Annotated in this window: 94 protein-coding genes and 2 pseudogenes (2 of these 96 cut by a window edge); 60 read left to right on the top strand and 36 right to left on the bottom strand. The window is 72.6% G+C overall.

Annotation, left to right across the window (positions count from 1 at the left end):
• From ABZV34_RS05220 to ABZV34_RS05185, 8 genes are all read left to right on the top strand, one after another.
• Nucleotides 1-632 carry the 3' portion of a TIGR03084 family metal-binding protein gene (locus tag ABZV34_RS05220; protein WP_356271461.1) on the top strand. 178 nt of this gene lie to the left of the window's left edge, so only the last 632 of its 810 coding nucleotides appear in the window; its start codon lies beyond the left edge, outside the window; its stop codon occupies nt 630-632.
• Complete coding sequence (locus ABZV34_RS05215) at nt 629-2,341, top strand: acyclic terpene utilization AtuA family protein (RefSeq protein ID WP_356271459.1); 1,713 nt, start codon at nt 629-631, stop codon at nt 2,339-2,341. The genes ABZV34_RS05220 and ABZV34_RS05215 overlap by 4 nt, the downstream gene beginning before the upstream one ends.
• Nucleotides 2,338-3,945 carry a carboxyl transferase domain-containing protein gene (locus ABZV34_RS05210; RefSeq protein WP_356271457.1) on the top strand — a complete coding sequence of 536 codons (1,608 nt, stop codon included), beginning with the start codon at nt 2,338-2,340 and terminating at the stop codon, nt 3,943-3,945. Before ABZV34_RS05215 ends, ABZV34_RS05210 begins: the two co-directional genes overlap by 4 nt.
• A gap of 11 nt (nt 3,946-3,956) precedes the next feature.
• A complete protein-coding gene (locus ABZV34_RS05205) occupies nt 3,957-5,807 on the top strand; it encodes a biotin carboxylase N-terminal domain-containing protein (RefSeq protein WP_356271455.1) in 1,851 nt (616 codons plus the stop codon).
• A 63-nt stretch (nt 5,808-5,870) separates the two neighbouring features.
• Nucleotides 5,871-7,031 (top strand): acyl-CoA dehydrogenase, encoded by a 1,161-nt coding sequence (locus tag ABZV34_RS05200; RefSeq protein WP_356271453.1) that lies wholly within the window; start codon nt 5,871-5,873, stop codon nt 7,029-7,031.
• 155 nt (nt 7,032-7,186) lie between these two features.
• Nucleotides 7,187-8,752, top strand: a complete 1,566-nt coding sequence (locus ABZV34_RS05195; RefSeq protein ID WP_356271451.1) for a 4-coumarate--CoA ligase family protein — start codon at nt 7,187-7,189, stop codon at nt 8,750-8,752.
• Entirely contained in the window at nt 8,749-9,483 is a 735-nt protein-coding gene (locus tag ABZV34_RS05190; protein WP_356271449.1) for an enoyl-CoA hydratase family protein, read from the top strand. The genes ABZV34_RS05195 and ABZV34_RS05190 overlap by 4 nt, the downstream gene beginning before the upstream one ends.
• Entirely contained in the window at nt 9,480-10,199 is a 720-nt protein-coding gene (locus ABZV34_RS05185; protein ID WP_356271447.1) for a TetR/AcrR family transcriptional regulator, read from the top strand. The genes ABZV34_RS05190 and ABZV34_RS05185 overlap by 4 nt, the downstream gene beginning before the upstream one ends.
• A gap of 12 nt (nt 10,200-10,211) precedes the next feature.
• On the opposite strand, the gene pdxH is transcribed toward ABZV34_RS05185, so the two are convergent.
• Nucleotides 10,212-10,850: a pyridoxamine 5'-phosphate oxidase gene (pdxH, locus tag ABZV34_RS05180; RefSeq protein ID WP_356271789.1), complete on the bottom strand. Its 639-nt coding sequence runs from the start codon at nt 10,848-10,850 to the stop codon at nt 10,212-10,214.
• 421 nt (nt 10,851-11,271) lie between these two features.
• Between pdxH and ABZV34_RS05175 the strand changes: the two genes are divergently transcribed.
• Nucleotides 11,272-12,372 carry a citrate synthase 2 gene (locus ABZV34_RS05175; protein ID WP_356271445.1) on the top strand — a complete coding sequence of 367 codons (1,101 nt, stop codon included), beginning with the start codon at nt 11,272-11,274 and terminating at the stop codon, nt 12,370-12,372.
• A gap of 37 nt (nt 12,373-12,409) precedes the next feature.
• Here ABZV34_RS05175 and ABZV34_RS05170 read toward each other — a convergent pair whose 3' ends face one another.
• Complete coding sequence (locus ABZV34_RS05170) at nt 12,410-13,438, bottom strand: 2-oxoglutarate and iron-dependent oxygenase domain-containing protein (RefSeq protein WP_356271443.1); 1,029 nt, start codon at nt 13,436-13,438, stop codon at nt 12,410-12,412.
• A 666-nt stretch (nt 13,439-14,104) separates the two neighbouring features.
• Between ABZV34_RS05170 and ABZV34_RS05165 the strand changes: the two genes are divergently transcribed.
• Nucleotides 14,105-15,487, top strand: coding sequence for a PAS domain-containing protein (locus ABZV34_RS05165; RefSeq protein ID WP_356271441.1), 1,383 nt, complete (start codon nt 14,105-14,107; stop codon nt 15,485-15,487).
• A 119-nt stretch (nt 15,488-15,606) separates the two neighbouring features.
• Here the strand turns inward: ABZV34_RS05165 and ABZV34_RS05160 are convergent, their stop codons facing one another.
• Nucleotides 15,607-16,362, bottom strand: a complete 756-nt coding sequence (locus ABZV34_RS05160; RefSeq protein ID WP_356271439.1) for an SIS domain-containing protein — start codon at nt 16,360-16,362, stop codon at nt 15,607-15,609.
• A gap of 446 nt (nt 16,363-16,808) precedes the next feature.
• On the opposite strand from ABZV34_RS05160, the gene ABZV34_RS05155 reads away from it, so the two are divergent.
• Nucleotides 16,809-17,501, top strand: coding sequence for a metal-dependent transcriptional regulator (locus ABZV34_RS05155; RefSeq protein WP_356271438.1), 693 nt, complete (start codon nt 16,809-16,811; stop codon nt 17,499-17,501).
• 900 nt (nt 17,502-18,401) lie between these two features.
• Nucleotides 18,402-19,268, top strand: a complete 867-nt coding sequence (locus ABZV34_RS05150) for an alpha/beta hydrolase (RefSeq protein WP_356271436.1) — start codon at nt 18,402-18,404, stop codon at nt 19,266-19,268.
• 87 nt (nt 19,269-19,355) lie between these two features.
• Here ABZV34_RS05150 and ABZV34_RS05145 read toward each other — a convergent pair whose 3' ends face one another.
• The 3 genes from ABZV34_RS05145 to ABZV34_RS05135 all read right to left on the bottom strand — a co-directional run bounded on the left by ABZV34_RS05145 (nt 19,356) and on the right by ABZV34_RS05135 (nt 22,569).
• Nucleotides 19,356-21,014, bottom strand: a complete 1,659-nt coding sequence (locus tag ABZV34_RS05145; protein WP_356271434.1) for a transporter — start codon at nt 21,012-21,014, stop codon at nt 19,356-19,358.
• Nucleotides 21,011-21,787, bottom strand: a complete 777-nt coding sequence (locus ABZV34_RS05140) for an ABC transporter ATP-binding protein (RefSeq protein ID WP_356271432.1) — start codon at nt 21,785-21,787, stop codon at nt 21,011-21,013. The genes ABZV34_RS05145 and ABZV34_RS05140 overlap by 4 nt, the downstream gene beginning before the upstream one ends.
• A gap of 119 nt (nt 21,788-21,906) precedes the next feature.
• Nucleotides 21,907-22,569: a bifunctional DNA primase/polymerase gene (locus ABZV34_RS05135; protein WP_356271787.1), complete on the bottom strand. Its 663-nt coding sequence runs from the start codon at nt 22,567-22,569 to the stop codon at nt 21,907-21,909.
• A 296-nt stretch (nt 22,570-22,865) separates the two neighbouring features.
• On the opposite strand from ABZV34_RS05135, the gene ABZV34_RS05130 reads away from it, so the two are divergent.
• Entirely contained in the window at nt 22,866-24,251 is a 1,386-nt protein-coding gene (locus tag ABZV34_RS05130) for a transcriptional regulator (RefSeq protein ID WP_356271430.1), read from the top strand.
• Nucleotides 24,252-24,453: 202 nt separating this feature from the next.
• Nucleotides 24,454-26,184, top strand: coding sequence for a hypothetical protein (locus ABZV34_RS05125; protein WP_356271429.1), 1,731 nt, complete (start codon nt 24,454-24,456; stop codon nt 26,182-26,184).
• A gap of 54 nt (nt 26,185-26,238) precedes the next feature.
• Here ABZV34_RS05125 and ABZV34_RS05120 read toward each other — a convergent pair whose 3' ends face one another.
• The gene (locus ABZV34_RS05120; RefSeq protein WP_356271427.1) at nt 26,239-27,543 is read right to left on the bottom strand and encodes an ABC transporter substrate-binding protein; all 1,305 of its coding nucleotides are present in this window, start codon (nt 27,541-27,543) and stop codon (nt 26,239-26,241) included.
• Nucleotides 27,544-27,660: 117 nt separating this feature from the next.
• On the opposite strand from ABZV34_RS05120, the gene ABZV34_RS05115 reads away from it, so the two are divergent.
• Nucleotides 27,661-28,161 carry a hypothetical protein gene (locus ABZV34_RS05115; RefSeq protein ID WP_356271786.1) on the top strand — a complete coding sequence of 167 codons (501 nt, stop codon included), beginning with the start codon at nt 27,661-27,663 and terminating at the stop codon, nt 28,159-28,161.
• A gap of 72 nt (nt 28,162-28,233) precedes the next feature.
• Nucleotides 28,234-29,115, top strand: a complete 882-nt coding sequence (purU, locus tag ABZV34_RS05110; protein ID WP_356271425.1) for a formyltetrahydrofolate deformylase — start codon at nt 28,234-28,236, stop codon at nt 29,113-29,115.
• 70 nt (nt 29,116-29,185) lie between these two features.
• Here the strand turns inward: purU and ABZV34_RS05105 are convergent, their stop codons facing one another.
• Both ABZV34_RS05105 and ABZV34_RS05100 read right to left on the bottom strand, forming a co-directional pair.
• Entirely contained in the window at nt 29,186-30,676 is a 1,491-nt protein-coding gene (locus ABZV34_RS05105) for a zf-HC2 domain-containing protein (RefSeq protein WP_356271423.1), read from the bottom strand.
• The gene (locus ABZV34_RS05100) at nt 30,673-31,254 is read right to left on the bottom strand and encodes a sigma-70 family RNA polymerase sigma factor (RefSeq protein ID WP_356271421.1); all 582 of its coding nucleotides are present in this window, start codon (nt 31,252-31,254) and stop codon (nt 30,673-30,675) included. The genes ABZV34_RS05105 and ABZV34_RS05100 overlap by 4 nt, the downstream gene beginning before the upstream one ends.
• A gap of 360 nt (nt 31,255-31,614) precedes the next feature.
• Between ABZV34_RS05100 and ABZV34_RS05095 the strand changes: the two genes are divergently transcribed.
• Together ABZV34_RS05095 and ABZV34_RS05090 are read left to right on the top strand one after the other, a co-directional pair.
• A complete protein-coding gene (locus ABZV34_RS05095) occupies nt 31,615-31,989 on the top strand; it encodes an STAS domain-containing protein (protein ID WP_356271419.1) in 375 nt (124 codons plus the stop codon).
• 192 nt (nt 31,990-32,181) lie between these two features.
• A complete protein-coding gene (locus tag ABZV34_RS05090; RefSeq protein WP_356271417.1) occupies nt 32,182-32,694 on the top strand; it encodes an EF-hand domain-containing protein in 513 nt (170 codons plus the stop codon).
• Here ABZV34_RS05090 and ABZV34_RS05085 read toward each other — a convergent pair.
• On the bottom strand, nt 32,678-34,210 hold the full coding sequence (locus ABZV34_RS05085) for an AMP-binding protein (protein WP_356271415.1): 1,533 nt from the start codon (nt 34,208-34,210) through the stop codon (nt 32,678-32,680). The two genes, ABZV34_RS05090 and ABZV34_RS05085, sit on opposite strands and share 17 nt — an antisense overlap.
• Nucleotides 34,211-34,344: 134 nt before the next feature.
• Here ABZV34_RS05085 and ABZV34_RS05080 point away from each other — a divergent pair, with 134 nt between their 5' ends.
• The 4 genes from ABZV34_RS05080 to ABZV34_RS05065 all read left to right on the top strand — a co-directional run bounded on the left by ABZV34_RS05080 (nt 34,345) and on the right by ABZV34_RS05065 (nt 38,685).
• Nucleotides 34,345-35,538 carry an amidohydrolase family protein gene (locus ABZV34_RS05080; protein ID WP_356271413.1) on the top strand — a complete coding sequence of 398 codons (1,194 nt, stop codon included), beginning with the start codon at nt 34,345-34,347 and terminating at the stop codon, nt 35,536-35,538.
• Nucleotides 35,539-35,545: 7 nt separating this feature from the next.
• Nucleotides 35,546-36,700, top strand: a complete 1,155-nt coding sequence (locus tag ABZV34_RS05075; RefSeq protein WP_356271411.1) for an acyl-CoA dehydrogenase — start codon at nt 35,546-35,548, stop codon at nt 36,698-36,700.
• Nucleotides 36,701-36,709: 9 nt separating this feature from the next.
• Entirely contained in the window at nt 36,710-37,732 is a 1,023-nt protein-coding gene (locus tag ABZV34_RS05070) for an acyl-CoA dehydrogenase family protein (protein ID WP_356271409.1), read from the top strand.
• Between the two features lie 476 nt (nt 37,733-38,208).
• The gene (locus ABZV34_RS05065; protein WP_356271407.1) at nt 38,209-38,685 is read left to right on the top strand and encodes an ATP-binding protein; all 477 of its coding nucleotides are present in this window, start codon (nt 38,209-38,211) and stop codon (nt 38,683-38,685) included.
• Nucleotides 38,686-39,084: 399 nt separating this feature from the next.
• On the opposite strand, the gene ABZV34_RS05060 is transcribed toward ABZV34_RS05065, so the two are convergent.
• Nucleotides 39,085-40,020, bottom strand: a complete 936-nt coding sequence (locus ABZV34_RS05060; protein ID WP_356271405.1) for a cyclase family protein — start codon at nt 40,018-40,020, stop codon at nt 39,085-39,087.
• Nucleotides 40,021-40,116: 96 nt separating this feature from the next.
• On the opposite strand from ABZV34_RS05060, the gene ABZV34_RS05055 reads away from it, so the two are divergent.
• The 3 genes from ABZV34_RS05055 to ABZV34_RS05045 are packed head-to-tail and all read left to right on the top strand — an operon-like array spanning nt 40,117 to nt 43,299.
• Nucleotides 40,117-41,028, top strand: a complete 912-nt coding sequence (locus tag ABZV34_RS05055; protein WP_356271403.1) for an SDR family oxidoreductase — start codon at nt 40,117-40,119, stop codon at nt 41,026-41,028.
• A 36-nt stretch (nt 41,029-41,064) separates the two neighbouring features.
• Nucleotides 41,065-42,222, top strand: a complete 1,158-nt coding sequence (locus ABZV34_RS05050; RefSeq protein ID WP_356271401.1) for an acyl-CoA dehydrogenase family protein — start codon at nt 41,065-41,067, stop codon at nt 42,220-42,222.
• Nucleotides 42,223-42,249: 27 nt separating this feature from the next.
• Entirely contained in the window at nt 42,250-43,299 is a 1,050-nt protein-coding gene (locus tag ABZV34_RS05045; protein WP_356271399.1) for a Zn-dependent alcohol dehydrogenase, read from the top strand.
• Between the two features lie 52 nt (nt 43,300-43,351).
• On the opposite strand, the gene ABZV34_RS05040 is transcribed toward ABZV34_RS05045, so the two are convergent.
• Nucleotides 43,352-44,422 carry a helix-turn-helix domain-containing protein gene (locus ABZV34_RS05040; RefSeq protein ID WP_356271397.1) on the bottom strand — a complete coding sequence of 357 codons (1,071 nt, stop codon included), beginning with the start codon at nt 44,420-44,422 and terminating at the stop codon, nt 43,352-43,354.
• 71 nt (nt 44,423-44,493) lie between these two features.
• On the opposite strand from ABZV34_RS05040, the gene ABZV34_RS05035 reads away from it, so the two are divergent.
• Nucleotides 44,494-45,810: an MFS transporter gene (locus tag ABZV34_RS05035; protein ID WP_356271395.1), complete on the top strand. Its 1,317-nt coding sequence runs from the start codon at nt 44,494-44,496 to the stop codon at nt 45,808-45,810.
• 106 nt (nt 45,811-45,916) lie between these two features.
• Here the strand turns inward: ABZV34_RS05035 and ABZV34_RS05030 are convergent, their stop codons facing one another.
• From ABZV34_RS05030 to ABZV34_RS05015, 4 genes are all read right to left on the bottom strand, one after another.
• Nucleotides 45,917-46,561 (bottom strand): flavin reductase family protein, encoded by a 645-nt coding sequence (locus ABZV34_RS05030; RefSeq protein ID WP_356271393.1) that lies wholly within the window; start codon nt 46,559-46,561, stop codon nt 45,917-45,919.
• A 63-nt stretch (nt 46,562-46,624) separates the two neighbouring features.
• Nucleotides 46,625-47,467: an enoyl-CoA hydratase-related protein gene (locus ABZV34_RS05025; protein WP_356271391.1), complete on the bottom strand. Its 843-nt coding sequence runs from the start codon at nt 47,465-47,467 to the stop codon at nt 46,625-46,627.
• 52 nt (nt 47,468-47,519) lie between these two features.
• A complete protein-coding gene (locus ABZV34_RS05020; RefSeq protein ID WP_356271389.1) occupies nt 47,520-49,745 on the bottom strand; it encodes an acetate--CoA ligase family protein in 2,226 nt (741 codons plus the stop codon).
• 438 nt (nt 49,746-50,183) lie between these two features.
• Complete coding sequence (locus tag ABZV34_RS05015; RefSeq protein ID WP_356271387.1) at nt 50,184-51,377, bottom strand: NAD(P)/FAD-dependent oxidoreductase; 1,194 nt, start codon at nt 51,375-51,377, stop codon at nt 50,184-50,186.
• A gap of 223 nt (nt 51,378-51,600) precedes the next feature.
• Here ABZV34_RS05015 and ABZV34_RS05010 point away from each other — a divergent pair, with 223 nt between their 5' ends.
• The 4 genes from ABZV34_RS05010 (at nt 51,601) to ABZV34_RS04995 (ending at nt 54,157) form a co-directional block, all read left to right on the top strand.
• On the top strand, nt 51,601-52,053 hold the full coding sequence (locus ABZV34_RS05010) for a DoxX family protein (RefSeq protein ID WP_356271385.1): 453 nt from the start codon (nt 51,601-51,603) through the stop codon (nt 52,051-52,053).
• Entirely contained in the window at nt 52,050-52,490 is a 441-nt protein-coding gene (locus tag ABZV34_RS05005) for a Zn-ribbon domain-containing OB-fold protein (protein WP_356271383.1), read from the top strand. The genes ABZV34_RS05010 and ABZV34_RS05005 overlap by 4 nt, the downstream gene beginning before the upstream one ends.
• Before the next feature lie 31 nt (nt 52,491-52,521).
• The gene (locus ABZV34_RS05000; RefSeq protein WP_356271381.1) at nt 52,522-53,151 is read left to right on the top strand and encodes a GNAT family N-acetyltransferase; all 630 of its coding nucleotides are present in this window, start codon (nt 52,522-52,524) and stop codon (nt 53,149-53,151) included.
• A gap of 103 nt (nt 53,152-53,254) precedes the next feature.
• Nucleotides 53,255-54,157, top strand: coding sequence for a GNAT family N-acetyltransferase (locus ABZV34_RS04995; protein WP_356271379.1), 903 nt, complete (start codon nt 53,255-53,257; stop codon nt 54,155-54,157).
• 37 nt (nt 54,158-54,194) lie between these two features.
• Here ABZV34_RS04995 and ABZV34_RS04990 read toward each other — a convergent pair.
• Nucleotides 54,195-54,850: pseudogene (locus tag ABZV34_RS04990) on the bottom strand (pyridoxal 5'-phosphate synthase).
• Between the two features lie 10 nt (nt 54,851-54,860).
• Nucleotides 54,861-55,268, bottom strand: coding sequence for a hypothetical protein (locus ABZV34_RS04985; protein WP_356271377.1), 408 nt, complete (start codon nt 55,266-55,268; stop codon nt 54,861-54,863).
• Nucleotides 55,269-55,375: 107 nt separating this feature from the next.
• On the opposite strand from ABZV34_RS04985, the gene ABZV34_RS04980 reads away from it, so the two are divergent.
• Together ABZV34_RS04980 and ABZV34_RS04975 are read left to right on the top strand one after the other, a co-directional pair.
• Nucleotides 55,376-56,167: a helix-turn-helix transcriptional regulator gene (locus tag ABZV34_RS04980; protein ID WP_356271375.1), complete on the top strand. Its 792-nt coding sequence runs from the start codon at nt 55,376-55,378 to the stop codon at nt 56,165-56,167.
• 2 nt (nt 56,168-56,169) lie between these two features.
• The gene (locus ABZV34_RS04975) at nt 56,170-56,409 is read left to right on the top strand and encodes a DUF397 domain-containing protein (protein ID WP_356271373.1); all 240 of its coding nucleotides are present in this window, start codon (nt 56,170-56,172) and stop codon (nt 56,407-56,409) included.
• 16 nt (nt 56,410-56,425) lie between these two features.
• On the opposite strand, the gene ABZV34_RS04970 is transcribed toward ABZV34_RS04975, so the two are convergent.
• On the bottom strand, nt 56,426-57,598 hold the full coding sequence (locus tag ABZV34_RS04970; protein WP_356271371.1) for an acetyl-CoA acetyltransferase: 1,173 nt from the start codon (nt 57,596-57,598) through the stop codon (nt 56,426-56,428).
• Between the two features lie 132 nt (nt 57,599-57,730).
• Here ABZV34_RS04970 and ABZV34_RS04965 point away from each other — a divergent pair, with 132 nt between their 5' ends.
• Both ABZV34_RS04965 and ABZV34_RS04960 read left to right on the top strand, forming a co-directional pair.
• A complete protein-coding gene (locus tag ABZV34_RS04965; protein WP_356271369.1) occupies nt 57,731-58,921 on the top strand; it encodes an acyl-CoA dehydrogenase family protein in 1,191 nt (396 codons plus the stop codon).
• Nucleotides 58,921-59,409: a nitroreductase family deazaflavin-dependent oxidoreductase gene (locus ABZV34_RS04960; RefSeq protein ID WP_356271367.1), complete on the top strand. Its 489-nt coding sequence runs from the start codon at nt 58,921-58,923 to the stop codon at nt 59,407-59,409. The genes ABZV34_RS04965 and ABZV34_RS04960 overlap by 1 nt, the downstream gene beginning before the upstream one ends.
• A 194-nt stretch (nt 59,410-59,603) precedes the next feature.
• Here ABZV34_RS04960 and ABZV34_RS04955 read toward each other — a convergent pair whose 3' ends face one another.
• A complete protein-coding gene (locus ABZV34_RS04955; protein ID WP_356271365.1) occupies nt 59,604-60,251 on the bottom strand; it encodes a TetR family transcriptional regulator in 648 nt (215 codons plus the stop codon).
• A gap of 177 nt (nt 60,252-60,428) precedes the next feature.
• Here ABZV34_RS04955 and ABZV34_RS04950 point away from each other — a divergent pair, with 177 nt between their 5' ends.
• The 3 genes from ABZV34_RS04950 (at nt 60,429) to ABZV34_RS04940 (ending at nt 64,380) form a co-directional block, all read left to right on the top strand.
• Complete coding sequence (locus ABZV34_RS04950; RefSeq protein WP_356271363.1) at nt 60,429-61,181, top strand: VOC family protein; 753 nt, start codon at nt 60,429-60,431, stop codon at nt 61,179-61,181.
• A 211-nt stretch (nt 61,182-61,392) separates the two neighbouring features.
• A complete protein-coding gene (locus tag ABZV34_RS04945) occupies nt 61,393-63,717 on the top strand; it encodes a serine/threonine-protein kinase (protein WP_356271361.1) in 2,325 nt (774 codons plus the stop codon).
• Nucleotides 63,718-63,780: 63 nt separating this feature from the next.
• Nucleotides 63,781-64,380 (top strand): hypothetical protein, encoded by a 600-nt coding sequence (locus tag ABZV34_RS04940; RefSeq protein ID WP_356271359.1) that lies wholly within the window; start codon nt 63,781-63,783, stop codon nt 64,378-64,380.
• Nucleotides 64,381-64,396: 16 nt separating this feature from the next.
• On the opposite strand, the gene ABZV34_RS04935 is transcribed toward ABZV34_RS04940, so the two are convergent.
• Genes ABZV34_RS04935 through ABZV34_RS04925 form a run of 3 tightly spaced genes read right to left on the bottom strand, consistent with a single transcriptional unit; the run spans nt 64,397 to nt 66,795 of the window.
• Nucleotides 64,397-65,194 (bottom strand): enoyl-CoA hydratase/isomerase family protein, encoded by a 798-nt coding sequence (locus tag ABZV34_RS04935; protein WP_356271357.1) that lies wholly within the window; start codon nt 65,192-65,194, stop codon nt 64,397-64,399.
• The gene (locus tag ABZV34_RS04930; RefSeq protein ID WP_356271784.1) at nt 65,173-65,589 is read right to left on the bottom strand and encodes an OB-fold domain-containing protein; all 417 of its coding nucleotides are present in this window, start codon (nt 65,587-65,589) and stop codon (nt 65,173-65,175) included. The genes ABZV34_RS04935 and ABZV34_RS04930 overlap by 22 nt, the downstream gene beginning before the upstream one ends.
• A 45-nt stretch (nt 65,590-65,634) precedes the next feature.
• A complete protein-coding gene (locus tag ABZV34_RS04925; RefSeq protein WP_356271355.1) occupies nt 65,635-66,795 on the bottom strand; it encodes a lipid-transfer protein in 1,161 nt (386 codons plus the stop codon).
• Between the two features lie 103 nt (nt 66,796-66,898).
• Here ABZV34_RS04925 and ABZV34_RS04920 point away from each other — a divergent pair, with 103 nt between their 5' ends.
• Nucleotides 66,899-68,497, top strand: a complete 1,599-nt coding sequence (locus ABZV34_RS04920; protein ID WP_356271353.1) for a FadD3 family acyl-CoA ligase — start codon at nt 66,899-66,901, stop codon at nt 68,495-68,497.
• Between the two features lie 333 nt (nt 68,498-68,830).
• On the opposite strand, the gene ABZV34_RS04915 is transcribed toward ABZV34_RS04920, so the two are convergent.
• Nucleotides 68,831-69,001, bottom strand: a complete 171-nt coding sequence (locus ABZV34_RS04915) for a hypothetical protein (RefSeq protein WP_356271351.1) — start codon at nt 68,999-69,001, stop codon at nt 68,831-68,833.
• A 277-nt stretch (nt 69,002-69,278) separates the two neighbouring features.
• Nucleotides 69,279-72,239, bottom strand: a complete 2,961-nt coding sequence (locus ABZV34_RS04910) for a BTAD domain-containing putative transcriptional regulator (RefSeq protein ID WP_356271349.1) — start codon at nt 72,237-72,239, stop codon at nt 69,279-69,281.
• Between the two features lie 224 nt (nt 72,240-72,463).
• Here ABZV34_RS04910 and ABZV34_RS04905 point away from each other — a divergent pair, with 224 nt between their 5' ends.
• The 9 genes from ABZV34_RS04905 (at nt 72,464) to ABZV34_RS04865 (ending at nt 82,613) form a co-directional block, all read left to right on the top strand.
• Nucleotides 72,464-73,723 carry an amidohydrolase family protein gene (locus ABZV34_RS04905; protein ID WP_356271347.1) on the top strand — a complete coding sequence of 420 codons (1,260 nt, stop codon included), beginning with the start codon at nt 72,464-72,466 and terminating at the stop codon, nt 73,721-73,723.
• Nucleotides 73,720-74,682, top strand: a complete 963-nt coding sequence (locus tag ABZV34_RS04900) for an LLM class F420-dependent oxidoreductase (protein WP_356271345.1) — start codon at nt 73,720-73,722, stop codon at nt 74,680-74,682. The genes ABZV34_RS04905 and ABZV34_RS04900 overlap by 4 nt, the downstream gene beginning before the upstream one ends.
• A gap of 68 nt (nt 74,683-74,750) precedes the next feature.
• Nucleotides 74,751-75,536 carry a glucose 1-dehydrogenase gene (locus ABZV34_RS04895; RefSeq protein ID WP_356271343.1) on the top strand — a complete coding sequence of 262 codons (786 nt, stop codon included), beginning with the start codon at nt 74,751-74,753 and terminating at the stop codon, nt 75,534-75,536.
• A gap of 100 nt (nt 75,537-75,636) precedes the next feature.
• Nucleotides 75,637-76,755, top strand: a complete 1,119-nt coding sequence (locus tag ABZV34_RS04890; RefSeq protein ID WP_356271341.1) for an LLM class flavin-dependent oxidoreductase — start codon at nt 75,637-75,639, stop codon at nt 76,753-76,755.
• Between the two features lie 14 nt (nt 76,756-76,769).
• Nucleotides 76,770-78,500, top strand: coding sequence for a D-aminoacylase (locus tag ABZV34_RS04885; RefSeq protein ID WP_356271339.1), 1,731 nt, complete (start codon nt 76,770-76,772; stop codon nt 78,498-78,500).
• Nucleotides 78,497-79,975 carry an aldehyde dehydrogenase family protein gene (locus ABZV34_RS04880; RefSeq protein ID WP_356271337.1) on the top strand — a complete coding sequence of 493 codons (1,479 nt, stop codon included), beginning with the start codon at nt 78,497-78,499 and terminating at the stop codon, nt 79,973-79,975. Before ABZV34_RS04885 ends, ABZV34_RS04880 begins: the two co-directional genes overlap by 4 nt.
• A 138-nt stretch (nt 79,976-80,113) precedes the next feature.
• On the top strand, nt 80,114-80,863 hold the full coding sequence (locus tag ABZV34_RS04875; RefSeq protein ID WP_356271335.1) for an SDR family oxidoreductase: 750 nt from the start codon (nt 80,114-80,116) through the stop codon (nt 80,861-80,863).
• 44 nt (nt 80,864-80,907) lie between these two features.
• The gene (locus ABZV34_RS04870; RefSeq protein WP_356271333.1) at nt 80,908-81,849 is read left to right on the top strand and encodes an SDR family NAD(P)-dependent oxidoreductase; all 942 of its coding nucleotides are present in this window, start codon (nt 80,908-80,910) and stop codon (nt 81,847-81,849) included.
• Nucleotides 81,850-81,869: 20 nt separating this feature from the next.
• Nucleotides 81,870-82,613: a TetR/AcrR family transcriptional regulator gene (locus ABZV34_RS04865; RefSeq protein ID WP_356271331.1), complete on the top strand. Its 744-nt coding sequence runs from the start codon at nt 81,870-81,872 to the stop codon at nt 82,611-82,613.
• Between the two features lie 90 nt (nt 82,614-82,703).
• Here the strand turns inward: ABZV34_RS04865 and ABZV34_RS04860 are convergent, their stop codons facing one another.
• Nucleotides 82,704-84,221, bottom strand: a complete 1,518-nt coding sequence (locus tag ABZV34_RS04860; RefSeq protein WP_356271329.1) for a CehA/McbA family metallohydrolase — start codon at nt 84,219-84,221, stop codon at nt 82,704-82,706.
• A gap of 216 nt (nt 84,222-84,437) precedes the next feature.
• On the opposite strand from ABZV34_RS04860, the gene ABZV34_RS04855 reads away from it, so the two are divergent.
• The 4 genes from ABZV34_RS04855 (at nt 84,438) to ABZV34_RS04840 (ending at nt 91,900) form a co-directional block, all read left to right on the top strand.
• Nucleotides 84,438-87,023 carry a bifunctional FO biosynthesis protein CofGH gene (locus ABZV34_RS04855; RefSeq protein ID WP_356271327.1) on the top strand — a complete coding sequence of 862 codons (2,586 nt, stop codon included), beginning with the start codon at nt 84,438-84,440 and terminating at the stop codon, nt 87,021-87,023.
• Nucleotides 87,024-87,236: 213 nt separating this feature from the next.
• Nucleotides 87,237-87,806 carry a hypothetical protein gene (locus ABZV34_RS04850; protein WP_356271325.1) on the top strand — a complete coding sequence of 190 codons (570 nt, stop codon included), beginning with the start codon at nt 87,237-87,239 and terminating at the stop codon, nt 87,804-87,806.
• Nucleotides 87,807-87,923: 117 nt separating this feature from the next.
• Nucleotides 87,924-90,632 (top strand): tetratricopeptide repeat protein, encoded by a 2,709-nt coding sequence (locus ABZV34_RS04845; protein ID WP_356271323.1) that lies wholly within the window; start codon nt 87,924-87,926, stop codon nt 90,630-90,632.
• A gap of 152 nt (nt 90,633-90,784) precedes the next feature.
• Complete coding sequence (locus ABZV34_RS04840) at nt 90,785-91,900, top strand: ADP-ribosylglycohydrolase family protein (RefSeq protein WP_356271321.1); 1,116 nt, start codon at nt 90,785-90,787, stop codon at nt 91,898-91,900.
• Nucleotides 91,901-92,008: 108 nt separating this feature from the next.
• Here ABZV34_RS04840 and ABZV34_RS04835 read toward each other — a convergent pair whose 3' ends face one another.
• Entirely contained in the window at nt 92,009-93,577 is a 1,569-nt protein-coding gene (locus ABZV34_RS04835; RefSeq protein ID WP_356271319.1) for a sodium:solute symporter family protein, read from the bottom strand.
• A gap of 379 nt (nt 93,578-93,956) precedes the next feature.
• Nucleotides 93,957-94,742 (bottom strand): SDR family oxidoreductase, encoded by a 786-nt coding sequence (locus tag ABZV34_RS04830; RefSeq protein WP_356271317.1) that lies wholly within the window; start codon nt 94,740-94,742, stop codon nt 93,957-93,959.
• A 226-nt stretch (nt 94,743-94,968) separates the two neighbouring features.
• Here ABZV34_RS04830 and ABZV34_RS04825 point away from each other — a divergent pair, with 226 nt between their 5' ends.
• Nucleotides 94,969-95,808 carry a hypothetical protein gene (locus tag ABZV34_RS04825; protein ID WP_356271315.1) on the top strand — a complete coding sequence of 280 codons (840 nt, stop codon included), beginning with the start codon at nt 94,969-94,971 and terminating at the stop codon, nt 95,806-95,808.
• Nucleotides 95,809-95,949: 141 nt separating this feature from the next.
• Here ABZV34_RS04825 and ABZV34_RS04820 read toward each other — a convergent pair whose 3' ends face one another.
• The 3 genes from ABZV34_RS04820 to ABZV34_RS04810 all read right to left on the bottom strand — a co-directional run bounded on the left by ABZV34_RS04820 (nt 95,950) and on the right by ABZV34_RS04810 (nt 98,424).
• On the bottom strand, nt 95,950-96,159 hold the full coding sequence (locus tag ABZV34_RS04820; RefSeq protein ID WP_356271313.1) for a DUF397 domain-containing protein: 210 nt from the start codon (nt 96,157-96,159) through the stop codon (nt 95,950-95,952).
• A gap of 249 nt (nt 96,160-96,408) precedes the next feature.
• Nucleotides 96,409-97,266, bottom strand: coding sequence for a helix-turn-helix transcriptional regulator (locus ABZV34_RS04815; RefSeq protein ID WP_148008906.1), 858 nt, complete (start codon nt 97,264-97,266; stop codon nt 96,409-96,411).
• Between the two features lie 402 nt (nt 97,267-97,668).
• Nucleotides 97,669-98,424, bottom strand: coding sequence for a GPP34 family phosphoprotein (locus ABZV34_RS04810; protein ID WP_356271311.1), 756 nt, complete (start codon nt 98,422-98,424; stop codon nt 97,669-97,671).
• A gap of 231 nt (nt 98,425-98,655) precedes the next feature.
• Between ABZV34_RS04810 and ABZV34_RS04805 the strand changes: the two genes are divergently transcribed.
• On the top strand, nt 98,656-101,352 hold the full coding sequence (locus tag ABZV34_RS04805) for a serine hydrolase (protein WP_356271309.1): 2,697 nt from the start codon (nt 98,656-98,658) through the stop codon (nt 101,350-101,352).
• A gap of 236 nt (nt 101,353-101,588) precedes the next feature.
• Nucleotides 101,589-103,466, top strand: coding sequence for an MFS transporter (locus ABZV34_RS04800; protein ID WP_356271308.1), 1,878 nt, complete (start codon nt 101,589-101,591; stop codon nt 103,464-103,466).
• A gap of 32 nt (nt 103,467-103,498) precedes the next feature.
• Here ABZV34_RS04800 and ABZV34_RS04795 read toward each other — a convergent pair.
• From ABZV34_RS04795 to ABZV34_RS04785, 3 genes and pseudogenes are all read right to left on the bottom strand, one after another.
• Nucleotides 103,499-103,987: pseudogene (locus ABZV34_RS04795) on the bottom strand (helix-turn-helix domain-containing protein); the annotation flags it as partial.
• Nucleotides 103,988-104,180: 193 nt separating this feature from the next.
• A complete protein-coding gene (locus tag ABZV34_RS04790; protein WP_356271307.1) occupies nt 104,181-104,678 on the bottom strand; it encodes a glutathione peroxidase in 498 nt (165 codons plus the stop codon).
• A gap of 37 nt (nt 104,679-104,715) precedes the next feature.
• Complete coding sequence (locus ABZV34_RS04785; RefSeq protein WP_356271306.1) at nt 104,716-105,681, bottom strand: transcriptional regulator; 966 nt, start codon at nt 105,679-105,681, stop codon at nt 104,716-104,718.
• A gap of 283 nt (nt 105,682-105,964) precedes the next feature.
• On the opposite strand from ABZV34_RS04785, the gene ABZV34_RS04780 reads away from it, so the two are divergent.
• The 6 genes from ABZV34_RS04780 to ABZV34_RS04755 all read left to right on the top strand — a co-directional run bounded on the left by ABZV34_RS04780 (nt 105,965) and on the right by ABZV34_RS04755 (nt 113,103).
• Nucleotides 105,965-107,260, top strand: coding sequence for an MFS transporter (locus ABZV34_RS04780; protein WP_356271305.1), 1,296 nt, complete (start codon nt 105,965-105,967; stop codon nt 107,258-107,260).
• 205 nt (nt 107,261-107,465) lie between these two features.
• Entirely contained in the window at nt 107,466-108,203 is a 738-nt protein-coding gene (locus ABZV34_RS04775) for a rhomboid family intramembrane serine protease (protein ID WP_356271304.1), read from the top strand.
• 387 nt (nt 108,204-108,590) lie between these two features.
• On the top strand, nt 108,591-109,214 hold the full coding sequence (locus ABZV34_RS04770) for a DUF6230 family protein (RefSeq protein ID WP_356271303.1): 624 nt from the start codon (nt 108,591-108,593) through the stop codon (nt 109,212-109,214).
• 77 nt (nt 109,215-109,291) lie between these two features.
• Entirely contained in the window at nt 109,292-109,774 is a 483-nt protein-coding gene (locus ABZV34_RS04765) for a DUF6114 domain-containing protein (RefSeq protein ID WP_356271302.1), read from the top strand.
• Nucleotides 109,764-110,495 carry a hypothetical protein gene (locus ABZV34_RS04760; protein WP_356271301.1) on the top strand — a complete coding sequence of 244 codons (732 nt, stop codon included), beginning with the start codon at nt 109,764-109,766 and terminating at the stop codon, nt 110,493-110,495. Before ABZV34_RS04765 ends, ABZV34_RS04760 begins: the two co-directional genes overlap by 11 nt.
• Nucleotides 110,496-110,796: 301 nt before the next feature.
• Nucleotides 110,797-113,103, top strand: coding sequence for a hypothetical protein (locus tag ABZV34_RS04755; RefSeq protein ID WP_356271300.1), 2,307 nt, complete (start codon nt 110,797-110,799; stop codon nt 113,101-113,103).
• A 64-nt stretch (nt 113,104-113,167) separates the two neighbouring features.
• Here the strand turns inward: ABZV34_RS04755 and ABZV34_RS04750 are convergent, their stop codons facing one another.
• Both ABZV34_RS04750 and ABZV34_RS04745 read right to left on the bottom strand, forming a co-directional pair.
• Nucleotides 113,168-114,130, bottom strand: a complete 963-nt coding sequence (locus ABZV34_RS04750; protein WP_356271299.1) for a CU044_5270 family protein — start codon at nt 114,128-114,130, stop codon at nt 113,168-113,170.
• A gap of 332 nt (nt 114,131-114,462) precedes the next feature.
• A protein-coding gene (locus ABZV34_RS04745; RefSeq protein WP_356271298.1) for a serine/threonine-protein kinase crosses the window boundary here: on the bottom strand, nt 114,463-115,343 show its 3' portion. It continues 706 nt past the right edge of the window; only the last 881 of its 1,587 coding nucleotides appear in the window; the start codon falls outside the window, past its right edge; it ends in the stop codon at nt 114,463-114,465.

The raw sequence follows: 115,343 nt of genomic DNA, 5'->3' as shown, positions 1-115,343 counted from the left end.
CCGACGCCGAGGCCTTCGCGAAGGAGGTCGAGAAGGCGATCGCCGCACCCGGCGGATTCGTGGACGAGGGTGCCGAGGAGGGCGCGGCCAAGCCGGCCGCCGCACTGCTCGCCGACTGGCGCTCGGGGCGCAGGGCGCTGGAGGAGTCCCTCCGCGCGGCCCCCGCCGGAACCCGCTTCCCCTGGTACGGCCCGCCCATGTCGGTCGCGTCCGTGGCCACCGGCCGCCTGATGGAGACGTGGGCGCACGGCCAGGACGTGGCGGACGCGCTGGGGGTGACGCGCACCCCCACGGACCGGCTCCGGCACGTGGTGCGGATCGGCGTCCGCGCGCGGGACTTCGCCTTCGGGGTACGCGGACTCACCCCGCCGGACGGGGAGTTCCGCGTCGAACTGGTGAGTTCCACCGGTGAGGTGTGGACGTACGGGCCCGAGGACGCGTCCCAGCGGGTCACCGGTCCCGCCCTCGACTTCTGTCTCCTGGTCACCCAGCGCGCCCACCGCGCCGACCTCGCCGTACGGGCACAGGGCCCCGACGCCGACCGCTGGCTGGACATCGCCCAGGCCTTCGCGGGGCCGCCGGGGGACGGACGGCAGCCCAGGCAGGCGCGGTCCGCGGAGCCGGGCGAGTGAGCGGCTCCCTCCCGTCCCCGCGTCCCCTGCGCATAGGGAACGCCTCCGGCTTCTACGGGGACCGTTTCGACGCGATGCGAGAGATGCTCACCGGCGGTCCCCTGGACGTCCTCACCGGCGACTACCTCGCCGAACTGACGATGCTCATCCTCGGCCGCGACCGTCTGAAGAACCCGGCGGGCGGCTACGCGCGCACCTTCCTGCGGCAGTTGGAGGAGTGCCTCGGCCTCGCGCACGAGCGGGGCGTCCGAATCGTGGCGAACGCGGGCGGCCTCAACCCCGCCGGACTCGCCGGCGCCGTGCGGGAGCTGGCCGGGCGGCTGGGCATCCCCGTACGCGTCGCCCATGTCGAGGGGGACGACCTCACCCGCGGCCACCCCGGCACTCTCGCCGCGCACGCCTACCTCGGCGGCGCCGGGATCGCCGCCTGTCTGCGCGAGGGCGCGGACATCGTGGTGACCGGCCGGGTCACGGACGCCGCGCTGGTCACCGGTCCGGCCGTCGCCCACTTCGGCTGGGCCCCGGACGCGTACGACCGCCTGGCGGGCGCCGTCGTCACCGGGCACGTCCTGGAGTGCGGCACCCAGGCGACCGGCGGCAACTACGCCTTCTTCGGCGAGCACCCCGCGCGGCTGCTGCGCCGCCCCGGTTTCCCGCTCGCCGAACTCCACGAGGACGGCACGAGCGTCATCACCAAACACGACGGCACGGGCGGCCTCGTGGACATCGGCACGGTCACCGCGCAGCTCCTGTACGAGACGTCCGGTGCCCGGTACGCGGGTCCCGACGTCACCGCCCGCCTCGACTCGGTGACGCTCACCCAGGAGGGCCCCGACCGGGTCCGGATCGCGGGCGTCCGGGGCGAGGCGCCGCCGCCCACCCTCAAGGTCGGCCTCAACCGTCTCGGCGGCTACCGCAACGAGGTCGTCTTCGTCCTGACCGGGCTGGACATCGAGGCGAAGGCCGCGCTCGTACGGGACCAGATGGAGAGCGCGCTCGACGCCGCCAAGTCACGTCCGGCGGAAGTCCGTTGGGAGCTGTCGCGCACCGACCGGCCGGACGCTCCCACCGAGGAGACCGCGAGCGCCCTGCTCCGTCTCGTCGTACGGGACCCGGACCAGGACGCGGTCGGCCGCACGCTCGGCGGGGCGGCCGTCGAGCTGGCCCTGGCGAGCTACCCGGGCTTCCATGTGCTGGCGCCGCCGGGAAAGGGCGCGCCGTACGGGGTGTTCGAGGACTCCCGCGTCCCCCAGGACGCCGTGGAGCAGGTGGCGGTCCTCCCGGACGGGCGCCGCATCCCGGTGGACGCGGCCCGCGACACGCTCGTTCTGGAACCGGCGCCGCAGCCCGCCCTGCCCGAGCCGCCGCCCGCCGGACCGACGCGCCGCGCCCCCCTCGGTCGGGTGGCCGGCGCCCGCAGCGGGGACAAGGGCGGCGACGCCAACGTCGGTGTCTGGGTCCGTACGGACGACGCCTGGCGCTGGCTCGCCCACGAGCTGACGGCCGACCGGCTGCGGAGTCTGATCCCCGAGAGCCGACAGCTCGACGTCGTCCGCCATGTGCTGCCCAACCTCCGCGCCCTCAACTTCGTCGTCGGGGGAATCCTCGGCGAGGGGGTCGCGGCCCAGCACCGCTTCGACCCCCAGGCCAAGGGTCTCGGCGAATGGCTCCGCTCCCGCCACCTGGACATACCGGAGGCACTCCTGTGACCGTCCTCGCGTCCGCCCTGGACGCCCGCAGCCCCGAACACACCGCCAACCGCGACGTCATGCTCGCCAAGCTCGCCGCGCTGGACGCCGAGCACGCCAGGGCACTCGCGGGCGGCGGCGAGAAGTACGTCGCCCGGCATCGGGAGCGCGGCAAACTGCTCGCCCGCGAGCGCATCGAGCTGCTGCTCGACCCCGACACGCCCTTCCTGGAGCTGTCACCGCTGGCCGCCTGGGGGAGCGACGCCCCCGCGTACACGGTCGGGGCCTCGCTCGTCACCGGGATCGGGGTCGTCGAGGGCGTGGAGTGCCTGATCACCGCCAACGACCCGACGGTACGCGGCGGTGCCAGCAATCCCTGGAGCCTGAAGAAGGCGCTGCGGGCCAATGACATCGCCCTCGCCAACCGGCTGCCCTGCATCAGCCTCGTCGAGTCGGGCGGCGCCGACCTGCCGTCCCAGAAGGAGATCTTCATCCCCGGGGGCGCGATCTTCCGCGACCTGACCCGGCTGTCGGCGGCGGGCATCCCGACCGTCGCCGTCGTCTTCGGGAACTCCACCGCCGGCGGCGCGTACGTCCCCGGCATGTCCGACCACGTGATCATGGTCAAGGAACGGGCGAAGGTCTTCCTGGGCGGTCCGCCGCTGGTGAAGATGGCCACCGGCGAGGAGAGCGACGACGAGTCCCTGGGCGGCGCCGAGATGCACGCGCGCGTGTCCGGTCTCGCGGACCACTTCGCCGTCGACGAGCGGGACGCCCTCAGGCAGGCCCGGCGCGTCGTCGCCCGGCTCAACCACCGCAAGGCGTACCCGGACCCGGGACCGGCGGCCCCGCCCAAGTACGACGAGGACGAGCTGCTGGGGATCGTGCCCGGCGACCTCAAGCACCCCTTCGACCCGCGCGAGGTCATCGCCCGGATCGTCGACGGCTCGGACTTCGACGAGTTCAAGCCCCTCTACGGGACCAGCCTCACGACGGGCTGGGCGAGGCTGCACGGATACCCGGTCGGGGTGCTGGCCAACGCCCAAGGGGTCCTGTTCAGCGCCGAGTCGCAGAAGGCCGCCCAGTTCATCCAGCTCGCCAACCAGCGCGACATCCCCCTCCTCTTCCTGCACAACACCACCGGCTACATGGTCGGCAGGGAGTACGAGCAGGGCGGCATCATCAAGCACGGCGCGATGATGATCAACGCGGTGAGCAACAGCCGTGTCCCGCACCTGTCCGTCCTGATGGGCGCCTCCTACGGAGCCGGCCACTACGGCATGTGCGGACGCGCCTACGACCCGCGCTTCCTGTTCGCCTGGCCCAGCGCCAAGTCCGCCGTGATGGGCCCCCAGCAGCTCGCGGGCGTCCTGTCCATCGTGGCCCGGCAGTCGGCGGCGGCCAGGGGCCGTCCCTACGACGACGAGTCCGACGCCGCCCTGCGCGCCATGGTGGAGCAGCAGATCGAGTCGGAGTCCCTGCCGATGTTCCTGTCCGGGCGGCTGTACGACGACGGGGTGATCGACCCCCGCGACACCCGCACCGTCCTCGGCCTGTGCCTGTCCGCGATCCACACCGCGCCCTTCGAGGGCGCGCGCGGCGGCTTCGGCGTCTTCCGGATGTGAGGTCCCTCCCCATGATCAGTTCCCTTCTTGTGGCCAACCGGGGCGAGATCGCCTGCCGCGTCTTCCGCACCTGCCGGGAGGCCGGGATCCGGACCGTCGCCGTGCACTCGGACGCCGACGAGGACGCCCTGCACGTGCGGGAGGCCGACGCGGCGGTGCGGCTGCCGGGCTCGACACCCGCACAGACGTATCTCCGCGGCGACCTGGTCGTGAAGGCGGCCCTGGACGCCGGAGCGGACGCCGTGCACCCCGGGTACGGCTTCCTCTCCGAGAACGCGGACTTCGCGCGGGCCGTCCTCGACGCGGGCCTGGTCTGGATCGGGCCGCCGCCCGAGGCGATCGAGGCGATGGCGTCCAAGACCCGCGCCAAGAAGCTGATGGGTCTCGCCCCGCTGGTGGAGGTCACCGAGGACGACCTTCCCGTGCTGGTCAAGGCGGCCGCGGGCGGCGGCGGGCGCGGTATGCGGATCGTGCGCGAACTCGCCGCCCTGGAGACGGAGCTGGAGGCGGCGCGGGCCGAGGCCCTCAGCGCCTTCGGCGACGGTGAGGTCTTCGTCGAGCCGTACGTGGAGGGCGGCCGGCACGTCGAGGTGCAGATCCTCGCCGACACGCACGGCACGGTCTGGGCGCTCGGCACCCGCGACTGCTCACTCCAGCGGCGCCATCAGAAGGTGATCGAGGAGGCCCCGGCCCCCGGACTCGGGCAGCCGCTCACCGACACGCTGTACGACCTGTCCGTACGCGCCGCCCGCGCCGTCGACTACGTGGGCGCCGGGACCGTCGAGTTCCTGATCGCGGACGGCACCGCCCACTTCCTGGAGATGAACACCCGCCTCCAGGTCGAACACCCCGTCACCGAGGCGGTGTTCGGGATCGACCTCGTCGCGCTGCAGATCCAGGTCGCCGAGGGGGCCGCGCTCGACGGCGCTCCGCCCCCCGCCCGCGGGCACGCGGTCGAGGCCCGTCTGTACGCGGAGGACCCGGCGGCCGCCTGGGCCCCGCAGACCGGCACCCTGCACCGCCTCGCCGTCCCGGCCGCTGTCCGCCTGGACACCGGCTACGGCGACGGCGACCGGATCGGCGTGCACTACGACCCCATGCTCGCCAAGGCCGTCGCCCACGCCCCCACGCGCGCGCAGGCACTGCGCACCCTGTCGGGCGCTCTGGAGCGGGCGGACATCCACGGTCCGGTCACCAACAGGGATCTGCTCGTACGGTCCCTGCGGCACCCGGAGTTCACCGGGGGCCGCATGGACACCGGGTTCTACGACCGTCACCTCGCCGCTCTCACGGCGCCCGCCGCCGACCCGTACGCGCCGCTGGCCGCCGCCCTCGCCGACGCGCACGGCCGTTCCCGGTTCGGCGGCTGGCGCAATCTGCCCTCCCAGCCGCAGATCAGGCACTACCTCGTGGCGGGCCAGGAGCACGAGGTCCGCTACCGGCACACCCGGGAGGGGCTGACCGCCGAGGGGGTACGCGTCGTGAGCGCCGACGCCGGTCTCGTCGTCCTCGAGGTCGACGGCGTGCGGGAGCGGTTCCGGGTCGCACGCCACGGCGACCAGGTGTACGTGAACTCCACCGCCCTCACCGCGCTGCCCCGCTTCCCCGAACCCACCGCCGACCACGCCCCCGGTTCCCTGCTCGCGCCGATGCCCGGCACGGTCGTCCGGGTGGCCGAGGGCCTCGCCGAAGGAGTCCGGGTGGAGGCCGGCCGGCCCCTGCTGTGGCTGGAGGCGATGAAGATGGAACACCGGATCTCCGCCCCGGCCGACGGCACCCTCACCGCCCTGCACGTGGTCCCCGGCCAGCAGGTGGAGATGGGGGCCCTGCTGGCGGTCGTGGACGACGACGTGCCCGGGTAAGGACCGCGGGCGACCGCGCGCTCCGCCACGACCGACCCGCACCTTCCGTACTCAGGAGGCCAGATGAGCCCCGTAACAGAGACCGAAGAGCACCAAGCCCTCCGTGCCGCAGTCGCCGCCCTCGGCAGGCGGTACGGCCGCGACTACCTGACCAGCGCCATCCGGGAGGACCGCCACCCCACCGAGCTGTGGGCCGAGGCGGGCAAGCTCGGCTACCTGGGCGTGAACCTGCCGGAGGCGTACGGCGGCGGGGGCGGCGGTATCGCCGAACTCTCCCTCGTTCTGGAAGAGTTGGGCGCCGCCGGCTGTCCGCTGCTGATGATGGTCGTGTCTCCCGCGATCTGCGGGACCGTCATCGCCCGCTTCGGCACCGAGGAGCAGAAGCGCGCGTGGCTGCCCGGCCTCGCCGACGGCACCCGCACCATGGCCTTCGGCATCACCGAACCCGACGCCGGCTCCAACTCGCACCGGATCACCACCACGGCCCGCAGGGACGGCGCGGACTGGCTGCTGAGCGGCCGCAAGGTGTTCATCTCCGGCGTCGACATCGCCGACGCCACCCTCGTCGTCGGCCGTACGGAGGACGCCCGCACCGGCAGCCTCAAGCCCTGCCTGTTCATCGTCCCGCGGGACGCGGAGGGCTTCGGCCGACGGCAGATCGACATGGAACTCCAGAGCGCGGAGAAGCAGTTCGAGCTGACCCTCGACGACGTACGGCTGCCCGCCGAGGCGCTCGTCGGCGACGAGGACGCGGGTCTGCTCCAGCTCTTCGCCGGGCTCAACCCGGAGCGGGTGATGACGGCCGCGTTCGCGATCGGCATGGGCCGCTTCGCGCTCTCCCGGGCCGTCGAGTACGCCCGCGAGCGCACCGTCTGGAAGGCCCCCATCGGCGCCCACCAGGCCGTCGCCCACCCGCTCGCCCAGGCCCACATAGAGCTCGAACTCGCCCGTCTGATGATGCAGAAGGCGGCCTTTCTGTACGACTCCGGGGACGACGTCGCCGCCGGGGAGGCCGCCAACATGGCCAAGTACGCCGCCGGTGAGGCCTGTGTGAAGGCGGTCGACCAGGCCGTGCACACCCTCGGCGGCAACGGACTCACCCGCGAGTTCGGCCTCGCCTCGTTGATCACGGCCTCACGGGTGGCCCGTATCGCCCCGGTCAGCAGGGAGATGATCCTCAACTACGTCTCCCACCAGACCCTGGGCCTGCCCAAGTCGTACTGAGGGGCGCGCCGAAGGGCCGCACCGAAGAAGACCACCGGCCGGTCCTCCCACCGAGGAGGCCCACCGGTCACCCGCACCGCCCGAGCGCCCCGGTGGGTCCTCCCACCGAAGGACCCACCGGCCAGTCCTACCCGCGAGCCGCTCCAGGAGGACCCGTGTTCCGCAGTGTGTACGCCGATGTCCCGGCCGTCGAGGAACCCATCCACGAGGCCGTCCTCGGCCGGGCCGCCGAGCGCGGAGACACGCCCGCGCTGGTCGACGGCGTCGACGGCACCACGCTCACCTACGGCCAACTCGACCTGTTCCACCGCCGGCTGGCCGCCGCGTTCGCCGACGCGGGCCTCCGCAAGGGCGACGTGCTCGCCCTGCACAGCCCGAACACGATCGCGTTCCCGACGGTGTTCTACGGCGCCACGCGCGCGGGAGCGTCGGTCACGACCGTGCACCCGCTCGCCACGGCCGAGGAGTTCGCGAAACAGCTGCGGGACAGCGCCACGAGCTGGATCGTGACCGTCTCACCCCTTCTGGAGACGGCCCGGCGGGCCGCGCAACTGGCGGGCGGGGTACGGGAGATATTCGTCTGTGACACCGCGCCGGGACACCGGTCGCTGATCGACCTGCTCGGCTCGACCGCGCCCGAGCCACGGATCGACATCGACCCCGTGACGGACGTCGCGGCCCTCCCGTACTCCTCCGGGACCACCGGCGTACCCAAGGGCGTGATGCTCACCCACCGGTCCATCGCCACCAACCTGGCGCAGCTGGCGCGCTCGGTGCCGATGGACGAGGGGGAGCGCATCCTCGCGGTGCTGCCCTTCTTCCACATCTACGGGCTGACGGCCCTGATGAACGCGCCCCTGCGACAGGGCGCCACCGTCGTCGTGCTGCCCCGCTTCGACCTCGACACGTTCCTCACGGCCATCGAACGGCACCGCATCACGGGCCTGTTCGTGGCCCCGCCGATCGTGCTGGCGCTCGCCAAGCACCCGGCCGTCGAGGGCTACGACCTGTCGTCCCTGAAGTACGTCATCTCCTCCGCCGCGCCCCTGGACGCCCAGCTCGCCGCGGCCTGCGCCGAGCGGCTCGGCCTCCCGCCCATCGGCCAGGGCTACGGCATGACGGAACTCTCCCCCTGCACCCACCTGGTCCCGCTGGACGCCGCCGACGCGCCGCCGGGGACGGTGGGCAGGCTCGTCGCGGGCACCGAGATGCGGATCGTCTCCCTCGACGCCCCGGACGAGGAGCTGGGTGTCGGCGAGGCCGGGGAGATCGTCATCCGCGGCCCCCAGGTGATGAAGGGCTATCTGGGGCGTCCCGACGCCACCGCCGAGATGATCGAAGCGGACGGCTGGCTGCACACCGGTGACGTCGGGTACGTGGACGCGGACGGCTGGCTCTTCGTCGTCGACCGGGTCAAGGAACTCATCAAGTACAAGGGCTTCCAGGTCGCGCCGGCCGAGCTGGAGGCACTGCTGCTGACCCACCCGGGCATCGCGGACGCCGCTGTCGTCGGGGTCTACAACGCGGACAACAACGAGGTCCCGCACGCCCATGTGGTGCGTCAGCGCTCCGCCGGCGAGCTGTCCGAGGGAGAGGTCATGATGTACGTCGCCGAGCGTGTCGCCCCGTACAAACGGGTCCGGGGTGTCACCTTCGTCGACGAGGTGCCCCGGGCGGCCTCCGGGAAGATCCTCCGGCGTGAACTGCGGGACCGGTCGTGAGCGTCGTGCGCGCGGCCCACGACCGCGCCGTCACCACCCTCACCCTCGACTCGCCCGCCAACCGCAACGCCCTGTCGTCCGCGCTCGTGGGCGAACTGGCCGAGGGGCTCGCGCGGTGCGGTGCGGACGACGACGTCCGCGGGGTCGTCCTCACCCACACCGGCAACACGTTCTGCTCGGGCGCGGACCTGCGCGACCCGCCGCACCCGGACGCGCTCGTCGGTCTGCTGCGGCGGATCGTCGAGCTGCCCAAGCCGGTGGTGGCCCGGGTGACCGGGCACGTCCGGGCGGGCGGTCTCGGTCTGCTGGGCGCCTGCGACATCGCCGTCTCCTCCGGCGAGGCCTCGTTCGCCTTCACGGAGGTCCGCATCGGTGTCGCACCCGCCGTCATCTCCCTCCCCCTGCTGCCCCGCACGGACCCCCGCGCCCTGGCCCGCTACTACCTCACCGGCGAACGCTTCGACGCGGTGGAGGCGGTGCGGACAGGACTGCTGACCGCGACGGGCGACGACGCCGACGTGGTCCTCGCCCCCATCCTTGACGGGCTGCGCCGGTCCTCCCCGCAGGGTCTCGCCGAGACGAAACGGCTGCTCACGGCTAAGGTGCTGGAGGCCTTCGACCAGGACGCGGCCGCCCTGACGGCGCTCTCGGCCGAGCTGTTCTCCTCCGCACAGGCCCGCGAGGGGATGACGGCCTTCCTCGAACGACGGGATCCCGCATGGGTGGTGTGAGCACGGCGGAAGCCTGGGACGACACGACGGACGTGACCGGCACCGCCGCTCCGGAGCGCGCGGCAGCCGCGCGGCACGCGCAGAGCGCGGACCGTACCGGCCACGCGGCGGGTCAGGGGCCGCGCGGCTCCCGTCCCGCGCACGTCCCGAAGCAGGACCGCAGCCGGGCCACCCGGCAACGGCTGCTGGCGGCCGCCGTGGCCTGCCTCGCCGAACACGGCTGGGCGGGCTCCACCGTCGCCGTCGTCGCGGAACGCGCCGGCGTCTCCCGGGGTGCCGCCCAGCACCACTTCCCGACCCGCGAGGACCTGTTCACGGCGGCGGTGGAGTACGTCGCCGAGGAACGCTCCACGGCCCTGCGCGCCCTCTTCCCGGAGGGTGCCGCCGACCGGCGGGCCGTCGTCGCGGCCCTGGTCGACCTCTTCACCGGCCCGCTCTTCCGCGCCGCCCTCCACCTGTGGGTCGCCGCGTCCGACGAGGAGCAGCTCCGCCTCAGGGTCACCGAACTGGAGGCCCGTGTCGGCCGCGAGACCCACCGGATCGCCGTGGACCTGCTGGCCGCGGACGAGTCCCGCGCGGGCGTACGGGAGACCGTCCAGGGTTTCCTCGACATGTCCCGCGGCCTGGGCCTCGCCAACCTCCTCACGGACGACGCGGCCCGCCGGGAGCGGGTGGTCGCCCAGTGGGGCGAGATCCTGAACGGCGTACTGGACTGAACCGGGCGGCCGTCACGGGCTGAGCCGCTCCACCGTCCAGCCGCCGTCCGGCTCCGCCGAGTACCGCATCCGGTCGTGCAGGCGGTTCTCGCGTCCCTGCCAGAACTCGACCGTCCGGGGGGCGACGCGGAAGCCGCCCCAGTTCGGGGGCACCGGGACCCGCTCGCCCTCGGGGTAGCGGGCGCTCAGCTCCGCGTAGGCGGAGTCGAGCGGGGTACGGGAGGGGACGACCGAGGACTGGGCGCTGGCCCAGGCGCCGAGCTGGGAGCCGTGCGGCCGGGTACGGAAGTACGCGGCCGTCTCGTCGCGGCCGGTGCGCCGAGCCGTCCCGGTGACGATGACCTGGCGGGCCATCGGGTGCCAGGGGAAGAGCAGCGACACGTACGGGTTGGCGGCCAGTTCCCGGGCCTTGCGGGACTCGTAGTTGGTGTAGAAGACGAAGCCCTGCTCGTCGTACTGCTTGAGCAGCACCGTGCGGGAGCTGGGCCGCCCGTCGGCGTCGGCCGTGCCCACGACCATCGCGTTCGGTTCGTACACCACGCCCTGCACCGCGGCCTGCGCGGCCTGCTTGAACCAGCGGGCGAACTGGTCCATGGGGTGCGGGGCGAGATCGGACTCCACGAGGCCCTCGGCGCGGTAGTGGGCGCGCATCGCGGCGGGGTCGGTGCCGAGTTCCGTCGCGGGCCGTTCTCCGGCCTGTTCTTCGGCGGCGGCCTCGGCCGCGCGCTGGACGAGGGGTTCGGCGGATTCATCCGGGTAACGGTCGTTCACGCGGTCATCTTGCCGTACTTCGACCCCCACTCGGCGGGAGTGGGGTTCATCACTGCGTGGCACTGAGTGCCGCGTGCTCTCCCCAAAGGTGGCACCCGGGGATATCGTGCTGCTGCCGCTCCGGTGGGTGACCGCCGGCCGCACGGGGCATCACCGGGATACGTACCGGACCACGAGTCCACGAGCCGACCGTGGAACCGGACGTCGACCACCCGTCGCCGGCGCATGGTTTCCCACGGCACGGTCCATCGCACCATCTGTCCGCAGACCCCCTGTCGCACACATCATGAGGAGCCGCCTGATGTCCGACTTCGTACCCGGACTCGAAGGAGTCGTCGCGTTCGAGACGGAGATCGCCGAACCGGACAAGGAGGGCGGCGCACTCCGGTACCGGGGCGTCGACATCGAGGATCTGGTCGGTCACGTCTCCTTCGGAAACGTCTGGGGACTCCTCGTCGACGGCGCGTTCAACCCCGGCCTGCCGCCCGCCGAGCCGTTCCCGATCCCCGTCCACTCGGGTGACATCCGCGTCGACGTCCAGTCCGCGCTCGCCATGCTCGCGCCCGTCTGGGGGCTCAAGCCCCTCCTCGACATCGACGAGTCGCAGGCCCGCGAGGACCTCGCCCGCGCCGCCGTCATGGCCCTCTCGTACGTCGCCCAGTCCGCCCGCGGGCAGGGCCGCCCCATGGTCCCGCAGAGCGAGATCGACAAGGCGCACTCGATCGCCGAACGCTTCATGATCCGCTGGCGCGGCGAGCCGGACCCCAAGCACGTGGCCGCCGTGGACGCCTACTGGACGTCCGCCGCCGAGCACGGCATGAACGCCTCCACCTTCACCGCCCGCGTCATCGCGTCGACCGGCGCGGACGTGGCGGCGGCGCTCTCCGGAGCCGTGGGCGCGATGTCGGGCCCGCTGCACGGCGGTGCCCCCTCCCGCGTCCTCGGCATGATCGAGGAGATCGAGCGCACCGGGGACGCCGAGGCCTACGTCAGGCAGGCGTTGGACCAGGGCGAACGCCTGATGGGCTTCGGCCACCGTGTCTACCGCGCCGAGGACCCCCGCGCGCGGGTCCTGCGCCGCACCGCCCGCGACCTGGGCGCCCCCCGCTTCGAGGTGGCCGAGGCGCTGGAGAAGGCCGCCCTGGCGGAGCTGCACGCCCGCCGCCCGGACCGGGTCCTGGCGACGAACGTCGAGTTCTGGGCCGCCATCGTCCTCGACTTCGCCGAGGTCCCGGCGCACATGTTCACCTCGATGTTCACCTGCGCCCGCACGGCCGGCTGGTCGGCGCACATCCTGGAGCAGAAGCGCACGGGACGGCTCGTACGGCCGTCCGCGCACTACATGGGCCCCGGCCCGCGCGGCCCCCAGGAGATCAAGGGCTACGAGCGCATCGCGAACTGAGCCCGCTTCCGGGGCCCGTCCTGGGGGCCGCCGGTCATCACGCGGGCGTGAGCAGGTCCGCGTGATGACGGGCGGCGACCAGCGGATGGGCCCGGAGCTTGCCCTTCAGCTCGTTGAACCCGTACTCGGCGAAGAGCGGGTTCGTCGGGTCGTCGGTGATCCCGGGCGCGGCGGACGCGTGCGGGAAGACCAGCGGCTCGACACGGGCGTCGAGGCGCGGGTTGTAGAAGAAGGGCACCGAGAACCGCTCGGTGGCCCCGGGCGGACTGACGACCCGGTGGTTCGTGGCGACCAGGTAGCCGTTGGTGGCGACCTCCAGGAGTTCGCCCAGGTTGACCACGAACGCCCCCGGCATCGGCGGCACGTCGTGGAAGAGGCCGTCCGCCCGCTGCACCTGGAGGCCGCCCACGGTGTCCTGGAGCAGCAGCGTCAGGAACCCGTAGTCCTTGTGCGCGCCCACGCCCTGACCGGCGCCGTCCCCCGCGCTCCCCGGATACCGCACGAGCTTCAGATGCGGATGGGCCCGCTCCCCGAAGACCGGCTCGTAGAAGTCGGCGGGCGCCCCGATGGCGGTGAGCAGCTCGCGCAGCAGCCGTGCGGCGACCGAGCCGAGGCGGTCGATCCAGGTCAGGGCGGCGGTCCGCAGCTCCGGCAGCGCGGCGGGCCACTGGTTCGGGCCCTGCAGCCACCAGTAGGCGGGCTCACCCGCGCCGGGTGTCCGCGCGGGCCGCTCGGCGCCTATGTCCAGCTGGTCCCGCCAGTCCTGGCTGCCGCCCGTCCGCTCGTCGCCGGTGCGCGTGTAACCGCGGAAGTGCGGCGAGCCGACGTTGTCGAGGGCGAGCCGGTCGGCCTCGGGCAGTGCGAAGAAGCGGTGCATGGCGTCGAGCAGGGCGCCGGTCTCGGCCGCGCTCACCCCGTGCCCGACGAGCTGGAAGAAGCCCACGTCGTGGGCGGCGCTGTGCAGCTGCGCGTGCAGCAGGGCGCGGGCCTGGGGGCCGCGGTCGGCCGCCGAGAGGTCGATGATCGGGAGCTGCTGGTACGGCGAGGAGGACGGGTACGTCGTCATGGGGTGCGTCCGCGGGGTCTACGGGGTGCCCGTGGGGGCCGCCGGGGGTGGGGCGGGGGCCACGGATGCCGGGGGAGAAGGTGGGGGCGAGGTCAGGCGCTGGGCCGACAGCCCATGCTCGTGACACGCACGAAGTCCACGTGCCGGCGTCGAACGAGCATCGGAAGCATGGCCCAAGCGTACTGCGGACCCCCGCAAACGTGTGTGCCCCACCTCACATGCCCCGCACAACGCAGGCGACCCGCGAGTTCGGGTTCCTTCGCCTCGCGGCGGAGGAGCCGGCCGGACGTACCGGCGAACTCGCGGGTCGGGTGACTGCTGGAGATTGGGCCGGCTGCGCGCTGCTTCACGCGCGGGTCCGGCACCGCACTGGATGTGGTGACGGGCCGTCAGCCCGCAGCCACCTCACGCGTCCGGTTGGGATACATCTGCCGAACCACCTCCTCTCTCGTGTGCGTCACACCTTAGGAACGCATCGCGAACCGCTCAACTCCTTTTTCGACCGGCCCACGGTTCCTGGGACAGGTGGGACGGAATTCCCGGCGCGCAACGTTTTCGTCCAATCTTCGGGGAATCAGGTGTGGGCTGGGTCACGTTCGAGTTGAATGACTGCCAGTGAGTGAACTGTCTCGCCGTACGTGCGGACGCAGCCTGCAGGGGGTCCAGGTGAGTGCTTCCCGGCGTAGTGGGACCACCGATGAGCTGGGGCCGGACGAGCCCGAGCCGGATGGTTCGGATCTGCTTGCCGCGCTGCTGGACGGTATGGACGCGGCCCTGTGCGCGTTCGACGCCGACGGGGTCGTCACCCACTGGAACCGGGAGGCCGAGCGGATTCTCGGCTGGACCGCCGCCGAGGCCGTGGGGCGGCGCGGATTCGCCGGGTGGGCCGTACGGACCGCGGACGCCGAGTCGGTCGAGGGGCGGCTGCTGTCCGCCATGGAGGCCCCGGGCCGGCAGGTGAACGAGTTCGCGCTGCTGACCAAGGACGGCGGGCGGGTGCTCGTCCGGACCCAGTCCGCCGCCGTGCGCGGGCCCGAGGGCAAGCCCGCGGGGGTGTACTGCGCCTTCAGCGAGGTGCACGCGCAGATCGACCTGGAACGGTCCATCGCCCTGAGCGAGGCGCTGTTCGAGGACGCCAGCTGGGGCGTGGTGCTCGTCGACGCGGATCTGCGGCCCGCCGTGGTCAACGCCCACGCGGCCCGCGCGCTCGGGATGGGCCGCACGGCGGTGCTCGGGCGGCCCCTGGGGGAGTTGCTGTCGCAGGGCGTCGAGGAGCTGGAGGGCGCGCTCACCCACGTGCTCGCCGAGGGCGCGCCGCCCGCGCCCGCCGAGATGTGGGTGAGCGTGCGCTCGACGGACGGCGGGAAACGGCGGTGCTGGCGCAGCGGTTTCGTGCGGCTCGCCTCGCCGCTGACGGAGGAACCGGTCCCGCTCGGTGTCGGGTGGCTCTTCCAGGACGTGACGGAGGCCAGGCAGACCGAGCAGGAGGCGGCGCTGCTGCGGTTCCGGGCCAATCAGCTGCACCGGGCGGCGCGGGCCGCGGCCGAGTGCGAGGACCCGGGCGAGGCGGCCACCGTCCATCTGGACTTCTCGCTCGCCGGATTCGCCGACCACGCGCTGATCGACCGGGTGGCGGGTGGCCCGGTGGCCGACGGCGAAGGCCCCGTGCGGCTCGTACGGGTCACCGCCACGCCGGCCGGGGCGCCGGGTCCGAGTCTGCTGGCCGGAAAGGCCGGCCTGCCCGTGGGGTACGCCGAGGGGCACCCCGCGCTGCAGTGCGTGGAGCGGGCCGGCTCGGTGCGGGCCGGCTCCGGCGAGAGCACGCCCGAGCGGACGAGGGAGTGGGCGGCGGCCCGCCAGTGGCCGGCGGACTCGGTGCACGCCCTGTGCGCGGTGCTGCGCAGCCGGGGGCGGACGCTGGGCGTCGTGACGTTTCTGCGCGGGGCGGGGCGCAGCCAGTTCGAGCGCGCGGACGCCACGTACGCGGAGGACGTGGCCGTGCGGATCGCCATGGCGCTGGACCTGGAGGGGCTGGTGGAGCGGCCGTAGGCGCGGCGCGACGGTCTCGGGGGTGTGTTCCCGGCCTCCGGGCCCGCTGGGGCGTGACGGTCACGGCGGGGTGTCCTGGGCAGGTGCGCCGGCCGGCGCCGGTGTCCGGGCCGGACGGCTCAGCGCCGGTAGAAGATCCGGTCCCCGTACTCCGTCATCACCCGGCCGTTCCACTCGTGGCCGCCGTCCACGTTGCCCGAGCGCAGCAGCGGCGGCTCGACGCCGCGGTCGGCCAGCGCGCCCGCGGCCGTGGCCATGACGGCCTGGAGCAGGGCCGAGGTGACGACCGTGGAGGCGGGGGCGAAGGGCGCCTCGATGGCGTCCAGGGTCAGTTCCGCGTCCCCGACCGCGATCTTCGAGTCGAGGACGACGTCGCAGTGGTCCTTCAGATACGTCCCCGAGGTGTGCCGGGACGTCGTCTCCGAGGCGTAGGCGACCGAGGTGACCCCGATGACCTTCACGCCCAGCGCGCGGGCCTTCATGGCCATCTCGACCGGGAGCGCGTTGCGGCCCGACAGGGAGATGATCACGAGCAGGTCGCCGGCGCGGAGCGGGCTGCACTCGAGGGCCGCGCTCGCGAGGCCGTCGACCCGCTCCAGGGCGGAGCCCAGCGTCGCCGGCATGACGTCGACGCCGACCACGCCCGGCACCGTGAGCAGGTTCATCAGGGCGAGACCGCCCGCGCGGTAGACGACGTCCTGCGCGGCGAGCGAGGAGTGCCCGGCGCCGAAGGCGAACAGCCGGCCGCCATCAGTGACGGTGTCGGCGATGAGGGCGCCTGCCGCCTCGACGTCCTCGGCGCACTCGTCACGCACCCGCTGCAGCAGGCCGATCGCGGCGTCGAGGAACTGCCCGGCCAGCTTGCTGTCGCTCATCGGCGAAGCCCCTTAGAAGTCGCGTCGGCACAGGGCCGGCGAGCGGTTGAACCGGCGGCCCGGTGCGGCCTTGCTCCCGTCGTGTCGCGGATCACGTTGCGGTCTGGACCACTGCCGTGTCAATACGGCCCGCGGGAGCGACACTGGGCACAGGGCCGCCGACGCGCGGCCCGACGGCGGAGCCGCCCGGCCGCGGGCACCGGCCGCCCGCGGGGGTGCCGCACACCTGGGGACGGCGCCGGGCCGGACGTCCGCCCGGACGCCGGTCGTGTCCGATCCGGCCGGGCCCCGGACCGCGTCGCCGCGGAGGAGGCGGAGGCACTCGTCATCATGCGGTTCCCCCGGCGAGGCACGGTTGTCGGTGGTATGCGTCAGAATTGAGTTCAGGGCCAGCGCACAAGCCGGTGAGCCACCGAGCCTCCGGCAGAGCTAATCGAGGGGCACGTATGTCCGGACTGATCGACACCACGGAGATGTATCTCCGCACCATCCTCGAGCTGGAGGAGGAAGGCGTGGTCCCCATGCGCGCCCGGATCGCCGAGCGGCTCGACCAGAGCGGCCCGACGGTCAGCCAGACGGTGGCGCGCATGGAGCGCGACGGTCTGGTGGCCGTCGCCAGCGACCGGCACCTGGAGCTCACCGACGAGGGCCGCCGCCTGGCCACCCGGGTGATGCGCAAGCACCGTCTGGCCGAGTGCCTGCTCGTCGACGTGATCGGTCTGGAGTGGGAGCAGGTGCACGCCGAGGCCTGCCGCTGGGAGCACGTGATGAGCGAGGCCGTCGAGCGGCGCGTCCTGGAGCTGCTGCGCCACCCGACCGAGTCTCCGTACGGGAACCCGATCCCCGGTCTGGAGGAGCTCGGCGAGAAGGACGGCGCCGACCCGTTCCTGGACGAGAGCATGGTGTCGCTGGCCGAGCTCGACCCGGGTCTGGACGGCAAGACCGTCGTCGTACGCCGGATCGGCGAGCCCATCCAGACGGACGCGCAGCTGATGTACACCCTGCGCCGGGCCGGTGTGCAGCCCGGCTCCGTGGTGAGCGTGACGGAGTCGGCGGGCGGCGTGCTCGTCGGCAGCGGTGGTGAGGCGGCGGAGCTGGAGTCGGACGTCGCGTCCCACGTGTTCGTCGCGAAGCGCTGACGCGCCACGGGCGACGGCGGGCGTCGGACAGCCCCCGGTGGCCGTGGACGGCGTGTGCGCGGCGGACGGCGGGAGTTCCGTACGGAGCGCCGGCGTCCGGTGTTCGTGGGCGGGCGTCGACACCTCGGTGCGCGTCCCCCGGCCCTGAGCCCGCGAGGGGCAGCCCCCGGGCGCGGACCGCGCGGCCCGGCTTCGGCCGGACCCCGGGGTCCGCTCCCGGGAGCCCGCCGGACACGGCGGAAACCCGCTGGCCGCACCACCGCCGGGCGCTGTGGAGACCGTGCGACGGGCGCCTCCCCGACCGGCGTGGTGGTGTCAACTCCCGGGTCGGCAGTGGTAGTTGTGGTGCTCGCGCGACGTCGTCGAAACCAAGATTCAGTGTGCCGAATCGCAGCGGCGAGACCATTTGCGTGCGAGGCTGTCGCGTGAGGCATATGACCTGAGGGCTCTTGACCGTGTCCGAGAGGGATGTCGCACGGTCGGGGAGGGGGCGTGGAGGATGTGCCGCAGACAGGGAGAGGGCCCCGGCGCCAGATGGCGCCGGGGCCTGTCCTCCCCCGTGCTGACCCGGAGCCCCGAGCTCCCAGGGTCAACCCCTTCGGACCACTTGTCCCCGAGCGGTCCGCCTCCCGCTGAAGATCTCCCCTCGGCAGCGCCGGTCAATCCCCGGTCGTGGTCACTCGAACGAGGGGTGTTGTCGCCGAGCGGGCTATTTTCGAATATCCGTTCGATAATGTGGGGGGCGTACGACGGGCGCACCGGGTACGCGTAGAGCAGCACGCCGGCGGTGTCGGCACATCGACGGAAGCAGCGGCAGGAAGCGGCACGGAGCGGTACGAGGGACCGGCGGGCTCGAGTGGGAGCGGGGCGGTCCGAGCGAGCTAGGGGGGTGCCAGACCTATGGTGCGGCGCATCGACGTGACCGGCGCGGGCGGCCTACGCCTGGCTGCGTGGGAGTTCGCCGATTCTCCCGAGAACGCTCCTCCGACGGGCCGGCCGGCCCCCGGGGTGCTGCTGCTGCACGGCCTCATGGGCCGCGCCTCGCACTGGGCCCCCACCACCCGCTGGCTCTCCGGGCGGCACCGTGCCGTCGCGCTCGACCAGCGCGGCCACGGGCAGAGCGACAAGGCACCGCAGGAGGACTACACCCGCGAGGCGTACGTCGAGGACGCCGAGGCCGCCCTCGAGCAGCTGGGTCTCGCCCCGGCCGTCCTCGTCGGTCACGCCATGGGCGCGCTCACCGCGTGGCAGCTCGCCGCCAAGCGCCCCGACCTCGTCCGCGGGCTGGTCATCTGCGACATGCGGGCCTCGGCGTTAGGCGCCGCGTCGCAGCGGGAGTGGGAGCACTGGTTCAAGGCCTGGCCGATGCCGTTCGCCACGCTCGCCGACGTACGGAAGTGGTTCGGTGAGGACGACCCCTGGGTGGAGCGCCCCACCCCGTCCCGCGGCGAGTTCTACGCCGAGGTGATGCACGAGACGGCCGACGGCTGGCGGCCCGTCTTCGATCCCGAGCAGATGCTGAAGTCCCGCGAGACCTGGGTGTACGACGCCCACTGGGAGGAGCTCGCCCAGGTCCGGTGCCCCGCCCTGGTCGTCAGGGGGCTGGACGGCGAGCTCGGCCGGGCGGAGTCCCAGGAGATGGTCCGGGTCCTGCCGCACGGCCGGTACGCGGAGGTGGCCGACGCGGGCCACCTCGTGCACTACGACCGGCCGCAGGCCTGGCGCACCGCGATCGAGCCGTTCCTCGACGGCGTCCTCACCGGCTGACCGCCAACCCGGGGCCCGGCCCCTCGCGCGCCCCCGGGGCGTCTCCGCGAGCTCGCGCCCGCCTCGCGACGCCGGACACGCCCCGGCTCACCCCTTGCTCACCGCCGCCAGGATCTCCGGCAGCCGCCGGGCCGTCCGTGGCGCGGCCATCCGCAGCCCCAGCAGGGCGGCCAGCGCCCCGTACCCGGCCCCCAGCGGCAGCAGCAGCCAGCTCCACCGGTCCCCGTCCGCCGTCACGTTCACCCAGATCGCGAGGGCGATGACGGGAGCGCTCAGCAGGGCCGCCGAGACCATCCCGCCGAAGATGGAGATCCAGGCGAGGCCCGCCTGCCCGGGGGCCACGTTCTTGTAGCCCTCCTGCGGGATCGAGTACGGGAAGCGGGCCGACGACCAGGCGCCGGTGGCCAGCATCGCGCCGAGCAGCGCGAAGGACAGTCCCAGCACCTCGGGAAGCCGGGTCCAGTCACCGAGCAGGGCGGTCGTCAGGACGGTCACGAGCGTCGCGTACGGCAGGGTGATCACCAGCAGCGCCAGCGCCCGCCCGCGCAGTTCGACATACGCGTCGCGCGGCGACGAGATCGTCATCGCGACCATCCAGAACGCGGACGTGTCCTGCCCGAACTGGTTGTACATCTGGATCCCGAGCATCCCGGCCGCGAAGCACGCGAAGTAGACCGAGCCGGTGCCCTGCAGCGCGTTGAACACGGGCACGATCAGCCCGATGGCCAGCGAGGTCACCCACGCGGCCTTCGTCTTCGGGTCCCGCCACACGTACCGCAGGCTGCGCTCCATGACCGTCCCGGTGCGTCCCGCCGGCAGCAGCCGGCCGAGTCCCGACGGGCCCCTCTCCCGGGCGGGCTCCGCGGCCCCCAGCGTCGAGCCGTCCGGTGAGGTCATCAGGCGGGTCAGATGCCGCGACCACAGCGCCAGCAGTCCCGCCAGCGCGGCCACGCCCAGCGCCAGTTGAACGGCCCCGACCCCGTACGAGCCCTCGCTCACCGAGTCCACGGCGCCGATCGCCGACGCCGGCGGCACCCACCGCAGCACCTCCGCCACCGGGTCGAGTTCCGCGAGGCCGCCCGCCGAACCGAGTCGCTGCGCGCCGAAGTTGACCAGTTGCGCGCCGACCGCGATCACCAGCCCGCTGAGCACCGCCAGATCGCGGCCCTTACGGCTGGACAGCAGCCGGATGTTGGCGGCGGCGACGGCGCGCGCGAGGGCCACGCAGACGAGCAGGGCCACGGCCACGGCGAGGACGGCGGTGACGTACGCCGCCGTGCCGTGTGCCACCGAGACGACGGACCCGACGAGCAGACAGAGCGTGAACAGCGGTCCGATGCCGACCAGCGAGGCCGCGAGCAGCGCCCTGACGAGCGGCCGCGGCCGCAGCGGCAGCATGACCAGCCGGGTCGGGTCGAGCGTCTCGTCGCCGCTCGGGAAGAACAGCGGCATCACCGCCCAGCCGAGCGCCAGGACCACCACGAGCGGCACGGTGACGGAGGCGGCGTGCGGGTTGCCGCGCAGGGCGATCAGGCCCAGCAGCTGGAGGGCGGCGAAGAGGAGGACGAGGACGACCGAGGTGACGTACGCGGCCCGCCGCCCGCCCGACTGTCGCAGCCCGTTGCGCAGGAGCGACAGCTTCAGCCGTACGACGACGGGGGTGATCGACGCGGCGGAGGCGGGCGCGGAGGAACTCGCCGGGGTGCCCGACGCGGTGCTCGCGGGGATGCTCGCCGGAGTGCTCATCGTGCGCCGCCGCCCAGCCAGTCCAGATCGGCCCCGGGCGCGCGGCCGTGCGCGCCGACGAGTTCGAGGAACGCCTGCTGGAGGGAGGGCGCGTCACCGCGGACCTCCGCGAGCGGGCCGTGGGCGCGGATGCGCCCCGCGACCATGACGGCGACCCAGTCGCACAGGGACTCGACGAGTTCCATCACGTGGGAGGAGAAGACGACCGTGGCGCCCGATGCCGTGTACCGCTCCAGGACGCCGCGGATGGTCTGCGCGGAGACGGGGTCGACGCCCTCGAACGGCTCGTCGAGGAAGAGGACTTCGGGGTTGTGGAGGAGAGCGGCGGCGAGGCCGATCTTCTTGCGCATGCCCGTCGAGTAGTCGACGACGAGTTTGTGCTGGGCGCCCGCGAGGTCGAGGACGTCGAGGAGCTGGGTGGCGCGCTTGTCCACCTCCGGGCCGGGCAGGCCGCGCAACCGGCCGGTGTAGGCGAGGAGTTCGCGTCCGGAGAGCCGCTCGAACAGCCGCAGGCCCTCGGGCAGGACGCCGATCCGGGCCTTCACCGCCGCCGGGTCGCGCCACACGTCACGGCCCACGACCTCGACGGTGCCCTGGTCGGGCCTGAGCAGTCCGGTCACCATCGAGAGGGTGGTGGTCTTCCCGGCCCCGTTCGGGCCGACGAGCCCGATGAACCGGCCCGCGGGCAGTTCCAGGTCGATCCCGCCGACGGCGACCTGCTCCCCGAACCGTTTCCAGAGCCCTTGCACGTGTACGGCTGCTCCTTGGGTCATGGAGGCACCCTACGGGGGAGCGCCCTCGTTCCAAGGGGGCGGGAACCGCGCGACCGGCCACGTCGGAGAGCCCGAGCCGGATCAGGGCCGCGGTCCTGCGGCGTCACGGGCCTGCCGTCCTACCGGTCCCGTCCGCACGCGTAGGCGAGCGGCGAGATCAGCTCCTCCACGTCCGGCAGCCATCGGTTGGCGGGCGTGGGGCGGCAGACCCACTGCACGGCCCCCCGGGACCCGAACCGGGTCGGCGGGGCGGCGACGTACGAGCCCTCGCCGAGCGCGACGAGGCCGAGCGAGGCCGGCGGCCAGCCCAGCGCCCGTACGAGGTCGGGGGCCTTCGCGGCGGCACCGGGGAGCACGAAGAAGTGCATGCGCCGGTCCGGGGTGCAGGTGACCGGACCGAGCGTCAGCTCCATCCGCTCCATGCGGGCGAGCGCGAGGAAGCCGGCCGACTCGGGCACGTCGATCGCGTCGAACGTACGCCCGGTGGGCAGCAGGATCGACGCCGTGGGCTGTTTCGACCACATGCGGCGGGCGACGGTCGCGCTGCCGGTCGCCTGCGTGGCCCAGTCGTCGCGCGCCGGATGTGCGCCGGGCGCGGGGCACCCGCCGTCGCCGCAGGAGCAGCGCTGGGTCCCGTCGACGACTTCCAGCCAGACCCCCGGGAACACGTCCCAGTGGCGTTCCTCGGCATATCGCACGGCGGTGTCCAGCAGCGATTCGCCGCGCTGCTTCGGGATCTGGGCGGCCTCGGGCCCCGCGATGGTCTCTTCCACGATGAACACAACTCTGGTGGCCACGGGGGGTTACGGGCGTCCCGTGCGCGGGGGAGGGGCATCGTTCCCGCATGTGGGGCGCATGGATGCACGGGTGGGGGCGCGCGTGGGGAACGGCAGCGGGGGGTGGGTAACCAGGGGAGGGGTCGGGCAACCGCCCTTACCCCGGCAATCCTCACATGTCCCGCATCTTCGGTATGTCTGCGGGGCATTGATCTTCCTGGCCGGCCTCGTTCCGTGACGCCGGCCGATGAGGACACGTCACATCGGTGCGTGGGCAGGCACCGCAGCCACAGGGGGTACGCATGGCCGCAAGGCCGCTCGTCGCGCGGCAGCCGAACGAACGACTGCAGGCGCTCATCCAGGAAGCGGGCTGTTCCAACGCCGGCCTGGCCCGCCGGGTCAACATGTGCGGCGCGGAGCACGGTCTCGATCTGCGCTACGACAAGACGTCCGTGGCGCGCTGGCTGCGAGGCCAGCAGCCGCGGGGACGGGCGCCCGCGATCATCGCGGAGGCGCTGGGCCGCAAGCTCGGCCGTACGGTCACGATCGACGAGATCGGCATGGCGAACGGCAAGAACCTCGCGTCGGGCGTCGGCCTGCAGTTCTCGCCGACCGTCCTCGGCGCCATCGAGCAGGTGTGTGAGCTGTGGCGGAGCGATGTCGGGCGCAGGGACTTCCTGTCCGGCTCGTCCGTCGCCGCCTCGGCGCTCGTCGAGCCCAGCCGTGACTGGCTGATCTCCGCACCGGACTCCCAGGTGGCGCGCGCGGCGGGCCCGCGGGTCGGGCTCTCCGACGTGGCGGCGGTCCGCGCGATGACCCAGGCGCTGGTGGACCTCGACCACCAGTACGGCAGCGGCCATGTGCGCCCGGTCGTCGTGCACTACCTCAACAGCGTGGTCTCCGGCCTGCTCGCGGGCTCCTACCGGGAGGCGGTCGGGCGCGAACTCTTCGCCGCCGTGTCCCGGTTGACGGAACTCGCGGGCTACATGGCCATCGACACCGGTCAGCCGGGACTCGCCCAGCGCTACTACATCCAGGCGCTGCGGCTCGCCCAGGCGGCCGGGGACCGGGGCTACGGCGGCTACGTACTCGCCGCGTCCATGAGCCACTTGGCGGCGCAGCTCGGCAACCCGCGTGAGATCGCACAGTTGGCGCGCGCGGCGCAGGAGGGCGCGCGGGGGCGGGTGACGCCGCGCGCGGAGTCGATGTTCCACGCCGCCGAGGCGCGCGGGCACGCGCTGATGGGCGACGTGCGCGCCGCCCAGGTGGCTTCGGGGCGCGCGGTCACCGCCCTGGAGTCCGCCGACCCGGCCTCGGGCGACGACCCGGCGTGGATCGCGCACTTCGACGAGGCGTATCTCGCCGACGAGTTGGCGCACTGCCACCGTGACCTGGGGCAGTCGGAGGCGGCCGCGCGGTGCGCGGAGGAGTCGCTGGCCGGGCATCCGGAGTCGCGGGCCCGCCGCCGCGCCATCGGCTATGTGCTGCTCGCCACCGCGCAGGTCCAGCGGCGCGAGGTGGAGCAGGCGTGTCATACGGGGCTGCGGGCGGTCGAGTTGCTGGGCACCCTGCGCTCCAACCGCGGCGCCGAATACCTGGAGGACCTGCAGCAACGCCTCGATCCGTACCGGGACGAGCCGGTGGTGCGGGAGTTCGGGGCGAGGATGGAGCTGCAGGCGGCGGCGTGAACGTTTTGTCCGCACGGGCGTGAACGGCGGGAAAACGACGGTGTCCCGTGGGAGAGAAGGGGAATACAGCGCACGGCGGGACGTATTCGTTACCCCGGTCACCGGGGGCGGGGTGTTGACCTGTGCTGCGTGGCACGGGCTTGTGGGGACCCGGTAGCGTGAGCCGACGATTCCGAAAGGTCCCCCATCAGTAGGAGTCCCGGTGACGCAGAGTGGACAGGGCGAGCAGCCCTCGGCGCGCCCCGCGCGTGAAGGCATCGTGCTGCCCTCCGACGGTGGCGAGCCGTTGCTGCCGGGTATGACGGGCGACCAGGCCGTTCCGGCGGGAGGCCGGTCCTGGGACCGGCCGTGGGGTCCCGACCCCGCGGCCGCCCCCGCCCCGCAGCCCGGTGAGGGCTGGGGGCCGCCGGCGAACGGTACCCAGGCCTGGGGCGAGCCCGGTGCGCACCGGGCCGCCGAGCCGGGTCCGGCCTGGGGCGCCCACGAGGTGTCGTCCCAGGGTTCCGCCGGCTGGCAGGCGGGGCCGGAGCAGGCCCCGGACCCGCGCTGGGGCACGTCGGCCCAGCAGGGCGCACAGGCGCCGGGCGCCGGGCCGCTCCCGGCCGAGGGTGCGCAGTCGCAGCCTTACGGCGGGCAGCAGTCACCGTCGTACGGCGGCCACGGGGCGTCCCCCTACGAGAACGGCTCGTACGGCAACGGCTCGTACGAGAACGGACAGGCCCAGGCGTACGGCGCTCAGGGCGGCCGGTCGCTTCCGCACGCCGTCGCCCCCGGTGCCCTGCCGCCCGTCGCGGACGAGGGCGCCACGCAGTACATCCCGCCCGTCCCGGCCGCCGACGAGGGCGCGACCCAGTTCCTTCCGCCGATCGGCCCCGGTGCCCTGCCGCCCGAGGTGAGCGGCGGCGGGACGCAGTTCCCGGGGCACACGCCCCAGGGGATGCCCGGCGCGGGATCGCCTTCCCCGGCCGCGAACCCGGACGCCGAGGCCACGCAGTACATGGCTCCGGTGCCCGCCGATCAGTCCGGGGCGTCGTACGGGATACGACCGGGCGGCCCGGAGGACCGGCAACCGCCCGCGGAGTTCGACAACCTGTTCCGCGCCGAGTCGAGCGCACCGGAAGGGCCCGCGTCCACGCAGCAGTTTCCGCGCTTCGAAGCGCAGGCCCCGCACACCCCACAGACCCCGCAGCCCTCGTACGGCGCGCAGGCCCCCTACGACGCGCAGGCCCCGGGGGCACCCGGCGGACCGGGCGGCCGGGCGGCCTCCCGGCGTGGCACGGCCACCGAGGGCGGTGGCGGGCGCGGCGGCTCGCGCGTCCCGCTGATCGCCGCCGTCGGCATCGGCATCGTCGTGCTCGGTGTCGGTGCCGGTGCCCTGCTCAGCGGTGGTGGGAGCGGCGACAGCGCGGACGGCGGCAGCAAGAACGTGTCGGCGACGGCCGGCGCCACCGACGGTTCGGCGCCCGCGGGTGCCGACCCGGCCAAGGCACAGGCCGTCGCGCTGGACAAGCTCCTCGCGGACAGCAACAACAGCCGTGACTCGGTCGTCAAGGCCGTCGAGAACGTGAAGGCGTGCAACAACCTGGGCCAGGCGGCCGGCGATCTGCGGGACGCGGCCAAGCAGCGTGCCGGGCTCGTCACCCGGCTCTCCGCCCTCTCCGTCGACAAGCTCCCGGAGCACGCCGCGCTGACCGCCGCGCTGAACAACGCGTGGAAGGCCTCCGCGGCGGCCGACAACCACTACGCGGCCTGGGCCGACCAGGTCGGCGGCAAGAGGGGCTGCAAGGGCGGTCACGCCCGCACCACCGGCCAGACCCAGGCGGCCAACGCGGCCAGCGGCACCGCGAGCGCGCAGAAGTCGAAGGCCGCCGGGCTGTGGAACTCCATCGCGTCGAAGTACGGACTGACGAAGCGCACACCGATCCAGCTGTGAAAACGCCTGGGGCCCGACCCGCCGGATCATCCGGCGGGTCGGGCCCCAGGCGTTTCAGTGCTGGTCCGCGTTCTCCAGTGTCTGCGACTCGTCCTCGAACTTTCCGTTGCCCGCGGGGACCAGCAGACCGTCCCGCACCACCTGGAACGTGACATGGGCGTTGACCAGGCGCGGGAAGTCGACGGCCGCGATCAGGTCCTCGAAGCGCCAGCTGAGCGTCGGGGTGAGCCGGCCCGTGGTCACCTTGAGGCCGTTGTCGAGGGTCTGCCGGATCGCGCTCGAGGTCACGTCGCCGCCGAGCGACTCCACGATCTGCCTGAACACGTTGTACGCGATCCAGGTGGTCTGCACTCCGGCGTCCGCGGGGTCGATCCGGTTGTCGCCGAAGGCCTGCTCCTTGATGACCTTGCGCATCGGGTCCCAGCGCGGGTCGCTGGCCACCGGGTACCAGCCGGTGACGTACGCGCCCTCGTAGGGGCCCGACTTCCCGCCGCTGGCGTCGATCTGCGACTGGTCGACGCTGCCGAACACCGTGCCCGTCCCCACCTTCCGGTAGTCCGCGCGGCTGCGCCGGAAGGAGTCCATGAAGGTGCCCGTGCGGTCCCCGAGCGCCGTCACCACGCACCCCGTGCTCTGCGGGTTCACGGTCGCGCTGACGAGAGCACGCTTGGCCTGGCTGGAGTACTCGGTCGCGTCCTCGGCGGCGCGCTGGTCCTCGGCGGGCGCGTGGTGCTCCGACCTGAGGCCCGAGTCGAGCAGCACCGGGAGCTGGTCGCCCGCGACGGTGTCGGGGCGGATCAGCGACACCGGGCCGCACTTCTCGCCGAGCTGCTCCCCGAGACCGGCGAGCAGCGCGGGCGCGCCGCCGTTGACCGGGTAGGAATCCGGGCTCGTGAACTCGTCGTCGGTGACGCCGTAACCACCGATGTAGGGGATGCCGGCGGCCTCCAGCGGAGCCAGGAACGAGCGGCCGTGCTGGCTGTACGAGCCGACGACGGCGACCACGTTCTCCTTGGCCGCGCGCCGGGCGCACTGCGCGGCGCCCACGGTGTCGTTGTGGTCGTTGCAGGTCAGGACGGTGAGCTTGTGCCCCTTGATGCCGCCGTGCTTGTTCACCCAACGGGCGTAGGCCTGGGCCAGGGCGGGCATGCCGGGCTTGTTGGTCGCGGCGGTGTCCTGAGGGGCCCAGGTCATCACCTTGATGGTGTCGTCCCCGGAACCCCCCATGACACCGGGTACGACTCCACAGCCCACAGCCATCGACGCGCACGCGACCAGCGCGGCCGCGGACAGCAGTCGGGCCCTGGCGGGTCGGATCGGAGTGGGTGAGGTGGTGCGGGTACGTCGCCTGCCGGTCATGGACACGCACGATTCCCCCACATCACAAACCTATGTGTGACCCGTGCTCAACACGAGGTGACATAGGAGTGAATTGGAGGGGCGGATGATCTGCTTTTCATGAAGAACGTACGATCGGTGACCGTGCAAGGTTCGGAGAACTCTTCCCGTCGCGGCCGTCGCTCCCCCACCATGGGCGGCATGCCACAGAACGACATGCCGTGGTGGCGCTGGCGCAGCAATGTGCGCTCCGCGCTGCACATGCTTTCCGACCCCGCCTTCCAGCGTGATGTCTGGCTCGCCGGGATCGACGGATACGGTGACGTCACCGACGCCGTGTACCGGCTGGTCGAGGACACCTGGCTGGACAACTGGTCCGCCGAGAAGTACGTCGGCACGATCTTCCGGGACTCGCAGGAGGCGGCCCTCGTCGACACCGCGGTGCTCCGCGTCCTGCGGATCGTGCACCAGGTCGGACCCGACGCGCCCGTCTCCGCGTACGTCGACCACGCCGCCTGGCCGGAGGCGGTGCGGGCGGCGCGTGACGCGCATGTGCGGCTGGCCGCGAGCGACGGCGACGACCCCGACGTCCCGCCGCGGACGCTGGAGGTTCTGCGGATCATGACGCGCTCGGCGTAGCGCTTCGGCGCGGGCGTCCGCGTGGCGGGACGGTCGTCCGTCGCCGGGGGCCCGTATGGGACCCTGTGCCGCATGAACGAGCAGTCCGTGCGCGCCGCCGAGCCCGCCGAGCAGTACGTCCTGACCCTCTTCTGCCCGGACAAGAAGGGGATCGTGCACGCCGTGTCGAGCTACCTCTTCATGACCAACTGCAACATCGAGGACAGTCAGCAGTTCGGCGACCACGACACGGGCCTGTTCTTCATGCGCGTCCACTTCTCGGCGGAGTCGCCGGTGACCGTGGACAAACTGCGGGCGACCTTCGCGGCCATCGGTGACTCCTTCCACATGGACTGGCAGATCAACCGGGCCGAGGACAAGATGCGCATCGTCCTCATGGTCAGCAAGTTCGGCCACTGCCTGAACGACCTGCTGTTCCGGGCGCGGACCGGGGCGTTGCCCGTCGAGATCGCGGCCGTGGTGTCCAATCACACGGACTTCGCCGAGCTTGTGGACTCGTACAACATCCCCTTCCATCACATTCCGGTGACCAGGGACACCAAGGCGCAGGCCGAGGCGGAGCTGTTGGAGCTGGTCAGGGCCGAGGACGTCGAACTGGTCGTCCTGGCCCGCTACATGCAGGTGCTCTCCGACGACCTGTGCAAGCAGCTCAGCGGCCGGATCATGAACATCCACCACTCCTTCCTGCCGAGCTTCAAGGGCGCCAAGCCGTATCACCAGGCGCATGCCCGGGGCGTCAAGCTCATCGGCGCCACCGCGCACTACGTCACCGCGGACCTCGACGAGGGGCCGATCATCGAGCAGGAGGTCGAGCGGGTCGCCCACGACGTGACACCCGACCAGCTCGTCGCTCTCGGCCGGGACGTGGAGTGCCGGGCGCTGGCGCGCGCGGTGAAGTGGCACGCGGAACGCCGGATCCTCCTGAACGGCCGCCGCACGGTCATCTTCGCGTAGGCCGGCAGGGACCGGGGCCGCGGCCTGAGGGAGGGCAGCGGCGGCGGGGGCGGGACAACGCCCCCGGCGCCTACATCCGGCTCAACGCCGCCGCGGCGAACAGCACATCCCTGATCGCCTCCCGGTCACCGACCTGCCCCGCCGCCGCTTCCTCCGGCGACACATGCCCGGCCGCCAGCCGGCAGAACTCCACGCCGTCCAGCGCGACATGAGCGACCTCGTGCTCGGCGGACGCCACGGCGGCCGGCGAGTCGAGCGGGATCAGCCACTCCCCACCCCCGGCCCCCTCGATCTCCAGCCGGAGACTGCGCCCGGGCGCCCCCGCCGCGACCAGATGACGCGAGGCCGGAGCCGCCCGCCCCGCCCGCCGCCGTTCGGCCAGCGACATGGGCAGCATCCGCGCCGCGAGATCGATCATCCGGTGCAGATGCCGCGGTGCCGGCGGCTCGTACGGATAGTCCACCGCGTCCGCGATGTCCCCGGCGTGCACCCAGCACTCGAAGGCCCGGTCCAGCATCGAGTCATGGAGCGGCAGCGCGAAGCCGCCGTAGGACACGGCGAGCCGCCCGGAACCCCCGCCGGCGAAGGCCACCGTACGGACGAGATGGTGGCTCTGCTCCCGCCAGGGCCCGCGCACGGCCCGGGTGGGCGGGAAGTGCGAGGCACGCCAGTAGGCCTCGGTGCGCCCGGTGGGCGTCGCGGTCTCCGGCGCGGCCGGGTCCGGCCCCACCGCGGCGGCCGCCGCCTCGGCCTCGGCCCGTACGCGCGCCGCGGCCCCGCCGAGCGGATCGTCCAGGCCCAGCGCGACCCCGACCAGCCCGTCCACGCTGAGCAGATGCGCGATCACTCCGGCGACCGTCGTCCGACGGCTCACGGGCCCGTCGTCCTCGAACCAGCGCAGCCGCACCGGGGCGTGCCACTCCGCGTCCGCTATGTCCTGCAGCAGCGCGTCGAGCCGCGCGGTCTCCGCGTCGTAGGGTGCCGCCCACTCGGGCACCGGGATGCGCGGCGGACGCCGGTCGAGGCAGCTCTCCAGAACCCGGGTGCGCAGCGCCGGGTCGAGGTCGAGGCTCTCCGGCGGGTGCAGCAGCCCGACCGCCCCGCGCAGCCGCAGTGCCTCGTCCGCGCACGCACCGCACTCCCCGAGATGCTCCTCGACCGCGGCGGTCTCCTCCCCCGAACACGCGGCCAGCGCCCACGCGCCGAGAAGCGACTTCAGCACCCGGTGTTCCAGGACGAGCGGCGCGGGGGCCGGCAGCGGCAGTCCGGTGTCCTCGACGGACGAACGCGGTGTCGGTATGCGCGACGGCCGCCCGGTACCGGCGGAACCGTCCGGCCCGCCACCGCCCCTGGCACCCGAGCCCCCGTCACCGGAGCGGCGGGCATCGTCGACATCGCTGTCACCGCCTTCGGAACCAGCGGGGCCACGGCCCTTCCCCTCGTACGACGTCTCGTGTCCCTTCCCCGGGTGCTCCTTCTCCTCGCGCTCCACGCGTTTCTCGGGCCCCTTGCCGGCCTCGTGCTCGTCGAAGCCGTCGGACCGGCCCGCTCCTTCCGTCACCGCGCACCCCCGAACCCGGGCGGCGCGCCGGGGGACCCGGCGTCGTGGGCGGTGGACAGCAGCTGCAGGCCGAGGCGGAGCCGACGCCGGGCCTCGTCCTCGGTGACGCCGAGATCGGCGGCGGCCTGGCGGTAGTCGCGGCGCTGGAAGTACGCCAGCTCCAGCGCGGCCCGCAGCGGGGTGGGCATGGCCGTGACGATGTAGTCGGCGCGGGCGGCGACGGACGCACTGCGCACCTTGCGCTCCAGTTCCTCGGTGGTGCCCCCGCCCTCCAGGGCGAGCGCGGCGGTCTCGGTCGCGCGCAGCCGCTGCACGGCGAGCCGATGGGTCAGCGCGGCGACCCAGGACCGCAGCGGGCCCTGCTTCGGGTCGTACGACTCGGGGTTCTCCCAGACATGGACGAACACCTCGCGGGTGATCGTGTCGGCGGCCCGCTCGTCACCGAGCACGCGGTGCGCGAGGCCGTGCACCAGCGAGGCGAACCGGTCGTAGAGCTCACCGAGCGCCGCCGCCTCCCCGCGTGCGAGCCGCTGCTGCATCTTGCGGTCCCAGCGGGGCGGTGCGTCCTTCGCCGCCATACGGCCCCCTCGCGCCTGCTCGTGCCCGGTGTGTCTGTGCGTGTCCAGCCTGTGCGCATCGCTGTCTCGAATGTAGTCGGCACGTAGGACAGCGCACGCCCCTTTACGCCAACGTGCGCCCCTGGACGGGCCGGGAATGGTAAAAGCCCCTCACTTACCCCGCACATCCGATCGAATAAGACCGTACGTGACCGACATGCGACCGAAACAGTTCGCTCGTTCGGCATTTTCGACCGTAGACCGGCGTTTCATCGATCGCGGTCCGGTGTTTCATGGAACGACGGTTGGGCAGCCGCGCTGAAAGGAAGCGTAGGAACTGCTTCCGTTTCCTGGTGGGCGAGGCGAGCGAGAGGCGACGCGGTGACGCTCAAGGTGACCGACGGCGAACTGGGCGGATGGGCCGTGCTCCGGGTGTCGGGCGAGATGGATCTCGCGACGTCACCGGTGCTGCGCCAGCGGGTGCGCGACGCGGTGGCGGAAGGCCGCCGCAGCCTGGTCCTCGACCTCTCCGAGGTCCTCTTCTGCGACTCCAGCGGTGTCGGCGTCCTGATCGCCACCCGCCGGCTGGTCCGCTCCTGTCAGGGCCGGCTGCGCCTGATCCTGCCGGCCCAGGGAGCCGCCGACGGTTCGCACGTCAACCGTGTCCTCGCGGCCCTCGGTGTCCGCCGTCTCTTCGACGTGTATCCGGACGCCCTGACGGCCGTCGACGAGGAGTCGAGCCCGCTCTCGGCGTGAGCTCGCACGGGCGCGCCCCCGCGTACGACCAGCGCCGAGACGCGCCGTGGAGTTGTCCGGGAATTCCTGCGGTCTTGGTACAAGCGTCGTTTTCCGGCTCCCTTCGCGGCCGGGCCGTCGTACGCTCCCTGCCAGATGAACCCGCGGTCCGGCACAGAGTCCGGCTGAGTTGTGAGGCGGTCCGAGAAAGCCATGGTCAGTACCGAGTACGAACGCAGGATCGCCGCCCGTTTCGCGGGCTTCGACCAGGACGGCAACGGCTACATCGACCGGGAGGACTTCAACGCGGCGGCGAAGTCCGTCCTCGCCGAGTTCGGTACGGCGGCCCGGTCCGACAAGGGCCAGGCCCTGTACGTGGGCGCGGAGGCGTTCTGGCAGGGCATGGCGGGGATAGCGGACCGTGACGGAGACCAGCGCATCAACCGGGAGGAGTTCGTCAACGGCGCCGTGAAGCGGCTGCGGGACAACCCCGACCGCTTCGGGGAGATCGCCCGCCCCTTCCTGCACGCGGCCCTCGCCGTCGCGGACACCGACGGGGACGGAGCGGCCACGGTCGAGGACACCGGGCGCGTGCTCAGGGCCCTGGGCGTGAGCGACGAGATCGCCGCCCTGGCGGCCGGGGCCCTCGACACGGACGCCGACGGCCGGATCGGCGAGTCGGAGGTCGTGACCGCGTTCGCCCGCTACTTCACGGTGCCGGAGTAGCCCCCGCCGGCCCGGACGGCTCCGAGAACCTCTCCCGGAGCCGGTACTTCAGTACCTTCCGCAGCGTCTCGTTGCGCGGAAGGGCCTCCGCCACCTCCAGCCGCTCCGGCAGCTTGTGCACCGAGAGCCCTTCCGCGCGCAGGTACGAGACCGCCGCCGCGAGCGTCAGCGGCGCCGCCCCGGGCGGCTGTTCGACCACCGCGCAGACCAGTTCCCCGCGCTCGGCGTCCGGCAGCCCGATGACCGCGACGTCACCGACGGCCGGGTGCCGGTGCAGCAGGTCCTCTATCTCCTTCGCCGAGATGTTCTCGCCCTTGCGGATGATGACGTCCTTCAGGCGCCCGGTCAGGACGAGGTGCCCGCTCTCCGTCAGACGGCCCACGTCACCCGTGATCAGGAACCCGTCCGCGTCGAAGGCCTCGGCGCTCTGCGCCGGATCCAGGTATCCCTGGCAGACGGCCTCCCCGCGCAGCCGTACCTCCCCGTCCACGATCCGTATCTCCATGCCCTCCGGGGGCCTGCCCTCCGTGGTCGCCAGGTTCTCGGCGGTGTCGTCCGGCGCCCCCATGGTGATCATGGGGACCTCGGTCATCCCGTACCCGTGGGTGAGCTGCACGCCCATCTCCCGCACGACACGGTGGTAGACCTCGGGCGGCTTGGGCGCGCCGCCGCCCGCCAGCAGCCGCAGGGTGGGGATCACCGGCCGGCCGGGCGTCCTGCGCTGCTCGGCCAGGAACATCGAGTAGAAGGCCGTCGAACCGCCCGCCACCGTCACCCCGTGCGCGCGGTAGTCCTCGAGCGCGGCGGGCAGCGCGAAGTGCTCGAACATCACCGCGGGGAATCCGTACAGCAGCAGCATCACGGTGTAGTCGGGCCCGGCGATGTGCGCGTACGGGAAGGCCATGGAGCCCACGTCCTCGGCCGACAGACGCAGCGCGTGCGCCAGGCAGGAGCCGCCCGCGATCAGCGAACGGTCCGTGTGCAGGACGCCCTTGGGGTCGGAGGTCGTGCCCGAGGTCCAGTAGATCCAGCGCACGGAGGTGCCGTCGGCCGGCGGTGGCGGGAGGACGCCGGGATCTCCGTCCGGCAGCACGTCGTACGCCTCGAAGACACCCTTCGCGCCGAGCCGCCGCGCCATCGCCGCGTGGTCGAAGCCCCGCCACTCGCCCGGTACGGCGAAGTACTCGGCCCTGGACTCCCGCAGCGCGAAGCCGACCTCGCGGTCCCGGTAGAAGGGGATCACGGGGGACTGGACGGCGCCCAGACGCGCCAGCGCGAAGGAGAGCACGGCGGTCTCGATACGGGTGGGCAGCTGCCAGGCGACCACCGTGCCGGGGCGCACGCCCCTCTCGTACAGGCCCGCCGCCACCCGCTCGGCCCGCTCCCGCAGGGCGCCGAAGCTCAGGGAGCGGTCGCCCTGGAGGAGGACGGGCCGGTCCGGGGTGAGGCCGGCCCGGCGGTCGACCAGTTCCCAGAGGGTGCGCGAGGCGCCCAGAGCGTGTGCGGTGTCGTTCACGACGGCCCCCTGTAGCTGACGGGTTGTCAGATTCAACCGGGAGCGTAGGCCGCACCGCCTTGTCGGTCCATAGGCGCGGAGCTAGCCTGATATCTGACGGGTCATCAGATACGTATGCCAGGCGGAGGCCACCCATGACGGAACTGCCGCGGATCGTCAGCGTCGACGACCACGTGATCGAACCCGCGCACCTCTTCGAGACCTGGCTGCCCGCGAAGTACCGCGACCGCGGGCCGAAGCCCCTCACGGCCGGCATCGGCGAGCTCGCCTACGTCGCCGGCAAGTACCGGATCACGATGGACCCGGACGGGCCGCCCACCGACTGGTGGATCTACGAGGACCTCAAGTTCCCGTACAAGCGCAACATCGCCGCCGTCGGCTTCGACCGGGACGAGATGACCCTGGAGGGCATCACCCGCGCGGAGATGCGGCGCGGCTGCTGGGACCCCGCCGAGCGCCTCAAGGACATGGACCTCAACCACGTGGAGGCCAGCCTCTGCTTCCCGACCTTCCCGCGCTTCTGCGGCCAGACCTTCGCCGAGGCGCACGACAAGGAGGTGGCCCTGGCCTGCGTGCGCGCCTACAACGACTGGATGGTCGAGGAGTGGTGCGGTGACAGCGGCGGCCGGCTGATCCCGCTCTGCCTCATCCCGCTGTGGGACATCGGCCTGGCCGTCGCGGAGATCCGGCGCAACGCGGAGCGCGGGGTACGGGCGGTGACCTTCTCCGAGATCCCCACCCACCTCGGCCTGCCCTCCATCCACTCCGGCCACTGGGACCCGTTCTTCGCGGTCTGCCAGGAGACCGGCACGGTCGTGAACATGCACATCGGGAGCAGCAGCCAGATGCCCGCCGCCTCACCGGACGCGCCTCCCGCCGTCCAGGCCTCGCTGTCCTTCAACAACGCGATGGCCTCGATGATGGACTTCCTCTTCAGCGGTGTCCTGGTGAAGTTCCCCCGCCTGAAACTCGCCTACTCCGAAGGCCAGATGGGCTGGATCCCGTACGCCCTGGAGCGCGCCGACGACGTCTGGCAGGAGCACCGCGCCTGGGGCGGCGTCAAGGACCTCGTCCCCGAGCCCCCGTCGACGTACTACTACCGCCAGATCTTCTGCTGCTTCTTCCGCGACAAGCACGGCGTCGCGTCCCTGGACGTCGTCGGCCGCGACAACGCCACCTTCGAGACCGACTACCCGCACGTCGACTCGACCTTCCCGCACACCAAGGAGGTCGCCCTCGACCATGTGAAGGGCCTCGACGACGAGACGGTCCACAAGCTGATGCGCGGCAACGCGATCCGCATGCTGGACCTGGACCTGGACAGGTAGCCGGCCCGTGGACCTCACGTACAGCCCCGAGGAGGAGGAGTTCCGCGCCCGGCTGCGCGAGTGGCTCGCCAAGGCGCTCCCGGCGCTGCCCCCGAAACCCTCCCCCGACGACTGGCCCGGCCGGCGCGCGTACGACCTCGGATGGCAGCGGACGCTGTACGACGCCGGGTACGCCGGACTGCACTGGCCCCTCGACGCCGGGGGCCGGGGAGCCACACCGGTCCAGCACCTCATCTACCTGGAGGAGACGGAGAAGGCGGGTGCCCCCTACGTAGGGGCCAACTTCGTCGGGCTGCTGCACGCCGGGCCGACCATCGCCGCCGAGGGGACCGCCGGGCAGCGGGCCCGCTGGCTGCCGCCCGTGCTGCGCGGCGAGGAGGTCTGGTGCCAGGGGTTCAGCGAGCCGGACGCGGGCTCGGACCTCGCGGCGCTGCGCACGCGCGCGCGGCGCGACGGCGACGACTACGTGGTGAGCGGGTCCAAGATCTGGACGTCCCACGCGGAGGTCGCCGACTGGTGCGAGCTGCTGGTGCGCACCGACCCGGCCGCGCCGAGACACCGGGGCATCTCCTGGCTCGCGATGCCGATGGACGCCCCGGGGATCACCGTCCGCCCGCTGCGCACGCTCGCGGGGTCGGCCGAGTTCGCGGAGGTCTTCCTCGACGAGGTGCGGATACCGGTCACCCACCGGGTCGGCGCCGAGAACGACGGCTGGCGCGTGACGATGGTGACGCTGTCGTACGAACGCGGTACCGCCTTCGTCGGCGAGGTCGTGGCGTGCCGGCGGGTCCTGGGGGAACTCGCCCGCGCGGCGCGCGCCAACGGACGCTGGGACGATCCGGCGCTGCGGCGGTGGCTGGGCAGGCTCAACGCCGAGTTCCGCGCGCTGTGGCGGCTCACCCAGTGGAACGTGAGCGAGGCGGTGCGGACGGGGGGAGTGCCGGGCGTCGGCGGCTCGGTCTTCAAACTGCGGTACTCGCACGCGCGCCAGGAGCTGTACGACGCCGCCGCCGAGGTCCTCGGCCCCGAGGCACTGGACCTGGACCGGGAGTGGACCCGCGACCGCCTCACGTCCCTGTCGTACACGATCGCGGCCGGCACCTCGCAGATCCAGCGCAACATCGTGGCCGAACGCATCCTGGGTCTGCCGAAAGGGCGGTGAGCTCACTCCGTGGACTTCCAACTCACCAAGGACCAGTGCGCCTTGCGGGACGGCGTACGGGCGCTGCTGACGGGACGTTTCGGGCCGGAGGCGCTGCGGGCGGCGGTGGCCCGCGGCGGCCGGGGTCTCGACCGGACACTGTGGCGGGAGCTGGGCGAGGCGGGCTTCTTCTCGCTGCGGCTGCCGGAGGCGGACGGCGGTGTCGGACTCGGCCTCCCCGAGGCGGTACTGGCGTTCGAGGAGGCGGGCCGGGTGCTGCTCCCGGGACCGCTGGTCGCGACGCATCTCGCGGCCGGCGAGGTGGCCGGGGCGGCGACCGGCGAGACCGTGGTCACCGCCGTGTACGGCGGACTCGTGGAATGGCTGGACGAGTCCGACGCCGTACGGGACGGCGCCGGGAGTACGGCAGGGGACGGTGCCGCCGGTGCCGTACCGCTCACCTCGGTGGACCCGCTGACACCGCTGCACCGGGTACCCGGGGGATTCCCCGCCGGTCCCCCCAGCCAGGTCAGTCCCACCAGCCCTACTGGACCCGCCCATCTCACAGGACCCATCAGTCCCACAGGCCACACAGGCCACACAGGCCACACAGGCCACACCGGCCCTTCGGATCCCCTCGCCACGCTCCTCACCGCCGCCGAGCAGCTCGGCAACGCCGCCCGGACCTGCGAGGCGGCGGTGCAACACGCCCGGACCCGCGAGCAGTTCGGGCAGCCGATCGGGGCCTTCCAGGCGGTCAAGCATCTGTGCGCGCGGATGCTGGTGCGGGTGGAGCTGGCCCGTGCCGCGGTCTACGCGGCCGCCGTGACCGCCGACCCCCTGGACATCGCGGCGGCCCGGCTGCTCGCCGACGACGCCGCCGTGCGCGGTGCCCGTGACTGCCTCCAGGTGCACGGCGGTATGGGCTTCACCTGGGAGTCCGACGTCCATCTGTATCTCAAGAGGGCATGGGTGCGGACCCGGCGAAGCGGTCCGGTCACGGAGAGTGAGGATCTGCTGGCGGACGATCTGGTGGCCGGAGCGGGTCGATGAGGCTCTGTTCAGGCACGCTTCGGGGCGGGCCGCGTCGAATGTCACGGATCGTGGCATATCGGTATCACGGAGCGTTGATATCGGGTTGTGTCCTACGCGTGACTTGTCACGGCCTGGAGTCGGCGCCGTGCTCCGGTACCTTGTGTGGGATGCGAGTGGTTCCGAGACTGAGCCATCCCGGTGTCGCCCCTGAGGCCGCGCCGGACCCGGCGATGCTCGCCGTTCGCGAGGCGGTCCGGGACCCCGAGACCGCCTGTTCGACTCCCCGTGGCGAGCGTCGCACAGTATCCCGCACGCGTACTCCTTCGCGCTGGAATATGCCCGAAGCGCTTGTTGGGGTGACTGTACGTCAACCATGCTGTCTCTCAAGGGAATCACGTTCCGTGATCCTGGTTCTGGTCATGCAGGTCATGGCCACGATCGTGGCCCTCGTGAGGCGCGAGGCGATGTGTCCGCCGGTTCGGATGGTGTGAACGGTGCAGGTGCTTCAAGTGCAGCTGGAGATCCGGCCCGACCCCGCAGAGGTGGGGCGAGCCCGGAGATGGGCCCGGTCGAGGCTCGCCGGATCAGGCATAGAGGCCGATGAGCCGCTCGCCGAGACGCTGATCCTGCTCGTCTCCGAACTCGTCACCAACGCCGTGGTGCACACCGGGTGTCCGGCCGTACTGCGTCTCTCCCTGCCGGGCGTCCCCGGCGAGGCTCTGGGCACGGTCCGCCTGGAGGTGGCCGACTCCAGCGACTGCCCCCCGCGGCCCCGGCATGCCGAGGGCGACGAGACCAACGGCCGCGGCCTGGAACTCGTCGACGGGCTCGCGGACCGCTGGGGCTGGAACCCCGAGGGTGTCGGCAAGAGCATCTGGTGCGAGGTGGACCGCTGCGCGCCGGCCGCGAAGGCCCCGGCGGCGTACGTGACCTACCCGGGCTTCGCCTACGAGGCGTACGAGGCCGTCTGACGCGTACGCGGTTCGTGCATGTATGCAGGAATCCCGGTCCTCCGGCGGTGGGCCGAGCCGAATGCGCCGGGTCGTGCTTCTCTGCGCGCCGCCACAAAGGGCGTATAAGTGATAATCCCCCGAACGGGTGTTGACGTGACGTGTCCGTTTGATCACGCTTATGGGCAGCGATGCGCCGCGAGGGGGCGGCGAGGGTTCCGGTGACGGGAACCCTTGGCGAGTGCGGATCGTGATTCGGCGTCGGCCCCTTCGGGGTCCTGAGGGGCAGGGTGGGCGCGCCGGAGCCGGATGGCGGCGCGCGTTGCCGTGCTCGGGGCGAGCAGTGACGCGCCGCCAGTCGACTCCTTCCGCCGCCTTCCGTCGCCTCGTTCCGGTCCCTTTTGTGTGGCTCTGTCCCACCTACAGCAGGGCGACGGGGGCGACCGGGGTACCCGTGCCGCCGGTGAAGGGTTCGGGCATCGCCGACAGCAGGAACGAGTAGCGACCCTCTTCTCCACAGGCTGTGGACAACTCTTCGAGATTCCAGTTCTGGCCTTGCGGCATCCCCATCTCGACCAGGTCGAGCGCGTGCACGGGCAGCCAGAGGTTCTCGATCTCGGGAGGGAAGATCTCGAACGTGAGGGTGTCGTTCGCGACCGCCGCGACGTCGCGCGCGTGGAACCACTCCGGCGTGCGGACGGACAGTCCCGGCGACGGATACCCGTACCCGTGCTTGTCGCCCGCCAGGCAGACCTGGATCTGACCGGTCCGTACGAGCACGATGTCCCCCGACTCCACCCGGGTGCCGGCCAGTTCCTCGGCGGCCTCCAGGTCCTCGGGGGTCACGGCGTGGCCGCCGTCGAGGCGGTCGACGCCCCGGGCGCGGGCGACGTCCAGCAGCACGCCCCGCGAGACGATGTGCCGGGGCTTGTCCATACCGCCGAACGCGGCGCCGCCGTGCGGGGTGATCGTGCCGGCCGGACGGCCGTTGTAGAGCTTTCCCGAGTGCGAGACGTGGGCCAGCGCGTCCCAGTGGGTCGCCGCCTGCAGGCCCAGGGTCGCGGCGTCGTCGCTGCACGCGACGGTGCCCGGGCCGAAGATCTCCTGGTTGATCTGCACCATGACGTGCAGCGGATTGACCCGCCCGGGGATCATCCCGGTCTGCACCCCGTCCTGCTGGAGGGGGAGCGCGAGGGGGACGCGGTGGCCCGAGCGGACGCCCGCCGCGGCCCGGCGCACCACCTCGTCGGTGATGAGGTTCAGGGTCCCGATCTCGTCGTCGGCACCCCAGCGCCCCCAGTTGTTCACGCGCTTCGCGATCTCGTGGAAGGCCGGGTGGAGCGGCGGCGGTGACATGAGTCCTCCCCGAGGGCTTGTCTCCAGGTATCTGACGGGTCGTAGAATCCGAGTTGAATCTAACGGACCGTCAGAAACTGCGGGAAGGGGCCGGACATGGGGAACTTCTTGGCAGGCCGGGTCGTCGCCGTGACGGGAGCGGGGCGCGGCATAGGCCGCGCCGTCGCGCTCGCGGCGGCCGGTGAGGGGGCACGCGTCGTCGTCAACGACTACGGCGTCTCCGTCGAGGGCGCCGAACCGACGAGTGCGGTCGCCGACGCCGTCGTCAAGGAGATCGAGGCGGCGGGCGGGGAAGCCGTCGCGGTGGCCGACGACATCTCCACGATGGCCGGCGGGCAGCACGTCGTCGACACGGCGCTCACGGCGTACGGGCGGATCGACGGTGTCGTGTGCGTGGCCGGCATCCTGCGCGAGCGGATGCTGTTCAACATGTCCGAGCAGGAGTGGGACCCTGTCGTGGCCACCCATCTCAAGGGCACGTTCACGGTCTTCCGCGCGGCCTCGGCCGTCATGCGCACACAGGGCTCGGGAACGCTGATCGGCTTCACCAGCGGCAACCACCAGGGCTCCGTGGCGCAGGCCAACTACAGCGCCGCCAAGGGCGGGATCATCTCGCTGGTCCGCAGCGCGGCGCTCGGCCTGCACAAGTACGGGGTGACGGCGAACGCGGTCGCACCCGTCGCCCGCACCCGCATGTCGGCCAACGTCCCCATGGAACTCACCGAGATCGGCGAACCGGAGGACGTCGCCGCGCTGGTGGTCTACCTGCTGTCGGACCGCGCCCGGCAGGAACGGATCACCGGGCAGGTGTACACGATCGCCGGACCGAAGATCGCGGTGTGGGCGCAGCCGCGGGAACTGCGGGCCGGATACGCGGAGGGCGCCTGGACCCCGCAGCGGATCGCGGACTTCCTGCCGGGCACGGTGGGGGTGGACCCGATGCCGCTGCTGGAGCGGGTGGAGGCGATGGCGCGGGCGGCGGCACGGAAGTCGCGGCCGAACGCGTGAGGGTGCCGTGGTGCCGGCCGAGTGGGAGGACGACGCGTGGAGTTCGGATTCGATGCCGGGGACGAGATCTTCCGGCGTACGGCGCGGGACTGGCTGGCGGCGCACCATGCGGGTGATCCCGGCCGCCGGGAGTGGGAACGGGAGCTCGGACGGGACGGCTGGATCGGCCTCGGATGGCCGGAGGACGGCTACGGGAACCGGCGCGCGAGCCTGACCCAGCAGGTCGTCTGGGCCGAGGAGTACGCCCGTTCGAAGGCTCCCGCCCGCTCGGGTCACATCGGCGAGAAACTCCTCGCCCCCACCCTCATCGGCCATGGGACGGCGGACCAGAAGGCCCGCTTCCTGCCCCCGATCGCCCGCGGCGAGGAACTCTGGTGCCAGGGCTACAGCGAGCCCGGCGCGGGCTCCGACCTCGCGGGCATCAGGACGACGGCCGTACGGGAAGAGGGCTCCGCGCCCTCAGGGACGTACCGCGTCAGCGGCCAGAAGATCTGGACCTCCCTCGCCCACGAGGCGGACTGGTGCTTCGTCCTGGCCCGCACCCGGCCGGACGCCCCGCGACACCACGGCCTGTCCCTGCTCCTCGTCCCGATGGACCAGCCGGGCCGCGTCGAGGTCCGCCCGATCCGCCAGCTCACCGGCACCAGCGAGTTCAACGAGGTCTTCTTCGACGGTGCGCGGGCGCGGGCCGAGCACGTCGTCGGTGGCGAGGGCAACGGCTGGCGGGTGGCCATGAGCCTGCTCGGACACGAGCGAGGCGTCTCGACACTCGCCCAGCAGGTCGGCTTCGCGGCGGAGCTGCGTCACGTGATCGACACGGCCGTCGCGACGGGCGCGGCCGGCGATCCGGTCGTCCGCGACCGTCTGGTGCGCCTGTGGGCGGAGCTGCGCACGATGCGCTGGAACGCCCTGCGGACACTGGGCGGTTCGGGCGACGTGGGCGCGCCGAGCGTCGCCAAGCTGCTGTGGGGCGGCTGGCACCAGCGGCTCGGTGAACTCGCGGTGCAGGTGAGGGGAGCGGAGGCGGCGACCGGCCCGGTGGACTGGTCGGCCGCGGCGCCGTACGAACTCGACACGTTCCAGCACCTGTTCCTGTTCAGCCGGGCCGACACCATCTACGGCGGCTCGGACGAGATCCAGCGCACGATCATCGCCGAGCGCGTGCTCGGTCTGCCGAAGGAACCCCGGGCATAGCCCCGGGACGAGAGGGGAGCCGGTGCGATGCGAGGCGTGATCTTCGACGGCGAGCAGACCCAGGTCGTGGACGACCTGGAGGTACGGGACCCGGGACCCGGCGAGGTGCGGGTCGCCGTCTCCGCGGCCGGACTCTGCCACAGCGACCTCTCCGTGGTGGACGGGACCATACCCTTCCCCGTTCCCGTGGTGCTGGGGCACGAGGGCGCCGGGGTCGTCGAGTCGGTGGGCGCGGGCGTCACCCATGTCCGGCCCGGAGACCATGTCGCGCTGTCCACACTCGCCAACTGCGGCACGTGCGCGGAGTGCGACCGGGGACGGCCGACGATGTGCCGCAAGGCGATCGGCATGCCGCGGCAGCCGTTCACGCGGGGCGGGCGGCCGCTGTACCAGTTCGCCTCCAACTCGGCCTTCGCGGAACGGACGGTCGTGAAGGCCGTCCAGGCCGTCCGGATCCCGGAGGACATCCCGCCGTCGTCCGCCGCGCTGATCGGCTGCGGGGTGGTGACGGGCGTGGGTGCCGTCCTGAACCGCGCGCGGGTGGACCACGGCGAGAGCGTCCTCGTGATCGGCACGGGCGGCATCGGGCTCAACGTGATCCAGGGGGCCCGGATCGCCGGCGCCCTGAAGATCGTCGCGGTCGACTCCAACCCGGCCAAGGAGGCGGTGGCCCGCCGGTTCGGCGCGACCCACTTCCTCACCTCCACCGAGGCCGTCCGCGAGATCCTTCCCACGGGCGCGGACCACGCCTTCGAGTGCGTCGGCCGTGTCGAGCTCATCCGCCGGGCGATCGACCTGCTGGACCGTCACGGCCAGGCGGTGCTCCTCGGCGTACCGCCCGCCACCGCCGAGGCGTCCTTCCTGGTCTCCGCGATGTACCTGGACAAGTCGATCCTCGGCTGCCGCTACGGCTCGTCCCGTCCCCAGCGCGACATCGCCCTCTACGCGGACCTCTACCGCGAGGGCCGTCTGCTGCTCGACGAACTGGTCACCCGGACCTATCCGGTCGAGGACTTCGACAAGGCGGCCCAGGACGCGCACGAGGGGCGGGTGGCACGGGCGGTCCTGACGTTCTAGGGAGCGCGCGGGCGCTCGTCCACGGGCCGGGGGATTCCGGGGCGGGGGCCGCTCAGCCTGCGGCGTCCGCCCGCGCGGTGCCGAGCCGCGTGCCACCGCCTCGGTCACCCCCGTCCGGGCCGCCGCCGGCCTCCCGGCCCGAGGAGCGGAAGGTACGGCGGTACGCGGTGGGGGTGACCCCGAGCACCGCCTGCAGGTGCTGCCGCATCGACTGGGCCGTGCCGAAGCCGGCGTCCCGCGCCACCTGGTCGACCGACAGATCGCTGGACTCCAGCAGCTGCCGGGCCCGTTCGACGCGTTGCTGGGTGAGCCACTGCCCGGGGCTGACGCCGACCTCCTCGCGGAAGCGGCGGGTGAAGGTGCGCACGGACATGGACTCCCGCCCGGCCAGGTCGCGCAGCTGGATCGGCTCGCCGAGGCGGTCGAGTGCCCAGGCGCGGGCCGCGGTCGTGGTGGCCGCCTGCGGCTCGGGGACGGGCCGCTGGACGTACTGCGCCTGACCGCCGTCGCGGTGCGGCGGCACGACGGTCCGGCGGGCCACGTCGTTGGCGACCGCCGTTCCGTGGTCACGGCGGACGATATGGAGACACAGGTCGATTCCGGCGGCGACGCCCGCGGAGGTGAGGACGTTCCCGTCGTCGACGAAGAGCACGTCGGCGTCGACCCTGATCCTGGGGAAGAGCCGCTGGAAGTGTTCGGCGTGCGACCAGTGGGTGGTGGCGGGGCGGCCGTCGAGGTATCCGGCGGCGGCGAGGACGTATCCGCCGGTGCAGATGGAGACGAGCCGGGTGCCGGGGCGGATGTGGGCGAGGGCGGCGGCCAGTTCGGGGGTCAGGACGCCCTGCTCGTGGACCGGGCCGAGTTCGTAGGAGGCGGGGACGACGACGGTGTCGGCGGTGGCGAGCGCCTCCGGCCCGTTCGCGACGAGGACGGCGAAGTCGGCGTCGGTGGCGACGGGGCCCGGCGCCCTGGCCGAGCAGGTGACGACCTCGTACAGGGACCGCCCCTCGGCGTCCCGTGACTTGCCGAAGATGCGCTGCGGGATACCGAGTTCGAAAGGCAGCAGCCCGTCGAGAGCGAGCACGACGACGCGGTGGCGGCGGAACGTACCCCGAGGACTCATGGCCCGATCCTAGCGAACGCTGGCCTTCCGGCCACTCGTTCGGGAAGGCCGCAGGGGCCAGGCTCTAGGGTGTGACCCAGACAACCGACGCCGTGGACGCCGCTTCGACGCCCTCCGGCCCCGGGCGGACCCGGATCCACCGTGCCTGGTTCGTCGCGGCCGTCACCTTTGTGACGATCATCGGTGCCGCGGCCTTCCGTTCACTGCCGGGTCTGCTGATCGACCCCCTGCACCAGGAGTTCCACTGGTCGCGGGGCACGATCGGCGCGGCGGTGTCGATCAACCTCGCGCTGTACGGAGTGACGGCACCCTTCGCGGCCGCGCTGATGGACCGCTTCGGCATCCGGCGCGTGGTCGCGGTCGCCCTGTTGGTGATCGCGCTCGGCTCCGGGCTGACCGTGTGGATGACGGAGGCCTGGCAACTGCTGCTCTGCTGGGGCCTGCTGGTCGGACTGGGCTCCGGCTCGATGGCCCTGGCCTTCGCGGCGACGGTCACCGACCGCTGGTTCACGGCACGCAAGGGCCTGGTGACCGGCATCCTGACGGCGGCCTCGGCCTCCGGCCAGCTGATCTTCCTGCCGGTGCTCTCCTGGATCGTCACCGAGCACGACTGGCGCCCGGCCGCGGTGACGGTCGCCCTCGCGGCGCTCGCCGTCGTCCCCTTCGTCTGGCTGCTGCTGCGCGACCACCCGGCGGACGTCGGTCTGAAGCCCTACGGCGCGGCCGAGTTCGTGCCGAAGCCCGCGCCGGTGCAGGGCGCGGCCCGGCGTGCCGTGACCGTCCTCCTCTCCGCGGTCCGCACCGGCCCCTTCTGGCTGCTGGCCGGCACCTTCGCGATCTGCGGCGCTTCGACGAACGGCCTGATCCAGACGCACTTCGTGCCCGCGGCCCACGACCACGGGATGCCGATCACGGCGGCGGCCTCGCTGCTCGCGGTCATCGGGGTCTTCGACGTGGCCGGGACGATCGCCTCCGGCTGGTTCACCGACCGCTTCGAACCGCGCCGGCTGCTCGCGGTCTACTACGCACTGCGCGGGGTCTCACTCCTCTTCCTCCCCATGCTCATGTCCTCGACCGTGCATCCCCCGATGATCTTCTTCATCGTCTTCTACGGCCTCGACTGGGTCGCCACGGTCCCGCCCACCCTGGCCCTGTGCCGTGAGCAGTACGGCGAGGACAGCGCCATCGTCTTCGGCTGGGTGCTCGCCTCCCACCAGATCGGCGCCGCCCTCGTCGCCTTCCTCGGCGGCGTCGCGCGGGACGCGTTCGGCTCGTACGACATGGTCTGGATCGCCTCGGGCGCGCTGTGCGCGGTGGCGGCGATGATGGCGCTGGTCATCCGGCGGCGGCCGGTCGCGCCCGTGCTGTCCGTGCGGACGGCCCTCTGAGGCCGGCGCGCCGGGAGCCGGTCGTCGACGAGCCGGCCCGGAGGACCGCGGCCGACGGCGGCCGGGGCGGTGACGGTGTCGTCGCGACGGGCGGTGCCGACGCGGCTCAGACGAAGCGCCCCCGGTGGAACAGCAGCGGCGGGACACCCGCTCCGTCGCCCGCGTGAGCGTCCCCGCCCCCGTCGCCCGTGCCGAGCGCGTCCACCCGTCCCACCACGATGAGATGGTCCCCGCCCGTGTGCACCGCGTGGATCGTGCAGTCGATCCAGGCCGCGGTCCCCGCGAGGCGGGGTGAGCCGGAGACGGGTGCCGCGTCGTACTCGACGCCCGCGAACTTGTCGGCGCCGCTCACCGCGAACCCACGGCACAGGTCGCCCTGGTGCGCGCCCAGTACGTTCACGCAGAAGACGCCGGCCCGGGCGATGCGCGGCCAGGTCGTCGACGTACGGCCGGCCATGAAGCAGACCAGCGGCGGGTCGAGGGAGAGGGAGGAGAAGGACTGGCAGGCGAAACCGGCCGGCCCCGTCCCCGCCGCCTCCCCGGGCACCTCCGGTGCGGTGATGACGGTCACGCCCGTCGCGAAGTGCCCCAGCACCCGCCGGAACTCGCCGTGATCGACCGGCGCCCGCTCGTCCGCGCCGACCGCGCGCAGCTCCGGCCGCGGCAGCGTCTCGACCGGCCCCGCGGCGACGGGAGCCCCCGCCGACCGGAGATAGCGCACGGCCGCTGCCGCCATTCCTGCGTGTCCCATCACGTGACTCATTGAACCTGACGACGCGTCAGAGAGGAAGGGGTGGTCGGCCGCCGAGGTCTCTCACCGCCCCCGGTACTCCGCCCCCCGCCGTTCCACGAAGCTCGCCACCCCCTCCTTCGCGTCCGCCGTCGTCATGTTGATCTCCTGGGCGGCCGCCTCCGCGGCGAAGGCGGTGGCGCGGTCGGTGTCCAGGGAGGCGTTGACCAGCTGCTTGGTGAGGGCCAGGGCGCGGGTCGGGCCGGCGGCCAGGCGTTCGGCCCACTCGCGTGCGGTCCTCTCCAGGTCCTCGGGCGGGAGGACGCGGTTCACGAGGCCGAGCCGTTCGGCGTCCCTGGCGGTGAGCGCGTCGCCGAAGAACATCAGCTCCTTCGCGCGCTGCGGTCCGATGAGACGCGGCAGCAGGTACGCCCCGCCGCCGTCGGGAACCAGCCCGCGGCGCGCGAACACCTCGATGAACCGGGCCGGTTCGGCGGCGAGCACGAGGTCGCAGGCCAGGGCGAGATGGACGCCGAGGCCGGCCGCGGTGCCGTTGACCGCCGCGATCACCGGCTTCTCGCAGTCGAGGACCGCCGCGACGAGCCGCTGGGCGCCGAGACGCAGGGTGCGCGCGACGTCGCCGGGGATCCGCTCGCCGGCCGCGGGCGCCCCCCTCAGGTCCGCGCCCGCGCAGAAGCCGCGTCCCGTCGCGGTGATCACCACGGCCCGTACGTCCGGATCCGCGGACGCCGACGCGAGCAGCGCGATCACGCGTTCACGCTGGTCCCAGGTGAGGGCGTTCATCGTCTCGGGGCGGTCGAGGGTGATCCACGAGACGGCGTTGTCAGTGGTGTGACGTATCAATGAGTCGAGGGACTTCTGCTGGGACGGGACGGAATCGGACGGTTCGCGAGAGGAGTCGGACATGGGGGTGCTCCGCTTCGTACGAGGCGTGGTCGGCGGCTGGTGGCGCGGCGGTTCAGCGGCACACCACCAGGGCGTCCAGGGCCACCGCCCCCTGCCCTCTGGGCAGCACCATCAGCGGATTGACGTCGAGTTCGGCGATGTCGTCACCGAGCTCCAGCGCCATCCGCTGGACGCGCAGGACGACCTCGACGAGCGCCTCCACATCCACCGGCGGCGCCCCGCGCACGCCGTCCAGGAGCGCCCGGCCGCGCAGCTCGCGGAGCATCCCCCGGGCCTGGTCCTCGCCGAAGGGCGGCACGCGGACGGCCGTGTCCCGCAGTACCTCGACGAGGACGCCGCCGAGCCCTACGGTCACGGTCGGCCCGAACAGCCGGTCGTGCGTGACCCCCACGACCATCTCGACGCCCCGCTCGACCATCTGGCACACCAGCACCCCGTCCAGCGAGATCCCCTCGTAGCGCGCGATGTCGGTCAGCTCGCGGTAGGCGTCCCGGACCTGGCTGGCCGAGGTCAGCCCGATCTTCACCAGGCCGAGTTCGGTCTTGTGGGCGATCTGCGCGCCGGAGGCCTTCATGACGACCGGGTAGCCCACCAGCCCGGCCGCGCGCACGGCCGCCGCCGCGCTGGTCACCAACTGCTCGCGCGGCACCCGGATCCCGTACGCGCGCAGCAGCTGTTTCGCCGCGTGCTCGCTCAGCTGCTGACCCGGCCGAATCAGCGCCTGAGCCTTGCGGAAGGAGGGCGACGGGGTGCGGGGCGCCTCGTCGAAGGGCGAGCGGTACGCGGCGGCGAACCGGTGGTGCTCCAGATAGGCGCGCACGGCGGTGATGCAGTTGGCGAAGGTACGGAAGGTGGCGACCCGCGCCGACCCGAGCAGCGTCTCGCGGTAGGCGGCCTCGGTGCCGACCGGCGACCCCCACACCACGCACACGAGCTTGTCCGTCCGCTCCGCCGCGTCGACCAGGTCCCGGGCGAGCTTGTCGCTCAGCGGCGGGAAGGGGCCGGTGATCGGGCAGATCAGCACCCCGACCGCGGGATCGCCGAGGATCGCGTCGATGATCTTCGGGCCGCGCCAGTCGCCGACCGGGTGTCCGCCGTTGTCGACGGGGTTGGCCACGTTCAGGTACTCGGGTATCCACTGGTGCAGCTCGGCCTGCTTGGCCGCCGAGAGGTCCGGCAGGCGCAGCCCCGCCGCCGTCGCCAGGTCCGAGAAGTGCGCCCCCGTGCCGCCGGAGATCGAATAGACGGCGACCCCGTCGGCCAGCGGAGCGCGGGCGCGGGCCAGCAGGGCGGCCGTGTCCTGGAGCTCGTCGAGGCCGTCGACGCGGATCACGCCGTACTGCCGCATCGCCGCGTCCACCACCGTGTCGGCGCCGGTCAGCTTGCCGGTGTGGGAGGCGGCGGTGCGGGCGCCGGTCTCGGTGCGGCCGACCTTGACGGCGACGACGGGCACCCCGCGCCGGGCGGCGCGGTCGGCGGCGAGCAGGAAGGAGCGGCCGTCCTTGAGCCCCTCGACGTAGCAGGCGATGGCGCCGATCTCGGGCCGCTCGGAGAAGTAGGAGATGAAGTCGGCGGTCTCCAGGTCGGCCTCGTTGCCGGTGGGCGCCCAGTGGGAGAGCCGTACGCCCAGTTCCTGCATCGCGAAGACCGGGCGCCCCTGGTGGCCGGACTGGGTGATGAGGGCGACCGCGGGCCCTTCGAGGTCGTCGCGGAACCGCTCGAAGGCGTTGAGGTTGGTGTTGGGGCCCAGCAGCCGCAGGCCGGAGCGGCGGACGGCGGCGGCGAGCCGGGCCTGCGCGGCCGCGCCCTCGGGGCCGGTCTCGGCGAACCCGGAGGCGAAGGCGACGGCGAACCTCACCTTGGCCTCGCTCAGTTGGCCGATCACGGCGAGCGGGTCGCCGACCAGGAGCACGGCCAGGTCGACCTGTTCGGGCAGGTCCGCGACGGAAGGGAAGCAGGGCAGGCCGAAGACGGACCGGCGGGTGGGGTGCACCGGGTGCAGCCGGGCCCCGACCCGCTCGGCCCAGGACATCAGCTGCCGGGTGATGCCGGTGTTCGGCCGTCCCTCGGTGTCCGAGGCGCCGACGACGGCCACCGACTCGGGGCGGAAGAGGCGGTCCAGATCGGGTACGTCGGCGTACAGCGGGCGTCCGCTGACGTCGAGGTCGTCGACATCGGCCGGCCTGCCGTGCACGACGGGCGACGGTTGCTCGCCGCAGGCGATGACCCGGGCCCGGCGGGAGTCGGTGGTGAGGGTGCCGTGGGTTGATCCAAGCATCGGTCCGCCCGCTCCTGTGTGACAGCCAATTAACTGACGCTCTGTCAGATTACTTAACTGACGGCCTGTCAGGAACAGTCGTGCAAGCAAAGCCGCCTGCGCGCGGTGAGGGCCGTGCGCCCGCGGGTGCGCGGGCGAGTGCCCGGACGACGGCTCGGGCGGGTGTCCGGCAGCGGTGCGGGCGGGTGTGTGGCGGATGTGCCGCAGACGAACGGTGGGTGCGTGGACGGACGTGACGGGCACCTGGTTCGTACCCGCGGTAGGGGAACCGGAACCCGCCTCAGCGGTCTCCGGCGTCACCGCCTGCCCGCCTGCCCGCCTGCCCGCCTGCCCGCCTGCCCGCCCGTCTGCGCGTGCGCGGCCGGGCTCGTGCTCGTGTCCGGTCCCGCTCGGGGCCGGTGCTGTTCGCGTGCGGCCGGCTCGCGCGGCGGACCCCGCTCAGTCCTTGGTGCGGGTCCGTCCCGCGGCGCGTGCCACGGCCTTCGCTATCTTCTGGGCGTCCAGGGCGAGTTCGCGGAACATGCCGCTGATGGGGTTGGTGAAACCCGTGAAGTAGAGGCCGGGCGCGTTCTCGGGGGTGCGGCCGCCGTGCACGACCGGGCGGCCGCGCTCGTCCAGCACGCCGAGGTGTCCGACCATGCCCTCCAGCGCGCGCTCGTACCCGGTCGCGGCGATCACCGCGTCGGGGCCGATCCGCGTTCCGTCGGTGAGGACGACCTTGCCCTCCTCGAAGCCCTCCACCGCGGCCACGACCTCGACCCGCCCCTTGCGCACGGCGTCGATCAGGCCGACGTCCTGGACGGGGATCGAGCCCTCCTTGACCCGCGAGTAGAGGCCGGTGCCGGGGCGCGGCAGCCCCTGCGCCGACAGGTCCGGGACGCTCACCTTGGCCATCGGCCCGGCGAGGGTGTCGACGAGGCGCACCGGCAGCCGCCGTACGAGGATGCCGGTGAACTGGGCGGCCCAGCCGGCCGTGGAGCGCCGCACGATGTGCGGGGCGGTGCGCACCGCGAGCCGCACCCGCCCGGCGCCGCCGTCGACCAGGTCCACGGCGATCTCGGCGCCCGTGTTGCCGACGCCGACGACCAGGACGTCCCGTCCGGCGTAGGGGGCCGGGTCGCGGTAGTCGCCGGCGTGCAGGAGTTCGCCGCTGTACGCGTCGCGGCCGGGCCAGTCCGGTACGCGGGGCGTGTGGTTGTGGCCGGTGGCGACGACGACCGCGCTGCCGGTCAGTTCGCGGCCGCCGGTGGCGTGCAGCAGCCAGGAGTCACCGGTGCGTTCGATGCGGGAGACCTCGACGCCCGTGACGATCTCCAACTGGTGGTGCTCGGCGTACTTCTCCAGGTAGCGCACCACGTTGTCGCGCGAGACCCACCGCCCGAACGCGCGGGGCATCGCGAGTCCCGGGAGGGCGGACAGCCGCCGGGTCGTGTGCAGGTGCAGCCGGTCGTAGTGGCGCCGCCAGGAGGCCCCGACCCGGTCGGACTTCTCCAGCACGACGGCCCGTACGCCCTGGGCGCGCAGCGCGTACGCGGCCGCGAGCCCGCCGGGGCCGCCGCCGATCACGTACACGGGGCGGTCCTCCTGGGACGGTACCGGGCGGAGTGGGGAGGAAGCAGTCGAGTCGGCCATGAGCGCGAGCGTAATCACGTCATCAATTGATAGGTCTCGGTCAAGCCCGGAATCGGTTGCGAACTGATCACGACTGTAGGAGGGGTGGGTGCGGCTGGTGGCGTAGGTCACTTGGTTGTGTGCCGGACGTGGAGGCGGGGGCGGTGTCCGCCTCTTGCGCGCGCATCCCGCGTACGCTGAACTGACGTACCGTCAGATAGAGGCGACGGCAGGAGGTTCGGCCATGGACACGATCTGGCTCGACGGGGCGCAATGGCTGGCCGTGCTGCGGATCGGGCTCGGACTGTGGTGGCTGGAGAGCTGGCGGCACAAGGACCGGACGGCCTGGTTCGAGCGGGGGACCGGGATCGCGTGGGCGGCGGACGTGGCGGCCAAGCACCGGTGGAGCGCGGTGCGTTCCGGCTTCGAGACGGTCGTGGCGCCGCGCCCGAAGGCGATGGCGTACGTCGTCGTCTACGCCGAACTCGCCCTCGGGCTCGGCCTGGTGGCCGGACTGCTGACCCCGGTCGCGCTGGCCGCGGGACTGCTGCTCAACGTCCTGTACTTCACGCTCATGATCCACGACTGGGCCGAGCAGGGGCAGAACGCGATGATGGCGCTGATCTCGGCCGTCGCCCTGTTCGGGATGTCCTGGCAGACGTGGTCACTGGACGACGCGATCGGACTGTTCCGGTGAGCGCCCGCTTCGACGTCCCCGAGGCCGACGCCTTCACCCGGCCGTACTGGGAGGCGGCCGCGGCGGGCCGGCTGCTGCTGCGCCACTGCGACGCCTGCGGGCGGGCGCATCACTACCCCCGCGAGTTCTGTCCGCACTGCTGGAGCGAGGACGGGCGCTGGCGGCCCGCGAGCGGCCGCGCCACGCTCTACACCTGGTCCGTCGTGCACCGCAACGACCTCCCGCCGTTCGGCGACCGGGTGCCGTACGTCGCCGCCGTCGTCGACCTCGCGGAGGGCCCGCGGATGATGACCGAGGTGGTGGAGTGCGCGCCGGGCGCGCTGCGGATCGGTATGGAGCTGGAGGCCGCCTTCCGTGAGGGGACGCCCGTCTTCCGCCCCCGTCCCGCCGCCGATCCGCCCGCGCACCCCCACGGGCCCCGAGCGCCCCGGGTGTGAGGTCGGGCCGCCGACGCGTTTCAATGAATGGATGTCCGGTTTCCACGTGAGGTCCCCCGCCGAGCCCTTTCCCGAGCTGCGCGGCCTCGGGCTGTTGCTGCGGCCCTGGGACGCGGATTCCGACGTCGACGTCGCGGCCTGGCTGCGCGGTGTGTCCGACCCGGAGTTCCAGCGCTGGAACACCCCGCTCCGGCCCGTCCGGGACATCGACAGCGCCCGCGAGTCGCTCCGCTCGCGCACCGAGAGCGCCGCCGACGGCACGGGCGTCTCCTTCTGCGTCATGGACGAGACGGGCGGTACGGCACTGGGGCACATCGGCATCAACGAGATCGACCACGTCCTGCGCGTCGCCCGTATCGGCTACTGGGTCCTGCCGGAGGCCCGAGGCCGTCGGGTCGCCACCCGCGCCCTCGCCCTGGCCTCCCGTTTCGCCTTCGGCGCGATCCGTCTGCACCGCCTCGAACTGGGCCACGCCCTGGGCCACGAGGCCTCCTGCCGGGTCGCCGAGCGGTGCGGGTTCCGCTACGAGGGGACGCTCAGGGGCGCGATGTTCGAAGCCGGGCGGCACGACGCGTTCCGGGACGTCCATCTGCACGCGCGGGTCGCGACCGACCCGGTACCGGTCCTGGCGGACCCGGACACGCAGGTGGCCCAGCCGTAGCGCCCCGGTGAGGTCCCGTTCCCGGGCCCGTCCCGCTTCCCGGCCGGTCGCCGTACCGGAAAACCGGAGGCGCCGGGCGGGCGGCGGGCGGAATCATGGCGGCATGCCTCAAGAGCCCGCCGCCTGGGCGGTCACCCACGACGTCGACGCCTTCCTCACGCGCGCGGGAGACTTCCTCCGCTCGCGGCCCGCTCTGCACACCGTGCCGCTGACGGTGACCCACGCACTGCGCACCCGGGGGCCGAGCACGTTCGGGACGGAGGCGCCGGTGCTCGGCCTGCTGGAGCGGGACGGGGAGGTACGCGCGGCCTTCTTCCGCACGCCACCCCACCGGCTGAACGTCACGCCCCTGTCCGAGGAGGACGCCGACTCCCTCGCCGCGCGTCTGGCGGACCTGGGACACGACCTGCCGGGCGTCACCGCAGACCGGGCCACCGCCGCGGCCTTCGCCGAGGCCTGGCAGCGGCACCGCGCGGGGGTGAGTGCCCCGCTGCACCGCCACGACCGGCTGTACCGGCTGGACACACCGGCCGTACCCGGGCCCGTCCCGCCCGGCCGGCCGCGGATCGCCGAGGACGGCGACCGGGGGCTGCTCGCCCGCTGGTACGGCGAGTTCGCCGAAGCGGTCGGTGAGCGGACCGCGCGGGTCGCCGACGACTGGGCCGCCGCGCGGATCGCCCACGGCGGCATCACCCTGTGGGAGGCGCCGGACGGCACTCCGGTCGCGATGGCCGGGGCGACCCCCCGGGTCGCCGGCCAGGTGCGCGTCGGCCCCGTCTACACTCCGGCCCCTTTCCGCGGCCGGGGCTACGCGGGGGCCGCCACCGTCGAGGTCGGCCGAGCCGCGCTGGCCTCCGGCGTGGACGACGTCCTGCTCTTCACCGACCTCTCCAACCCCACCAGCAACGGCCTCTACCAGCGGATCGGCTACCGGCCGGTGGCCGACTTCGACGTCTACGACTTCGAGGACGCCTCGCGTCCCGCTGCGACGTCCGCCTCACGGTGACAGGAGCTCCCCGGTCCTGACCCGCGTCTTCAGCCCCTCAGGGCCACAGCAGCTCCGTGTGCCAGTCCGATCCCGTACGGCGGTAGACGAGCCGTACGTGCCGGCGTCGCGCGTCTCCCTGGAAGAACTCCACCTCCTCCGGCTGGAGGCGGTAGAGGGTCCAGGTCGGCGCCACCGCGTCCGGCTCGCGCGCGGCGCGCTCCCAGGCGGCGTCCGAGGCGCGCGCCAACTCCCCGGCCGAGCCGAGGACATCACTCTGTCCGCCGACCAGCGCGGCGGCCAGCGCCCCCGTCGAGCGGGCGTGCAGGTCCGCCTGCCCCTCCTGGGGCGGCGCGACCGCCACCGGGCCGCGCAGCCGGATCTGACGGCCCTGTGCGGGCCAGTAGAAGTCGAGCGCCGCGTACGGACGGGCGGCGAGCTGCCGTCCCTTGCGGCTGGTGGTGTGGCTCGCGAACGCCCATCCGTCCGCGTCCGCGCCGTGCGCATCACGATCCGCACGTCCGGCAGACCGTCCTCGTCCACCGTCGCCAGCGACATCGTGTGCGGCTCGGCCTGGCCCGCCGCCACCGCCCGCGCGAACCACTCCGTGAACAGGGGCAGTGGTGCGGGGGGCGCCCCCGCCGGGTCGAAGGAGGGCAGCTCGACGTCCCACACCCGCAGCGACCTCAGCAGCTCGTGAAGATCCGTTCCCATGCCCCGAGTATCACTCGGGCGTCCGGCAGAGCTGCGCCGACAGCACCCCGTGCAGCAGTTCCGCGTCCACGAACTCGCCGACCTCCGGTGCGCCGGCGCCCCAGCCGAGCGGATAGGTGTTGCCCTCGGGCGCGGGGACCCCGATGTACTCGTCCTGCCCGGACCGGGTGAAGCGGCGGGCCCCCGGCGGCCAGTCGTGCTCCGCGCCCTCCCCCGGGGCCAGCAGGAAATACGTCCACCGGCGGCCGCTCCTCTCCCGTACGACGGGTCCGGGCCGTCCGCCGGTCAGGCCGGTGAGGTGGTGCAGCACGGCCTCCCCGCGCACACCGCAGACGCGGATGGCGTCGAAGTGGACCCCGGCGAGACGTAGTTGAAGACCTGACTTGGGGACCCAATTCGGGGTGAGTTCGTTCGTCATGACTATGAGCGTGACGGTGGTTGCGTAGCGTGACCAGATGAACGCGGTCCGCATTGCCGGTTGTGGGGAGGACGGTGGTTGTTGTGGGGGCGAGTGGTGGGGTGTCCATGGGGCGCAGGCTGGTGGGGGAGTTGCTGCGGATCCATCGGGGGCGGCTGGGGCTGACGCAGAAGGAGGCCGCCGACCTGGTGCACGTGTCCGAGTCGTGTTTCGGGGCGTACGAGAGGGCGGAGCGGATTCCGACGATCGAGTTCCTCAAGGACGCGGACGGGGGTCTGGACGCGCGGGGGGCGCTCCTTGCGTGCGTCCAGATGATGGAGGAGGAGAAGTATCCGCCGAAGTTCGTGGACTGGGTGCGGCTGGAGCGGCTTTCCCGAGTCATCGGCGCCTACGAGACGATGCTGGTTCCAGGGCTGCTTCAGACCCCGGCCTATGCGAAGGCGTTGTACGAGGTGCGCGTACCGGCATACACGGAGGAGGAGATCGAGCGCCATGTCGAAGCTCGACTCGAACGGCAGGCGGTACTGACGCGGAACCCGCCACCCCGTGTGGGACTGGTGGTGGAGGAGTCGGTGTTGGAGCGCCCGATCGGAGGTAGCGAGGTGCTCAAGGGACAGCTGGGGCACCTGCTTGAGTCCGTGCGAACCATGAGCCATCTGACTCTGCAGGTGATGCCGACGCGCCGGCACACGCATGCCGGGCTCAACGGCCCCATGCAGCTGATCGGCACCGAAGAAGGGCGCAGCCTGGTGTACGTGGACGGCCAGGGAACCACTACTTTGATCTCCCAGCCGTTGCAGGTGAACGATCTCTTCGACCTCTTTGGCGTCCTGCGTGCCCAGGCGCTGAATCCCTGGGAGTCCCTGGAGCTCATCGAGAGGAAAATGGGGCAACTGTGAACATGCCTGAGCGATCCTGGTTCAAGTCGAGCTACAGCAACAATGAGGGCGGGGCCTGCCTCGAAGTGGCCTACACCTGGCGGAAGTCCAGCTACAGCGGCAACGAGGGCGGCGAGTGCCTCGAAATAGCCGCCACCCCCACCACCATCCACATCCGCGACTCCAAGAACCCGGCGCACGCGACCCTCACCCTCGCCGTCACCCCCACCACCTGGACGGCCTTCCTCCGCACCGTCCGCTGAGGCGGCCGTCGCGGCTCTACCGCCCGAGTACGACCGTCCCGGACGAGCAGAACCAGCCCCCGGTGCCGGACGCCACGGCCAGCCGGGGCGGTTCGCCGTCCGGGCGCCGCACCTGGTGTCCGTCCGCCTCTCCGCGCAGCTGCCGGACCGCCTCGACCAGCAGGAACAGCCCCCGCATCCCGGGATGCTGGGCCGACAGGCCGCCCCCGTCGGTGTTCACCGGCAGCTCCCCGCCCACGAGCAGCCGCCCCTTCGCCGCGTCCACGAACGCCCCTCCCTCGCCCTTCGCGCAGAAGCCCAGGTCCTCCAGCGTCACGAGCGTCATGTAGGTGAAGGCGTCGTAGATCTCGGCCACGTCGATCTCGTCCGGCCGCACCCCCGCCCGCTCGAAGGCGAGACGTCCGCTGACCGCCGCCGGGGACACCGTGAAGTCGGCCCACTCGGACATCGTCGTGTGGGAGACGTGCTCCCCGGTGCCGAGGATCCACACCGGGGCCGTACGGCAGTCCCGTACGTACTCCTCGGCCACCAGCAGCACCGCCGCGCCACCGTCGGAGCGCAGGCAGCAGTGCAGCTTGGTGAAGGGGTCGGCGATCATCGGGCCGGACAGGACGTCGTCGACCGTGATCGGCGCGCGGAACATCGCCTCCGGGTTCAGGGCCGCGTTCGCGCGGGCCTGGACGGCGACCGAGGCGAGCTGTTCGAGCGTCGTGCCGTACTGGTGCATGTGGCGGCGCGCGGCCATCGCGTACTTGGCGATGAGCGTGTGGCCGTAGGGGACCTCGAACTGGAGCGGGCCCCGGGCGCCGAAGGAGAGGTCGCCGGTGCGGCGGCCCGCCTTGATGTCCGCGCGAGCCGTCGACCCGTACACGAGGAGGACGGCGCGTGCGTGGCCGGCCGCGATCGCGTCGGCCGCGTGCGCCGCCATGACCTCCCAGGTGGAGCCCCCGACGGCGGTCGAGTCGACCCAGTCCGGACGCAGCCCGAGGTACTCGGCGACCTCGGCCGGGGGCAGTGTGCCCAGGCCGGCCGAGGCGAAGCCGTCGACCCGCGACCGGTCCAGGCCCGCGTCCGTGAGCGCGCGGCGGGCGGCCTGCGCGTGCAGGGTGTAGGGGGTCGCGTCGTCCACCCGGCCGCAGTCGGAGAGGGCGACACCCACCACGGCGACCTTGCGCTTCCCCGGAGTCATGAATCTGACGGTACATCAGATAATGGGTGCGGGGGAGGTCGTCCCGCCTCCGCCCCACCTCCGTCCCGTCTCTGTGCATCTCTCTCCGCGCGACCTAATATGACGGTCCGTCAGATCAGGAGAGGCCTGCCCATGGACGCCCGTTTCACCCCCGAACAGGACGAGATCCGCCGCACCCTCCGGGAACTCCTGCTCAAGCGGTGCGGCCCGGACGAGGTGCGGGCGGCCGTGCGGACCGCCGCCGGATACGACACCGGTCTGTGGGACACGTGCGCCCGCCGGCTCGGTCTGCCGGGTCTCGCCCTTCCCGAGCGGTACGGCGGAGTCGGCTGCTCGGTCACCGAACTCGCCCTCGCCTGCGAGGAGTCGGGCCGGGCCCTGGCCCCCTCGCCACTGATCTCCACGGCTGTCCTGGCCGCCCCGCTGATCCTGGCCCTGGGCACCGAGGACCAGCGCGCCGCGCTGCTGCCCCGGATCGCGGGCGGCGAACTGACCGCTGCCCTCGCGGTGCCGGGCGCCGGGCTCGCCACCGCCCTCGGGCTGGTCGGCGACCATCACGGGGACTGGGCGGGCGGCGGACGCGCCGGCGGGGTGCAGGCCCGGCGGGCCGACGGCGGCTGGCGGCTCTACGGACAGGCGGCCCATGTGCTCGACGGACACAGCGCGGGGCTCCTGGTGGTGGCCGCGCACACCGGTGGCTTCGCCAGGTCGCGGACGTCGCTGTTCCTCGTACGGGAGGACACCGAGGGGCTCGTACGGGTGCGGCAGACCTCGCTGGACGAGACGAGGGCGCAGGCCCGGGTGGAGCTGAGGGACGTGGCGGCCGAGCCGCTGGGGGAGGACGCCGACGTGCTCGGCGCGCTCGCCGGACTCGGCCGGATCGCCGCCGCCGCACTCGCCGCGGAGGCCGTGGGCGCCGCCGACCGGGCACTGGAGCGGACCGTCGAGTACGCCCGGCAGCGGGAGCAGTTCGGGCGGGCCATCGGGAGCTTCCAGGCGGTCAAGCACCGCCTCGCCGACGTGTACGTGCGGGTGCAGGCGGCCCGCTCGGCCGCCTACTACGCGGCCTGGGCGGCCGGTGCCGGCGGCGACCGCGAACGGGTCGGGGGGCTCGCGCTCGCCCAGGCCCTGGAGGCGTTGCGCACAGCCGCGGCCGAGGGCATCCAGCTGCACGGGGGCATCGGCTTCACCTGGGAGCACGAGGCCCACCTGTACTTCAAGCGGGCGTCCGGCGACGAACTGCTCTTCGGGCCCGTGCACCGGTTGCGGGCGCGCGCGGCCGACGACGCGCGCCTCTTCGACGGCGGGGAGGTGGTGGTCTGATGGCCCGCGGGGCGCTTCCCGGAGTCCGGCTCGTGCAGAAGGTGTCCTCCACCCGGACCTTCGCCCGTCTCGCGCCGCATCTCGTCCCCGCCGTGGACCGCGCGGTGCACCGGCTGACCCGCGGCAGGGTGCTGCTCAGCGCGCGGATGCTGCCGGGCGTCGTCCTCACGGCGCGCGGTGCGCGCAGCGGGCTGGTCCGGCGGACGCCGCTGGCCTGCGTGCCGGAGGGGGCCGACGCGGCGAGCTGGCTGCTGGTCGGCTCCAACTTCGGACGGGCGGACCATCCGGCGTGGACCGCGAATCTGCTCGCCCACCCGGACGCCGAGGTGAGCTGGAAGGGCGCGGACATCCCGGTGACGGCCCGGCTGCTGGCGGGGGAGGAGCGGGACGCGGCCTGGCAGGCGGTGCTGGTGTTCTGGCCGCCGTACGCCACGTACCAGGCGCGGATCGAGCGCGAGATCCGGCTGTTCCGGATCACGCGGCGCTGAGGGGCGGGAGCCGTCACCCCTGGGGAGGGTCCGCTCGCGCCTGGCCAGGGGTCATGGCCGCCGGGGAGGGGCGGGATGCGGCACGGGACCCGCACAGCGCAGCGGGCGGCAGCCCGCCGGAACGGTCCCTCCGGCGTGGGGCTGCCGCCCGGATGACAGGAGGGGGCAGGGGATAAACAGGGGGAGAGCGACTCCTATTTGGTCGGCTTCTTCCCGGTTACGCCGAGATGTACCAACAGCGCGAGATTCGGCTTGAGTTCAGCCTGTTTGACACCCCACGTCTGGAATCCCTTCTGGTGCGAGGCCACCGCCGCGAGCATCGCGACGAGGGAGCCCGCCATCGCCGCGGGGTTCACGTCCTTGTCGACCCTGCCCTTGGCCTGTAGCTCGGTGACCGTGTCCGTAAGGGAGTTGTTCACCGAATTCAGGATCTTCATGCGGATCTTGTAGAACCGCTTGTCGCCCTCGGCGGCGCCCAGGTCGACCACCCGGAGAATGGCGTCGTTCTTCCGCCAGAACTCCAGGAACCCGTCGACGAGTTGCTGCGCGGTCTGCCAGCCCGCCTTGCCGGCCCAGGAGCGCCCGTCGAGCAGTTCGGTCAACCCGGCGCCCTCCGCGGCCATTTGCTCCGCGATCTCCAGGACGGCGCCTTCGACGTCCGGAAAGTACTGGTAGAAAGTCGCCGGTGAAGTGCCTGCCTTACGGGCGACATCAATGACTTTGACGTCCCGGTAGGGGGAGGAGCTGAGCATTTCACTGAGGCAGTCGAGCAGCTTCTGCCTGGTCGCCTGCCCACGCCGACCGGCCACGCGGCCGTCGACGGTACGCACTTGTCCTGTCATGCCGTCAGCTTACCGAGGGGTGATCGGAGCGCGATTCGGCCGACTGCAAATGGGGTGCGATGGGGTGTTGTGGGGCGTGGGTGGGGTGTGAGAAGGGCGCCGGGCGGGTCCGTGGGGCCCGCGGTGGCCGGTACGGGTCACCGCGCGAGGTGGCGAGAACGCCGATAACTTGGCCGCATGGCCGTATCCCCGGCATCCGGCGCGTCCGACGCGTCCGGTGCCTTCCCCGAAGGCGTCCCCTGCTGGGTGGAAGCGCGGCTTTCCGACGTGGAGGCGGGCCGACGCTTCTACGGTGAGCTGTTCGGCTGGACCTTCGGGGAGGGCTTCGGGCCGCCCGAAGCGGGGGTGTGGGCGCGCCATCACGGCGAGCCCGTCGCCGGCCTGGCGCCCAAGGGCGACGGCCGGATGCCGACCGTCTGGACGGTGTACTTCGCCACCCCGGACGCCGCCGCGCTGACCGCCCGGATCACCACGGCGGGCGGACAGCTGATCACCGCGCCCACACCGGTCGGCTCCTTCGGCACGACGGCCCTCGCCACCGACCCCGAGGGCGCCGTGTTCGGCCTCTGGCAGGCCGGAGACCACCCCGGCTTCGGAAAGCGGCACGCGCCGGGCTCCTTCTGCTGGGCGGAGTTGTACGCACGGGACACCTGGGTCGTCGACGCGTTCTACGGGGCCCTCTTCCACGACGCCCTCTTCGGCGCCGACGCCTCCCCCGACGTCGGCCGGGCTCCCGTCCTCGACGTCTTCCCGGCCGAGATGCCACCGCACTTCCTGGTCCATTTCGGGGTCGAGAGCGTCGAGGCGGTACTCGGAACGGTGAACCGGCTCGGCGGCCGGGTCCAGATGCCCGCCTTCGACACCTCGTACGGAAAAGTGGCCGTCGTCACCGACAATCAAGGGGCGTCGTTCGCCGTCATCCAGCGGTGAACGGCCCCGGCCGGCGGCGGTGAAGCTCCGTCCACCGGTGGGGAGAAGCCGTTATATCCCGAGACACCCCGTTCCGCCCCCGGGTTCGCAACCGGTGGCGCGGACAGGAAGAATCGGGGTGCGTGCCGCCAAGGCGGTGCGGTGGTGAGACGCTGCACGGGGCTGCGTTCATACGTGGATGACGTGGCTCGTACGGGGAGGTGGCAGGCAAGTGGTGGATCAGCTGACGCAGCACGATCCGCGTCGGATCGGGCCGTTCGAGGTGCTGGGGCGGCTGGGTGCCGGCGGCATGGGGCTGGTCTATCTGGCGCGCTCGGCCTCCGGCCGTCGCGTGGCGATCAAGACGGTCAGGACGGAGCTCGCCGAGGACCAGCTGTTCCGGGTGCGCTTCACCCGTGAGGTCGAGGCCGCGCGCGCGGTCTCCGGCTTCTACACGGCGGCCGTGGTCGACGCCGACCCGCGCGCCGCGGTGCCGTGGCTGGCCACCGCGTACGTTCCGGCGCCCTCCCTCGAGGAGATAGTGAACGAGTGCGGGCCGATGCCGGCCCAGGCGGTGCGCTGGCTGGCCGCGGGCGTCGCGGAGGCCCTCCAGTCCATCCACGGCGCGGGACTCGTCCACCGCGACCTGAAACCCTCGAACGTGCTGGTGGTCGAGGACGGGCCGCGGGTCATCGACTTCGGTATCGCGTCCGGCGTATCGAACACCCGTCTGACGATGACGAATGTCGCCGTCGGCACGCCCGCGTACATGTCACCCGAGCAGGCGAAGGACTCGCGCAGCGTGACCGGCGCGAGCGATGTGTTCTCGCTCGGCTCGATGCTCGTCTTCGCCGCCACCGGGCACGCTCCGTTCCACGGCGCGAACCCGGTCGAGACGGTCTTCATGCTGCTTCGGGAGGGGCCCGACCTCGAAGGCCTCCCGGACGAGCTGAGGCCGCTGATCGAGTCCTGTATGCAGATGGAGGCGACCGGCCGCCCCAACCCCGCCGACCTCCAGGCGCAACTGGCTCCCCACCTGTTCGGCTCCGGCTCGGACGACAGCGGTACGGCGTCGGCCTGGCTGCCCGAGCGGGCCGTGGGCCTGATCGAGTCGCGCCGCGGTGGCCGTCCGCCGGTGAAGACCCCGCCGTCCGGGGGCCGCAGCGGTGGCGGACGCCCGGCCGTGCCTCCGCCACCCTCGCACGCTCCCGCGGTCGTCGGAGCGCCCGACACCGGTCCCGTGCGGCTGGCGGGCGCCAAGGTGCCCATCGGCCCCGGGCCGCGCGTCGCCGACGCCCGTGCCGCCGCCGTGAAGGCCCCTCCTCCGGAGGCCGGCCTCGCCGCCTCCTGGTCCCGGCCGCGTGCCGGCGTCAACGGCGCCGACCCCGGGCCGGCGGTCGCGCCGCCGCCCCCGCCGGACTCCCCGTCCGGCTGGCGGCCCTGGCGCTTCCGTATGTCGAACGACGTCTGGGGCACGCCCACGGTCGCCGGCGACCTCGTCTACGTCACGTCCTTCGAGGTCCACGCGCTGGACGTGGCGACCGGCCGCCGCAGCTTCAAGACGCGGGACGTGGCCTGGTCGATGGCGGTCGCGGACGGCCGTATCCACGCCTCCGACGGCCCGACGCTGTTCGCCCTGGACGCCCGGGAGGGCGCCGATCTGTGGCGGCTGGCGACGGACGCCTGGGTCTACTCCCTCAAGGCCGAGCGGGGGACCGTCGTCACCGGCACCCGCGGGGGCGGTGTGCAGGCCTGGGAGGCATCCAACGGACAGAAGCTCTGGGAGGTCACCGGCGCCCAGAGCGACTTCGAGTCCCCGGAGGCGGGGCCGGCCGTGCACGACGGCACGGTGTTCGTGTGGAAGGACGCCCGGCTGCGCGCGCTGGAGGCCCGTACGGGTGAGGAGCGCTGGTCGTACCCGATCGGCGACGCGGCGTCGTGCGGCGGTGTGCCGGTCCGGCTGACCCGGGCCGAGGACGGCTACGTCTACATCTCCGCGGGCACCCGGGTGCTCGCCGTCGACATGGCGAGCGGTCACGTCCGCTGGCACTTCGAGGCGCCGGCGGTCTTCCTGTGCCCGCCGACCTTCGTACCGGGACCCGCGGTCGCGGGGGGCGGTGTGTACCTCGCGGACTACCTCGGCACGGTGTACGCGCTCGACGCCACCGACGGGCGGGACCGCTGGCGCATCGCGACCGAGGCCCGTGCCTCCATCGAGCCGGTGCTCGTCGCCGCGGGGCATGTCCACGTCGGCAGCGGAAAGGGCCTGTACACCCTGGACGCCGTCACGGGTACGCCGAAGTGGCGGTTCCAGGCGGGCGGCGACATCGTGGGCGCGCCCGCGGTGGCCGAGGGTCGTATCCACTTCGGCTCCACGGACCATCTGCTGTACACGCTGAAGGCCGACGACGGGCGGCTGCGCTGGAAGCTGGCGACCGGCGGCGAGATCACCGGCGCCCCCGTCGTCCAGGACGGTGTCGTGTACGCCTGCAGCAAGGACCGCTGTGTGTACGCCCTGGACGCGGAGAAGGGGACAGGGACGGCCCGTACGACGTGAGGGCCCCGCCGGTGGGCGGCCCCTCACCGGGGCGGGTGCGAGGGCCGCGGGTAGGATGATGGCATGTACACGCGGGGGCGCAGACTCAGATTCACAGCGGTGTCGGCGATGGTGGTGCTGGCCCTGACCGGCTTCTCGTCGGGCCGTCACCACGGGAGCCGCGGTCACCACAGCGGTGGCGGGGGCGGTTGCAGCAGTTCCAGCCAGGACCACGACAGTTCGTCGTCGTCGACGTCGGGCGGCGGCGGCTCGTACGACAGCTCCTCGTCCGGCGCCGACGCGTACGGCTCCGGTACGAGCGCCGGCGACAGCGGCGGCGCTACGTACCGTTCGCGGCCCACCCGTCGCTCCACCCCCACCGCGTCCTCGACCGGCGGCACGGCCCGGCCCCTGAAGGACGGCACCGCGGTGCTCGTGCACTGCGCGAGCACGGAGGACCCCTACGCGACCGTCGAGGTCAGGAATCCGAACGGGCGCGACAGTGTCCTCACGGTGAAGACCGTCTTCAAGGACGACCGCGGCTCCACCCTGTTGGACACTTCCGATCAGGTGTCGGTGCCCGCGAAGGGCAAGGCGACCGTCCGGGTGGCCGCCGCCGGCTCGGGGCGCGTGGACGAGATCGATCACTGCGAGGTCGATCCACGGGCCACCGCGGTGCGTTGACGGGCAGCCCCTGGGCTCACCGCGTCCGGAAACCGCCAGGGCGCCGTGCGGCGAACAGCTCCGCCTGCCGGTCGCCCGGCAGGTTGCCGAGGGAGACGAGCTGGGGGGCGTGCGCGAGGGCTGCCGCGCGGGTCGCCTCCTGGGCCTGCCAGAGCGCCCGCACGGTGCCCTGGACGGCGTCGGACGGGTAGGACGCGATGACGGTCGCGCACGACACGGCCGCGGCCAACGCCCCGCCCGGGGGCGTGAGTTCGGAGACCAGGCCGATCTCGTGCGCCCGTCGGGCGGAGATCCGTTCGGCCGTCCCCATCAGCGCCATCCGGGCCACCTCCCCGAAGGGCATCCGCTGGGCGAGGTAGACGGACTCGTACGCGCTGACCATGCCGTACGTGGTGTGCGGGTCGAAGAAGGCCGCGGTCTCGTCGGCGACGACGAACTCGGCCTCCCCGAGCAGGTAGAAGGCGCCCCCGCAGGCCATTCCGCGCACGGCCGCCACGACCGGCTTCCACAGGTCGTTGGCCTTGGGGCCGATCCGCAGGAGCGGATCGTCCACCATGAAGGGCGAGTCCGGCTGCGGCACCTCGGCCGCGCGGTCGAGCCCGGTGCAGAAGGCACGCTCGCCCGCCCCGGTGACGACCACGGCCCGCACGGTGTCGTCGAACCGGAACGCCTGCCAGGCGGCGGCGAGTTCGGAGGCGGTCGCGACATCGATCGCGTTGAGTCTGGCGGGCCGGTCCAGGGTGAGGACGGCGACCCCGGTGTCCTTGTCGCAGGAGATCCGCAGCCCGCCGCTCACGACCGCTCCAGAACCCATTGCGGCAGTCCCTCGGCACCGAACACGATCCGCACCCGCGCCCCGATCCGGATCCGGTCGGGGGCGAGGGACCCCAGCGGGGCGCCGGGCCCGGCGACCAGGTTGCCGACCAGGCGGATGTGCGGGGCGTCCGCGAGTTCGACGACGGCCGCGTTGTACGGCACCCGGGCCGCGTACGCGGGCAGCAGGGGCGGATGCGGGACGACGTAGGACCAGACCCGGCCCAGCCCGCTCATCAGGCGCCACCGGCTGTCGAAGGAACGGCAGTGGGGACAGCAGGGACGGGGCGGGAAGCGCAGTTCGCCGCAGTCGGCGCACGCCTGGATCCGCAGCTCGCCCCTGGCCGCGTACTCCCAGAAGGGCGCGCCGTCCTCGTCCACGACCGGCGAGAGCAGGGGTTCGGTGGTGTCCGGGGCGGGGGATCGTGTCATCTCGGCTCCTCAGGTTCGCAGCAGGACCGCGGAGGTGGGGACCCCTTCCCCGGCCGTGACCAGGCAGGTGGCGGCTCCCGGCACCTGCGCGGTGCTGGTCCCGCGCAGTTGTTTCACGCCCTCGTTGATGAGGTTGAAGCCGTGGACGTACGCCTCGCTGAGCCCGCCCCCGCCCGTGTTGAGGGGCAGCCGCCCGCCGATCTCCAGCGCGCCGCCCTCCGTGAAGGCGGCGCCCTCGCCCCGGCCGCAGAATCCGTAGCCCTCCAGAGAGAGCGGTATGAGAGGCGTGAAAGCGTCGTAGATCTGGGCCACGTCGACGTCGTCCGGCGTGAAGTCGGCGTTCTTCCACAGGTGTCGGGCGGCCGTCCAGGCGGGCCCCGTCAGCGGGTCGTCGTTCCAGTAGTTGACCATGCCGTGGTGCTGGGCGGGCAGGCCCTGGGCGACGGAGTGGACGTACACGGGCCGCCGCCGGCAGTCCCGCGCGCGCTCGGCCGACACCACCACGCACGCCAACGCGCCATCGGTCTCCAGGCAGTTGTCGAAGAGACAGAGGGGTTCGCTGATCCACCGCGAGGTCATGTACATCTCGCGGGTGAGCGGGCGGTCGTACATCATCGCGGCGGGGTTCTGGTTGGCCCGGTTGCGGCAGGCGAGCGCCACGTTGAAGAGGTGGTCGCGGGTGGCGCCGTACTCGTGCATGTAGCGCCGTGCCAGCATGCCGATCTCGTCGGCGGGTCTGAGCAGCCCGAAGGGGCGGGTCCACTGCGCCGGGGTGGGGAGCTGGGCGACCGTGTTCCTCCAGGGCCGGGGGCCGCTGCCGCGCTTGCGGGACCGCCAGGCGACCCCGACCGTCGCCTGCCCGGTGGAGACGGCGGCGGCGAGATGGGCGACGGTCGCGCACGAACCGCCGCCCCCGTAACCGACCTTGCTGAAGAAGGTGAGGTCGCCGAAGCCGAGGGCCTTGGCGACCTCGACCTCGTCGGTCTCCTCCATCGTGTAGGAGGCCAGCCCGTCGACCTCGGCGGGGGAGATCCCGGCGTCGTCGAGGGCGGCGAGGATCGCACGACAGGCCAAGGTCCTCTCGGACTCGGGCAGGTGCCGGGCGAAGGGGGTCTGACCGATGCCGACGACGGCCGTGGCGTCCTTGATCCCCGCCGTGCTCCGTGCCATGGGCGCGCGCCTCCCTGTGAACCGGGGCTGCTGACAGTGCGTCAGGCTACAGCTAATCTGACGGGTAGTCAGCTAGCTGTCGTCGGTCATGGGGAGGCCCGCTGTGCGCGGTGACTTGGAGTGGGGCAGCGTCCCGGGGCTGATCCGGTCGGCGGCCCGGCGGTACGCGGACCGCGAGGCAGTGGTCGAGGGCCGGACGCGCATCACGTACGCGGAGCTGGGCGCCCGCGTGGAACGCGCCGCGGCTGCCTGCCTGGCCGAGGGGGTGCGCACGGGCGACCGGGTGGCCGTCTGGGCGCCGAACACCCTGGACTGGATCGTCTGCGCGCTCGGCGCGGTCTCGGCGGGCGCCGTGCTGGTCCCGCTCAACACCCGCTTCAAGGGCGCCGAGGCGGCGTACGTGCTGGCCCGGAGCCGGGCGAGACTGCTCTTCGTGACGGGGACGTTCCTCGGGACCTCGTACGTGGCGTCACTGCGCCGGGCGGCCGGCGAGGGGGAGGGTCCCGGCCCGCTGCCCGGACTCCCGCACCTGGAGCGGGTGGTGGTGCTGTCGGACGACGCCCCCGCCGACTTCCGTACCTGGAAGGACTTCCTGGCGGACGGGGAGGGCGTCGGGACGGCGGAGGTACGGGAACGGGCGGCGTCCGTGGCGGGAGACGCCCCGTCCGACATCGTCTTCACGTCGGGGACGACGGGACGGCCCAAGGGCGCGGTGATCACGCACGCGCAGAGCCTGCGGGGCTACGCGATCTGGAGCGAGCTGGCCGGGCTGCGCGCGGGCGACCGCTATCTGATCGTGAACCCCTTCTTCCACACCTTCGGCTACAAGGCGGGGGTGCTGGCCTGCCTGATGCGCGGCGCGACGATGGTCCCGCAGCCCGTGTTCGACGTGGACACGGTGCTGGCGAACGTGGCCGCGGAGCGCATCTCGGTCCTCCCCGGCCCGCCCACGCTCCACCAGTCCCTGCTGGACCACCCGTCCCGGGACGCGTACGACCTGTCCGCGCTGAGACTGGTGGTGACGGGGGCCGCCGTGGTTCCCCTGCGACTGGTGGAGCGGCTGAGGTCGGAACTGAGGATCGGCACCGTACTCACCGCGTACGGGCTCTCCGAGGCGAGCGGGATCGTCACCATGTGCCGCCGGGGCGACGCGCCCGCCGTGATCGCCTCCACGTCGGGCCGCGCGATCCCGGACACGGAGGTCCGGGTGGCGGACCCGACCGGGGCGCCCGTCGCCCCCGGCACCCCGGGCGAGGTGCTGGTCCGCGGCTTCCACGTGATGCGGGGCTACTTCGAGGACCCGGCGGCCACGGCGGCGGTGCTCACCCCGGACGGCTGGCTGCGCACCGGCGACGTGGGCGTCCTCGACGCGGCCGGGAACCTCCGCATCACCGACCGGATCAAGGACATGTTCATCGTCGGCGGCTTCAACGCCTACCCCGCCGAGATAGAGCAGCTCCTCGGCCTCCACCCGGACGTCGCGGACGTGGCGGTGATCGGCGTGCCCGACGGGCGGCTGGGAGAGGTCGGCCGGGCCTTCGTCGTACGGCGCCCGGGTACGGCCCTGACCGGCGACGACCTGATCGCCTGGTCGCGCCGCGAGATGGCCAACTACAAGGTCCCCCGGACCGTCGAGTTCCTGACCGGACTCCCGCGGAACGCCAGCGGGAAGGTGGTGAAGGGGGAGCTGCGGGGGTGGTGAGGGCACCGGAGGCGCTGGATGTCCTGGAGGCGCCGGAAGTGCGGGGAGCGATCGGGGCGTTGGGGGCGGCATCGCCGGCGGGAGCGGCGAGCGCGGGGTGGCCGGCTGCCGGGGCCGGCCCGGGACACACGTCGGGGGCCGGCCCGGGACACACGTCGGCCGCGGCGGCTCCCCCTCCGCGCCGCCGCGGCCGATCCCCGTGTGGTGCAGGACCGCTGATCCCCCGTTGGTCCCCGTTTCCCCCGTGAGTCCCCCGTGAGTCCCCCGTTGCCCCCGTTCCCCCGTGGGCCCCCGTTCCCCCGTGAGCCCCCGTTCCCCCGTGCGATCCCGGTGTCAGACGGGCTCGTCCGTGGCGTGGACGTTGTCCGTGGTGGCGTCACCGGTCTCGCCGGGGGCGATCGGGTTCTTGCCCTTGAGAGGCTCGGTGGTCGCGTGGACGTTGTCCGTCGTGTCCGTCGGCTCGCCGGTGGCGTGGACGTTGTCGGTGCTGTTGGTGTCACTCATGACTGGCTCCCCTGCAGTTCCTACGATGCGTTGGGCGGAAAGTGCCCGTCCGGCAACTCCCCCGAGAACCGCCGGACGGGCACTTCGTGGCCGGTTCACCCTAGAGGCCCGGCCTGTTGTCATCCCGCCTGCCCCCCGACGCGACGGATCGACTCGTTGAGAGTGACGTGTGGCGATAAACGAATGATGAACGCGCAGGAGCGTGGTCCCGGGAGACGGGAATGGGCGTGCCGACAAGGGGGACGGCCGGGCGGGCACGGGCCCGCGCCCAGCGTCCTCAGGCGACGGCGAGCGGCTTGAGAAGCGACCGCACCGCGGCGGCCTCCGGTGCCTCCATCGCCTCGAAGATGTCCAGCGCCTCCCGCCAGCAGACCTGCGCGCGGCCCGACTGCCCGATCGCGCTCAGGGCGCGGCCGAGCACGGTCAGGACGTTGCCGCGCCGCCAGTCGCCGCCGATACCGCGCAGCACGGTCAGCGCCAGCTCGGCGTTGGCCGCGGCCTGCGCGGGCTGCCGGGCGGCGACGTCGGCCTCCGCCAGCCGGAAGAGGGTCATGCCCTCCCAGAGCCGCTGGCGGCTGTCCCGGAACACCGCGAGGGCCTCCTGGAGGCGGTCGACGGCCTGCGAGAGCTGACCGCTCTGGGTGAGCGCCAGGCCCAGCGCGTAACGGCCGTTGGCGCCCTTCAGCGCGTGGTCCATGTCGTCGTACATGGCCGTGCCCTGCTCCGCCAGGGCCACCGCGCTCGCGGTCCGTCCGGTGGCGAGGTGGATACGGGACAGGTTGCACAGGGCGCTCGCCTCGCCGGGCCGGTCCTCGCAGGTGCGGAAGTTCTCGATGGCGCGCGTCAGGTGCGCCTCTCCGTCCTCGTGCCGGTTCTGGTAGATCGCGATCACGCCGAGGATGTTCGACGACCAGCAGCTGGTCAGCGGGTCGCCGGAGGTCAGCGCCAGTTTCAGGGCGCGGGTGGCGGCCCGGTCCGCCGGGTCGAAGCGGCCGGTGATGTGGTGCACGAAGGCCAGCGTCGTCAGGGCCCGGCCCTGCGCCCGCGGCGCGCCCGCCTCCTGCGCGGCGGCGTCCGCGGTCCCGGCGACGGCCTCGTACTCCTTGGAGTTCGCGCCCGATTCGGCCAGGTCGCAGGCGGCCCACAGCAGGTCGACGGCGCGTGCCAGCGTCCCCGGCCCCATCGACTGCCGCACACAGGCCAGCGTGCAGACCGCCTCCGCGTACAGCCAGTCCTGCGCCTGGTGCCGGTCGTCGAACACCAGCCCCGGGTACTTCGTGGCCTCGAGGTGCTCCACCAGCCGGTCGCCGGGACGCTCGATCGCGTAGACCCCGGCAGCCGTCGCCAGATAGAAGTCCAGCAGCCGCGACAGGGCCGCCTCCCGCTCGCTGGGCGGCTGTTCGTCGCGTTCGGCACAGGCGCGCGCGTAGAGGCGGACCAGGTCGTGGTAGCGGTAGCGGCCGGGTGCGGCGGACTCCAGGAGGGACGTGTCGACGAGGGACTCCAGGAGGTCCTCGGTGTCGTCGACCGGGAGGTCCAGGACGGCGGCGGCGGCGGCCAGCGAGATGTCCGGGCCGTCCGCGAGGCCCAGCAGGCGGAAGGCGCGGGCCTGGGCGGGCTCCAGCTGGCCGTAGCCGAGTTCGAAGGTGGCCTTGACGGCGAGGTCGCCGGCCTGGAGTTCGTCGAGGCGGCGGCGTTCGTCGCCGAGCTTCGCCGCCAGCACCGAGACCGTCCAGGTGCGGCGGGCGGCCAGCCGGGAGGCGGCGATGCGGATCGCCAGCGGGAGGAAGCCGCAGGCCGCGACGACGTCGAGGGCCGCCTCGCGCTCCGACGCCACCCGCTCCTGCCCGACGATCTTCGTGAAGAGCTGGAGGGCCTCCTCGGGGGACATCACGTCGAGGTCCACCAGGTGGGCGCCGGCCAGGTCCACCATCCGCACCCGGGACGTCACCAGGGCCGCGCAGCCCTCCATGCCGGGGAGCAGGGGGCGCACCTGGGCGGCGTCCCTGGCGTTGTCGAGCAGCACCAGGACCCGGCGGCCGTCGAGGACCGAGCGGTAGAGCGCCGCGCGTTCCTCCAGCGTGTCGGGGATGGAGGAGGCGGGGTGGCCGAGGGCGCGCAGGAACGCGCCGAGCACCGTCTCCGGCTCCGCCGGCCGCTGCCCGGCGCCCTGGAGGTCGACGTAGAGCTGCCCGTCGGGGAAGGCCGACCGCGCCTGGTGGGCGACGTGCACGGCGAGGGTCGTCTTGCCCACGCCGCCGATGCCCGCGAGCGCCGAGACAGCCATGACCTGGCCCTCACCCTCGGCGGAGGAGGCGGAGGCCAGGACGTCGCTGAGTTCCTGGACGAAGGAGGCGCGGCCCGTGAAGTCCGTGACGGTGGCCGGGAGCTGGGCCGGGCGGACCGGCGCGGCCGCGGGTTCCGCCGCCGGGGCGGACGGCTCGGCGAGGCCCGGGTCCGCCCGCAGGATGCGCTGCTGGAGTTCCTTCAGGCCCGCGCGCGGGTCGACGCCCAGTTCGTCGGCGAGCAGCCGGCGGGTGTCGGCGTAGACGGCGAGGGCCTCGGCCTGCCGCCCGCTGCGGTACAGCGCCAGCATGAGCAGCTCGCGCAGCCGCTCCCGGAGGGGGTGTGCGGCCGTCAGCGCGGTGAGCTCGGAGACCGCCTCGGCGTGGCAGCCCTGCTCCAGGTCCATGTCGAGTCGGGACTCCAGGAGTTGGAGGCGCCATTCCTCCAGGCGTGCCCGCTGGGTGTCGGCGTACGGTCCCGGCACGCTCGCCAGGGGTTCCCCGTCCCACCGGGCCAGCGCCCGGTTCAGCAGCTCGCGGGCGAGGGACAGGTCTCCGGAGTGCCTCGCCTTCTCCGCGTCGGCGGAGATCTCCTGGGCCTCGGCGAGGTCCAGCGTGCCCGCGCCCTCGGACAGCCGGATCGCGTAGCCGCCCGACTCGCTGATCAGCACGCCGGGGTCGAGGGCCTTGCGGAGCCGGGAGGCGTACGTGCGGACGGCGGCGAGTGCCTGCGAGGGGGGTTCCTCGCCCCACAGGGCGTCGATCAGCTCGCCGGACGTGGCCGTGCGGCCCTCCCGCAGTAACAGCGCTGCCAGCAGGGCGCGTTGCTGCGGGGACCCTGTGGGCAGCGATTCCTCGCCGCGCCAGGCGCGCACCGGTCCGAGCACGCTGAAGCGTAACGCCGCCGATTCCTCGGGGCGCCGCTGCTCCGGCACTCGCGGTACACCGTCCATCGCCGTCCCCCTGCCGAACCGTCAGTGCAACGAGGCCAGTTTGCCTTGTTCATGGCGGATGCGTCAGCCGTGCGAGACGGCGATCACAGCCGCGCGCACGGGGCGGACGCGGAAGATCACATCTCCCTCACAAGGTCTCCCCACACGTTCGCACAGAGTTGCGGGTTCCCGGGAGCGCTTCCAGAGAGCTGACGGGTCGTCAGATCAGCGCTACCGTGGGCCGTATGGAGACCACCCAGACCCCTTCGACCGCCTCCGACTTCCCCAGGATCATCTCGGTGGACGACCACACCGTGGAGCCCCCGGGCGTCTGGCGGGACCGCCTTCCGTCGAGGTACCGGGACACCGGGCCCCGTGTAGTCCGCGCGCCGCTGAAGGAGATGACCTTCCTCGGCGGCAGATTCGCCCCGGTGATGGGCGGGCCGGGCGACGACGGGCCGATCGGGGACTGGTGGGTGTACGAGGACCTCCACCGGCCTCTCACCCGCCTCGACACCGCCGTCGGATACGACAGGGACGAGATACGTCTGGAGGTCATCACGTACGAGCAGATGCGGCCCGGCTCGTACGACGTCCCGCAGCGGCTCGCCGACATGGACGTCAACCACGTCCAGTCCGCGCTGTGTTTCCCCACCTTCCCGCGTTTTTGCGGGCAGACGTTCACCGAGGCCAAGGACCGTGAGCTCGGACTGCTCTCGGTGCGGGCCTACAACGACTGGATGGTCGAGGAGTGGTGCGGTCCGGCGGCCGGCGGCCGCCTCGTCCCGCTCACCCTCATCCCCCTGTGGGACCCCGCGCTCGCGGCGGACGAGGTGCGCCGCAACGCCGCCCGCGGTGTGCGCGCGGTCGCCTTCTCCGAGATCCCGCCCCATCTGGGGCTGCCCTCCGTGCACACCGACGACTGGGACCCCTTCCTCGCGGCCTGCGACGAGACCGGCACGGTCATCGCCATGCACATCGGCTCCAGCAGCCGGATGCCGTCGACCTCGGCCGACGCCCCGCCCGCCGTCGGTTCCACCATCACCTTCGCCAACTGCTGCTTCTCGATGGTGGACTGGCTGATGAGCGGCAAGTTCGAGCGCTTCCCGAACCTGCGGGTGATGTACGCCGAGGGCCAGATCGGCTGGATCCCCTACATCCTCGAACGCGCCGACGTGGTCTGGGAGGAGAACCGCGGCTGGGGCGGCGTGGCCGACAAGGTCCACCGCCCGCCGTCCGAGCTCTTCGCCGGCCATGTGTACGGCTGCTTCTTCGACGACGCCTTCGGGCTCAGGAACCTCGACTCCATCGGCGTCGCGAACGTCCTGTACGAGACCGACTACCCGCACTCCGACTCGACCTGGCCGAAATCCCGTGAGGTCGGCGAGGCCCAGATGGGCCACCTCGCCCCGGACGTGGTCGAGCGGATCGTACGGGGCAACGCGATCGAACTGCTGGGGCTGACCCCGGAGGGGCTGTGGGCGGGTCCGGGCGGTGCCCGTTGAGCGGGGACGGGTCCCGGGCGCACGGCGCCGCGGACCGGCCCCTGCGCTACGGCATCCAGCTCCCGGTGCAGTCGCAGAGCACCCTCTACGCCGAGGGGTGGGAGGCGGGCGCCGGTCCCGCGGAGCTCGTCGAGATCGCCCGTGCCGCCGACCGCTCCGGCTTCGCGTACGTCGCGTGCTGCGACCACGTCGCCGTCCCGCGCCGGCTCGCGGACGCCATGAGCACGGTCTGGTACGACCCGGTGGCCACGCTCGGATTCCTGGCGGGCGTCACCGAACGGGTACGGCTGCTCAGCCATGTCGCGGTCGTCGGGCTGCGGCACCCGCTGATCACGGCCAAGCAGTACGCCACCCTCGACCACCTCAGCGGGGGCCGGCTGATCCTCGGGGTCGGCGCCGGGCATGTGCGGGAGGAGTTCGAGGCGGTGGGGGCCGACTTCCGGCACCGGGGCGCCGTGCTCGACGAGTCGATCGACGCGCTGCGGGCGGCGCTGGGGCGGGACGAGTTCCCCGAGCACCACGGGAAGCTGTTCGACTTCTCGGGGCTCGGTCAGCGGCCCCGGCCGGCGCAGGCGAGGGTGCCCCTGTGGGTCGGCGGGTCCTCGCCCGCCGCCGTGCGCAGGGCCGCGCTGAAGGCGGACGGCTGGCTGCCGCAGGGCGACCCCCGCGAACGGCTGCCCGGACAGATCGCCACCCTGCGGCGGCTGCGCGAGGAGGCGGGCGTCCGCGACCCGCTCACCGTCGGGGCCATCACCGAGCCCCTGTACGTGGGCGAGCCCGGCTGGGAGGCCGGGCGCCGCACCCTCAGCGGGCCGCCCGAGGCGCTCGCCGAGTCGCTGCGGGCGTACCGCGCGATGGGGGTGGACCAGATCCAGGTGCGGTTCCGGTCGCGCGGGAGCGGCGAACTCGTCGACCAGATGGCCGCGTTCGGCGCCGACGTGGCGCCCCTTCTCGGCTGAACGGCCGGGGCCGCCCCTCCCGTCGGGCGGGCGGCGCGGATTGTCGGACACGACCCAGGGAGACGGACATGGGCAAGCTGGACGGACGCGTGGTCCTCATCACCGGCGCGGCGCGCGGGCAGGGCGAGCAGGAGGCGCGGCTGTTCGCGCGGGAGGGCGCCGGGGTCGTCGTCGCGGACGTGCTCGACGACCAGGGGGAGGCGCTGGCCAAGGAGATCGGCGCGCGCTATGTCCACCTCGACGTGCGCGAGGAGGACGACTGGCGTGCGGCGGTCGTCCTCGCCAAGGAGGCGTACGGGCGGATCGACGGGCTGGTCAACAACGCCGGCATCCTGCGCTTCAACGAACTGGTCGACACCCCGCTGGCGGAGTTCCAGCAGGTCGTGCAGGTCAACCAGGTGGGGGTGTTCCTCGGGATCAGGACCGTCGCTCCGGAGATCGCGAGCGCGGGCGGGGGCACGATCGTCAACACGGCCTCCTACGCGGGTCTCACCGGGATGGCCTGGGTGGGTGCCTACGCCGCGACCAAGCACGCCATCGTGGGTCTGACGCGGGTGGCCGCCCTGGAACTGGCCGCCAAGAAGATCCGGGTCAACGCGGTCTGTCCGGGCGCCATCGACACGGCGATGAGCAACCCCGCCCAGCTCGACCCGGACGCCGACCCCGCCGACAGCGCGGCGACCTCCCGGGCACTGGACGAGCTGTACCGCAAGCTCGTGCCGCTCGGCCGGATCGGACGGCCGGAGGAGGTGGCCCGCCTCGCCCTCTTCCTCACCGGCGAGGACTCCTCGTACATCACGGGCCAGCCGTTCGTGATCGACGGCGGCTGGCTGGCGGGCGTCAGCGTCATCTGACGCTTCGTCAGCTATTGACGCCTCGGGGACCCGGTGCGACAGTCGGCGGACAGTAGATCTGACGGAATGTCAGATACGGATGTGGGGACGGTGAACCGCCTTGGAATTCGGGCTCTTCGTACAGGGATACGTGGGCAAGCGCGCCGAGACCGACCCGCTCGCGGAGCACAAGGCGCTGATGGAGGAGACCGAGTACGTCATCCAGGCGGACAAGTCCGGCTTCAAGTACGCCTGGGCGTCCGAGCACCACTTCCTGGAGGAGTACTCGCACCTCTCGGCCAACGACGTCTACCTCGGGTACCTGGCGCACGCGACCGAGCGGATCCACCTCGGGTCGGGCATCTTCAACCCGCTCGCCCAGGTCAACCACCCGGTGAAGGTCGCCGAGAAGGTCGCCATGCTCGACCACCTCACCGGCAACCGCTTCGAGTTCGGCAGCGGCCGGGGCGCCGGCAGCCACGAGATCCTCGGCTTCATCCCGGGCGTCACCGACATGAACTACACCAAGGAGATCTGGGAGGAGACCATCGGCGAGTTCCCGAAGATGTGGCTCCAGGACGAGTACCCCGGGTTCCAGGGCAAGCACTGGCAGCTCCCGCCGCGCAAGATCCTGCCCAAGCCGTACGGGAAGTCGCACCCCGCCATGTGGTACGCCGCCGGGTCGCCGCCCTCGTACGCGATGGCCGCCCGCAAGGGGCTCGGCGTGCTCGGCTTCAGCGTGCAGAAGGTCTCCGACATGGAATGGGTCCTGGAGCAGTACAAGACGGCCGTCGTCGAGGCGGAACCCGTCGGGGACTTCGTCAACGACAACGTGATGGTGACGACCACCGCGATCTGCGCGCCGACGCACGACGAGGCGATCCGGATCGCCGTCAGCGGCAGCCTGCACTACCTGCCCTCCCTCGTCTTCCGCTACCACGACACCTTCCCGCGCCCCGAGGGCTTCCCCGTCTGGCCCGAGACCCTCCCCGAGTACAACGAGGAGTTCATCGAGCTGCTGATCGCCGAGGAACTGCTGATCTGCGGCGACCCGGACGAGGTGCTCACCCAGTGCAAGCGGTGGGAGCAGGCGGGCGCCGACCAGCTCTCCTTCGGCCTGCCGGTCGGGGTCTCGCGCGAGTACACGCTCCAGACCATCGAGCTGATCGGCCGCCACGTGATCCCGAAGATCGACACGGACCCGGTGCACCGGACCACCCGGTTCCGCCAGGCTTCCTGAAGGGGGTGGCGGCCATGCTCGACCACGTCATCAGGGGCGCGACCGTCGTGGACGGCACGGGCGCGCCCGGCCGCCGGGCCGACGTCGGCATCCGGGACGGCCGGATCGCCGTGATCGGCACGGTGACCGAGCCGTCCCGGACGAGCGAGGACGCCACCGGTCTCGTCCTCGCCCCCGGCTTCGTCGACCCGCACACGCACTACGACGCCCAGCTCTTCTGGGACCCGTACGCGACCCCGTCCCTCAACCACGGCGTCACGACGGTCGCGGGCGGCAACTGCGGTTTCACCCTCGCCCCGCTCAACCCCGAGCGGCCCGAGGACGCCGACTACACACGGCGGATGATGTCCAGGGTCGAGGGCATGTCCCTGGTCGCCCTGGAGGAGGGCGCGCCCTGGAACTGGCACACCTTCGGCGACTACCTGGACGCCCTGGAGGGGCGGATCGCCGTCAACGCCGGTTTCATGGTGGGCCACTGCGCGCTGCGCCGGTACGTGATGGGCGCGGACGCGGTGGGCGGCCAGCCGACCGGGGAGCAACTGGCGTGGATGCTCACGGTGTTCCACGAGGCGATGGACGCCGGCGCCTGGGGCCTGTCCACCACCCAGTCCTCCACCCACTCCGACGGCGACGGGCAGCCGGTCGCCTCACGGCACGCCGGCCCCGCCGAACTGCTGGCGCTCAGCCGGGCGGTGGGGGAGCACGAGGGCACCCAGATCGAGGCGATCACGGCCGGATGCCTCGACCAGTTCAGCGACGCCGAGATCGACCTCTTCGCCGAGATGAGCGCGGCCGCCGGCCGCCCGCTGAACTGGAACGTGCTGACGATCGACGCCGCCGTGCCCGAACGGGTGCCCAGGCAACTGCTGGCGAGCGAACGGGCACGGAAGGCGGGCGGCCGGGTGGTGGCCCTCACCATGCCGATCCTCACCCCCATGAACATGTCGCTGGGCACCTTCTGCGCGCTGAACCTGATCCCCGGCTGGGGACCGGTCCTCGCGCTGCCCGTGCCGGAACGCGTCGCCCGCCTGCGCGACGCGGACGTACGGGCCGAGATGCTGCGCCGGGCCCATTCGAAGGAGGCCGGTGTCTTCCGGCGGCTCGCGCACTTCGGGCGGTACGTCATCGGCGACACCTACAGCGCGGCCAACGAGGGGCTCACCGGACGGGTGGTCGGGGACATCGCGGCCGAGCGCGGCCAGGAGCCCTTCGCGTGCCTGGTCGAGATCTGCGCCGCCGACGAGCTGCGGACGGTGCTGTGGCCCATGCCCTCCGACAACGATCCCGACTCCTGGTCGCTGCGCGCCGAGACCTGGCAGCACCCGGACGTCCTGCTCGGCGGCTCGGACGCGGGCGCCCATCTGGACCGCATGTGCGGGGCCCCGTACACGACCCGGTTCCTCGGGGACTGTCTGCGCGGACGGAAGCTCGTGACGCTGGAGCGGGCCGTGCGGATGCTCACGGACGACCCGGCGCGCCTCTTCGGACTGCGCGAGCGCGGGCGCGTCGTCGAGGGCTTCCACGCGGACCTCGTGCTCTTCGACCCCGAGCGGATCGACGCGGGCAAGGCCACCCTGGTGCACGACCTGCCGGGGGACAGCCCGCGGCTGGACTCGAAGGCGATCGGTGTGCGGGCGGTGTGGGTCAACGGGGTCGAGGCGATCCGCGACGACACGGTGACCGGGGCCGTCCCCGGGAAGGTGCTCCGCTCCGGGCGGGACACGAGGACGGTGAGCACCCGGTGAGCGGCGCCCTCGGGAACGGTCCGGCGGCCGGGGAACAGCGGCTGTTCATCGGCGGCTCGTGGGTCGCGCCCGACGACGGGCACTACGCGGTGACCGACCCGGCGACCGAGGGGCTCGTCGGGTGGGCGCCGGAGGCCTCCCGGGACCAGGTGCGGGCGGCGGCGGCCGCCGCCCGCGAGGCCTTCGGGCCCTGGTCCCGGACGCCCCCGGAGGAGCGCGCCGCGGTGCTCGGCCGCGCGGCCGACGTCATCCAGGGCCGTTTCCTGCCGTACGCCGAACTCGCCGCTGCCGAGAGCGGTGCCACGACGGCGACCGCGCGCGGGATGCAGGTGGGGGTGGGCGCCGCCCGCTTCCGGCGCTACGCCCGGGTCGAGCCGGCCGAGCAGCCGCTGCCGCCGCAGATCAACGAGGCGGGGCCGTTCGGCCGGGCGGCCGTGATGGGCGCCCTGGCGGTGCGCCAGCCCGTCGGCGTGGTCACCTGCATCACCTCGTACAACAACCCGTGGGCCAATCCGGCGGGCAAGATCGCACCCGCGCTCGCCATGGGCAACACGGTGGTCGTGAAGCCCGCCCCGCAGGATCCGCTGTCCGTGTACCGGATGGCGGAGGCGCTGGAGGAGGCGGGCGTGCCACCGGGCGTCCTCAACGTGGTGAGCGGTTCGCGGGCGGAGGCCGGGGAGGCGGCCGTGGACTGCGAGGACGTGGACATGGTCAGCTTCACCGGCTCGACCGCCGTCGGCCGGCGGATCGCCGAGGTGTGCGGCCGCGGGATGAAGCGTCAGCTGATGGAGCTGGGCGGGAAGGGCGCGGCGGTCGTCTTCGACGACGCCGACCTCGGTTCGGCGGTGTCCGGGATCGGCACCACGTACTCGTTCTACAGCGGACAGATCTGTACGGCGCCCACCCGGGTGCTCGCGCAGCGGGGTGTGTACGACCGGCTGGTCAGTGAACTCGCGCTGTACGCGAGGGGATTGACGGTCGGCGATCCGCGGGAGCCGGGGACGGTGGTCGGGCCGGTCATCTCGGCGGCCCACCGGGACCGGGTCGAGGCGTACGTCGAACTCGGCCGGAAGGAGGGCGCGCGGGTGGTCGTGGGGGGCGAACGGCCGCCGTGCGACCGGGGTTTCTACGTCGCCCCCACGCTTCTCGCGGACTGCACCGCGGACATGCGGGTGGTACGCGAGGAGATCTTCGGGCCCGTCGTCGTGGTCGTGCCCTTCGACGACGAGGAGGAGGGGATCGCGCTCGCCAACGACAGCGACTACGGGCTGATCGACTACGTCTGGTCGGGCGATGTGGCCCGCGCCTTCCGGGTCGCCCGGCGGCTCAGGGCGGGCGGGGTCGGGATCAACACCGTCGGCCGCAACATGGAGGCGCCCTTCGGCGGGTTCAGGCAGAGCGGTGTCGGACGGGACGTCGGCTCCTACGCCCTGCACGCCTACAGCGAGACGCAGGCCCTCGTCTGGCCGGGGTGACCTTCGCGCGGCGGAGGTGGCCGCCGGGCTCCGTAACGTCGCTACCGCCGAACGGTAGCGTCGCTATCAAATAAGTGTTAGCGTTGCTCTCGTCGGGTTGCGAACACCGCTACCCCCCGAAGGACGAGGAGCAACGTCATGACCGAACGGACCGGCACCTCCCCGCGCGTCGCGATCGTGACCGGCGGATCGCGCGGGATCGGCCGCGAGACCGCCGAGCGGCTGGCCGCCGACGGATACGCCGTCGTGGTCAACTACGCGGGCAACGAGGCGGAGGCCGGCAAGGCCGTCGCCGCGATCACCGGCGCGGGCGGCGAGGCTCTCGCCCTGCGCGCGGACGTCGCCGACGAGACCGCGATGGCGGCCCTCTTCGACGCGGTGGAGGCACGCTTCGGAGGTGTCGACGTCGTCGTCCACGCCGCCGGGGTCATGACCCTGGCCCCGCTGGCCGACCTCGACCTCGACGACCTGGACCGGATGCACCGCACCAACGTCCGCGGCACCTTCGTCGTTGGACAGCAGGCGGTGCGCCGGCTGCGCCCGGGCGGCGCCCTCGTCAACTTCTCCAGCTCGGTGCTGGCGCTGGCCATCCCCGGGTACAGCGGCTACGCCGCCACCAAGGGCGCCGTCGAGGCCATGACCCTGATCGTCGCCCGCGAGCTGCGCGGCCGGGACGTCACCGTCAACGTGGTGGCCCCCGGCCCCACCGCCACCGCGCTGTACCTGGACGGCAAGGACGAGGAGACCATCGCGCGGGCGGCGGCCCAGCCCCCGCTGGAACGCCTCGGCACCCCCGAGGACATCGCCGGGGTCGTGTCCTTCCTCGCGGGCCCGGACGGCCGCTGGGTCAACGGACAGGTGCTCCGCGCCAACGGCGGCATCATCTGATCCCCCTCGGCCCGCCCCCCTCCCGACTTCGAAGGAGTTCCGCCATGGACGCCGATCCGCGTGCCGTCCCCGTTCCGCCCAGGACGATCCTCATCACCGGCGCCGGTTCGGGCTTCGGCGCACTGTCCGCCCGTGCCCTCGCCCGCGCCGGGCACACGGTGTACGCGGCGATGCGCGACACCGCCGGCCGCAACGCCGCGCGGGTCGCCGTCGCCGAGGAGTACGCATCCGCGCACGGGGTGGACCTCCGTACGGTCGAACTGGACGTTCTCTCCCAGGAGTCGGCCGACGCGGCGATCGCCGAGGTGCTGGCGCGGTCCGGCACCCTGGATGTGCTGGTCCACAACGCCGGGCACATGGTGACCGGTCCGGCGGAGGCATTCACCCCCGAGGAGCTGGCCGCGGTCTATGACACGAACGTGCTCGGCACCCAGCGGGTCAACCGGGCCGCGCTGCCGCACCTGCGCGCCCAGGGCCACGGCCTGCTGGTGTGGGTCGGCTCGACCTCCTCGCGCGGCGGCACCCCGCCCTACCTGGCGCCGTACTTCGCCGCCAAGGCCGCGATGGACGCGCTCGCCGTGTCGTACGCCGCCGAACTGGCCCGCTTCGGCATCGGGACCAGCATCGTGGTGCCGGGCGCCTTCACCTCCGGCACCGACCACTTCACGAGCGGCGGCCACCCCGCCGACGCCACGGTGATCCGGGCGTACGAGGAGCGCTACGCGGGCCTGACGGACCAGGTCGCCCGGCGCCTCGCGGCCCTCGCGCCGGCCGACGCGGACGCGTCCCTCGTCGCCGACGCCGTCGTCGAGGTCGTCGGCGCCCCGGACGGCGAGCGGCCCTTCCGGGTGCACGTGGACCCCGCCGACGACGGCTCGGAGGAGGTCAGCCGGGTCGCGGACCGCGTCCGCGCCGAGTTCCTGACCCGGATCGGCCTGGAAGACCTGCTGACCCCGCGCCCGGCCCCGCGCGGGGTGGCCGCGTGACCTCCGCTACCGTCGGCCCCGTGAGTACGAAGGCGCGGATCCTCGAGGTGGCGGCCGCCCTGGTCGCCCAGTCCCCGGACGGTGACGTCTCGACCCGGGCGGTGTGCGAGGCCGCCGGGGTCGGCGCCCCCGCGCTCTACCGCCACTTCGGGGACAAGGCGGGCCTGCTGTCGGCGGTCGTCGACCACGGCTTCGACCAGTACCTGGCGGCCAAGCGCGAGCGCACCCCCGGCACGGACCCCGTGCGGGACCTGCGCGACGGTTGGGACACCCACACGGACTTCGCCCTGCGCAACCCCAGCCTCTACCGGCTGATGAACTCCCCGGCGATGCGCACCCCGCCCGCCGCGGCCCTGGAGTCCCACCGCATCCTCACCGAGGACCTCCGGCGGGCGGCCGCGCGGGGCAAGCTGCGCCTGGCCCCCGAACTGGCCGCACAGATGATCATGTCCGCCAACGTGGGCGTCTGCCTGATGCTGGTCTCCCGCCCGGCCACCTTCGACGACAGGACCCTGTCGCGCCGGGTACGGGACGCCGTGCACGCCGCGGTCTTCGTACCGGAGGTGATGGCGGACCCCACCCCCGGCACCGCGACGGCCGGCACCGCGACGGCCGGCACCGGCGAGGCACCGGTCCCCGCCACCGCCACCCGCCTCGGCGCGCTCCTCCGGCAGACCCCCAGCCCGGCCTTCACCCGCGCCGAGTCCGCCCTGCTGGGGGAGTGGCTCGACCGGCTCTCCAACGAGGCGCCGGAACAGCCGTAGCGACGTTCCTCGGAGCTCGGGCCGCGGCGGCCCGGGTACGACAAGGGATGCGGGCCGTTCCCCGCCTCTGCCAGGTGTGAGGCCCGCCGGTCAGCTGCCCAGGAAGATCGGGTTGGTGAACGCCGCCAGTGCTCCCGGGACCGGACCCGCCGCCGTCTCGTGCCGCAGTTCGGCCCGTACATAGGCCGCGTACTGCGCGGTCGTCCGCCACTCCACCGTGCCCGAGCCGGAGACCGGCAGGACGTCACTGGTGAACAGGACACCCTCGTCGGTGACGAAGCGGGCCGTGCAGCGCGGGGCGCCGGAGACCTCCAGACGAACCGTGACCGGAGCGTCCGCCGCCACCTTCAACCGGCCGCCGACACCCGCGTGTTCACCGGTGGGACCGGACACGGTGAACGCCAGCACCACCGACTTGGACTCCGCCACGTACGAGCGGCCCGCGCGAAGGCCCTCCTGGACGGCCTCCCGGGTCAGGTCGTCGGCGAGGACGACCGTCTGGGGCCTGCCGACCGCGTCCGGGTCGCGATGGGCGTCGCTGTTGCCCATCGCCGGGAGCCAGGACCGCGACTCCGAACGGACGGACGCGACCAGCGTGTTGTCCCACTCGGCCAGGGCCACCTCGTCGTCGGGCGTGTACGGGCCGTTCCACACCTCGACCGCGTCCGCCTCCCCGAACCCGAACTTCCAGCCGCAGCCGATGCAGGTGGCGTGTGGATGCGCCGGGACGACCAGGCCGCCCGCGCGGCGGATCCGGCGGGCGAAGCGGCCGAACCGGTTGTCGCGGGCGCGGTAGCGCCAGTCGACGAACGTGCCCGGGTCCGTGCCGAGCGCCACCACATGGCCGTTGCGCGTGGTGACCTCCTCACCGAGCATGATCAGCAGGTCGTCGCCCGCCTGGTCCGCCCAGTGCGGATGCGAGGAGTGCGTGTTGTGGTCCGAGCTGTTGATGAAGTCGAGGCCCGCCGCCCTCGCCAGCGCCGCGATCTCCGCCGGAGTGCGGCGGCCGTCCGAGTACCAGGAGTGCAGATGACAGTCGCCCCGGTACCAGGCACGCCCGCGGCCCTTCGCGCGCGACGGGGGGTACACCGGGGCCGGCGTCGCGGCCTGCTCCCCGTACGTGAGCGTGATGGTGACCTCGTACGACAGGCCCTGCGGTGCCACCGTGTACGGGCCGAGCGCGATGTGCCAGGTGCCGGGGCGGATCCGGCCCGGCACGTATCCCGGGGTCGCGTCGTCCGCCCGGACGAAGAACTCCGTACGCGCCCCGCCCGACCAGCCGCGGAAGCCCTCGCCGCCCAGCTCCGTGCCGCGCTCGTCGAAGAGGCCGATGTCGAGCGCGTTGCCCGCCGTGCCCGCCGGGACCGACGGTCTCTCATAGGTGTACGCGACGTGGATCTCCCGCACCCCGCGCGGGACCTCGACCGGGAGGTACACGAAGTCCGGCGCACCGACGGGCAGGGTGCCCGGCACCGTCCGGGTCTCGGTACGGCCGGCCGCTCCGGCGCCGCTCGCGAAGGTCACGCCTCCCAACGTAAGGGCAGCGGCCGCTCCCGTCAGGAACAGCGCGCGTCTGGCCATGCCGTCGTCGTGCTCGTCCTCGCACATGCTGCCGCTCCCAGGGTGTCGTCGCTGACATGGGTGGTGCGGGGGTGGTGCGGGCGTGTCCCCGGCCACTGTGGTGTCCGGCGGTGAACGGCGGCGCACGGCAGGGGGATCGACGGCTTTCGGCGAGACGGCGCGCGATCGGGAACCCGCGTGGCCGCCCGGCGGAATCCGCCCGCGCCCTCCAGTGCCTGATCACGGCGATCGTATGCTCGAAGGATGACGACTTCCGCGACTCCCGGGACCGGGCCGACGGCGAACTCCATGCGGCGGGCGCTCAGGCGCGCGCGGGACGGCGTCGCCCTCGACGTCACCGAGGCGGCCGTACTGCTCCAGGCGCGCGGCGACGACCTCGGCGACCTCGCCGCGTCCGCCGCGCGGGTGCGTGACGCGGGCCTCGACGCCGCGGGCCGCCCCGGCGTCATCACATACTCCAAGAGCGTGTTCGTCCCGCTCACCCGGCTGTGCCGGGACAAGTGCCACTACTGCACCTTCGTGACCGTCCCGGGCAAACTGCGCCGGGCCGGGCACGGGATGTTCATGTCCCCGGACGAGGTCCTCGACATCGCCCGGCGCGGTGCCGAACTCGGCTGCAAGGAAGCCCTCATCACCCTCGGCGACAAGCCCGAGGACCGCTGGCCCGAGGCGCGGAAGTGGCTGGACGCGCACGGGTACGACGACACGATCGCCTATGTGCGGGCCATCTCCATCCGCATCCTGGAGGAGACGGGACTGCTCCCGCACCTCAACCCGGGCGTCATGTCCTGGACCGACTTCCAGCGGCTCAAGCCCGTCGCGCCCAGCATGGGCATGATGCTGGAGACGACGGCCACCCGGCTGTGGAGCGAGCCCGGCGGACCCCACCACGGCTCCCCGGACAAGGAACCCGCCGTACGGCTGCGGGTCCTGGAGGACGCCGGCCGCTCCTCGGTCCCCTTCACCAGCGGGCTGCTGATCGGCATCGGCGAGACGTACGAGGAGCGCGCCGACTCCCTCTTCGCGCTCCGCCGCGTCTCCCGCGCCTACCACGGCATCCAGGAACTGATCATCCAGAACTTCCGCGCCAAGCCGGACACCGCGATGCGCGGGATGCCGGACGCGGAACTGGACGAGCTGGTCGCCACGGTCGCCGTGGCCCGGCACCTCATGGGACCGGCGGCCTGCCTCCAGGCACCGCCCAACCTGGTGGACTCCGAGTACGGGCGGCTGATCGGCGCGGGGATCGACGACTGGGGCGGGGTGTCCCCGCTGACCATCGACCACGTCAACCCCGAGCGGCCCTGGCCGCGGATCGAGCAGCTGGCCGAGCGGTCCCGCGCGGCCGGCTTCGAACTGCGCGAACGGCTCTGCGTCTACCCGGAGTTCGTGCGGCGCGGCGAACCCTGGCTGGACCCGCGGCTGCTGCCGCACGTACGGGCGCTGGCGGACCCGGAGACGGGCCTGGCCCTGCCGGACGCCGTCGTCGAGGGGCACCCCTGGCAGGAGCCCGAGGAGGCGTTCACGGCGTCGGGGCGTACGGACCTGCACACGTCGATCGACACCGAGGGGCGCACCGGCGACCGCCGCGAGGACTTCGATCTCGTCTACGGCGACTGGGAGGCGCTGCGGGAGGCGGCCGCCCCCGGCATGGTGCCCTCCCGCATCGACACCGACGTCCGGGCCGCGCTGGCGACGGCCGCCGACGACCCGACGAGACTGACGGACGACGAGGCGCTCGCGCTGCTGCACGCGGACGGGCCCGCGCTGGACGCGCTGTGCCGCGTCGCGGACGACGTCCGCAGGTCCGCCGTCGGTGACGACGTCACGTACATCGTCACCAGGAACATCAACTTCACCAACGTCTGCTACACCGGCTGCCGCTTCTGCGCCTTCGCCCAGCGCCGTACGGACGCCGACGCCTACACCCTGTCCCTGGACCAGGTGGCCGACCGCGCCGCCCAGGCCTGGGACGTCGGGGCGGTCGAGGTCTGCATGCAGGGCGGCATCCATCCCGACCTGCCCGGCACCGCGTACTTCGACATCGCGAAGGCGGTCAAGGAGCGGGTCCCGGGCATGCATGTGCACGCCTTCTCGCCCATGGAGGTGGTGAACGGCGCGACCCGCACCGGGATGTCGGTGCGCGAATGGCTGACCGCGGCCAAGGAGGCGGGCCTCGACACGATCCCCGGCACCGCCGCGGAGATCCTGGACGACGAGGTCCGCTGGATCCTGACCAAGGGGAAGCTGCCCGCGGCGACCTGGATCGAGGTCGTCACGACCGCGCACGAGCTGGGCATCCGCTCGTCCTCGACGATGATGTACGGCCATGTGGACCAGCCCCGGCACTGGCTCGGCCACTTCCGCACCCTGTCCCGCATCCAGCAGCGGACCGGCGGCTTCACGGAGTTCGTGACGCTCCCCTTCATCCACACCAACGCGCCGGTGTACCTGGCGGGCATCTCCCGGCCGGGCCCGACGGTCCGCGACAACCGCGCCGTGACCGCCATGGCCCGCCTGCTGCTCCACCCGCACATCCCCAACATCCAGACCAGCTGGGTGAAGCTCGGCGCCGAGGGCGCGGCGGAGATGCTCCGCTCCGGCGCCAACGACCTCGGCGGCACGCTGATGGAGGAGACCATCTCCCGGATGGCGGGCTCCTCGTACGGCTCCTACAAGTCCGTCAAGGACCTCGTCGCGGTCGCGGAGGCGGCGGGGCGCCCGGCGAAGCCGCGGACGACCCTGTACGGCGAGGTGCCCGAGGAGCGGCAGCGCGCGGCGGCGGCGTCGGACGGCCACCTGCCGGAGCTGCTTCCCGTGCTGGAGTGAGGGAGCCGGCGGTGGCGGTGAGCGGTCCCGGGACCGGCGTACCGGCGTCGGACCTCCGGAGGCCGGGGCGTCCGGGGGCGAGGCGTCCGGGGGCCGGAGGCCGTGGCGTCCGGGGTCGGCGATCGAGGTCCACGTCTCGCAGTACGATGATCCGACCCTCGGTCGAGGGTCGGAAGCTTCGCCAGCCGGAAGCTTCATGAACTGAGGAGTTGCGTGTCCGTGCCTGCCCGACGGCTTCCCTCCTGGGTCTGGGTCACCGGTCTGACCGCGGCGGCGCTCGTCGGCGTCACGGCCCTGGCCGCGCAGGCCGACCAGGGAGCACACCCGCTCGCGGCCCCGAGGAAGAAGCCCTCGGCGTCGGCGAGCCCGCACCCCTCCGCCCCGCCCAGGAAGAGCGCACCGGTCGCGGTCCCCGACGGCTCGGGCACCGGACGCCGCATCGTCTACTCCCTCGGCCTGCGCCGGGTCTGGCTCGTCGACGCGACCGGCGCCGCCCGCCGCACCTTCGCGGTGTGGCCGGGCACGGTGAGCCCCGCGCCGGGCCGGTACGCGGTGTCGTCCACCGACGCCTCGACCACGGGCACCGACGGGACGAAGGTCGAGAACATCGTCTACTTCACCGCGCGGTCGGGCGTCTACATCGCCTTCTCCAACGCCCAGGATGGCTCCTCGCCCAAGCCCTCGGCCGGGGCGCGGACCGGGGCGATCCGGATGCACAGCGCCGACGGGGACGCGGTCTGGCAGTTCGGCAGCAAGGGGACGGCCGTCTCGGTGGTCGAGTGACGGCCTCGCCCGTCGAGGCCGGACCCACGCCGGTCCCGGCGGCTTGCGCCAGACTGGAGCCCGGTCCGAGCGGGCGGTGACGGGGGGAACGGGCGGATGGTGCGGGGACGGCCGTCGATGCAGGAGCTGATCCGGCAGCGCAGACGGCGGGGGTTCGTGGGGCGCGGCGCCGAACGGGCCGCGTTCCGGGAGAACTTCGAGCTGTCGCCGGAGGACGAGCGGCACCGGTTCCTGTTCCATGTGCACGGGAACGCGGGGGTCGGAAAGACCTTCCTGGTACGGGAGCTGGAACAGCTCGCCCGGGAACGCGGGGCGCTGACCGCGTACGTCGACGAGGGCGTGGGCAGTGTGCCCGAGGCGATGGCGGCGGTCAGTGAGCGCTTCGCCCGGCAGGGGCACCGGTTCAAGGACCTCGACCGGCTGCTGGCCACCCATCGCGAGCGCCGTCACGAAGCCGAGGCGGCAGCGCTGGAGACGCCGGACCCCCCGGCGTCCCCGCCGTCGCCCGCGAGTCTGGCCGCCGCCCGCGCGAGCCTGGTCGGGCTCGGCCTGCTGCCCGGTGTCGGCGCCTTCGCCGGAGCCCTCGACCCGAACCAACTCGCGGTCGGCGCCGACTGGTTGCGGGCCGGGATCGGCGCCAGGCTGCGCAACCAGGAGGACGTGCGGCTCGTCCAGTCACCGGAGCGGGTCCTCACCCCGGTCCTGCTCGACGAGCTGACGTCCGTCGCCGCCGAGGCCCCCTGGCTCGTCCTCCTCTTCGACACCTACGAGCGGACCGCGCCCTTCCTCGACGGCTGGCTGCACGAGGTGATGACGACCGACCGGCACGGCGCCCTGCCGGCGAACGTCGTGGTCGTCACCGCCGGACAGCGCCCCTTCGACACCGCCCGCTGGGGCGGCTTCGCCGACTTCGTGGCCGACGTACCGCTGGCGCCCTTCACGGAGGCCGAGGCGCGGGCCCTGCTCGCCGACAAGGGGGTGGTGGCCGAACCGGTCGTCGAGGAGGTGCTGCGGCTCACCGGCGGACTGCCGGTGCTGGTGTCCACCCTGGCCGCCGGACGGCCCACCGGACCGGACGACGTGGGCGACCCCAGCGCGACGGCCGTGGAGCGCTTCCTGAAGTGGGAACAGGACCCCGTCCGGCGGGCCGCCGCCCTGGCCTGCGCCCTGCCGAGAAGGCTGGACGCCGATGTCTTCCGGGCCGCCGCGCACTGCCCGCAGGACGAGGCCGACGCGCTGTTCGGCTGGCTGCGCGGCCTCCCCTTCGTCAGCGACCGCGGGGACCGCGTCCAGTACCACGACGTCGTACGGGCCCCGATGCTGCGCCTGCAGCGGCTGCGCTCGCCGCGCGGGTGGGCGCGGCGGCACGCCCTGCTCGCGGAGGCCTTCGGCCGGTGGCGGGCCGAGGCCGAGGCCGAGGACGGCCGGGACACCGGAGAGCTGTGGGCGGACAAGGGCTGGCGCGAGCTGCGGCTGGCGGAGACCTACCACCTGCTGTGCGCGAACGCCCGGACCGCGCTGCCCGCCGCGCTGCGGGACTTCGTGGACGCCTGCGACGGCGGTGACGTCGCCGCCCGGCGCTGGGCACGCGTCCTGGCGGAGGCGGGCGAGGACACGGACGCGGAGCCCGTACGGACGTGGGGGCGGGCCCTGTCGGAGGCGTTCGCCGACGGCGGGGTGGCCGCCGCGCTCGGGGTGCTGCTGGACCGCGGCGGACTGGACGAACGCCGGCAGGCCCTCGCCCGGGTGGTCCGGGGCAGCGCGCTGCGGCACGACGGCGCGTACGAGGAGGCGCTGGCGGAGTACGACCGGGCCATCGCCCTCGATCCCGGCCTGGCGCGCGCCTACCGCGGCAGGGCCCTCGGCCGCAACGGTCTGGGCGACCACGAGAACGGCATCACCGACCTGGACCGGGCCGCCGCGCTCGCCCCGGACGACGCCGAGACGATCTCCGTACGCGGTGAGTACCACCGCATCCTCGGCCACGACGCCGACGCGATCGGTGATCTGGACCGGGCGATCGCGCTCGACCCCTCGTACCACTTCGCCTGGGCGTCGAGGGGAGCCACCCGGCAGCGGCTCGGACAGCTCGCCGAAGCCCTTGCGGACTTGAACCGCGCGCTGGAACTCAAGCCCGACTACCCCTGGGCGCTGGGGCGCAGGGCCCGGGTGTGGCGGGGCCTCGGCGAACCGGACCGGCAGCTGGCCGACCTCGACCTCGGGCTGCGCCTGCTGCCCGACTGGGGCTGGGGACTGTGCGAGCGCGGTGACGCGCTCCGCTCGGCGGGCCGGCACGAGGAGGCGCTGGCCGACTACGACCGGGCCATCGCCCTCGACGGCGCGTACGCGTCGGCGTACGCGAGCCGGGGCGTCTGTCACGCCGGCCTCGGCCGGCCGGCCGAGGCCCTCGCGGACCTGGACCGGGCCCTCGCCCTGGTGCCGGAGTACTCCTGGGCACTGCGCCACCGGGCGGAGCTCCGCCTCGGGCTGGGCGATCCCGCCGCGGCCCTGTCCGACGCCGACCGGGCGAAGGCGCTGCGGCCCGACGAGGTACCGGTGCTGCTGTGCCGCGCCCGCGCCCTGGTCGCCCTGCGACGCCACGACGAGGCCCGCGTCGACCTGGACCACGCCCTCGGGCCTCACGCCGGGGACCTGGTGCTCGCACCGGCGCTCGACGACCTGTCCGGCGTGCTCGACGACCTGCTGCACGCGCCCGGCGCCGACCTGGACCGGCTCGCTCCGCTCGTCGAACGCGTCACCACGGTGCGGGCGGCCAGGTCCGCCCCGGGTCCCGCCCCGGGTCCCGTACGACCACACCTCGAATGATCCGGGAGAAGCCGACCGAACGGCGTTCATAAGCGATCACTTGGTTTTCTCGGGTCACACTTCACATACCGTTCCGCGCCATGAACGGACCGTTCACCGTCGATTACAGTGCTGAGCTGTCGGACGTGCGGACGGTGCCTGGGGAGGTCTCGGTGGGTGCGACAGCCGGTGCCGTCTGGGGCCGTGCCGAACAGCAGGACTTCCGCAGCCGGGTCCGTGGAACCCTGCTGGGCACGGCGGTCGGCGACGCCCTGGGCACACCGCTCGACGGGCTCACCCTGGAGGAGATCCGTCAGGAGTACGGCGCGGAGGGGCTGATCGACCTCGCCGCCGGCCACGACCGCCGCGGCACCGTCACCCACCTCACCCAGCTCACGCTCTTCACCCTCGACGGCCTCGTCCGCGCGCAGGTGCGCCGCGACACCGGCGCCTGGCATCCGCCGACCGACCTGCACCGCGCGTACCGCCGCTGGGCGGCGACCCAGAGCGACTGGGGTCCGGACGAGCGCCGCAAGGACGACGGCTGGCTCGCCCGCGAGGAGTGGCTGTACGCCCGGCGCGACCCCGCCAGGTCCTGTCTGACCGGCTTCGGCGACGAGACCATGGGCACGCCGGACGCGCCCAAGAACCCCGGCGAGCTCGGCCCCGAGGCCGCCGCGCGCTCCGCGCCCTTCGGGCTGCTCGTCGGCTGGGAGCCGCAGTTGGTGGTGCAGCTCGCCGTCGAGTGCGCCGCGCAGACGCACGGGCACCCGACGGCGTATCTCGCGGCCGGCGCGTACGCGGTCATCGTGCACGCGCTGGCACGCGGCGAGAGCCTGGACAGCGCCGTGCAGCGGGCGCTCGCCATCCTGGCCGCGCGGCCGGGGCAGGAGCCCGTCAGCGACGCCCTGCAGCACGCGCTGGGGGCCGTACGGCAGGGGATGCCGTCGCCGGCCCGGGTGGAGGAGCTGGCGGGGGAGGGCACGGCGGAGCGGCTGCTCGCGGTCGCCGTGTACTGCGCGCTGGTGGGGGAGGACATCCGGCACGGGCTGTGTCTGGCGGTGAACCACGGCGGGCGCTCCGCGGTGGCGGGGGCCCTGACCGGGGGTCTGCTGGGCGCGCTGCACGGCGAGACGGCCCTCCCGCCGGCCTGGCTGGCCGAGCTGGAGGGCCGTCCCACGATGCTGGTCCTCGCGGACGACTTCGCGATGGAGATGACGCAGGGGCCCGCGCTGCACGGCCCGGGAGCGTCGTCCCCCGGGTGGCTCGCCCGCTATCCGCGGGCCTGAGGGCCGTCCCCGGGGCCGTACGGGAACGCCGTCCCCGGGGCCGTACGGGAACGCCGTCCCCGGGGTCGGTCGTCGAGTAGTGCGCGCGGGTGCCGGAAGGGCGTGTCCTCAGACGCCCGTCGGGCTGGCCGACGCTCCGTCCGCCTGGACCGGGATCGCCGCCGCGGCCGCCCCGTCGCCGTCGTCGTCCGTGTTGATCTTCTCGATGATCGCGTCCCGCTCCGGGGTGTCCTCGGGCTTGATCAGGCCGATGACGATGTAGAGGACGAGGGAGACGATCATCGGGAGGGCGACCTGGTACTCCAGCTTCACGTCCGTGCGCTGCGAGAAGTCCAGGTGGTAGTTGACGAAGAAGAACGCGAGCAGACCGCAGGCCCAGCTGGTGAGGGCCGCTGTCGGCCCGGACTTCCGGAACGGCCGCAGCAGTCCCAGGATGAACGGGATCGCGATCGGACCCATCAGACCGGCCACCCACTTGATGACCACCGTGATGATGTCCTTGAAGGTGGCCGAGTTGACCTGTGTGGCCACCGCCATCGACAGGCCGAGGAACGCGACGGTCGTGACGCGTCCGGCGATCAGCCCGGCCCGGTTGTCCCAGGCCCGCGCGGTCTTCGAGAGGACCGGCGCGACGTCCCGGGTGAACACGGCGGCGATGGCGTTGGCGTCCGAGGAGCACATGGCCATCGTGTGCGAGAAGAAGCCGACGACCACCAGGCCCAACAGCCCGTGCGGGAGCAGCTGTTCGGTCATCAGGCCGTACGCGTCGGAGCCGTCCGGCTTCTTCGCCGTGACGAGCAGCGGCGACAGCCACATGGGGATGAAGAGGATCAACGGCCAGACGAACCAGAGTCCCGCGGAGAGGAAGGCCGACTTCGTGGCCTGCTTCGCGCTGCCCGTCGCCATGTAGCGCTGGGCCTGGTTCCACATGCCGCCGTTGTACTCGAAGAGCTTGATGAAGAGGTACGCGATGAAGAAGACGGTCAGGTAGGGACCCGCGAAGCCGTTCGCGTGGCCGTGCAGCTTGGGCGAGTCCAGCGCCTTGGACAGACCCCCCTGGTCGGAGATCTTGTTCAGCGCGATGACCAGCATCGAGATGCCGGCCAGCAACTGGATGACGAACTGGCCGAGTTCGGTGAGCGCGTCGGCCCACAGTCCGCCGATCGTGCAGTACACGGCCGTGATGCCGCCGGTGATCAGGATGCCCTGGGTGAGCGTGACCCCGGTGAAGACGCTCAGCAGGGTGGCGATGGCCGCCCACTTCGCGCCGACGTCCACGATCTTCAGCAGGATGCCGGACCAGGCGAGTGCCTGCTGGGTCGAGACGTTGTAGCGGTCCTTGAGGTATTCGAGCGGTGAGGCCACGTGCAGCCGGGACCGCAGGCGGTTCAGCCGGGGCGCGAAGAGTTTGGCGCCGAGCAGCACGCCGATGGCGATGGGCAGGGCCCAGGTGACGTAGGACGTGATGCCGTACGTGTACGCGATGCCGGCGTACCCGGTGAACATCACCGCGCTGTAGCCCGACATGTGGTGCGAGATGCCGGACAGCCACCACGGCATCTTGCCGCCCGCGGTGAAGAAGTCGCTGACGTCGGCGACGCGTTTGTGGGACCAGAAGCCGATCGCGGTCATGACGCCGAAGTACGCGACCAGGACGGCCCAGTCGAGACCGTTCATGTGCCCCCTCCAGGGGTCCGCCTTGTGAACCTGCAGATACCGGACGGCACTTCGCCAGTACGCATGAGGTCCCCCCTGCTCGAGCGGAGCCGAGAGCCTGGGGGAGGGCGGCGCCCCCGTGCGGGAGCGGGGACTTGGGGGATTGAACCGCCCTCCGGAGGGAGCGGTCAAGACCCTTCGCGGTCATACATATGAACGCAGATCAGAAAGCAGAACGATTTTGCCTCTACTTTACTCTCTGGGCTGTTGTCGTGTCCGTGACGGGGACCACACCATGAGCGGGCACTTCGCCAGCACATCGACAGGACGACCTAGGTGACGACGGGCGTACGGGATGCGGGTCCCGTACGGCTGGGAAGGGACGGCGGGACTGGTACGGCTACCTCATGATCTCGCCGGCGTTCACGAGCAGGGACTGCCCGGTGATCGCCCGCGCCCGGTCGGAGGCCAGGAACACCGCGGCGTCCGCGACGTCCCCGTCCGTGGCCAGCTCCGGCAGGGCCATCCGTTCGGTGAGCCGCGCCAGGACGTCCGCCTCCGGTACACCCTCGGTGTACGCGGTGAACTGGACGTACGCCTCCACCGGCGGCCCCCACATCCAGCCCGGCAGCACGGTGTTGACCCGGATCCGGTGCGGGCCGAGTTCCCGCGCCATGGAGTACATCGCGCTCGTCAGCGCGCCCTTCGAGGCCGCGTACGCCGCCTGCCGCACCTGTGACGGGGCGGCCACCGACGACTGCGTCCCGATGATGACGACCGAGCCGCCGCACACCTTCAGCGCGGGCAGGCAGGCGCGGGTCATCCGCAGGGTGCCCAGCAGGTTCACGTCGATGACCGACTGCCAGGTGGTGAAATCCGCGTCCTGCAGGCCGCCGAAGTAGCTGTCCCAGGCGGCGACATGGACGACCGCGTCGATCCGCCCGAACCGCTCCGCGGCCAGCGCGGCCAGCGCCTCGCACTGCGCCTCGTCCGTGATGTCCGTCGCCCGGTACGCGGTGTGCGCGCCGTCCGGGTCGAGGTCGCCCGCGGACTTGGCCAGATGGGCCTCCGTGCGTGCTCCCAGCACGGCGTTCCCCCCGTCGCGCACGACAGCCGCCGCGACCTGATGGCCGAGCCCGGCGCCGACCCCCGAAACGACCACGGTCTTGCCCGCGAGCTGTGACATCGCCGTCTCCTCTCTTTTTGTGGCTCGGTTCGTCTCCGGGGCGCAGAAGCCTGTGTCGAGAGCGCGAACGTGCTCGACCCCTCCTTCGTCGGGGCCGCCGCGCGCTCGCGCTCTCGACACGGGCGCGCCCCTTCGGCTCACTCACCGTGGGCCGCCGCGGCTCTGGCGCTTTGTCTGACGGAGCGTCAGAGTATGGGCGACCGGCGGAGGAAGGAAGGGGAACGACGTGAGTGAGGACACCCGCAGCGAGGCGTACGCGGAACTGGCCGCCCTCGGCCCGTACGGAGTGCGTCCGGGCCACGCGCTGATCACCATGGTCGAGCCGCACCCGGGTCACGAGTACGCGTACAACCGCTGGTACGAGGACGACCACTACTACGCCGGGGCGATGGCCATGCCCTGGATGTACGCGGGCCGCCGCTGGGTCGCCACCCGCGACCTCCAACTCCTGCGCCTGCCGGAGAAGTCGGCGATCGCCCAGCCCGTCACCGCAGGGTGCTACCTGTCGACGTACTGGGTCACCGAGGGCCGCTACGACGACCACATGAAGTGGACCGTCGGGATCAACAGGCGGCTGAACCGCGACGGCCGGGTGTACCAGGACCGGACGCACGTCTTCACCGCCTTCCAGGACCACGAGGCGACCGTGTACCGGGACGGCGCCGCGGGCCCCCGCGACTTCCACGCCCTCGACCACCCCTACGCCGGGTTGGTCCTGGAGGTGATCGACGCCGAAGGGCCCCGGCAGCGGGCCGAGTTGCTGGAGTGGCTGCGCTCCCGCCACCTCCCCCGGCGGCTCGCCCACTCCCCGGCCGCCATGGTCACGGTCTTCCGCCCCACCCCGCTCCCCGGCGACCGCATGACGTATGTGAAACAGGTCGAGGGCGTCGACACGCGGCTGACCCTGCTGTGGTTCCTGGAGGCGGATCCACGGGAGTGCTGGGAGGGGCATTTCGCCGGCCGTGAGGCGGCGGTGGCCGAAGGGGGCCTGGGGAAGGTCGAGTTGGTGGCGCCCTTCATTCCCACGGTGCCGGGGACGGACCGGTACGTGGACCTCCTGCGCTGAACGGGGCTCACCCGCGGGGCAGCCCCCGGAAAAGGGCCGAGCCCCCTCGGCCGGGACGGCGGGCCAGTCGAGAGGGCTCTGTCTGTGGTGCGTATGCGGTTGGTCGGTGCAGTTGTGGGTGTCGGCGAAGATGTCGATGCATCAGGCGAGGTCGAAAGCCCCCCGGCTCACCTCTGCCACGAAGGCGCTCCACGAGTTCGCGGGGAACGCCAGCGTGGGGCCCTCGGGGACCTTGGAGTCCCGAACGGCCATCGCCGCGAGAACCGGGGACTTGACCTCGACACATGCGCCGTTGCCGGTCGAGTACGAGGATTTGGTCCACGTGTCCGTGGCGCCTTGCTGGATTGCCATGATCGCTCCGATAGCCAGTCGTCGAGTTGCTGTCACCGCACCGCGGATCGCTACGGAACTCGCGGTGCGGTTTACGCCAACGTTGTTGCTTGATGGCGTGATCGACGCTACTCGCCAACATCGGCGAGCGAAGCGACTATTCACTCGACCGGGTGGCGTGTGCCAGTGGGGTCTTCCGTCCTGGCGAGGTGGGAGTGTATGGTGCCCCGCTTCCCCGTCAGGGGTGTGTCCGCGGCACAGGAACACGCCTCAGCGCGCGTACTCCTTGGCGATGTCCGCGATGAGCTGTCGCGACTGCTCCACGTTCAGCGCCTGCGCCCGCAGGTGCTCGTACATCACGCTGTACTTCTGGACGTCGTTCGCCTTCTCCAGGTAGAGGTCGCTGGTGACACCCTCGATGTAGACGACGCTGGAGTCGGCCGCGTCGGGGAACTCCAGGATCGCGTACTGGCCGTTGAGGCCCGGATGCGCGCCCATGTCGAACGGGATCACCTGCACCGTGACGTGCGGGAACTGGGACTGCTCCACCAGGTGCTCCAGCTGGTCGCGCATGAGGGAGCGGTTCCCCACCACCCGGCGCAGCGCGGACTCGTCGAGGACGGTCCACAGGCGCAGCGGGTTGTCCGGGGCGGAGATCCGTTCCTGCCGGCGCAGACGTACCTGGACACGCTTGTCGATGTCGGCGGGCGCGGTCTCGGGCAGCGCGCCCGCGATCAGTGCCTCGGCGTACGGCCGGGTCTGGAGCAGGCCCGGGACGACCTGGGGGTCGTACACGCGCAGGCTCGCCGCGTCGGTCTCCAGACCGATGTAGACGCTGTACGGGATGTCGCCGAAGGAGTGCCACCAGCCCTGCTGGCGCGAGTCCTTGGCCATCTGCATCAGCGAGTCGACGATCCGGTGGTCCTCGACCTCGTAGACCCCGCACAGGTCGCGGACGTCACGCTGGCTGATGCTGCGCCGCCCGTTCTCCAGCCGGCTGATCTTCGACTGCGAGACCAGCAGACGCTCGGCGACCTCTTCGGCCGTCATGCCCTTGAGCTCGCGGAGCCGGCGCAGCTCCTGGCCCAGCCGGCGTCGCCGAACGGTGGGATTGACACTTGACGCCACGGGACGTGCACCTCCGGCTGCGGGCCTCTACTTTGCGTATCTGCTGTTGAGCAGATTGCCACCAAGGTGCTTTCTACCGCTGGGAAACAGCGGATATGCGCTGGGTACGGGCCAGTTCGGGGATGTGGCGCGTACAGGAACGCCTCTCACACACCCGTGCGTCCCGTCGGCGCATACCGCACGCATATGCCCTTCACCCGTGAATGCGGCCGCGCGGGGCGGCGGAGCCGTGTCGTCGTCCGGACGTACGGCCCACCGCCCCGCGCGAGCCAGCGGCTCCCGAACCGGATCCTGGGGACTGCGGTGCGGCGCTGGGTGATGCTGGGATGATGCCGGCGGTGCTGGGTACTGCGGGTGGTGCGTGACGACGGTGCCTTCTGGTGCGTGCCGTGGGACTGCGGCTCAGTGGACCACGGCGCGCGCCATGGAACCGTGGCGCGGTTGCATCGGAACACCGCGGGCGGGTTCCGGTGCGGACCTGACTCCGGCGGTGGCCGGACGGCCTGCCGGTGCCGGGCTGCGGCGCGGCTGGACGGCCGCACCGTTCTGAACGTCCATGACCGCGTGGGCAACGAGGCCGCCCATGGGGTCGTGTCTGATCAGGTCCCGCAGCCGGGAGCGGGACGAGCGTCCCTCATTACCCGGATACAGGTGCTTGCCGAGACCGACCGCATGGGCCAGCGCGGCGAGCGCCGCGGTCCGCGGGTCCGGCGGTACGCCGGTGCGGATCGCGCTGTCCAGCCGGGATTTGATCTCCCGGCTGATCTCCGTGTCCGTCGCTTGGTAGCGAGTCGTCGGAAGCACCCCGCACATCTGGCCGGCCACGGCATGGACCATGCCGCACCTCTCCAGATGTGAGAGGTAGGTCTGGCGAAGTCCCAGTCGGGGCCCGCCAATCCAGTTGACCGCGCGTACGGGTGCTCCGCGCCGGCGAAGCAGTTCCAACGCACAGTCCAGTGTTGGATCTCCAGTCGGCCGTGGTGCCACCACGGCGATACGATCCCCGTCTGGGGCTATCCGTCCGGCCAGCGCCAGCTCTACTAGCTGTGCTCCGGCCAGACCGAGGTCGAGCGACTGCGGCTGTGCGGTGGTACCCGTGGTCGGGTCCAACGCCAGCAGCAGAAGCTCCTCCGGAAGTGTTCTGCGGCTCCTGCCCATCCATGCCTCCCCGCGTGGATGAATGACAGGGTGACCCCTCTCACAATGGTCTGTCGAGAGTGCGTGACCGGTTCGTAGTGGAACCGGCAGGTATGTCGTTCTCGTCTACCGCAGGGGTTAAGCCCGCACACAGGACACTGGTACATGGTTCGGACAGCGATGTCCGGGCAGCGGGTCAAGGGTTTCATGGTTCGTTGGGCGCCCGGTGGGTGGCGCACGGAGGAGGCATCGGTGGCGGGCGAGTCCCCCGACAGGTCGAAGCAGCACGAGTCGTCGGCGTCGTCGGCAGAAGCGGCGTCGGGGACCCCCGCCGCGGTTCCGGGGCCGGTACGGTCCGCCGCGGCCGCGACGGCGGACCCCCGTCTGGCGGTGGCCCGCGAGCGGGCCGCCACGGTGCGGGTGGACCAGGCCACGGCGGTGTTCTCGACGCGGGCCCTGGCGGAAGGTTCCGCCGGATCCGGGGAGAAGGCTTCCGCGGGCGCCGGGGAGAAGGCCTCCGCCGAGTCCGGAGAGAAGACCTCCGGCGGGTCCGGAGGGAAGGGTGCCGGCGGGGACGCCCGGCTGCGGGCGGCGGTGGCCGCGTGGGTGTCGGGCGGGGACGAGGAGGAGTCCGAGGTTCCGCAGGAGGCCGGGAGCGGGACCGTGAGCGCCGAGGAGGCGGAGGAGCCCGCCTCGGCCGCGAAGGGCGCGGAGACGGCCGCGGAGGACTCGGAGACGGCCGCGGAGGACTCGGAGACGGCCGACGGGGACGCCGGGGATGCCCAGGGCCCGGCTGACGGAGCGTCGGCTGAGGAATCCACGGACGACAACGATGCCGACGCCGACGCCGACGCCGACGCTGGCGCGGAGGCCGGTGACGACGGGGTGGCCGAGGCTGAGGCCGAGGCCGAGGCTGGTCACGCGGTGGCGGACGACGCCGGGGCGGACACGGACACGAATGTGGACGCCGACGCCGACGCCGACGCCGAGTCGGAGAAGGACGCCGAGCCCGTGGCCGCCAGCGGGGTGAAGGTCGCGGCCGGGACGAAGGCTGCCGAGTCCGAGTCCGAGTCCGGGTCCGAGTCCGAGTCCGAGTCCGACTCCGGGTCCGGGTCCGGGTCCGGTGAGGAATCCCGGTCCGGTGACGACCCGGTCGAGGACGTAAAGCCCGGCTCGAAGTCCGGCTCGAAGCCCGACGCTGGGGGATCGGCGACCCCCGCGACCTCGAAGCCCTTCGTCGACCAGCCCACCGCCGTCTTCAAGGCGCCGCGGCGCCCGGCCGTGGACCAGCCCACCACCATGCTCAAGCTGGGCGACGCGAAGCCGGACGCGAAGCCGGACGCGAAGCCGTCCACGGACAAGCCCGCCTCCGAGGCCGCCGCCAGATCCACCGGAACGACGACGGACAGGCCCGGATCGAAGCCGGGACCGAAGCCGGGACCGAAGCCCGAGCCGAAGCCCGAGGACGAGCCGAAGCCGAAGCCGAAGGCCGCGGCGGAGTCGAAGCCCGAGGCCGCGGCCGAACGCACCAGCAAATTCGTCGCCCTCAGGTCCCTGGACGAACAGGCACCGGCGAAGCCGAGGGCGACCCCGGCCGACGCCACCGCCGCGCTGCCCCAGGTCGGCCCCGAGCGCACCACTCAGCAGCCGCTTCCGCCGAAGCCGCCGCTGGACCTGCTCGCCGAGCTGACGAACACGCCGCCGCCTCCGCAGACGCCGGTGCGCACACTGGTGCGCCGCGTCAAGATCTGGACCCCGCTGGTCCTGCTGCTCGTGGTGATCTTCGCGATCGCACAGGCCGTACGTCCGCTGCCGAGCGCGGCTCTCGGGCTCACCGCCGACGCCACGTACACCTTCGAGGGCGGCACCCTCGACCTGCCCTGGCCGGGCCACGGACAGTCGGCCATAGAGGTCGAGGGTGTCGGCAGCCTCGGCACGGACGGCAAGCAGGCGCCCGCCCCCATCGCGAGCGTCGCCAAGATCATGACGGCGTACGTGATCCTCCAGGAGCACCCTCTGAAGGGGAGCGAGGGAGGCGAGAAGATCACCGTCGACCAGCAGGCCGAGGACGAGTCGAAACTGCCGGACGAGTCGACGGCCGCCATGTCGAAGGGGCAGCAGTTCACGGAGCGCGAGATGCTCCAGATGCTGATGATCCCGTCCGGCAACAACGCGGCGCGGCTGCTCGCCCGTTGGGACTCCGACAGCAAGTCCTTCGTCGCCAAGATGAACGCCGCCGCCAAGAAGCTCGGCATGACGAACTCGACGTACACGGACCCGAGCGGTCTGCAGAAGACGACGGTGAGCACCGCGACCGACCAGCTCAAGCTGGCCGAGCAGGTCATGCGGGACGACGTGTTCCGCGGCATCGTCGGGATGGCCAGCGCCCAGATCCCCGGCCTCGACAGCAAGATCTACAACAACAACGACCTGCTGGTGAAGCAGGTCGGTGTGATCGGCCTGAAGACCGGCTCGTCGACCCCCGCCGGTGGCAACCTCGTGTGGGCCGCCACCAAGACGGTGAACGGCAAGCAGCAGACGATCTACGGCGCGGTCCTCGGCCAGAACGCCGGGACCGGCAAGGTCTGGGACAGCCTCCAGCTCGCCCTCACCAACAGCCAGAAGCTGATCGACAAGGTACAGAAGGGCCTGACCTCCGCCACGGTGGTGAAGAAGGGCGACGTCGTCGGGTACGTGGACAACCAGCTCGGCGGCCGGACCCCGGTCGTCGCCACCAAGAACATGACGGCGGTCGGCTGGCCCGGTCTGAAGACGAAGCTGTCGATCGGTGAGGGCGGCCAGGCGGTCCCGCACACGGGCAAGGCGGGCGACACCGTCGGTGTCCTGACGGTCGGCGACGGTTCCAGCCGGGCCGTCAAGATCCCCGTCGCGCTCCAGAAGGACCTCGCCGAGCCGGGCTTCGGGTCCAGACTGACCCGGGTGAGCTGAGCGGACGTACAGGTGAACGATCGAGCGGACGCGCTTGTGGCGGCGCACGCCGCGAGCGTCCCGGAACACCACGCGAACGCGCGGTGAGCACCGCGCGAACGCGCCGCACCCCGTCGGGGGCGCCCCATCCGGGCGCTCCCCGGCGGGGTGCGTGCTAGCGTCGCGAGATCGGGGCAGGTCGCGGGCCGCGGGTCCCGGGCCGAGCGCGAGGAAACGGGACACAGGAGTGCCTTGTAGTGGCGACAGCGGAGCCGACACACGCCGACGACGCCGATCCGGGCCCCCGGGCGGGCTCGCGAATACGGCTACCCGCACGTTCCGCCGACGGACCGAACGGCGCCGACGGACCTGACGGCGCTCACGGACCTGACGGCGCCGACGAGGAGCCCGGGACCGGCGCCGCCCGGCTGAAGGACTTCGTGCACCGGCACCCCGTCGCGGTCGTCACGGCGCTGGCCGGGCTGCTCCACCTCGCGTGGTTCTTCTCGTTCGCGAACAGCGGCGGGGATCTCGCTGCGCAGGACGCCTGGGCGGAGTTCGTCGGACGGCACCCGGACTCCGCGTACAACCTCGCCTGGTACGGCGGTATGCACCCGGTGTCGTACAGCGTGGTGTCGCCGTACCTGATGTCCGTGCTCGGTGTCCGGACCACGATGATGATCGCGGGGACGCTCTCCGCCGGGCTGCTGACGATGATCCTGATCCGCAGCCGTGCGGTCCGCGAGCCTCTGTGGCCCGCGCTCGCGGGAGTCTTCGCGCTGCTGTGCAACGCGACGTCGGGCCGCGTCACGTACGGCCTGGGCATGGTGTTCGCGCTCGCCGCGGCCGCCGTCGTCTTCTGCTGGCCCTACCGCTGGCGCCACAAACGCTGGGCGAAGGCCCTGTGCGCGGCGCCGCTCGCCGCGCTCGCCACCGGCGCCTCGCCGGTGGCCGGGCTGTTCGTCGGCCTGGTCGCGGCGGCCCTCTTCTTCCAGAAGCGGCGGCCCGGAGCGTACGCGCTCGGGATCGCGCCGACCGTCGTCGTGGCCGCCTCGTCGTGGCTGTTCCCCTTCTCCGGGACCCAGCCGATGTCCGTCGGCTCGGCCTCGCTGCCGCTGATCTACTCCGTGCTGGTCTTCGCGCTCGTGCCCAAGGAGTGGAAGACGGTACGGATCACGTCGGCGGTGTACGGCCTCGGTATCCTTCTCGTCTGGCTGATCAGCTCGCAGATCGGCTCCAACATCACGCGGCTGGCGATGCTGTTCGCCGGGGTGGCGCTGCTGGCGGCCCTTCCCTTCACCGTGCCGAGGACGCGCAAGTGGTACGTGACCATCGTCGCCTTCGCCGGATTCACCGGGTGGATCGGTTTCAAGTCCGTCGACGACATCGTGCACACGACTCCGGCGGCGTCCTGGGCGCGCGAGCTCGCCCCGCTCGTGAACCAGCTCCAGGTCGTCGGTGCCGAGAAGGGCCGCGTCGAGGTCGTCCCGGCCCGCTCCCACCGCGAGGCGTCCGCGCTCGCGCCGTACGTGAACCTCGCCCGCGGCTGGAACCGGCAGGCCGACATGGAGCGCAACCCGCTCTTCTACGACGACACGCTCAACTCCGCGAACTATCACGAATGGCTCCAGCGCTGGGCCGTCCACTACGTGGTGCTGCCCAAGGGGGAGCCGGACGGCAACGGCGGTGAGCGCGAACGTCAGCTGGTCCAGCGTGGCATGCCGTATCTCCGGCAGATCTGGGGCGACGCGAACTGGCAGCTCTTCGCGGTGACCGATCCGACGCCGCTCGCCGATCCGCCGGCCGTCGTCGACCGTGCCGAACAGGGCGAGCTGACCATCGAGGTGAAGAAGGCCGGCCGCGTCCTCATCCGCGTTCCGTACTCGCCGTGGCTGGGCCTGGTCGACGCCAAGGGCAAGAGCGTGAAACCGCCCCAGGAGACGGAGAAGTCCAAGCACCGGACCGAGGGCGCCCCGAAGACGTACGACAACCTCAACGGCTGCCTGATGGAGACCCAGGAGAACGCCGCCGGCGACAAATGGACCGAACTCGTGGCGCCGGCTCCCGGCACGTATCGCCTGGCGGCGCCCTACCAGCTCCCCCGGGGTACCCCATGCCCCGAGGAACTCCGCTGACCCCCGGGGGCTGCCGCCCCCGGACCGCCGCCCTCCTCCAGCCGGCCGAGCGAGGCGGGAATCCACACCGGCAGCTCATCCGCGAGCGTGTGCCGCGTCTCCGTCAGCACCACCCGCTCCGGCACGTCCACGGTCTCGACCACGAACTTCCCGTACATCTCGGAACTCCTTCCCGACAGCCGACCACGGAGGTACTCGGCCAGCGTCCGCTGCGAGGCGAACGGCGTCTCGGCGTCCGCCCAGTAGGCGGCGAGCCGAGCGGCGCCGGTGGTCGCGTCGGCCTCCACCACGTCCGCGATCCGCGCGAGCGGCATGTCGAGCCGGCGCAGGAGCGCGACCGTGCGGGCGCGTTCGACCTGGTCGGCGCGGTAGTACCGGTAGCCGCTGACCTCGTCGACGTGCGCCGGAACGAGCAGTCCGAGCCGGTCGTACAGCCGAAGTGCCTTCGGCGAGAGCCGCGCGCGGGCGGCGAACGCGCCGATCGTGAGCAGTTCCTGATGCACGGGCCCATCCTCCGTCACCGGGCGCGGTCCGCCCGGTGACGAAGAACACTGGTCCCTGCCCCAGGGGCAAGGTCAAACCCCGCGGAACCGGCCCCGGACTCGAAACAGAACCCGGAACCGGAACCGGAACCGGAATCAAACCCGGAACCGGAACCGGAATCGAGCCCGGAACCCCAGCCCGAACCGAGCGAGACCTGCCCCCGACCGCGAACTACGCGAGCGACTTCTCCACCGCCGCCACGACCTCCGCCGAGTCCGGCTCGGCCTGCGGCGAGAACCGCGCCACGACATCCCCACCCGGCCCGACCAGGAACTTCTCGAAGTTCCAGCGGATGTCACCGGTGTGACCCTCACCGTCGGCGGTGTCCACCAGCCGCTGGTACAGCTCGTGCCGCGCGTCCCCGTTCACCTCGACCTTCTCCGTCATCGGGAAGGTCACCCCGTACGTCGCGGAGCAGAACTCGGCGATCTCCTCGGAGGTACCGGGCTCCTGTCCCATGAACTGGTTGCAGGGCACACCGAGCACGGTGAAGCCCTGGGCGGCGTACCGCTCGTGCAGCTGCTCAAGACCCGCGTACTGCGGGGTCAGTCCACACTTGGAGGCCACGTTCACGATGAGCACGGTCTTGCCGCGGTACTGCCCGAGATCCGCGGAGCCGCCCTGCAGAGAATCGATCCGGACGTCGAACACAGAGTTGTCAGTAGTCATGAACGGATGCTAACTCCGCCCGGTTCGGTCACCCGCGTCAGCCGCCCTGAGCCTTCACGAGCACCTCGCCGGCGGCCGTACGGGAGTACAGCACCGACCGCCCGGCCCGCCGCCGCTGGATCAGCCGGGCCTCCAGCAGCACCTTCAGATGCCGGCCGACCGATCCCAGCCCCTGCCCGGTCAGCGCCACCAGCTGGGTCGTGCTCAGCGGAGAGCCGAGGTGGACGAGGACACCGGCGCGGGCGGGACCGAGCAGCGCGCCCAGACTCTCCGGCACGGCCTCGGGCCCGGCGTGGGCGAGCGCCCCGACGCACGGGTAGACCACCGCGTACCGGTGCGGCTCCTCCCATGAGACCCAGCCGTGGGACTGGGGTGTGACCGGCACGAAGTACAGCTCGGCACCCGAGATCTCGCGCGGCGGATACTCGTGACGGTTGACCTGCAGCCGGTTGTCGCCGAGCCAGCGCATTCCGGGCCGCAGCGCGTCCAGCGCGGTCGCCCAGCCACCCTGGCTGAGCTGTGCGCTGCGGGCGACGACGTCGGCCTCCAGGACGCGCCGACGCCGGGCCCAGTAGGGGCGTACGGTCTCCGTCCAGACGTCGGTGAGGAGACGGGCGGCGCGCTCCGGCAGGTCGTCGCGGTGCAGGGCGGCGGGGAGGGGCCCGCGCAGAGCGACGGCGAGGTGGGCGCGGGCGTCCGCGGCCGGCACCTCCCTGACCCGTGCGACCTCCTCCTCGAAGCCGGCCTCGCCGCGCGGCGTGGGTGTCAGGAAGTCCGCGATCCACTCCCGGCCGAGCCCGGACCGGATGAGCAGCGCGGTGACCGGATCCTCGGCCAGCCGACGGCGGTACGCGGGCAGATGGGCGTCGAGCCAGGCACGTTCGCCGGGGTGCGCGGCCGTGCCCGACTGCAGCACCTTGAGACTGGCGAAGGTCTCGGCGAGCGGCGAGAGCACGAAGCGGCTGCCGGCGAGGGTGTCGGCATTGACCTGCCACCACCCCATGTCCGCACCCCGTCCCTTCCGTCACCCCCGTCCCGGCGTCCGCTCCGGCCGCCGGGCCCTTCCTGGTCCCGGGCGTGTTCCCGCCCCGGACCTGTCCCTCCGGGCCTGCTCCTGCCCACGTGGCCGCCCCCGCACCCCCTCCGGTCCGGCATTCCCGCTGGTCCCGGACGTCTCAGCGGCCCGTCCCCACCAGGGTCCCCGTCGGGCCGCCCCGCACCCCCGTTGCTTTCGCCGCCCCGCGAAACATTGTCGACCGCCTCGTACACCGCCCGAGACTGCGCCCATGCGCAGCTACTCCGACCTCTTCCGCACCCCGGAGTTCACTCCGCTCTTCCTGACGTCCGCGCTCCAGGGAGCGGCCTCGACGGTGGGCGGCCTGGCCCTGGGCACCCTGGTCTACCGGGCGACGGACTCACCCCTGCTCTCCGCCCTGAGCATGTTCGGCCCGTCCCTCGCCCAGGTGCTGGGCGCGACCACGCTCCTGTCCGCGGCGGACCGGCTGCCGCCGCGCGCGACGACGACGGGCATCGCCCTCGCCTTCGCCCTCGGTACGGCGGCGGTGGCGCTGCCGGGCCTCCCGGTGACCGCGATCTTCGGCATCCTCTTCGCGCTCGGCCTGGTCGCCTCCTTGAGCGGCGGCGTCCGCTGGGGCCTGCTGAACGAGATCCTCCCCAGGGACGGCTATCTGCTGGGCCGCTCCGTGTTCAACATGATGAGCGGGATCACCCAGGTCACGGGGTACGCGGCAGGCGGCGTCCTGGTGGCCGCCGTGTCCCCCCGCGTCGGACTCCTGACGGCCGCGGCGCTGTACCTGGCGGCGGCGGCCGGCACCCGCCTCGGCCTGACGCGCCGCGCGCCCCGCGCCTCCGGCCGCCCGTCGGTCGCCCGGACCTGGCGTACGAACGCCCTCCTGTGGTCGTACGGCCCCCGCCGCACCGTCTATCTGCTCCTGTGGATCCCCAACGGTCTGATCGTCGGCTGCGAATCCCTCTTCGTCCCGTACGCCCCCGAGCACGCGGGTGCACTCTTCGCCTCCGCGGCCTTCGGCATGCTGGTGGGCGACGTGACCACCGGCCGTCTCCTCGCCCCGCGCGTCCGGGCACGGCTGGGAATCCCGTTCCTCCTGCTCCTGGCCACGCCGTACCTCCTCTTCGCCCTCCACCCGGGCATCGCGGTGTCCGCGGCCTGCGCGGCCGTCGCCTCCGTCGGCTTCGGGTCGAGCCTGATCCAGCAGGAACGGCTGATGGCGCTCACACCCGAGGAACTCGGCGGCCACGCCCTCGGGCTGCACTCCGCCGGGATGCTGACCCTGCAGGGCGCGAGTGCGGCCCTGGCGGGCTCGGTCGCCCAACTGACCTCGCCCGGCGCGGCGATGACCGTGATGGCGACGGCGTCGATCGCCGCGACGGCGGCGCTCACGCTGCCGGGGAGGGGGCGTGGGGAGGAGATGGGGTCAGGGACGAGGTCCGGGTCCGGGTCCGAGTCCGGGTCCGGGTCCGGGTCGGGGTCGGGTGGCCGGGGGAGCGTCACCGGAACCGCGCCGGAGCCGACGTCGGGCGAGGCGAAGCCCTTTCCGTAGGAACGAGTACGGGGATCAGCCCCGTACTCCGCACCCTGCGGGACTCCCTACTCCCTCCTCCGTACACTCCCTCCTCCGTACCTCGTACCCCGCACTCCAGGTCACGGCCCGCGAGTGCCGTGCGCCTCCCTCTGGGCGGTCCGGCCGGGACTTCATAGAGTTCTCGGTGACGCGGATACCGATCCGCGGGGGAGGGGATCGTGCCATGGGCGGCGGACCGGATCAGGAGCGGGCGGGCAGGGGGCCGGTCGACCCCGAGCGGATGATCGCGGAGGCGCGCAAGGCGTTCTTCGTGATGTTCGGGTTCCTGGTGATCGTCTGGCTGGTGCAGCTGGCCAACTCGGCGGGCCACTACGCCCTTTCGCGGGACTACGGGGTGGTCCCCGGCGACCTCGGGACGTTGCCGGACGTCATCAGCGCACCCTTCCTGCACTGGAGTTGGGCACACATCGAGAGCAACTCCGGGCCATTGTTCGTGTTCGGGTTCCTCGCGGCGTACCGAGGTGTCGTCCGCTTCCTCGGGCTGAGCCTGCTCGTGGCGGTGACCAGCGGACTCATGGTGTGGTTCTTCGAACGGGGCGGCGTCGACACGGTGGGCGCCAGCGGTCTGATCTTCGGGTACTTCGGCTATGTCGTGGTCCGCGGGATCTTCGACCGGCACCTGATCGACACGCTGATCGGCATCGTCATGGCGGCCTCCTTCGCCTACCTGCTCACCGTCGCCGTACCCGGGACACCGGGGGTGAGCTGGCTAGGCCACCTCGGAGGCCTGATCGGCGGTCTCCTCGGCGCCTGGCTCTTCCGGGACCGGCGCCCGCGGTCCCTCCCGACCGCCCACTCCGGCGGCGACACCGGGACGGCCGCCCGCCGCGCCCCGCGGGCGGGCACCGGTAACCCCCGGGCGGACCTGCACAAGGAACTCGACGACCTCGGCCTCCTCTAGCGCCGCGACAGGCCCCGGCCGTATCGACCCGCGGACGTGCCGTCCGGCCTTCCCACTCGACCCTCCCGTCCGGCCTTCCCGTTCGACCGAACCGGCCGGCGGCGATCCGGTAAGCCGTCGGGCCGCCCCCGTCCTCACCACCCGCACAGGCCGATCGGCCGAGCCGAGGTGTCGCCCGATCCGTGACGGTCGGCGGACCGGAGACGCCGACGGCGTCACCGCACCGGGTGTCGTCCGGATGGCGCAACGGAAACAGACTCACCCGTCCGGCCGACCTGGCGTGCCGTCGGCTGCCGCGCGGGGAAGCCTAGGATCCGCCACTAGAGAGAGACGTCGCCTACCCCTGTCTGCCATTGGCGAGCCCACGTCATGACCGGAGGAGACGGGATGCTGCACCGTGCCGGCAGGACCTCCTGGAAGCGCTTCGCCCGCGTTCTCGTCCCGAGTGTCATGGCCGCCGGGGCCCTCGGCGTCGGCATGGCCCAAGGAGTACTGGCCGCGTCGTTCCTCATCTCCGGCCAGAAGTTCCAGGTGGCCCTGGACACGCTGGACGCCCAGGGTCTGAGCATCTACGGCACGGTGGACGTGACCAGGCAGGGCACCCTCGTGCCGGTCGTGGTCACCGGGGCCCGCCGCGCGGAGATCAGCGGGCTGTGCCAGTCCGTCGTGGTCCCGATCCCGGTCCTGGGCCCGTACACGCTGAGGATCACCGGCGGCCGACGCAGACCGATCGAGGCGAGGAACCTGTTCCTCGACGCGACATCCGTGTCGAGCAGCCAGGCGAATTTCAACGACCTCGACATCGGTGTGGCGGCGGGGGCGGTCAGCAAGGGCCCGATCAGCCCGCAGGACAGGAACTCCCGGTTCTTCGACCCCAACGGCTTTGCCCAGCAGGCGGATTCGGTTCTCCTGAAAGACGTGCACTTCACCACGGTCGCGGTCTCGGCCGCCACGTTCAATGTCCCCGGCCTCGATGTGCGGCTGAGGCAAGGCCACCACGAGTGCTTCTGATCCGCCGGCACGCGACACGCAGCCTTCGCGCCCGATCGCCACGTACTCCCGCCCGCCGAACATCACGGAGAGCTCACGTGTTCCTCCAACGAAGCGGCGGGCGCGAGGACCTGCGCGTCGCCGCCGCCGGCGCCCGACGGGGATTCAGGACCTGGCGGGGTGAACGCCCCTTCTGGGCAGGTCTGTTCACTCTCGCGGCAGCCTTCCCCATCATCTACTTCCCGTACGCGCGGCTGAACTTCGGCGCCATCCCCCTGGCGATGTCGACCTCGGCGGGCGCGGGGTCGCTGATCATCGGGGTTCTGCTCGTGGTCCTCGCCCTCTCCCTCTGGTTCCAGCGGCAGACGCGCGTATTCGCGGGGATCGCCGTCATCCTGCTCGCCCTCGTCTCGTTCCCCGTCGCCAACTTCGGGGGCCTCCTCATCGGGCTGGTGTCCGGCCTGATCGGCGGATCCCTGGCCTGTGCCTGGATTCCTCCGGCGGACGACCCCGAGGCGCGGCCCGCGGTGAACCGTGCGTCGACCCCCGTCCCCGTGGACGAGGACCACGGTGGATGGTGACGCCCTGACCGGCGGTGGGGCAGGCGGGCCGGAGTCCGGCCCCTGTCATCCCGGCGGTGCGGCGAGGAACCGCGCGGGCGGCCGACTGCCGCGGCCCCTCGCCTGCGCGCCGGCGGTGGCCGCCCTGTCCCTGGTCCTCCAACTCGCCGCACCAGCGGCCTCGAAGGCGTGGATCGCCACCGGCGGTGTCCGTGTGTCCGGGCCACCGGCGGACGCCGGCACACCCGCCGTGCGACTGTCGGCCGCCCGGCTGCCGGCCCCCGCGGCGAACGTCCCCTGGGTGCTGCGTGCCGACAGACTCGTGCTCCACGACAGTGCCTTCCGCGGTGTGGTCGTCGTCAGGACCGCGGCCGGATCCGAGCGGGTACTGAAGTTCACCGCACGGTCGCTGGACTTCGGCGACCTCGATCTGACGGCGGGCCGCGGCCGCGCCGCGATGCGTCTGCGGACCAGGCCCGCGTCCACCTCCACGCTCAAGGGCAAGGACGTGGTGACCCTGTACGCCCGGAAGCTGTACGGCACGCTCGTCGGACTGGGCGGCGCTCCGCTCCCCGTGGACCGCAGCGTCACCGTCACGCCCGACGCGCTGCCCCCCTGGCTCTCCCACCCCACCGCGCCCAGCCGCACCCTCACCTTCGAGAACGTGACCGTTTCACAGATCGCCCGGCTCAGCGGCGACATGTCCCTCGCCGGACCGGCCCTCAGCATCGCGACCCGGTGACAACGAGGTCCCGGCCGTGCGGCGGGTCCGTGCGCGGGCCTGTGCGGCGGGTGCCTGTGGGGCGGACCCGTGCGGCGCGGGCTCGGGCGCCGGCCCGGCCTTCGGACGAGGGGCACGGCGGTGATCAGGGCGAACGGCCGGGCTCGCCCCGAGCGCGCCGACCGGCGGCCGGGACCCGCGCCGCGAACCGGCTCCTGACCTTCACCGCCGCCGGGGGACGAACCTTCGCCCCCTGTCGGGGCCCGATCTTGGCCGTGCTATTTTGCGCTCCTTGATCGTGAAGGTTATGTGGGGGCCATTCATGAAGCCGGCGCGATTCTCACCGCCAACCGCCGTGGCGCTGCTCCTGGGACTGACGACTGTCATAGGTCCCGGCGCGGCCGACTCGTACGCGGCGTCGGGCGTACCGCTGCCGATCGCGCACTTCGCGGACATGGCGGTGGACGCTCCGCACGGACATCTGTTCGTCAGCGGCGGCGCCGGCACCGACGGCATCCTCGTCACCGACCTCGACGGCGGGAACCCGACGACGATCAGTGATGAGCCGGGGGCCACCGGTCTCGCCCTCTCCGACGACGGGTCCGTGCTGTACGCGGCTCTCCCCGGCCAGGACGCGATCGCGGCGATCAGCACGAACAACCTGACCGAGTCGGCTCGTTACGACACGGGCACGGGAACCCGTCCGGACTCGCTGGCCGTCGCCGGGGGCACCCTCTGGTTCGGGTACGGCACGGAGGGAGCCGGCGGCATCGGATCCGTCGACGCGGCCGGCACGGTCACGGTGCGGCAGGATTCCGGCAGTTGGCCGGTGCCGCCGATGCTGGCGACGACCCCGACCCCCTCCGGCGTACTCGCCGCCGCCGCGCAGACGGGCGACACCGCCGCCGTCGTCACGTACCGGGCCCAGGGCGACGCGCTGAGCCGGCAGGCCGCGAAGGCACTGCCCGTCCCCGACCTGAGCGACTTCGCGGTGACGGCGGACGGCCAGTACCTCGCGGTCCCGTCCTGGGTGAACCCGAGCGCCGACCGGTATCGCACCTCGGATCTGGCGGTGGACGGACGGTTCGCCGAGGCCGTGGCCTCAAAGGCCGTCGCCGTGGCCCCGGACGGCACCCTGGCCGGCTGCGGCTGCACCTACGCGGTCCGGGCGCTGCCGGGAACGGGCGAGGGCTTCTACAACGAGTACGACTACGAGTCTCCGCTGAGCCTGCCGGCCCACGGCCTCGCCTGGTCACCGGACGGGAGCCGCCTCTACATCGTGGGCGTGGACGCCTCCGGGGGAACACCGACGCTCCGCACGGCCCGTGACCCGGAAAGCACTTGGGTCCATCTCAACGGAGGTTCGACCACCACTCCGCTCGCCCCCGGCGAGGCCTATGCGTTCCGGACGGGCTTCCATTCGCCTCTCGACCTCGGTGCCGGGGAATCCCTGATACCGGGCACCGTACGGATCACGCGCTACGACGCCGCGGATCCGGACGGCGCGCTCATCCCGGACCCGACCACCACGCGGGCCGACGCGGCCGACTTCTTCGGGTCGTACCACGTCGCCGGCACCGCTCCCCTCAGTGGCCCGCTGAGCTTCCGCGTCGACTACTCCGGAAGCGGCCACTACGGTCCGGCCGGCCAGACCTTCGACGTCCCCGTCGCCAAGTACGCGCCCACCATGGCGCTGACAGCTCCGTCCACCGCCGGCCGAGCCGCGCCGACGACCGTCACCGGGCGTCTGACCTGGCCGCACGCGCATGTGCCGACCGGCGCGGTCCACGTCGTCAAGACCGACCCGGCGCACACCTCCGGCTCCTCGCTGGGCACCGTGCCCGTCGCCGCCGACGGCACCTTCGCCTTCCACGACACCCCGCAGGTCGGCGGCGCGAACACCTACGCGTTCACCTACGACGGCGGCACCTCCTACCTCCCGGTCACGGCGTCGGCGAAGGTGCAGGTGTCCCGTGCCACTCCGAGCCTGAGCGTGACGACCGACGCGAAGTCGTACCGCTCCGGCGCGACCGTCAAGGTCACCGCGCATCTGGGAGCCACGTACAACTCCCGCTCCCTGACGCTGTACGACCAGCCCGCGGGCAAGTCCCGGACCCAGCTCAAGAGCGGCAAGGCCGACGCGCACGGGAACCTCGTCGCCTCCTACAAGGTCACCCGCAACACCGTCTTCAGCGCGGCCTTCACGGGCGACTACCGCTACGCGCCGCGGACGGTGACCACAAGCACGACCCTCACGCCGGCGGTCCGGACGGCGACGCAGTCGCCGTTCACGACCACCCGCGTCGGATCCACCACCTACCAGGTCTTCTACAAGTCCGAAGTCACCATGGGCTTCAACCTCCAGGTCACTCCCCGTCAGTCCGGCGGCTGCACCACGGTGTACCTCGAGCACTACTACTCGGGAGCCTGGCACCAGGCCGCCTCGCAGACCTGCGTGCCCCTGTACTCCGACGGCTGGTACGGCTACGCCCGGAGTCTGAAGCTCTACACGAGCAACGACCACTACCGCATCCGCGGCCACTACACACCTCCGGCCAAGGACGCACAGACCACCGGCGTGTGGAGCCAGTGGACCTACCTGACGGTCCGCCCCGGCAGCCCCTCCTGAGACCGGGTCCCTGTCTTCTCGTCCGTACACCGTCACCCCCCGCGGCACCCGAGGCACCCGCGGTTCAGCGCGGGATTTCACCGGCGTGGTCGACCACGCCGGCGGCCTTGCGGGCGAAGACGTCGGTGAAGTCCTCGGCTCCGTGCCACTGCTGCCGGTAGCCGAGGTAGGCGTAGGTCCTCGGGTCCAGGACCAGGGTTCGTCGTACGGGGTATCTGGTGCCGCTGACGATCTGGACACCCGGTCCGTGCCGGTGGAGCGCGTCTTGCGTCCCTGCGATGAACCGCACGCCCGGAATGAGCTTCAGGGCTCGGAACAAGGAGGCGTTCACCTTGGGAGGAAGGACGGGAGCCGCTTGCATGAGACTGAAGATCGCGCCTGCCTCGTCGTCGAGGGTGGGCGTGGCGTTGGGCCGTACACCCTCGAAGTACAGGGCCCACCGGAGACTCGGGTCGGTTCTGAGCTGTTCGAGGAGAGCGTGTGGCTCGGCGGGCAGTTCGGAGAGAGCCTTGTAGATCATGACGGGTGTGTACGCCTGGCCGATCTCCGGCCTTGTGACCAGCGGGTTGGTGTGGCCGTGCACGTCCGTCCCGCGTAGGGCGATGGTCTCGCCGTTGCCTTGCCACCATCTCTCACTGGTGGAGCACTGCGGCATGCAGTTCACTGATGCCAGGTAGGCCCACTGATGTGGTCCGGGCAGTTGGGCCGAACTCCTCTCGGCGTTCTTCGCCGCCGCCTCCAACACGAAGGCGACCGTGTTCGTCCGCGTGCTCCTTGGGCTGTCACCACCGGCGGAGGCGACCAACACGCCCGCCGTGACCGCGGCCGCGGTCACCGCCGCGATCGCCGTCCGGCGCGCGACACGGGCGGGGCGCCGGCTGCGGCCGGCGTGGGCGGGACCACCACGGCCCTCTTCCACGGCCGCGGCGATCAGCTTCCACCGGCCGCCGGCCAACCGCGCCGCGGTCGGTGCGGGCACCTCCGCCCGCAGTTCGCGCAGCGCGCTCAGATCGTCGAGGTCACGCATGGCCGTCTTCCTCCGACTGGGACGTAGGGGTGGGATCGATGTCGACGAGGGCGACGCGCATCTTCTTGCGGGCCCGGTTGAGCCGGGAGCGGACGGTGCCCAGCGGGATGCCGAGCCCGGCGCGGTGAGCGTGGCCGCACCCACAGTGCTGCCGACTTTGAGCTGCCAGCAGCCCGGCTTGTAGGGATCTGGCGTGGCGTCCACGATGCCGGAGGCCGCGAGTGCTTGCCCGACGACATCGGGGAGCTGGTAGGCGCGCGAGCGGCCGTATTCGCGCAGTTCGATGGACGGGGCAGCGGCGCTCACGGGGCACCGTCGCTGGAGGACCCGGGTCAGGAAGCCGAACCGTCGAGGCCGAGGCGGATCACGGCGAGTGCCTCGGCGATCTCGACGGTCATCTCGTCCTCGGGTCCGAACACCGTGCACATGTCCTCGTGGAGCGGTTCGAGGACCTGCCGGGCTTCGACGGCCCGGCCCTGGGCGAGCAGCAGCATCCCGATGTTGTGCCGCAACTCCACGGCTTCTTCGCTCACGTCGCTGTCGACGGCCCGTACGACGTTCAGCACACCCTGGAGCGCGGCGAGCGCGGCGGTGACCTGGCCGAGTTCGGCGCGGCACCGGGCTGCCTGGGCGCGGCAGGCGCGGGCCTGCTCGCCGGTGGGTCCGGAGATGCGGGCGTACGCGTCGGCGAGGGCGTCGAACTCGGGCAGGGCGGCCCGGTAGTCGCCGCCGAGGAGGCGGATCGCCGCACGCTGGCTGCGCAGCGCCAGCACCTGCTTGCTCTCGGAGCCGAGAGCGAGGGCCGCGGGTTCGATGACCTCGCCGAGCACCTCGGCGGCCTGCGCGAACCGCTCCTCCTCCAGCAGGGCGTCGGAGTGGGCGTACGCCTCCCTGATGTCCTCGCGCAGCCGGTCGGGGACGGGCGCCGGCTGGGCCCCCGGGAGGACGGCTGTCGGCGTCGGACCGTCGGGTGCGGGGGCCTGGGCGCGGGCGCGCGGCGCGAAAGGGTGCCGGAACACGCTCGTCGGATCGGGTGCGCCGGTCGGCCCGGCATCGGATGTGCCGGGCTCCCGGCCCGGCGGCGGGAGGAACGGCAGCAGCCGCGCGTACACCTCCTGCGTGTCTGCGGGCCGCGCCTCGGACGCTTTGCGGAGCAGGTGCAGGACCAGCTCCTCCAGCGCCTCGGGGACGTCGGCCCGTAGCTGTCGCAGCG

Origin of the sequence: Streptomyces sp. NPDC005195 (genome assembly GCF_040608315.1) — a bacterium.
Classification (GTDB): Bacteria; Actinomycetota; Actinomycetes; order Streptomycetales; family Streptomycetaceae; genus Streptomyces; species Streptomyces kaempferi.
Note: the sequence above shows the minus strand (reverse complement) of the source record. Positions and strands in the feature narration are given on the sequence as shown.

Excerpts from the sequence above, each read along its gene's own strand:
- ABZV34_RS04780 (WP_356271305.1), top strand. The coding sequence starts at position 105,965 with ATGCGCAGCTACTCCGACCTCTTCCGCACCCCGGAGTTCACTCCGCTC.
- ABZV34_RS04895 (WP_356271343.1), top strand. The coding sequence starts at position 74,751 with ATGGGCAAGCTGGACGGACGCGTGGTCCTCATCACCGGCGCGGCGCGC.
- ABZV34_RS04875 (WP_356271335.1), top strand. The coding sequence starts at position 80,114 with ATGACCGAACGGACCGGCACCTCCCCGCGCGTCGCGATCGTGACCGGC.
- ABZV34_RS04960 (WP_356271367.1), top strand. The coding sequence starts at position 58,921 with ATGGCCCGCGGGGCGCTTCCCGGAGTCCGGCTCGTGCAGAAGGTGTCC.
- ABZV34_RS04870 (WP_356271333.1), top strand. The coding sequence starts at position 80,908 with ATGGACGCCGATCCGCGTGCCGTCCCCGTTCCGCCCAGGACGATCCTC.
- ABZV34_RS05080 (WP_356271413.1), top strand. The coding sequence starts at position 34,345 with ATGACGGAACTGCCGCGGATCGTCAGCGTCGACGACCACGTGATCGAA.
- ABZV34_RS05045 (WP_356271399.1), top strand. The coding sequence starts at position 42,250 with ATGCGAGGCGTGATCTTCGACGGCGAGCAGACCCAGGTCGTGGACGAC.
- ABZV34_RS05015 (WP_356271387.1), bottom strand. The coding sequence starts at position 51,377 with ATGGCCGACTCGACTGCTTCCTCCCCACTCCGCCCGGTACCGTCCCAG.
- ABZV34_RS04910 (WP_356271349.1), bottom strand. The coding sequence starts at position 72,239 with ATGGACGGTGTACCGCGAGTGCCGGAGCAGCGGCGCCCCGAGGAATCG.
- ABZV34_RS04830 (WP_356271317.1), bottom strand. The coding sequence starts at position 94,742 with ATGTCACAGCTCGCGGGCAAGACCGTGGTCGTTTCGGGGGTCGGCGCC.
- ABZV34_RS04915 (WP_356271351.1), bottom strand. The coding sequence starts at position 69,001 with ATGAGTGACACCAACAGCACCGACAACGTCCACGCCACCGGCGAGCCG.
- ABZV34_RS05090 (WP_356271417.1), top strand. The coding sequence starts at position 32,182 with ATGGTCAGTACCGAGTACGAACGCAGGATCGCCGCCCGTTTCGCGGGC.
- ABZV34_RS05020 (WP_356271389.1), bottom strand. The coding sequence starts at position 49,745 with ATGCTTGGATCAACCCACGGCACCCTCACCACCGACTCCCGCCGGGCC.
- ABZV34_RS04755 (WP_356271300.1), top strand. The coding sequence starts at position 110,797 with ATGAAGCCGGCGCGATTCTCACCGCCAACCGCCGTGGCGCTGCTCCTG.
- ABZV34_RS04885 (WP_356271339.1), top strand. The coding sequence starts at position 76,770 with ATGCTCGACCACGTCATCAGGGGCGCGACCGTCGTGGACGGCACGGGC.
- ABZV34_RS05000 (WP_356271381.1), top strand. The coding sequence starts at position 52,522 with ATGTCCGGTTTCCACGTGAGGTCCCCCGCCGAGCCCTTTCCCGAGCTG.
- ABZV34_RS05010 (WP_356271385.1), top strand. The coding sequence starts at position 51,601 with ATGGACACGATCTGGCTCGACGGGGCGCAATGGCTGGCCGTGCTGCGG.
- ABZV34_RS05100 (WP_356271421.1), bottom strand. The coding sequence starts at position 31,254 with ATGGCGGCGAAGGACGCACCGCCCCGCTGGGACCGCAAGATGCAGCAG.
- ABZV34_RS05055 (WP_356271403.1), top strand. The coding sequence starts at position 40,117 with ATGGGGAACTTCTTGGCAGGCCGGGTCGTCGCCGTGACGGGAGCGGGG.
- ABZV34_RS05150 (WP_356271436.1), top strand. The coding sequence starts at position 18,402 with ATGGTGCGGCGCATCGACGTGACCGGCGCGGGCGGCCTACGCCTGGCT.
- ABZV34_RS04965 (WP_356271369.1), top strand. The coding sequence starts at position 57,731 with ATGGACGCCCGTTTCACCCCCGAACAGGACGAGATCCGCCGCACCCTC.
- ABZV34_RS05160 (WP_356271439.1), bottom strand. The coding sequence starts at position 16,362 with ATGAGCGACAGCAAGCTGGCCGGGCAGTTCCTCGACGCCGCGATCGGC.
- ABZV34_RS05030 (WP_356271393.1), bottom strand. The coding sequence starts at position 46,561 with ATGGGACACGCAGGAATGGCGGCAGCGGCCGTGCGCTATCTCCGGTCG.
- ABZV34_RS05060 (WP_356271405.1), bottom strand. The coding sequence starts at position 40,020 with ATGTCACCGCCGCCGCTCCACCCGGCCTTCCACGAGATCGCGAAGCGC.
- ABZV34_RS04925 (WP_356271355.1), bottom strand. The coding sequence starts at position 66,795 with ATGGCACGGAGCACGGCGGGGATCAAGGACGCCACGGCCGTCGTCGGC.
- ABZV34_RS04950 (WP_356271363.1), top strand. The coding sequence starts at position 60,429 with ATGGCCGTATCCCCGGCATCCGGCGCGTCCGACGCGTCCGGTGCCTTC.
- ABZV34_RS04845 (WP_356271323.1), top strand. The coding sequence starts at position 87,924 with ATGCAGGAGCTGATCCGGCAGCGCAGACGGCGGGGGTTCGTGGGGCGC.
- ABZV34_RS04955 (WP_356271365.1), bottom strand. The coding sequence starts at position 60,251 with ATGACAGGACAAGTGCGTACCGTCGACGGCCGCGTGGCCGGTCGGCGT.
- ABZV34_RS05120 (WP_356271427.1), bottom strand. The coding sequence starts at position 27,543 with ATGACCGGCAGGCGACGTACCCGCACCACCTCACCCACTCCGATCCGA.
- ABZV34_RS04810 (WP_356271311.1), bottom strand. The coding sequence starts at position 98,424 with ATGGGCAGGAGCCGCAGAACACTTCCGGAGGAGCTTCTGCTGCTGGCG.
- pdxH (WP_356271789.1), bottom strand. The coding sequence starts at position 10,850 with ATGCGCGCCCACTACCGCGCCGAGGGCCTCGTGGAGTCCGATCTCGCC.
- ABZV34_RS05025 (WP_356271391.1), bottom strand. The coding sequence starts at position 47,467 with ATGTCCGACTCCTCTCGCGAACCGTCCGATTCCGTCCCGTCCCAGCAG.
- ABZV34_RS05130 (WP_356271430.1), top strand. The coding sequence starts at position 22,866 with ATGGCCGCAAGGCCGCTCGTCGCGCGGCAGCCGAACGAACGACTGCAG.
- ABZV34_RS05040 (WP_356271397.1), bottom strand. The coding sequence starts at position 44,422 with ATGAGTCCTCGGGGTACGTTCCGCCGCCACCGCGTCGTCGTGCTCGCT.
- ABZV34_RS05175 (WP_356271445.1), top strand. The coding sequence starts at position 11,272 with ATGTCCGACTTCGTACCCGGACTCGAAGGAGTCGTCGCGTTCGAGACG.
- ABZV34_RS04750 (WP_356271299.1), bottom strand. The coding sequence starts at position 114,130 with ATGCGTGACCTCGACGATCTGAGCGCGCTGCGCGAACTGCGGGCGGAG.
- ABZV34_RS04835 (WP_356271319.1), bottom strand. The coding sequence starts at position 93,577 with ATGAACGGTCTCGACTGGGCCGTCCTGGTCGCGTACTTCGGCGTCATG.
- ABZV34_RS04905 (WP_356271347.1), top strand. The coding sequence starts at position 72,464 with ATGGAGACCACCCAGACCCCTTCGACCGCCTCCGACTTCCCCAGGATC.
- ABZV34_RS04770 (WP_356271303.1), top strand. The coding sequence starts at position 108,591 with ATGCTGCACCGTGCCGGCAGGACCTCCTGGAAGCGCTTCGCCCGCGTT.
- ABZV34_RS04775 (WP_356271304.1), top strand. The coding sequence starts at position 107,466 with ATGGGCGGCGGACCGGATCAGGAGCGGGCGGGCAGGGGGCCGGTCGAC.
- ABZV34_RS04995 (WP_356271379.1), top strand. The coding sequence starts at position 53,255 with ATGCCTCAAGAGCCCGCCGCCTGGGCGGTCACCCACGACGTCGACGCC.
- ABZV34_RS05145 (WP_356271434.1), bottom strand. The coding sequence starts at position 21,014 with ATGAGCACTCCGGCGAGCATCCCCGCGAGCACCGCGTCGGGCACCCCG.
- ABZV34_RS04855 (WP_356271327.1), top strand. The coding sequence starts at position 84,438 with ATGACGACTTCCGCGACTCCCGGGACCGGGCCGACGGCGAACTCCATG.
- ABZV34_RS04785 (WP_356271306.1), bottom strand. The coding sequence starts at position 105,681 with ATGGGGTGGTGGCAGGTCAATGCCGACACCCTCGCCGGCAGCCGCTTC.
- ABZV34_RS04980 (WP_356271375.1), top strand. The coding sequence starts at position 55,376 with ATGGGGCGCAGGCTGGTGGGGGAGTTGCTGCGGATCCATCGGGGGCGG.
- ABZV34_RS05200 (WP_356271453.1), top strand. The coding sequence starts at position 5,871 with ATGAGCCCCGTAACAGAGACCGAAGAGCACCAAGCCCTCCGTGCCGCA.
- ABZV34_RS04970 (WP_356271371.1), bottom strand. The coding sequence starts at position 57,598 with ATGACTCCGGGGAAGCGCAAGGTCGCCGTGGTGGGTGTCGCCCTCTCC.
- ABZV34_RS04975 (WP_356271373.1), top strand. The coding sequence starts at position 56,170 with ATGCCTGAGCGATCCTGGTTCAAGTCGAGCTACAGCAACAATGAGGGC.
- ABZV34_RS04940 (WP_356271359.1), top strand. The coding sequence starts at position 63,781 with ATGTACACGCGGGGGCGCAGACTCAGATTCACAGCGGTGTCGGCGATG.
- ABZV34_RS04935 (WP_356271357.1), bottom strand. The coding sequence starts at position 65,194 with ATGGGTTCTGGAGCGGTCGTGAGCGGCGGGCTGCGGATCTCCTGCGAC.
- ABZV34_RS05205 (WP_356271455.1), top strand. The coding sequence starts at position 3,957 with ATGATCAGTTCCCTTCTTGTGGCCAACCGGGGCGAGATCGCCTGCCGC.
- ABZV34_RS05155 (WP_356271438.1), top strand. The coding sequence starts at position 16,809 with ATGTCCGGACTGATCGACACCACGGAGATGTATCTCCGCACCATCCTC.
- ABZV34_RS05170 (WP_356271443.1), bottom strand. The coding sequence starts at position 13,438 with ATGACGACGTACCCGTCCTCCTCGCCGTACCAGCAGCTCCCGATCATC.
- purU (WP_356271425.1), top strand. The coding sequence starts at position 28,234 with ATGAACGAGCAGTCCGTGCGCGCCGCCGAGCCCGCCGAGCAGTACGTC.
- ABZV34_RS04790 (WP_356271307.1), bottom strand. The coding sequence starts at position 104,678 with ATGACTACTGACAACTCTGTGTTCGACGTCCGGATCGATTCTCTGCAG.
- ABZV34_RS04860 (WP_356271329.1), bottom strand. The coding sequence starts at position 84,221 with ATGTGCGAGGACGAGCACGACGACGGCATGGCCAGACGCGCGCTGTTC.
- ABZV34_RS04820 (WP_356271313.1), bottom strand. The coding sequence starts at position 96,159 with ATGGCAATCCAGCAAGGCGCCACGGACACGTGGACCAAATCCTCGTAC.
- ABZV34_RS05140 (WP_356271432.1), bottom strand. The coding sequence starts at position 21,787 with ATGACCCAAGGAGCAGCCGTACACGTGCAAGGGCTCTGGAAACGGTTC.
- ABZV34_RS04985 (WP_356271377.1), bottom strand. The coding sequence starts at position 55,268 with ATGACGAACGAACTCACCCCGAATTGGGTCCCCAAGTCAGGTCTTCAA.